We start from the raw sequence: 92298 nt of genomic DNA, 5'->3' as shown, positions 1-92298 counted from the left end.
CTTCGGGCACGGTGGTGGGCCAGTCCAGTCCGGCTCGTCCGCCGCCATACCGATCGACAGTAGAACCCCGATGGCGCGGTCGGGGGCTGGCTCTGGTGCGGCCGGTGCCGGTAGCCGTCGAGCCGCACGCGATGCTCGGCTGTGTTGAATGCCCTTGGCGCGGTGGACCATTCGCCGAGGTGGTAGACGATCGGGTAGACGGCCCCGAAGCCGGGCTCGAATGTCGCCGGCAGGTCCGGCAGTTCCGCGAAGAGATCGTCCCGTGCGGCCACCACGCCCCGTCGACGGTGCGCGTTCGTCGGCTTCGGAGATGAATCGCAGGCGCAGTGGAAGCCGCCGGGGCTGGGGAGCCGGGGGTTGCCGCATCGGTGTCGCTTCTTTCATCAGCCTCGGGTTTCACCGTGTGACTACATTGTTCGTCTACGCCGTAGACATACGGTGTAGGAGTGGCCTACGCTGGAGTTATCCGGCCATCCTCGGCCGGATCAGAACCGAGGTTGTGAACGATGGCACCTACCCACTCCGACCCCCTGTTCATCCGATGACAGTCGACCTCGCGGCGCGCGGGCATGAACTCGACGAGATTCGCCGCGACGTCCGGAACCAGCGCGGCATACACGCATGATCATCGTTGCGTTGTTCGCCGGCATGGCGATCGGAGCGGTCGCGATGGCCCTGGTCGATCGCCGCCGATCCGGTGTCGACCCGCGGCGAGCCCGTCCCGGCCTGCGTCACCACGATTCGGCGGCCGCGCGCGACCTGCACGAAAACGCCGGCGGCTCACGGCATATCCGCACTCACCCCAGCTGGCGAGACCGGCTCGAGCAACCGCGCCCACCCAGCGGGGTAACCAACCGAACCGAGGAATTGCCGTGATCGTCATCATCGGACTGGTCATCCTGGTCGCTGCCGTAATCATCGGCGTCGCAGGAGTATTCGCCAACAGCGGCAACAGTCATCTCCTGTCCGACAACTTCGCGGTGTTCGGCTATCACGTCACCGGATCGACCGGGGTGCTGTTCCTCTACGGCATGGTTCTCGGCGCCATCGCGGTCGCCGGATTGGCCCTGTTACTGGCCGGCACCCGCCGCACTGCCCGCCGTGGCCGCGCCGCCCGCCACGAACTCGAGTCCACCCGACAGGAGACCCCGGTCTACTACAGTCACACGGGCACCACCAGCGCCACATCCGAACCTTCCGAGATCGCCGAATACGATCCCGGAAGCCGGATCCCGCCCCACCGGCACGGTAGGGGAAGACTGTTCGGGCGCCGGTCGATAGTGCGCTGATCGCCGGCGCGTCCGAGTTCATACGTTTCAAAACCCCGGTCCGCCTGTACCTTCACGGTGCGGGTGGACCGGACTCGAACTGGCACTGCGTGGACTGCAGAGCCTGACGCAGCGCTGATCTGCCTGCCCCGGCGCCGCTGTGACGTCCTCCATGCGATGCTCGAGAGCGGGTCTGCGAAGGCGGCCGGCAGGTCGACTCGGCCGCGGCCGATTTGGATTGCTTTGATCACCAGCAGGATCGCGCCGACGATCAGGTAGGCGCGCAGTGCGAGCATGCCGAGTGCGGTGCCCGCGGACCAGGTGACGGGTTCGAGCACGGTCAGTGGTGGCATGCGCCAATGATCTCGATCGGTGTGTTCACTCGCGAGTTCTCGATGACCCGTGCCTGCCCGGGGACGTTCAATCCGTGGAGATCAGGTGCAGATCGCCGGGCTTCCAGGTCTGGTCGAAGAACTCTTTGCCCGGTCCGTACAGGCGCACGATCACGAAATATCCCTTGCCGGGTACGGTGGCGAGCCAGTTGGTGTCGTCGGCACCGGCGGGCTTGTGCGGTCCGAAGTAGATGTCATGGGAGCCATCGGGATTCGGTGTCGGCTTGTCCATGGTGTTGATCGAGGGAAACCGCTGGCCGTTGTCGAGTCCGGAGGCGGTGACGCTGTCGTAGACCGCCACCGACCAGAACAGCGCAGCCGGGATATCGGGCGGCAGTCGCAGGGAATAGGAGCGTCCGCCGTCGAGCGGATCGCCGTTGACGTCCCTCATGGTCGCCGGATACTTGGCGCCCTTGCCGACCATGTCGACGACCATGCCGGGGGAATCGGAGTAGGCGGCGGTGAAGAACGCGGTGCGCTGCTCGAGATTGGTGAATGTTGCGCTGGACTGGAATTCGGTGTTCTGCCCGGCGAACGTGTTGACCCACGGCTGCCCCGGGAAGTATGTGCCACCGGGTTCGAGCGGCAGCAGGCTGGTCACCGTCACCTTCGAGATCTTGAACGCCGTGCGGGCCGCCTTGTCCAGCAATGCACGATCGGCAGGGGTCGGGTCGAAGGTCCGGCCCTTCTCGATGCCCAGAGTGTGCAGGAATCCGCGCATGTCCATGTCGTACGGATCGACCGCTTCGTTCTGGATGAATCGGTCGAGCAACTCGAAATACGTTCCGTCACTGGGGAACAGCATGTCGCACGGGACACCCGAGGCCCGGGGGAAATGCATCGCCGGGGCGGCGCCGCGGTCGCCGAGGGGGTAGACGACGGTCTGCTCGATGCGGTCCACCGCGTCGGACAGGTCCGACGGGTCGGCGAAGAAGGCGCGCCAGAACAGGAAGACGTTGTTCGTCCGGGATCGGTACACGTAGCCGTCGGTGGGGTCCGGGCCGTCGTAGCCGGGCGGCAGCAGCACATAGGTGCCGCCCTTGCCCGCATCGGGTCCGGCCAGGCCCACGTCACCGCGCCAGAGCCGCCCGTCGATGGTCGGCCCGGCGACGGGACGCTGCCAGAAGTCGTCGAACATGCCCTGTACACCCGCGGGCGCCTGGACCACCAGCGGGCCGTAGCGGCCGAGGTCCAAATAGCCCATCGCGTAGACGACGTCGAAGTTCGGGGTTGTCACCAGGGTCTTCGCGTCGATCCGGTCCTGCCAGATGGGCAGCACGTGGTAGCCGCTACCGAAGGTGGCTTCCGATCCCTCCTTCATCGCCCACATATTGACGGCCGGCAGTGACCACAGATACGCCTGCACCGCACGCTGGAAGATCAGTTCGTCACGAAGCAGCCGCACCGTCTCCGCGGTCGGGAATCCGCCGTCGAATCCGGCATCAGCGAGCTCGTCGTAGCGTCCCACGCTTCGGCTCCCTTTCCACATCGCAACGTAGCCGACACCAGGCAACCAGCCGGCATATCCGCGATGCTTCACCCGTTTCGGATGAATCGACGGATCGAATCCACCCGTCCCGAATCAGGATGTGGTCTACGGGGTGGGAATCCTGGGCGACCAGATCGCGTGGCCGTAGTGGTGTCGTAACGATGCTGGTTGCGCTGCGGATTCGGGCGCCTGGGGCGAGTGCTGGTCTTCGAAGTAGAGATCTCGCCCCAGCGCGTCGACCAAGCGGGGGATGTGGTGCGCCAGGCTCTGGGTATCACCGATGGGGTATCCGAAACTGAGATGCGCCGCGGCGGAGAAGACGTGGATCCGACCGATCCATGACGCTCTGCCGGGGAGTTTCTCGACCAGCTGGAATCCGGTGCCCAGATAGGGTGTGCGCGCCAGAGCGGAGTCGGCGAGGTCTCCGTCGGGGCGGTAACGGTCGCCCCACAGCGCGATATCGCCTGCGATGCCGCGGAGTTCGGCGCGGGTGTGGGGATCGTACTGATATCCCGTTCCGGCGATCACGAAGTCGAAGGTGTGCCTGCCGTCGGCGGCGTCGACGGTGACCCGGTCGCCGACCTGCGTCGCGGCCCGCCAGGGCGCGTCCAGGTGAATGCGGAAGCCGGCGAACGCCGTGGCTCGCGTGACCGATTCGAGCGGTACGCTGCGGCCTGCCCGGGCGGCGAGAACCCGCTGTTGCCAGCGGGCCTCGTCACCGCGCCGGTGATAGTTGTTGCGCGCGCCGAGCTTGACGGACGGACCACCCGCGCCCTGCACGATCAGATCGGGCCTGCGGGTGAACAGGTGCACAGCGGTGGCGCCTGCCTCGAGCGCGGTCGCCGCGGCGTCGAAGGCCGAGGCCGCGGCGCCGAGGACACCGACCGTTTTCCCGGCCAACCGGGCGAAGTCGATATCGTGGCCTGTGTGTGCGAGCAGGCTCGTCGGCAGTCCGTCGAGTTCGGGCGGCAGGTAGGGGCCGCCCGTTCCCTCGACGCCGTTGGCCAGCACCAGCTTTCGGGTGGTCTCCCGGATCGTGGTTTCGGTGCCGTCCGGCCGTCGCAGGGTGAGTGTGAGTGTGAGGCCGTCGGGTCCCGGCGCGATGTCGGTCAGACGGGTGTGGTGGCGCACCGGGATGCCGAGGTGGGTCCCGATCCAGTCGATATAGCGCGCCCACGTCAACCGTGGGATGCGCTGTAGACGCTCATAGGCCTGCTCGCCGTAAACCAATTCGTACCACGCCCGGAAACCGAGTTCGGGAAAACCGAATTCGGGTTCAGGCCACTGCTTGGGGGTGCGCAGAGTGACCATGCGGGCGGTGGTCGTCCATACTCCGGATTCGCCGGGGGCAGCGGCGTCGAGGACCGAGACCCGGGTGATACCCGCTCGGCGCAGGGCGAAGCCGATTCCCAGGCCGGCCTGGCCGCCGCCCACCACCACCACATCGTGATCGGCCGCTGTGGGTTGTACCCAGTTCGCCGGATCGGGCCCGAAACGACGCAGCACACGCTTCGCGTGAAGAGCGGCAGATGTATTGGATTCGACCACAGGACAACCCATTTCACTCGGCCCGGAGGGAACCCGCGCGACTCGTGCCGCCCCGTGGCGCGGCGGCGGTCGGCGTACCGGGAGACTCGCGTGACACCCGATATGCCACACGTCGCGGCGACGGACCACCGTCCGCCGCGTTCGACAATGTAGAACTCGATACCGGCACTCACACGAGTTACGGTCCGGGAAAATCTAAATCCTGATCGGCCACGGCCGAAAGATCATGGGAATTGCGGCCGGAGTCCTTCGGCGCAAGGCTATCCGCTGTTCGTCCACGGTACCTGTCGTCTTCGTGCAGATCCGCTTCAACGACGGTGTAGTCGATCTGGCCGATCGCAACCCTCGGAACCGTTCCGGGACCGGCCTAGCCTGAGCGCACGCCCCGAGGCGTCCGACCTGGCGAGCGCGTCGCGCCGCCACCTGAAACGAATTGAACCCTATGTCACACAGTAGAATTCACCGCCGTCTGGGCGCGCTGACGCTCGCCCTGGTCACCGCGACGGTGGTCGCCGGATGCGCCACACCCGCCCGCCAGACCGCCGCGAGCGACGACAACGCCACACCCGTACCGGGTGGGACGCTGCGCTTCGGCGTACTCGACGCCCCGGCGAACCTCGACCCGCACTCCGGAAGTTCCTATCCGGAATCGCTGATCACCAGCAACGTCACCGACAAACTCGTCTACCAGAATCCGAAGACCGGCGCGCTGGAGCCGTGGCTGGCCACCTCGTGGCAGTACAACGACGCTCTCACCCAGTTCACTTTCCACCTGCGTGACGACGTAACCTTCAGCGACGGAACGAAGTTCACCGCCGATTCGGTGAAGGAAAACTTCGATTTGCTCGGCCGCGGCGAGCAGCGACTGGGAATCGTTCCGGTGACCGCGTACTGGGTGGGTTATCAGGGCACCGAGGTGGTCGACCCGACCACGGTGCGGGTGAGCTTCGATCGGCCGAGTGCCGGATTTCTGCAAGCGTTGTCGCTGTACTTCTCGGGAATCGTGGCGCATTCGACGCTGGTTCTGCCGAAGGAACAGCGCAGCCAGGCTCAGAACGTCGTCGGAACCGGGCCGTTCACCATCTCCCAGCACATCTATCAGCAGAAGACGGTCTTGAAGAAGCGGCCCGGCTACCAGTGGGCGCCGGCGAGCCGCAAACACAACGGTGACGCCTATTTGGACGCGGTCGAGATCGACGTCATCCCCGAAGCCGGGGTACGCACCGGCGCGCTGCGGTCGGGAACCGTCGACGCCATCCTCGACGTCAACAACACCGACGAAGCGCCGCTGCAGGCGCAGGGATACCGGATCGTGCCGCAGCTCATCCCGGGGCGCGACATCTCGCTGGACTTCAAGACCGATCGCTTTCCGACCGACGACAAGGCCGTGCGCCAGGCCGTGCAGCTGGGCTGGAGCCGCGGAGCGCTGGTCAAGACCGTGTTGACGCCGAGTTACAAGGTGTCGAGTTCCGTTGTGTCGCAACGGGTTCCGGGCTACGTCGACTTCTCCGCGGACCTACGGGAGGATCAGGGCAAGGCCGAACAGATCCTCGAGGCCGACGGCTGGCGTAAGGGCGCCGACGGGATCCGGGCCAAGGACGGGCGCCGATTGCAGCTCGATCTGCTCGGTATAGACAATCTGGTCAACAACAAGCCCGCCTATCAGTTGATCCAGCAGGATCTGCGCAAGATCGGCATCGACCTGCAGCTCAGTGTGCTGCCGATTCCCGATTACACCGCCGCGAGTACACAACAGGGCCGCTGGAACATCCAGGTCGCCAATCAGAGTCGCGCCGACATTTCGGTACTCGAGCAGGTGTATTCCCCGCAGTACGGGAATATGGCCAAACTCGCGCCGGGAAGTCCCGAGGCGAACGAGGCGGTCGCGAAACTCAGCGCGCTGAGCAAAACTCTCGATCCCGCCCAGCGGGCGAAGGCCGCCGAACAGGCGCAGCGGTACCTGCTCGACGAGCAGGTGCTCACCGCCCCGGTGTACAACCCCGCGCAGGTAACCGCGGCGAGCGCCAAGGTGCACAACATCGGCTACGAGGCGCAGTCGCGAAATGTGTTCTACGACACCTGGATCGAGCAGGGGTAGTCGTGCTGCGCTACGTTGCCGCGAAGCTCGCACAGGCCGTATTCGTGGTGTGGGGCGCCTACACCGTGACCTTCGCGCTCCTCTACGTCCTGCCCTACGACGCGGTCGACGTGCTGTTCGATCCGACTCAAGGTGATCTGATCACCGCCGGCGACAAGCAGAAGGCCCGGGTCTATTACGGTCTGGACCACTCGCTGTTCGGACAGTATCTGCACCGTCTCGGACAGGCCGCGCACGGTGATTTCGGCCGCTCCACCCGGACGGGGCAGGACGTGTGGACGATGATCAGCGGCGTACTGCCGCAGACGGCGCTGCTGGCGGTCACCGCGCTGGTGCTGGCGACAGCGCTGGCCACGGCGGTGGCGATCGTGGCCGCGTACACGCGGTGGCGGTGGCTGGCGGAATTGTTCGCGACGCTGCCGGCGGCCGGGGTGTCGATACCGGTCTTCCTGCTGGGATTGGCGGCGCTGCAGGTGTTCTCCTTCCGGCTGGGGTGGTTTCCGCCGATCGGCAACGACGGCGCCGCCACGCTGGTGTTGCCGGCGGTGACGCTGGCGATCCCGGTGGCGGCGCCGATCGCGCGACTGCTGCTGGAGAATCTCGACAGCGGGATGCGTGCGGGTTATGTGACGGTGTCGCTGGCCAAGGGGGCGACCCGGCTGTGGGTGCTGGTGCGCGAGGTGCTTCGCAATGCCGCACTTCCCGCTCTGACCATCGCCGGAGTGACGTTCGGGAACCTGCTGGCCGGCGCGGTGATCGTCGAAACCGTCTTCTCCCGTTCGGGTCTGGGCCGGTTGACCGAGACGGCGGTGCGCACGCAGGATGTCGCGGTGGTGCAGGCCGTGGTGGTGCTGGCGGCGGTGATATTCGTGGTGGTGAATCTGATGGTCGATCTGGTGTATCCGGTGCTGGACCCGCGGCTGCGGTCCCGGCTGTACGCGCGGAGCCCGGCATGAGCGGGGGAGGGCCGGAGGCGGCAGCGCAGCGTCACCACGCAGGCCCCCCGCTCGTGCCCGTCGAACACAGCATGAGCGGGGGAGGGCCGGAGGCGGCAGCGCAGCGTCACCACGCAGGCCCCCCGCTCGTGCCCGTCGAACACAGCATGAGCGGGGGAGGGCCGGAGGCGGCAGCGCAGCGTCACGCAATCGCTGCCGTCGAGGACGGTCCAGCGTCGGTGGCCGTGGCCGACCGTGCGGAGCCGCAGGCGATTGCAATGCAGCGGAACCGATTTCAACGGGTCGCCCGAGCGATGCGGGCACGGCCGGGACTGGGTCTCGCCTGGCTGGTGGTGCTCGTCGTGGTGGGCTGGGCGGTGGCTCCGTCTTGGTTCACCGATCACAGCGCGGTCGACGGCGACCCGGATTCGGGCTTCCTGCCGCCATCGTTCGCCCATCCGTTCGGCACCGACCGGCTCGGGCGGGATCTGCTGGCTCGCGCCATCTACGGCACCTCGACCACTCTGACCGCGACCTTGCTCGCGGTCGCCATCGGGTTTCTTGTCGGAGCCGTGATCGGATTGCTCAGCGGCATCGTCGGCGGCCGGCCCGACGCCGCGGTCATGCGCTGTATCGACGTGCTGCTGTCGATCCCGGCCTTGCTGCTGGCGATGACCATGGTCACCGCGCTCGGTTTCGGCACGGTGAATATCGCGCTGGCGGTGGGCGTTTCGGCGGTGGCGTCGTTCGCCCGGGTGATGCGCTCGCAGGTGCTGACCGTGGCGGGCAGCGATTTCGTGGCGGCCGCCTACGGTTCCGGAGCCGGATTCGTCCGCGTGGTGGTGCGCCACGTGTTGCCTAATTCGATCCGGGCGGTGTTGTCGCTGGCGGCGCTCGAATGCGGTACCGCGGTCCTGGCGGTCGCGGCGCTCGGCTTCCTGGGCTACGGAGCTCCGCCGCCGCAGCCGGAATGGGGGCTGGCGGTCTCCGAAGGCCGGGACTTCCTGGCCACCTACCCGTGGATCGCGCTGTGTCCCGGCGTACTCATCGCCGTGGTGGTGTTGTCGGTGAATCGAATCGGACGCGCGTTGGGAGAACAACGATGACCACTACCACCACCGGACCGCTGCTGCGAATCGACGATCTCACCGTGCGGTACCACGACTCCGCGGCGCCCGCGGTATCGGGAGTGTCGCTCGAGGTCGGCGCGGGCGAATTCATCTCGATCGTCGGCGAATCCGGCTCCGGCAAGAGCACCACCGTCCACGCCGCGCTCCGGCTCCTGCCGCCCATGGCGGAGGTGCGGGCGCGAGCGCTGGAAATCGGAGGACAGGATGTCTCGGGATGGAGCGACCGCCGACTGGCGCGGGTGCGCGGCCCGGTGGTCGGCTTCGTGCCACAGGATCCGGGAACATCGCTGAATCCGGTGAAACCGGTAGGGCGGCAGGTGCTCGAGGCGCTGCGCCTGCATCGGCGCGCCGACGCGGGACGCGATCTGGCCGTCGAGAAGCTGGCGGCGGCGGGATTGGCCGCACCGGAGCGGGTGTACCGGCAGTATCCGCACGAATTGTCCGGCGGTATGAAGCAGCGCGTGCTGATCGCGATCGCCCTGGCCAACGATCCGGTGCTGCTGGTTGCCGACGAACCCACTTCCGCCCTGGACGTGACCGTGCAGAAGCGAATTCTGGACCGGCTCACGGTATTACGCGACGAATTGGGTGTGGGCGTGCTGCTGGTCACCCATGATCTGGGCGTGGCGGCGGAGCGATCCGACCGGTTGCTGGTGATGCAGCGCGGGCGCATCGTGGAGCAGGGGGCGGCGGCCGCGGTGCTGTCCGCGCCGCGCCACGAGTACACCCGCGCACTGCTCGCCGCGGCACCCGCCACGCACTCCGGGCGGCTCGCTCCCTCCGCAGGGATGGCCGTGCGGTCCGGGCCTGCCTCCGCGGAGCCGGTGTTGCGGCTGTCGGAGGTAACGAAGAGTTTCGGCGGGGGAGTGCGGGCCGTGGACGAGGTATCGCTCACGGTGCGGGCGGGCACCACGCATGCGATCGTCGGGGAGTCGGGGGCGGGTAAATCCACCCTGGCCCGGCTCGTGGTGGGCCTCGAACACCCGGAGGCGGGCGAGGTGCTGGTGGACGACGTCCGAGTCGACGGCAAGGGCCGCCGTCCTCGGCCGCTGCGCCGGCAGATCCAGCTGGTGTACCAGAACCCCTACACTTCCCTGGACCCCCGGTTCGACATCGCCGCGATCATCGGCGAACCACTGCAGGCATTCGGCCTGATCCGCGATCGGGCGGCGCGGCGCATGCGGGTGGCCGAGCTGTTGGACGCGGTAGCGCTCGACCGCGCTCACCTGAGCAGGCGCCCGGCCGAATTGTCGGGAGGCCAGCGTCAGCGTGTCGCGATCGCGCGGGCGTTGGCCGCCGAACCCCGCGTGCTCGTGCTCGACGAGGCGGTCTCGGCACTCGATGTGTCGGTGCAGGCGCAGATTCTGCAGCTGCTGACCGATCTGCAAGCCGAGCACGGGTTGACGTATCTGTTCATCACGCACGATCTGGGTGTCGTGCGGCTGATCGCCGACGACGTGACCGTGATGCGCAACGGGCGGGTGGTCGAAACAGGCTCGGTGGCTTCGGTTTTCGCGGCGCCGGCGGAGGAGTACACCCGCACCCTGTTGGCCGCGGTGCCGGGTGTGCGGGTACAGCTGCCGGTGCCGGCGTGAGACCGGCAGCCGCACAGAATCGTTCTGATCGTAAGGATTTCCTCCACGATTGCCGGCTGGCAATGATGAACACCGGATGTCCCGCAGTCGAAGCGAGGGACCATGTACGACATTCGCCGGCTGATCCTCCTGCGGGATCTGGCCGAACATACGACGATGACCGCGGTGTCCGAACTGCACGGCATCACCACCTCTGCGGTTTCGCAGCAGCTGCGCATCCTCGAGGACGAGGTCGGTGTCGTGCTGACCCGCCGCGAGGGCCGGGTACTGCGGCTGACCCATGCCGGGCGCGTCCTGGTGGACCACACGTCGCGGATCGTGGCAGCGCTGGAAGAGGCGGAATCCGCGGTCAGCGCCACCTCGGAAGCGGTGACCGGTGTGCTGACCGTCGCCACCTTCCGCACCGCTCAGATGCGGTTGGCGCTACCGGTTACGGTGCGGTTGCGCGCCGAACATCCCGGGCTGCGGGTGCGGTTGGTGGACCTGCGGCCGGTGGATTCCGTTCCTGCGGTGCGCCAGCAGGATGTGGACTTGGCGATCACCTATTCGTATTCGTTCCGGTCCCGGGATCTGCCGCTGGGCTTGGCCTCGGAATATCTGTTCAGCGATCCGCTGGTTCTGCTCGCCCCGCCGCAGTGGCGTGAGCGGGTCCGGGAGCACGGGCTGGGCAGTCTGCGTGACGCCGACTGGATCACCGCCCTGGACGGGGAGCCGTCGGTGGCGTCGGTCCATTTCGCCTGCCGGGAGGCGGGATTCGCACCGCGGATCGAACATCGCAGTGGGAGTTTCGAGGGCATGGCCGAGATGGTCGAACACGGGCTGGGAGTGACGATCGTGCCGGAGATCTCGGTCGCGGACCGGCATACCGCACTGGTCGTGTGCTCGATCGACAACGGCGTTCGGCACGTCGGTGTGACGTATCGGCAAGCCTCGCTGGAGCGGCCGGCCGTAGCGGCGGCGATTCGTGCGCTGCGCTCGGTCGCCCAGCCGCTGCGGCTGGCGTCGTGAACACGCGAAGCGAAAAGGAGTAGCCATGGCGCGACGCCAGGTCCATCTGAACGTGAACATCCTCAATGCCGGAGTTTTCGGCGGAGCCTGGCGATTTCCCGGCGCCGATCCGGAGGCGAGTTTCGGCCTCGAGCACTACCTGCGGATCGCGCGGACTGCCGAGGCCGGGAAATTCGACGCGATCTTCCTCGCCGACGGGCCCGCGCTCCGCGACGATATCCGTTTCCGGCCGTTCAACAGTCTCGAACCGTCGGTGATTCTGGCTGCCGTGGCGGCAGCGACCGAGCGGATCGGGCTGATCGCGACGCTGTCGTCGAGTTACAACGATCCCTACGACGTCGCGCGCCGCTTCGCCACGCTGGATCTGCTCAGCCGCGGCCGAGCCGGATGGAACGTGGTCACCACCGCCGGCGCCGAAGCGGCGCGCAATTTCGGCTACGACGACGAATTCGACCACACCACGCGGTATCGCCGCGCGGCCGAATTCGTCGAGGTAGTGCGCAAACTGTGGAACAGCTGGGAACCGGGCGCGCTCGTGGGGGACAAGGCGGCGCACCGGTTCGCTGATGTGGATCGCATCCACCGCATCGACCATCGCGGCGAATTCTTCGATGTGGCCGGTCCGTTGAATGTGCCTCGTTCACCGCAGGGCGAGCCGGTGATCGTCCAGGCGGGTGCGTCGGAGGCGGGCCGAGGACTTGCCGCGACGGTCGGCGAGGTGATCTTCACCGCCGCGCAGACGGTGACCGAAGCGGCCGAATTTCGCCGCGATGTGACCGCGCGTGCGTCCGCGGCGGGCCGGCCGCCCGGCGGTGTCCTGGTACTGCCGGGGCTGTCGACGGTGATCGGTGGGACCGAGCGCGAGGCGGCCGAGCGCCGGGCACTGCTGGACGAACTGGTTCCCACGCGATACGCGCTCAATCGGCTGGCTGATCAGCTCGGTGTGGATCCGGAAGTGCTGCAATTGGATTCGCCGCTGCCGTTCGATCGGCTACCCGATCCGCGGGCGGCGGGTGGTTCACACACCTTCCATCGAGTGGCCGTCGATCTGGCTCGCCGGGAGAACCTGACCGTGCGGCAGTTGCTGCGCCGCCTCGGTGGGGGACTCGGCCACCGCATCGTGACCGGCACACCGGAGCGCATCGCCGACACCATCGTCGAGTGGGTCGACGCCGGGGTGGCCGACGGATTCAATCTGATGCCCGATGTCCTGCCCGGCGGCCTGGACGACTTCGTGACGGGCGTGGTGCCGATTCTGCAGCAGCGCGGTGTCTTTCGCACCGAATACACCGGCAGCACGCTGCGATCGCATCTCGGACTGCCGATACCCGAACCGATCCGCATCCCGGAGGTGGCGTGATGACGCGCGAATTGCATTTCTTCGTCAATGTCGGCAGCTCCGGCTATCATCCCGCGGCCTGGCGCGAAGACGACCTCCCGGCCGATGCTTTCATCCGCTTGGCGCACTACCGCCGGATCGCCGAGATCGCGGAACGGGGTGCGCTGGACGGTTTGCTGTTCCCGGATATCCCCGTGCAGCAACCGTCGATCGCCCGCGCTCCGGCGGCTACCCTCGATCCGATCCTGCTCACCTCCGCCCTGGCGGTGAGTACCGAGCGGATCGGCTTGATACCCACCGCAACCACGACGTTGAACCGGCCCTACAACCTGGCCCGGCGGATCCTGTCGCTCGACCACATCTCCGGCGGCCGCGCGGGATGGAACGTGGTCACCACTTTCGCCCCGGATGCCGCCCGCAATTTCGGTCTTCACGACCTGCCCGAGCGGGAGGAGCGGTACCGGCGTGCCGCCGAATATGTCGACCTGACCATCCGGCTCTGGGACAGCTGGGAGCACGACGCCGTCATCGGGGACCAGGCCGCCGGCTGGTTCGCCGATCCCGCCCGGGTACATGCGGTCGACCACGACGGTGAGTTCTACCGCGTCGCCGGGCCGCTGAACGTGCCGCGCTCACCGCAGGGCCGGCCGGTGCTCGTGCAGGCAGGTGCGTCCGGGCCCGGCCGGTCGTTCGCCGCCGCATGGGCCGAGGCGATCTACACCACACATCTGAGCCTGACCGGGGCGAGGGAATTCGCCACCGAGATCCGCAGCACGGCAACGGCTTCCGGCCGCGACCCGGATGCCGTCCGGATCCTGCCCGGCCTGATCCCGGTGCTGGGATCGACCGAAGCGGAGGGGCGGGCGGCGTTCGATCGGCTGCAGCAGCGGTTGCATCCCGACAGCGATCCGGTTCGCGCGCTGGCCTCCTGGCTCGGATATCCCGACGAAGTCCTCGATCTCGACGCCCCGCTGCCGCCACGGCTGCTCACCTTGCCCGAGGGGCGGATCGGCCCGCAGGGTTTCTTCTATTCGCTGGCCCGCTACGCCCGCGAGACCGGCCACACCGTGCGGCAGTTGCTGACGGAATTTCTCGGCGGGCACCGCGTCGTCGCCGGAACCCCGGAAGCGGTCGCCGACCATATCGAGCAGTGGTTCCGCACCGGCGCGGTGGACGGATTCACCGTCATCCCGACGGTACTGCCGGCGTCGCTGGCCGATTTCGTCGAGCAGGTTGTGCCGCTGCTACGCGCCCGCGGGCTGTTCCGGCGCGAATACACCGGCACCACGCTGCGCCATCACCTCGGCTTGGCGGAACCTGGGAATTCCTTCGCCCGGGCCCTCGTCGCCACCGACAGAAAGTGACGATCCACGGAATGACATCCCGCTATCTGGGCCGGACCGGCGTGCTGGGCAGCCCACTCACTCTGGGCGCTGGACGATCTCGTCACCGCCGGCAAGATCCGCTACTACGGCACCACCACCTTCGAACCCCATCAGCTGGTGGAGGCGCAGTGGGTCGCCGACGACCGGAAGCTGCACCGGCCGGTGAGCGAGCAGCCGCCCTACTCGATTCTGGCGCGCGGCGCCGAACGGGCCACGCTGCCGGTGGCGCAGCGGTACGGGCTGGGCGTGCTGACGTGGAGTCCGCTGGCCGGCGGCTGGTTGTCGGGCCGCTACCGCAGCGGCGCCGATGCTCCGGCCTCGTCCCGGCTGCAGCGCCAGCCGCATCGCCACGATCCGGCGTTGACGGTGAATCATCCTGATCGAGCTGGCAATCGGCTTCGCGGGTGCACACCCGGACATCTCGGGCATCATCATCGGTCCGCGCACCAGTGAGCATCTGGAGACCTACCTGTGCGCCGCCGACGTGGTGCTGGAACCCGAGGTGCTGGACCGGATCGACGAGATCGTCCCGCCCGGAACGTATTTCCACGAACGCGACACCGGAAAGACCCCTGTCGCCCTCGCCGATCCCGCCCTGCGCCGATCGGCCTGACGCCGCTCGAGGCCCGCCGCTGGCCGGGCGTCGAGCGTGCGGGCCGGAGTGGCCGATCAGCTGATGAGCTCTCCGCGCGCATGGTCCGCACCATCGGCGGCCCACGCCGCGTGCAGCCGGGCATAGCGTCCGGCGTCGGCCGAAAGCTGTTCGTGCGGACCGTCTTCCACGATTCGCCCGGCGTGCAGGACGAGGATGCGATCGGCGATCTCGGCGCTGTGCAGCCGGTGCGCGATGGTGATGGTGGTGCGGCCGGAGCTCAGCTGCGCGAGTGCGCGCTGCAGACGGACGTCGGTGGCGGCGTCGACGCCGCTGGTGGCCTCGTCGAGCACCAGCAGATCCGGATCGGTCAGCGCGGTGCGCGCCAGCGCGACCAGTTGGCGCTCACCGGCCGACAGCGCTTCGCCGCGGCGGCCCACCACCGTGTGCAGGCCGTCGGGAAGGTGGTCGATCCACTCGCGCAGCCCGAGCCGATCCAGGACGTCGAGCACCGCCTCCCGGGTGGCGCCCTCGCGGCCCAGGGCGATGTTGTCCTCGATGGTCCGGTCGAACAGGAACGGATCCTGCGGCACGATCGCCACCCGCCGGGCGAGCTCCCCGCCGTCGATGTCGGCGGTATCGACATCCCACAGTGCCACCCGCCCGCCCGACGGGAGCAGCTGCCGGGTGATCAGCTTCGCGAATGTGCTCTTACCGCAACCGCTCTCGCCGACGACCGCGACGTGCTCACCCGCCCGGATCCGCAGATGCACCGGACCCAGGGCAAGCCTTCCCGGCACATAGCCGAAGGTGACACCGGCCAGTTCGACGGTCGCGGCGCCGGGCGGGAGGGTGGGGCGCCGGGGTCTTCGCGACGTGGCCGGAGCGTCGAGAACGGCCGCCACCCGCCGCAGTCCGGCCTCGGCGTTGCGGGCATCGGCAAGGCTGGTGACGGCGAATTGCATGGGCCGCACGAAGAAGGTGGCCAGGAACAGGAACGCCACGATGTCGCCGGCGCTGGCACGCAGCGGCCCGATGCCGGCGAGCGTGCCGACCACGATCACCGAGGCGGTGATCAGCCCGCTGGCCCACTCGCCGACCGACATGTTGAATCCGACCGGCCACAGGGTCTTTCGCTGGGCGGTGAGCACGGCGTCGATACGGCGCTCGGCGCCCTCGAGCATCCGCTCCTCGATGCCGTAGCCGCGGATGGTGTCGATGCCGAGCAGCAGTTCCAGCAGTCCGGCATACAGTTCGCCGATCCGCACGCGGACCGCGTCGAAGCGCTGGGCCACCAGCCGCTGCAACCGGCGACCGGCGAACGGGACGAGCGTGCCGATGATAAGCACCAGGATCGCCAGCGGCCACGAATACACCGCCATCACCGCCAGTGCCAGCACCATCTGGCAGATGTTCTGCACCAGGGTGACGCCGCCCGACTGTGCGTAGACCGTCACCATATCCAGGTCGTTGGTGACGCGGGCAACCAGGTCGCCGCCGGAATCGGTGCCCCGATCGGCGGGATCGCGGCGCAGAATGCGGGCGAAAGCGGCCGCGCGCAGCCGGAAAAGGAACTGTTCGACGATCCGGATCAGGCGGCGGTTCATCAGCGACGAGCTCACCATGGCGGCCAGGACCGCCGCCACGCCTACGCCGACCGCAGCGAACACGATGCGGGACCGCGCGACCGCCGTGGTATCGGCCAGCAGGGCGTGGTCGAGTGCGTACTGAATGGTGACCGGGACGAAGATGCGGCCACCGCCGGCGATCACGACCAGCAGCGCGATACTCAGCAGGGCGGTGCGGGGCACAGGCGCATGGCGGTCGAGCCGTCGCAGCAGTGCGGGGAGCGAATGACGATGCGGGACAGCGGGAGTCGTCACACCGCCTCCGCCGTGTCGTAGGCGCCGACCAGCTTCCGGTATCCGGGCACGGTCGCCGACAATTCCTCGTGCGGGCCGTGCGCGACGACGCTGCCGCCATCGAGATAGACGACGGTGTCGGCAAGGGAGATCGTCGCTGCCCGATGGCCTACCAGCACGACGGTGGTACGCCGGTCCGGTCCCGCGTATTCGGTGCGCAGCCGCTCGACCACGGTGCGTTCGACCAGGGGATCCAAGGCGGAGGTGGTGTCGTCGAGCAGCAGCAGACGCGGTCCGCCGAATACCGCCCGGGCCAGTGCGATTCGTTGCCTCTGCCCGCCCGACAGCTGTGCGGATTCCGACACCACGGTGTCGAGACCGTCGGGCAGTGCGGCGACGAAATCCTCGGCGCCGGCCACGCGCAGCGCGTGCCGGACCCGGTCGTCGCCGGTGGTCGCGCCGAGGGTGATGTTGGCCCGCAGGGTGTCGGTGAACAGGAATGCGTTCTGCGTCACCAGCGCGGTGCGTTCGCGCAGCGCCGCGGGGCTCAGGCGACGGGTGTCGACATCGTCGATCGCCACCGTGCCCCGGTCGGCTTCCAGCAGATGAGCCATGAGGGCCAGCAGCGTGGTTTTCCCGGAGCCGGTCGGGCCGACGACAGCGACCACGTCACCGGGCGGGATTCGCAGCGCGATGTCGCGCACCACCCGCGCCGCGGTATAGCCGAATTCGGCCGAGGTGAGGTGGACCGCGCTTCCGGAGGCCGGCAGTTCGGGCCGGCATCGTCCCTGCGCGGGGCGTTCGGTTTCGGCCGCGGTGGCCGCCAGCTTGTCCTGTCCAGCGACGCCCAGCGGAAGTGCCCCGAGGAAGCGTGCCAGCACATTCAGCGGGATCGCGGTGGTGATCAGCAGGTAGACGACCTCCACGAGCGTGCCGACGCCGAGCTGCCCGGCCTCGATGCGGCCGACGCCGACACCGAGGATCACCAGCGCGGCCAGCGGCGGCAGCAGCTCGATCGCGGGTTCGAAGATCGCGTTGGCGCCGCCGACCCGCAGATTCGCCGCCCGCACCCGGTCGGCCGCCACCTCGAACCGGGCAATTTCCTGGTCGGTGATTCCCAGTGTGGCGATGACCTGCCGGCCCTCGACCGCCTCGTGTGCCAGGGCGCTGAGCACGGCCCGCTGTTGCTGCGCGCGTTGAGCCCGCGGCGCCAGTACCCGCTGATAGGTGAGATTGGCGGCCAGCACCAGCGGGATGACGATGACGGCGATGACGGCGAGCCAGGCGTCGGCGAGGGCGATATCGGCCATTACCAGCGTCAGCATCCCGGTCATACCGACGGCGAACGGGAAGTGCTGCATGGGATCCCAGGCCATCTCGGTATCGGAGACGGCGTGCGAGACGAGGTATCCGGCCTGGTGGCGCCGGTGCCACGACACTCCCAAGCGCAGATACTGCGCGACCACGGCGGTCCGGGCCGCCGCGGTGGACCGGAACTGGATGGTTCCGGTCGCGACCGTCCGCCCGACGATGGTCACCGACCGCAGCACCGAGACCGCGAGGACGAAGACGGCGCCGACGGTTCCGGCGACCCATCCGAATCCGTGATGGGCGAATCCGGCTACCACGATATGGTCGGTACACCAGCCCACCCCCTTCGCGCCCAGCACCATACAGCTACCGTTGACCAGGCTGCAGGCGAAGGCGATCGCCGCTGTCCGCGGATGCCGGCGGCAACCGCGGATCAGGCTCGCCACTCCACGTCGCAGCGTATTCGCGCCCCGCTCCGCCTCGATCCCCGCTGCCGCGAGATTCGGACTACCCCCCGTACTCATGAAGCCGACTGCCGGTGCACCCAACCTGCCACGCGTGCCACCGGCACCTCCTCATCTCTCGATGCGTCTCACTGTCGCGAAGTTAATTGCTTATGGCAACGAACTTGATCTGCGTGATTCGAAAACACCATCGGCGCATCGGGGCCGGAAGAACAACACAGTTCCACTTACCGAATCGTTCAGTTCAACTGAACGATTTCGAGGCCAATGATTAGGCAGCACAAGGGATTTCAATCATCGTGAGCGGACCCGTCGATTTCTTCCGGCTCGAATGTTCCACTGTGGCGACCACTCAGGCCGTTGTCGATTCCGGCTCCAGGAGGACTGTCATGACCCCGATACCACGACCGGATTCACCGGCCGAAGCGCTGGTGCGCATCCGCGAGGTACTGGCCGAATTCGCGAAGGGCGTCGGCGAGCGCGACCTGGCCTGCGAACACCCCGACGAGCTGAACCGCGCACTGGGTGACGCCGGATTCGGCCGCCTGCGGGTGCCGGTCGAATTCGGCGGCTTCGACGTCGACCTGCCGACGCTGTTCGATGTGCTCGCCGAGGCCGGCCGCGCCGACTCCAACATTCCCCAGATCTGGCGCGGACATTTCACGACCACCGAAATCCTGCGCGCCGAAACCGATGCCGAGGTGCGGTCGTTCTGGCTGCATCGCATCGGCGCCGGCGCGGTGTTCGGCAACGCGCAATCGGAACCCGCGGCCGTGATCGCCGCGGCGGAGGCCGCCGGCACCGTGACCGGGGAATGGGGCTCGACCACCACCCGGGTGCGTACCGACGAGCACGGCCGCCGGCTCGTATCGGGCACCAAGTTCTATTCCACCGGCTCGCGTTACGCCGATTACATCCGCGCGGCGGTGGCCGACGAGGACGGCGAACGCGGCTTCGTCGTCATCCCCGCCCACCATCCTGGCGTCACCCACGCCGACGACTGGGACGGTATCGGGCAGCGCCAAACCGGCAGCGGCACTACGGTTTTCCGCGACGTTCCGGTCGAGGAGCATGGTGACATCGGCCGTTACCGGGAGTCGCTGCGCGGCCTGGACTCGTTCGTGCAGATCGTCCATCTGGCGAATCTGACCGGTATCGCCCGCAGTATCGTCGCCGAAACCGTGGATCTGCTGCGCGGGCGCACTCGCACCAGCCTGCACGCGCTGACCCGCAACGCCGCCGAGGATCCCGAGGTGCTGGGCGTGGTGGGCCGGCTCGAGGTCCGGCGCCGCACCGCCGAAACACTGCTGCGCCACGCCGCGGTGACCCTGGAGGCGGCTCACACCACCGGGGCCGAGGCCGATTTCGGGCACGCGTACCTCGAGACCTCCGTGGCCCAGGTGGCCGTCATCGAGGCGGTGCTGGACGCCGCGACCACGGCCTTCGACGCGCTCGGTTCCTCGGCGGTCCGCAACAGTGCGCATCTGGACCGGCACTGGCGCAACGCGCGCACGCTGGCCTCGCACAACCCCGTCGTATACAAACCGCGGCTCATCGGTGATCACCTGGTCAACGGCGTCACCCCGCAACCGGGGTACTACCGGGACCGGCGCTCGGTCACCGATGCGGGGCAGACGCCCGCCGCGGTGGGGAGCGATCGGTGAGCGACCGGCTGCACATCAACGTCAACATCCTCAACGCCGGGGTGTTCGGCGGGTCGTGGCGCTTCCCCGGAACCGACGCCCTGGCGAGTTACGGCATCGAGCACTACACCTCGATCGCGAAGAAGGCGGAGGAGGCGACCCTCGACGCGGTCTTCCTCGCCGACGGGCCGGTGCTGGACCCGAGTATCGAGCATCGCCCGGGCAACAATCTGGAGCCGACCACGGTGCTGGCCCGGATCGCGGCGCAGACCGAGCGGATCGGGTTGATCGCCACGCTCTCCTCGTCGTACAACGATCCCGTCGAACTGGCTCGCCGCCTGGGTGATCTAGACCATCTCAGCGGCGGCCGATTCGGCTGGAATGTGGTCACCACCGCCGGGCCGCTCGCGGCGCGCAACTTCGGCCGCGACGCCGAACCCGACCATGCGCTGCGGTATCGGCGGGCGGCGGAATTCGTCGAGAGGGTCGTGGCGAGCTGGGCCGAGCGGTCCGAATTCCGTTCCCCGCAGGGCCGGCCGGTGGTCGTGCAGGCCGGTGGTTCCAGCGACGGCAAACGGCTGGCCGCGCGGGTCGGGGAGGTGATCTTCTCCGCCGAACAGGATCTCGGCACCGCGCGGGCGTTCCGCACCGAATTGCGGGAAGCCGCACGGTCGTTCGGCCGGAGCCCGGATGAGATCGTGGTCCTTCCCGGGCTGTCCACCGTCGTGGGAAGCACCGAGGCGGAGGCGGTCCGGCGGCGTGAACTGCTCGACGAGCTGCTGCCCGACGCCTATGCGCGCGCCCGGCTGGCCGGACAGCTCGGTATCTCGCTGGAGGGTCTCGCCGACGACGAGCGAATCCCCGCCGAACTGTTGCCCGAACCCGACGCAGCCGGCGGGTCGCAAACCTTCTACCGGGTCGTGAAGGACATCATCGACCGAGAAAGCCCGACGTTGCGGCAGCTGCTGAAGAAGCTGTCCGGCGGCGGCGGGCACCGCATCGTGGTCGGCACCCCGGAACAGATCGCCGACGATATCGAGCGGTGGTTCCGGGCCGGCGCCGCAGACGGGTTCAATGTGATGCCCGACGTATTACCTTCCGGCTTCGACGATTTCGCCGACCATGTCATCCCCGAACTTCGCCGGCGCGGCTTGTTCCGTACCGAATACGACGGTACGACGCTCCGTGATCACCTCGGTCTGGGAGTTCCCGCGGTGCCGGCCGGGGTGTGGGACCGCGGACCTCTGGAGGCGGCGCGATGAGCGCGCCGATCGTCACGGACCGGCATCTCGAACGAAGGGCAGCACGATGAGCACCGTTGCGTTCCTGATCGATATCGCAACCGGTTCCGCGCAGGATGCCGCGGCCGCCTCTTCCGGTGCCGCCCGGTCGGGCTCCGGTGCGCTGACATCGAAAACCGATGTCGGCGAAATGATTCCGATTACCGCCGCCGCGCGCATCGCCGCGACCGCGCAGGAGGCCGGCGTCATCGCCCTGCGCATTCTCGACTCCGCCGACGGCAGGCGCGCCCTGGATCCCGGTGTCGCCGCCGCATATCTGGCCGGACGGGCGGGTGGGATCGGTTATCTGGTCGACCTCGCGACCACACACAACCCGCCGTACAACGTCGCCCGCCGCGTACTGTCCTTCGACCGGGCCACGGGCGGCCGCGCCGGCGTGGTGCTGCGTCCAGGGGAAGGAGACGATGTCAGTGATGCGGTCGTCGCGCCGTCGCCGGCGCTCACTCCCGGGCAGCGCTGGGAGGAGTACACGGAAATCCTCACTCGCCTGTGGGAGTCGTTCCCGCGCGCGGCGCTGCTCGGCGATCAGGAAGGTGCGCGAGTCGCCGATCCGGCGTTGATCGCGGGCATCGATTACGAGGGCCGTGGTTATCGCGTCGCCGGGCCACTGGACGGCCCGTCGTCGGTGCAGGGGCGTCCGCTCGTGGTCGCCGCCGATACCGACCTGGTCGGCTGGGATATCGCGGCCCGATCCGCGGATGCGGTGATCGTGGCGGGTGCCGCCGTACCGGGCGCCGGGCGCGCCCTGACCGCCGCCCTCGAGCGCGTGGGCCGACGACGCGGCGACGTAGTGCTGATCGGTCGCGCGCCGGTGACGGTGCGCGACCGGCACGAGGGACGCGCGGCGCTGTCCCGGCTGGTGGACTGGGCGCATGCCTACGATCTCGACGCGGTGGAGTTGTCGCCGACCGGTGGCGCTCGCGGTGTACTCGCCGCCGCCGAGGCGGTGGCGACGCTGCCTGCCGCCCCGCCCGGTCCGACGTTGCGCTCCGCGCTCGGCCTGCCATCGGTTGCGGCGGTGCTGCGATGACCGCCGTTCAGCCGCATCGCACCTCGGGGGCGGCCGGCCCGACCGTTGCCGGTATCCGCGCCGCCGCCGAACCGATTCTGCGCCGGCTCGGCGATACCGCCGGTGCCCGCGAAACCGCGCGCGATTACGCCTTCACCGAGGTGCGCGCGCTGGCCGAGACCCGGATCGCGCTGACCGGTATCGCCGCCGAGGACGGCGGCGCAGGCGGTTCCGTGCGCGCGGTCGCCGATCTGGTGGTCGCCATCGCCCGCGCCGATTCGAGTGTGGCACAGGCACTTCGCAGTACGTTCCTGGTCGCGAATCGGGTGGCGAGCCGTCCGGATCTACCGCAGCGGGAGCTGACCTTGCGGCGGCTGCGCGCCGGTGACCTGTTCGCCGGCACCGCCAACGAGCGGACGGGCGGGGCCAGTGGGCAGACCAATGCGACAGCCCGCCGCGCGGGTGCCGACTGGATCGTCACCGGCGAGAAGTACTACTCGACCGGCGGCCTGTACGCGTCGTGGTTCTCCACCCAGGCGCGAGCCGAGGACGGCGCCATCTTGCGCTTCACCGTGCCGTTCGATCGCGCGGGCATCGAGCGGCTCGACGATTTCGATGCGGTCGGGCAGCGGCTGACCGCCAGTGGCACAACACGTTTCACCGACGTGCGAGTGTACGCCCACGAGGTCACCGACACCGATGACGACGAGCCGGACAATCCGTGGCAGGGCTCCTTCGCACAGCTCTATCTCGCCGCGGTCGAGGCCGGAGTGGCGGCGCGCGCTTTCGACGATGCCGTCACCTTCGTGCGGGAGAAGGCCCGCCCGATCAAGCACAGCTCCGCGACCACCAGCGTGGACGACCCCTACGTCCGCCAGACGGTGGGGCAGATCGCGGCCCGAGCACAGGCGGCGCGGGCGGTGGTCCTGCTCGCCGCGGAAACTCTCGGGGACGTGCAGGGCCTGGCCGGAGCGCAGGCTCGCACCGCCGGCGCCGCGGCCGCGGTCGAGGTCGCGCAGGCCGGCACAGTTGCCATCGAATCGGCGTTGGCGGCAGCGGAATTGCTCTTCGACATCGCCGGCGGCTCGATCACCGACCGCGTCCTCGGTTTCGACCGGCACTGGCGCAATGCCCGCACCGTCGCCAATCACAATCCGCGCCAATGGAAACAGGCCGTCGCCGGCGCGTACCACCTGACCGGTGCGGAACCTCCGACCACCGGACTCTTCTGATCCCCCACCTCGCTCACCATCGACAACCACCCGAGAGGACCCGATGACCGTCTACACCCCCGAGCCGCCCTACGCCGCCGCCGACGATCGCTACGAGACGATCCCGTATCGCCGCAGCGGGCGTTCGGGGCTGGACCTGCCGTCGATCTCGTTCGGCCTCTGGCAGAAGTTCGGCACCGACTACCCCTTCGCCACGCAGCGTGAAATCATTCTCCACGCCTTCGATCTGGGCATCACCCACTTCGACAACGCCGACCGCTACGGCCCACCGCATCGTGGCGCGCAACTGAACTTCGGCGCGGTGCTGGCGAAGGATCTGGCGCCCTACCGCGACGAGCTGATCCTGTCGACGAAGGCGGGCAACCCGATCGGCGCAGGCCCCTACCTTCGCGGCGGCTCGCGCAAGTCGTTGCTTGTCTCGCTGGAACACAGCCTGCGCGATCTGGGCACCGAATACGTCGACATCTTCTACCACCACAGCCCCGATCTCGAGACTCCGCTGGAGGAGACGGTCGGCGCGCTGGTCGACGCGGTGCGCCAGGGCAAGGCCCTGTACGTGGGAATCTCCAACTACCGGCCGGATCGCGCGCACGAGATCGCCGAACTGCTGCGCGCCGAGGGGGTGCCGCTGCTGATCCACCAGACCCGGTATTCGATCTACGACCGCGGACCGGAACAGAGCGGGCTGCTCGACACCGCACGCGCCGACGGGTTCGGTGTGATCGTGTATTCACCTCTGGCACAGGGACTTCTGACCGGCAAGTACCTCGAGACGATTCCCGAGGGCGCCCGGGCGCGCAACAGCGCCTTCCTCTCGCCCGACGTCATCGACGATACCTATCGGCAGCGCACCGCGGCCCTGAACAAGATCGCCGAATCGCGTGGCCAGTCGCTGGCGCAGCTGGCGCTGCAGTGGGTGCTGCGGCGTCCCGAAATCACCTCGGCGCTGATCGGAGCCAGCTCCACCGAACAGCTCGACCACAACCTCGCGGCGCTGAGCTTCCCCGCGCTGACCGACGAGGAACTGGCGCTGATCGACGAGCACGGCGTGCACGGCACCGGAACGCGAGGCTGATATGTCCTCACCCACAACAGTTTCCATCTGAATCTGTCGCTGATGACGCCAAGGCATTTCCGGCAGGCCTCGCGGCTGCCCTACGCCGATCCGCTGGCCTCCCTCGGCGTCGTGGTGCCGATCGCGGCCACCGAGGAGCAGGCGCGCCTGCGCGAACGCGAACTGTACGACCTGCTGCCGATCGAGCGGCTCACCGCGGGCCTTCTCGGCAACCTCGGCCTGCCGGCGAACTCGTTCGGTCCTGATGACCCGATCGCGCACGACGATCTTCCGGAAACCATTCCGGCCGAAACGTTTTCGACCGGATTCAGCGAATCCACGCGGGCACTGATCGCCGCCGGCCCGCGCACCCCGCGAGAGCTGATCGAACGCAGTGCCGGTGGATCGGGGCACCGGCCGCTGGTCGGCACACCGGAACAGGTCGCCGACGACCTGCAGGAATGGTTCGAGGCGGGAGCCGCGGACGGGTTCACGATCATGCCCGCCGAAACCGCGGTGGACTCGGAGAATTTCGCCACCGGCGTGGTCCCGATCCTGCAGCGGCGCGGACTGTTCCAGCAGGAGTATCGGGAGCCCACACTGCGAGCGCGGCTGGGCCTGCCGGTTCCGCGCCGGCAGCGCGCCGAGGTCGCGGAGTCGGCTTGAAAGCAGTTGTCCGACAGCCATATAGAGCTGATTCGCCGAGGCGGAGGGCGACACCCTCCGCCTCGGTCGTATCGCTCAGCGCAGCAGGGGCAGCAGGTGCTCGCCCTGGCGGTGGATCTCCTGGAGGTAGGGGGTGTCGGACAGGACGAACTGGGTGATCCCGAGGTCCTGGTATTTCCGCAGTGATTTGGCGACGTCCTCGGCCGAACCGACCAGCCATGTACTGCCCGCACCGCCTCCGCCCACTCGGCCCGGCGCGGTGTAGAGGTTGTCGTCGAGGACGTCGCCGCGGGCCGCGAGATCGTAGAGCCGCTGCTGGCCGACCGCGGCCTGCCGTAGCGGTTCTCGCTCGGCCCCCTGGCTTTTCGCCATCTCCGCCACGCGAGCCTGGGCGTCGGCCCAGGCCTGTTCGGTGGTGTCGCGTACGACGGTGGTGACCCGCAGGCCGAATTCCAGCGGCGGAAGTTCGCGGCCGTGCCGCTCGCTCAGTTCCCGGAGCCGCTCGATGCGTTCGCGGACGTCGGCGAGCGGCTCGCCCCAGAACAGCTGCACATCGGCCACGGTCGCCGCCACCCGCTCGGCGGCGGCCGACGCTCCACCGAAATAGAGGGTGGGATGCGGCCTACCCTCGCGAGCCGAAATGCGGGGCAGCACCGTGGAATCGGTCACCCGGTAGTGTGTGCCCCGGTGGGTGACGTGCTCCTCGGTCCACAGCCTGCGAACCAGCCGGATGAACTCCTCGGTGCGCCCGTAGCGGGCGGCCTGATCCTCCTCCGCTTCGCCATAGGCCGCGAGATCGTCCTTGCCGGACACGATGTTGATCCGCACCCGGCCGCCGGACAGATGATCGAGCGTCGCGACCGCGGAGGCGAAATGGGCGGGCCGCCAATACCCGGGCCTGATGGCGATCAGCGGCTCGAACGACTCGGTGCGGGCGGCCAGTGCCGTCGCCACGGTGACCGTGTCCGGGCGTCCCCATCCGGTGCCGAGCAGCGCGCCCTTCCAGCCGTACTGCTCCAGCGCCCGCGCCTGGGCGGTGAGGGTGTCGATGCTGTTGTGATCGGCGGTGACGGTGTCGCCTCGGTGACCGGGTGTCACTTGGTTGGGGATGTACCAGAGGAATTCGGCGCTCATCGGGGTCGTCCTGTTCGGTGGTCGCGGTCCGCGGCGGACACTGCTGGCAACCGCCGGAAGAAGAATGTTCGGCGAGGCGAACACCGTGAGTATGACCCCGACCGACCGCCCGGCGGCCCGGCAGGCTCTTCGGCGTGATGCATGAAAATGACTGTGTGCTGCGGTGATTCGGCCTCGGCGGAAATAAATTCCGGGGGATTCGAGGGCGGTGGGTGCCGCCGGGTGTCAAGACGCCGGATACGGTCGCCGCCGGTCGGTCGCGGTGCCGGCCGTGATCCACTGCCGGCGCGGTCCAGGCCACCGGCGAGACAGCGCACGTCCGGGACGCCCGCCCAGGCCAGGTACTCGTGGACACGGGAATCCTTCTGGATGGGTGGGCTGTGCGCGGCGCTCATGCGGTGAGCTCGGCGAGCTGAGCCCGGCGCACGTCGGCGGACTGACCCTGTACCAGGAGGAGCAGGGCCGTCCGCGCGTAGAGCTGCGCGGTGTCGTCGCCGGCCAGCCCACGCCTGGTTCTGCCAGGCGGGTGAGCGGAGTGTGCCCGGGCCCGTTACATGTGGGTGAATTCCTGCTCACAGGTCTTCAGCCCGGTTTGTGAGCCTGCCTAGGCTCGACAGGGTGCTGAGCCTCGCCCCGTGCAGGTGAGGCAGGGAGCAAGCTGGCTAACCTCCCGTCAGCGGCAGTGTTCGAGTGCAAAGGGATCCGCGATGATGACTGTTACCGGACCCATTCCTGGTGCGATCACATCTCGCGACGAACTCCCGGATGAATTCTTCGCCCTGTTCCTCGATCCGACCCGCACCTACAGTTGCGCGCTCTGGACACATCCGGACGACACGCTGGAACGAGCCCAATCGGCGAAAATCGATCTCACCTTGGCCAAATGTGATCTGCGGCCGGGCATGACGTTGCTGGATGTGGGCTGCGGCTGGGGCTCGATCATGTTGCGTGCCATGGACACCTACGGGGCGAACGCGATCGGGCTGACCGGCAACCGCCACCAGTACCGGTATATCCGGGACCGGCTCGTGGACCGGCTGATCCGCGGCCGCCCCTACGGCGGTGTGCGGCGCCAAGGCTGGGAGGAATTCGACCGCCATCCGGATCGCATCGTGTGCATCGGTCGGCTGGAACACCTCCACCCGCGCCGCTACCCCGACTTCTTCGATTTCGCCTACCGGGTGCTGCCCGAGAACGGGGTGCTGCTGGTGCAGACCGTCGTCACATCGGTCCGCGATCGATCGGACGCCCACCAGATCCGTTTCGCGGATACCGATTCCGTCTTTTCGCCCAAGACCATCTTCCCGATCGACCGACTCCCGCCGTTGACCGGCCGCAATCCCACGGGCATCACCGAATACGCGCAAGACGCCGGATTCACCGTCACCGGAACCGACAGGTTCGGACCGCACTACACGACCACATTGCAGTGCTGGGCCTCCGCCCTGCGCGAGCACCGCGACCGGGCGATCGAACTCGCTGGGCACGACACCTACAACGCCTACATCAACCAGATGACCGCCTACGCCGACTACTTCCGCAGCGGCCACCTCGACCTCATGCAGCTCACCTGCACAAAGACCGCGACACCGCACCGACCCGAGCCATCGCTCCGACGGTCGCCGCAGCGGCCGACCGGCAGGCAATCGAGCTGACGGAGCTCCAAGCCAGTACGGCCGGTCCAACCAGTCCCCGCAATTCGACTGAAGACGTCCCCTCTCGAACGCCCGGTAATGCCGATCCTCGTGTTCCCTTACACCGCGGGCCGCGGCAGTGATAAGGCTTCATGAAACCGGCGCTGCACCCCGCCGCGCGATCGGCGCGAAGTCGTCGAGCCCGTTGAGGCGTGTGTTCTGTACCGCTCGGATCAACCAGCGACCCGAGCGCTGCACGAGAACGGCAGTGATGAGCCCACGACGGTCCTCACCCGCTGGGGCACCCGGCAACACGTGATCGGGCCACGCCCATTCGGTGTGCACCAGCATCACCCCAAGGAGTGAGAGGCTGGATGTCGATGACCGTCTGGCTCTAGTTCTTCTTCTGCACCAGAACGGATTCAGGGAGCGGTTTGTCCGCCGGTCCGCAGCGCCGGGACGGGCGTTCAGGACACGAGAGACGTTGCGCAATGGCTGTATCGAATCGTTCAACCCTCGCCTGCGCGATGAATGCCGCAACAGCACCGTCGAGAACTCCCAGTGGCTGGAGTACCTAAATCCCCAAGGTGGCACTAAAGTTACACTTCTGACCCGATTCCCACAGGCGGCAACCGGCTGACCTGCGGAAATGTCTCGGGTCGGCGTAATCCGATCGTTATGTCGGGTGATCGATCCGATGGGAAATAGATGAGATTCACCAACTTTGTCGGCACCTCGCTGATCGCCATCGCGGCGACCGGTATCGCCTACGGGACCGCTTATGCCGAGCCTGCCGCGCCCGCGCCGACGCCGAGTCAGGTCCAGACCCAGCAGAGCCCGGCCGTGCACGGCACGGACCAGGGTGTCGGCTACACCACCGAACTCGCCGATATGGGCAACAAGATCGTCACCACGGTGACGGGCGGCAAGTTCGCCCTCACCTCGGACAAGTCCGCGGTCACCCTGACCAACGACAAGGGCGCCGTGGTGATGAGCTACCCGCTCTCGGCCAAGGGGCCCAACGGCACCACCGTCGCCGCCGCGGTGAACGAGGACGGCACCAGCCTGACGTTGACCCCGCAGGGGCAGCCGATCTCGTCGGTGAAGAACATCTCCGGTCAGGACTGGTTCTTCGCCGAGCTGCAGCACGCCTCGCTGGGCGCCGCGGTCGGCGCGGTCATCGGCTTCCTGGTCGGCCTGATCTTCATCGGCGTCGGTTCGATCCCGGGCGCGGTCCTGGGTGGCGTGATCGGCCTGCTGGTCGCGGGCGGGCAGCCGCTAATCGACTCCGCCTTCGCCTACTTCAGCGGTAACTGACACCGAAAGTGTTGCGACACTGAAGGTTCTGATTCTCGGCGGCACCCGGGAAGCCCGGCAGCTCGCCGATATCGCCTCCGGCGAGCGAGGATTCGACATCGTCTCCTCGCTCGCCGGCCGTGTGCGAGAACCGGTCCTGCCCGCCGGAGCGGTGCGCATCGGCGGGTTCGGCGGCACCGAGGGCTTACGGAAGTGGCTGGCGGACAATGCGATCGACGCGATCGTCGACGCCACCCATCCCTTCGCGGGCACCATCTCCTCGCATGCGGCCGCCGCGGCGCGAGCGGGTGGGGTACCGATCGTGCACCTGCGCCGGCCCGGCTGGTCCGAACAACCCGGTGACCGGTGGTCGCGGGTGCCGGATCTGGCCGCCGCCGCCCGCGCCGTGACCGCATTCGACCGCGTCTTCCTCACCATCGGCCGCCAGGGCGTGGCTGCCTTCGCCGAGCTCGGTGAGCCGTGGTTTCTCATCCGGGCCATCGATCCGCCGACCGGACCCGTTCCGCCGCAACATCTTCTGCTTCTCGCCCGGGGGCCGTTCACCGTGGCGCAGGAGGTCGATCTGCTGCGTGAGCATCGCATCTCGGCGATGGTGACCAAGGACAGCGGTGGCGACCTCACCGTGGCCAAGCTGACCGCTGCCCGCGCGTGCGGCATTCCGGTCGTGGTCGTCGACCGGCCGCCTGTGCCGCCGGGTGTCGACTGCGCGGAATCCGTTGCGGCGGCGTGGGAGTGGTTGAACGCGCGCTGACCGCAGTCGCTCGTGCGGCCTTATCGTTCGGCCGCGACCGTCGCTGCGTTGTCCTTCGCGGCCTGCCCGTACCGTCGTGAGGTGAAAACCCGTGTCCCGTGCGGGGTCTCCACGGTGGCGGTGGTGGACGCGCCGATGATGAGCAGCGTGCGCATGTCGACGTCGTCCGGGTTCAGCTCGGCCAGGGTTGTCACGCGCACCGATTCGGCCGGTCCGCCGACGTCGCGGCCGAGGACAACCGGGGTGTCCGGGCCGCGGTGCTCGAGGACGAGTTCGCGCAGGGCGCCCACCTGCCACCGCCGCTGGGTGGAGGCCGGGTTGTAGATCGCGATCGCCATATCGGCGGCGGCAATCGCCGAAATGCGTTGCGCCACGGTCTCCCACGGTTTGAGGCGGTCCGAGAGCGAGATCATCGCGAAATCGTGGCCGAGGGGCGCGCCGATGCGGGCGGCGACGGCACTGGCCGCGGTGACGCCCGGCAGCACCCGCACGGGCACGTCACGCCATTGCGGATCCGCGGATTCCTCGACGACCGCGGCGGCCATCGCGAACACCCCGGGATCGCCGGAGGACACGACCACCACGCGGGCTCCGGATTTCGCCAGATCCAAAGCCATGGCGGCGCGTTCGGATTCGACCCGGTTGTCGCTGAGATGGCGCCGTTGCCCGGGGCGGACCGGCACCCGATTCACGTAGGTGGTGTAGCCGACGATGTCGGTCGCTGCCGCGAGGGCGCGGGTGACCTCGGGCGTGGTCCACTGCGGGGAGCCGGGGCCCAGTCCCACGACCACGACCTCGCCTACCTCGCCGGTGGCGGAGGCCGGCGAATCGTTCGGGGCCGCAGCGGGTTCGGCGGTTGTGAACGGTATCTCGGTGGAGGGGGTGGGCCCGGGCACCACGGTGATGGCGAAATACGGCACCTCGGCGTCGGAGACGTCGGCGGCGCGCAGGATCCGCTGGCGCCCGGTGCTGGCACGCTCCACGTAGTAGGCGTCGTCGAGCCGACCGGCCTTCGACAGTGCTTGCCGCACACCGGGATAGGTGCGGCCGAGTTTCATGATCGCCGCGGCGTCGGCGTAGGCGAGGCGTTCGGCGAGCTGATCCGGCGGCATGGTCCCCGGTAGCACCGTGAGCACCTGCTCACCCTCCACCAGCGGTGTGCCGAGTGCGGCCGAGGCGGCACTGACCGAGGTGATGCCCGGGATGATCTCCGCCGGGAACCGGTCGGCCAGGCGCCGGTGCATATGCATGTACGAGCTGTAGAACAGCGGATCACCCGCCGCCAGCAGCGCGACGGTGCGGCCCGCGGCCAGATGGCCGGCCAGCAGTTCGGCGGCGCGTTCGTAGAATTCGTCGATCGCGCCCTGATAGCCGCCCGGATGGTCGGTCGTCTCGGTGGTCACCGGATAGACGAGATGTTCCTCCAGCTGACCGGGCCGCATATACGGCGCCGCGATCGAGCGCGAGATGCTGCGACCGTGGCGGGCGCTGTGAAAGGCGATGACATCGGCCGATTCGATGATGCGGGCCGCCTTCACCGTCACCAGCTCCGGGTCGCCGGGGCCCAGCCCCACGCCCCACAGCTTTCCGCTCGCGCTCATTCCTGCTCACTCGCGATCGCGTTGAGGGCGGCGGCGGTGATGGCGCTGCCGCCGCGCCGGCCGTGCACGGTGAGGTATTCGACGCCGCCGTACTCGGCCAGGGCCTGCTTGGATTCGGCGGCGCCGACGAACCCCACCGGAATTCCCAGCACCGCGGCGGGGCGGGGCGCGCCCGCGTCGAGCATGTCCAGCAAATGGAACAGGGCGGTCGGGGCGTTGCCGATCGCGACCACGGCGCCGTCGAGCCGGTCGCGCCACAATTCCAGTGCCGCAGCCGATCTCGTGTTGCCCATCTCCTGCGCGAGCCGCGGCACCCGCGGATCGGCGAGCAGGCACAGCACATCGTTGTCGGCGGGCAGCCGTTTGCGGGTGACGCCGGAGGCGACCATGGTGGCGTCGCACAGGATCGGCGCGCCGGCACGCAGCGCGGTGCGGGCCGCCGCCACGACCCGCGGGGAGTGGGAGATATCGGTGGTCAGATCGACCTGTCCGCACGCGTGGATCATGCGCACCACCACCTGCGCGACATCGGCCGGGAACCGCGCCAGATCGGCTTCGGCCCGGATCGTCGCGAACGAGCGCCGATAGATCTCGGCTCCGTCGGTGAGGTAGCTGGTACGCACATCGGACATGGGCATCACCCTAGCGGTGGGAATCCGGGCCCCGAGCGGCACCGTGGGCGAGGGGCCGCCCGGTCCGCGAGGTTCAGGCGCCCGGCCCGGGACCTCAGAACGGCAGCCGGGCCCGCCACGGCGATACGGCCGGATCGTGCAGGGGATTGGCGAAGACGAGATAGCGGAACAGGGCCAGCGCCCCGGTGAGCAGCAGCACCGCGAGCGGAACCTCGGCGAGCGCGGCCGTCGCTATCGACACCCGGATGTCGTCGGGACCGGCGGTGGTCGTGTCGAACCAGGCGTCGGCGAGCAGTAGCACTCCGGTGCCGAAGGCCGGCAGGATCACCAGCGCTCGCCGGCGCCAGCCGAGGTAGGCGGTGGTGGTCATCATCGCCACCAGCAGGATGTCGAAACCGATCCACACCAGCGCCCAATGATTCGCGTTGTAGTCCTGAGGCAGCGTGAACCCGAGGTAGACCAGCCACGGGATCATCGCGATCGAGCCGCCGACCATCAACGACAATCGTAGTCCGCGGGCCACGCGCACCCGGCGCGGATGCGGCCGGACCCGGTCGGGTCGCAGCCGCGCGACGAGTTCGAGCCGCTGGGGGAGCGACAACCGCGCGATCTGCGCGTCGGAGAGCAGAGCGGCGGTGGACGGCGACTGTTCCGCGGACGGGTCCATCGATCCAGTGTGCGCGAACCGGAACGACGAGGGGACGTCGGCGCGATCGGCCGGCATGCCGGGATCGGGACGGGCAATAGCGGGAGGCGTGCAGTGGCTGATCCTGGGACCCCCGACCGGGGATGTCGCGGCGGTGGGCGCGTCAGCGATCCGCGCGGGGCCCGGTGATGCGATACCCGCCCGATTCGGCGACCACCTCGGTCACCGGCCCGGCGGGACGTCCGCATTGCCGGTCGCAGCCCGACCAGTGCTGCCGGCCGGCGACGACCACCTGGTCCGCGGTGAGCCCGGACAGATCCGGCGCCGGGGTGCCGACCGGCAGCACCCGCCCGGAGGCGACGGCGTCGGTCGCGTCCGCCCGCACGTCGGTCAGTGATTTCGCGCAGCCCGGCCGCCCGGCGCACGCGGTCACGGCCAGCCATGGCGAGTTCGCGTCGAAGATCAGGCCCATCGGTGCCAGCACCCGCACCACCTGCTCGGCCGTCCACTCGTCCATATCGGCTATGACCAGACTGCGCCACGGCGTGATCAGAATCGGATGTTCCACCGCCGCGACGAATTCCGCGGTCCGGGCCGGCAGCGCGCCGAGGGGTACGGCCGCCCCGAGCGCGACCCGGTCGTCGGCCTGGGTGAGCCAGCCGATCGGAATATCATGGCGGGCAACGAAATCCATCGGTTCGGCAGTCGGTTCGAGAGCCAGTTCGGCCAGGACCCGAGCCGGGCCGTCGGCGACCTCGCGCAGCCGCCACTGCTCGGCGCGTATGCGCTGGAAGCTGTGGGCCGCCGCCAGCATCGTGTCCACCGCCCGGTCCGCGCCGATGCGAGCGCCCGAATCGCGCCCGGCCAAAACCAGCGCGAACTCGGCCTCATCGGTGGCGTGGACGCCGATGTCGCCGCCGAGCCCACTGATGTCGCCGCGGCCGTCATCGAGGGTGAACAGCACCCGCCCGGGTAGCGCGGCCAATTCCGGGGCCGCCCGCAGCCCCGCGTCGAGGTGCGCGGCCAGCGGATGCACATCGTTCCAGCCGCCCGACCGGCCCGACAGCGGCGAGGCCACGATGTTGCGCACCCGTTCGTGGGTGGGCGCGGGCAGCAGATCGGCGTGCTCGAGCCGCTCGGCCAGTGCCGCGGCATCGTGCATCTGCCGCAACTGCACATTGCCCCGCGATGTCAGTTCGATGCTGCCGTTACCGAGCTCGTCGGCCGCCGCGGCCAGCGCGCGCAGTTGATCGGGGGTGATCGCGCCGCCGGGCAGCCGGATCCGGGCCAGCGGACCGTCGGCGGCCTGATGCAGGCGCAGCACACCGGGGCAGGAGTCGGGAGCGGAGCGCGTCATGATGTCCCCAGCCTACGAGCCGGGCGCGCCCGGAATGCGGCCGGTGCGTCCGGGGCACGGGCGCGTCAGTGACCGCGGCGCAGGCGCGGGCGGTGACGCGCGGTGTGCGGGGCGTGGGACGGTTCGGGTGTGGCGTCCGGCCAGGAGGAATCCCACAGCAGGTTCGGGCCGGCGTGGTGGGTGGTCCGGTCGTGATAGGCGGTCGCGCCGAACAGGCTGATACCGCCGACGAAGGCGGCGGCGCAGATCGCGCCCGCGATCAGGGCCCAGCCGAGATGTCCGCTTCCGGCGGCGGTGAGTCCCATCGCCAGGGTGCCGAATCCGATCAGGACGCAGAAGTAGCTGGTCCAGGCGACCATACGGTTGCGCCGCACCCAAGGCGGGCTGGCGGGCATCGGCTCACCGGTCCTTCGAGCTGCTCTCGTCCCGGGCGTCGATCACGGCCTTCCACAGCTGGTCGTCGACGTAACTGTCCGACAGCAGGTGTGGTGTGTCGTGCCGATCGACATGGTCGCGGCGGACCGTGGACTCGAAGACCAGCAGCCCGAAGATCGCGACCGCCGCACAGGCACCGGCGGCGACCAGTAACAGCCCGCCGTGACCGCCGGCCGCAGCGGCCAAAGACATTGCCAGCAATGCGACAGCAATCATCATGCATGTTATTCCCGACCAGGCGGCAAAGCGGTTCCGCCTGCTCCATCCCGGTGAGTTCGGCATATTCACAGCGTACGCCGCGGAGTCGGATCGGGAAATACCGGTCACAGCAGTGCGATAGCATCCGGAGGCTCGCCGATACGAGGAAAACCGGTGCAATTCCGGTGCGGTCGCGCCACTGTGACAGTCAGACCCTCCGGGCGGGCGGCCGTATCCGCTATGGGCGCGTCACCCGAGGAGAACCGTGATCCTGCTGCTGTCCACGTCCGACACCGATCTGCTGTCCGCGCGCGCGAGCGGCGCCGAGTACCGGCTCGCCAACCCGGCCCGGCTGCTGGTGGAGGATCTGCCCGGACTGCTCGACGGCGCCGATCTGATCGTGGTCCGCATCCTGGGCGGCCGCCGCGCCTGGGAGGACGGCCTGGACGCGCTGCGCGCCAGCGGGATTCCGCTGGTCGCCCTGGGTGGCGAGATGGCGCCCGATGCCGAGCTGATGGAGTGCTCGACGGTCCCCGGTGGGGTCGCCGCGGACGCGCACAACTATCTGGCCGCGGGCGGGCCCGGCAATTTGCGGCAGCTGCACAACTTCCTGTCCGACACCGTGCTGCTGACCGGTCACGGCTTCGAGCCGCCGGTCCAGCTGCCCTCCTGGGGTGAACTCGACCGGACCGCGGAGGAGTTGTCCACCAACGATTCCCGCCTCGCCGCCGCGCCGACTGTGGCCGTGCTGTACTACCGCGCCCAGCACCTGGCCGGGAATACGGCCTACGTCGAGGCGCTGTGCCGCGCACTGGAACAGGCCGGCGCCCGCCCGCTGCCGCTGTACTGCGCGTCGCTGCGCAATGCCGAACCGGACCTGCTCGACACGCTGCGCCGCGCCGACGCGCTGGTGGTGACCGTGCTGGCAGCGGGCGGCACCAAACCCGCGACCGCCGCCGCCGGAGGTGACGACGAGGCGTGGGATATCGGCGCGCTCGCCGACCTGGATGTGCCGATCCTGCAGGGTCTGTGCCTGACCAGTGGCCGGGACCAGTGGGCGGACAACGACGACGGGCTCTCGCCGCTGGACGTCGCCACCCAGGTCGCGGTGCCGGAATTCGACGGGCGGATCATCACGGTGCCGTTCTCGTTCAAGGAGTTCGACGCCGACGGCCTGTCCACCTATGTGCCCGACCCGGAGCGGGCGGCGCGGGTCGCGGGCATCGCGGTGCGCCACGCGCGGCTGCGGCATCTGCCCGTGGCGCAGCGGCGGATCGCGTTGATGCTGTCGGCGTATCCGACCAAACACGCGCGCATCGGTAATGCCGTCGGGCTGGACACCCCGGCGAGCGCGATCCGGCTGCTGACCGAGATGCGTACGGCTGGTTACGATCTCGGCACGGAAGGTGAGGTGCCGGGGCTCGAGGAGCGCGACGGCGACGCGCTCATCCACGCGTTGATCGCCGCCGGCGGCCAGGATCAGGATTGGCTCAGCGCGGAACAGTTGGAGGGCAACCCGATTCGCATCGGCGCCCGGCAGTACTCGGCCTGGTTCGCCACCCTGCCCGAGCAACTGCGCACCGCGGTCGTGGAGGCGTGGGGGCCGCCGCCGGGCGAGTTGTTCGTCGACCGCTCCGCCGATCCGGACGGCGAAATCGTCATCGCCGCACTGCGTTTCGGTAATATCGTGCTGCTGGTGCAGCCGCCGCGCGGCTTCGGCGAGAACCCGGTCGCGATCTACCACGATCCGGATCTGCCGCCCAGCCATCACTATCTGGCGGTGTATCGGTGGTTGTCCGCGGCGGCCGGCGAGGGTGGGTTCGGTGCCGACGCGATGGTGCACCTGGGCAAACACGGCAATCTGGAATGGCTGCCGGGCAAGACACTGGGTATGTCGGCGGCCTGCGGCACCGATGCCGCGCTCGGCGACCTGCCGCTGATCTATCCGTTCCTGGTCAACGATCCCGGCGAGGGCACCCAGGCCAAGCGCCGCGCCCACGCCACGCTGGTCGACCACCTGATTCCGCCGATGGCGCGCGCGGAGACCTACGGCGATATCGCGCGCCTGGAACAACTGCTCGACGAGCACGCCAACATCTCGGCGCTGGATCCGGCCAAACTGCCCGCGATCCGCCAGCAGATCTGGACTCTGATGCGGGCCGCGAAGATGGACCACGATTTGGGGCTGGAAGAGCGGCCGGACGAGGACACCTTCGACGACATGCTGCTGCACGTCGACGGCTGGCTGTGCGAGATCAAGGATGTGCAGATCCGCGACGGGCTGCACATTCTGGGCCAGGCCCCGGCCGGGGAGGGGGAACTCGATCTGGTGCTGGCCATGTTGCGTGCCCGCCAGCTGTGGGGCGGTGAAGTCGCGGTGCCGGGGCTGCGCGAGGCGCTGGGGCTCGACGAATCCGGGGAGGAATCGCGCGAGCGCGTCGACGTCGTCGAGCAGCGCGCCCGGCAGCTGCTGGCCGCACTGCAGGCGGCGCAGTGGTCGCCGGACGCGGTCGGGGAACTGGTGGCCCGCTACGAACCCGATGCTCCGGATACGCTCGCCGCCGTCTTGCGGTTCGCCGCAACCGAAGTCGTGCCTCGGCTGCGGCAGACCGGAGTCGAGATCGAGCGGATTCTGCATGCCCTGAACGGCGGTTTCATCCCGGCCGGGCCGAGCGGTTCGCCGCTGCGCGGTCTGATCAACGTGCTGCCGACCGGGCGGAACTTCTATTCCGTGGATCCGAAGGCGGTGCCCTCGCGGCTGGCGTGGGAGACCGGGCAGGCGATGGCGGATTCGCTGCTGGAGCGCTACCGCGCCGATCACGGTGACTACCCGCGCTCGGTCGGGCTCTCGGTATGGGGCACCTCGGCCATGCGGACCGCCGGTGACGATATCGCCGAGGTGTTCGCGCTGCTGGGTGTGCGGCCGGTGTGGGACGAGGCGAGCCGCCGCGTCACCCGCCTGGAGGTGATCGACCTGGCCGAGCTCGGCCGCCCGCGCATCGACGTCACCGTCCGGATCTCCGGCTTCTTCCGCGACGCGTTCCCGCACGTGCTGGCGCTGCTCGACGACGCGGTCCGGCTGGTCGCCGATCTGGATGAACCGGCGGAATCGAATTACGTTCGCGCGCACACCGATTCGGATCTCGCCGAACACGGTGACCGGCGTCGTGCCACGACGAGGATCTTCGGCTCCAAACCCGGCACCTACGGCGCCGGCCTGCTGCAGTTGATCGACTCCAAGAGCTGGCGCACCGACGACGACCTGGCTCAGGTGTACACCACCTGGGGCGGCTACGCCTACGGCCGGGACCTGGACGGCGCACCGGCCGCCGACGATATGCGCGCCGCCTACCGGCGCATCGCGGTCGCGGCCAAGAACACCGACACCCGCGAGCACGACATCGCCGATTCCGACGACTACTTCCAGTACCACGGGGGTATGGTCGCCGCTGTCCGGGCGCTGACCGGGAAGAATCCCGAGGCCTATATCGGCGACTCGACGCGTCCCGACGCGGTGCGCACCCGCACTCTTTCCGAGGAGACCACCCGGGTGTTCCGCTCCCGCGTGGTCAATCCGCGCTGGCTCGAGGCGATGCGCCGCCACGGCTACAAGGGTGCGTTCGAGATGGCCGCCACGGTCGACTACCTGTTCGGCTACGACGCCACCACCAACGTCGTCGCCGACTGGATGTACGAGAAGCTCTCGGAGAGCTACGTTTTCGACGATGCGAACCGGAAGTTCATGACCGAGTCGAATCCGTGGGCCCTGCACGGCATCGCCGAACGACTGCTCGAGGCGGCCGAACGTCAACTGTGGGAGGCCCCGCTGCCGGAGACGCTGGACCGGTTGCGGCAGATCTACCTCGAAACAGAGGGCGAACTGGAGTAGCGCGACCCGGTGCGGCCGCTACGTCGGCGGGCGCACCGGATCCCGCGCCGCGCGGCGGATGTGCGGGGCGCGAGTTCGGTCCTACCGTGGGGATATGACCTGGAACGAACTCGCACAGCAGAAGTACGTCCTGCTCACCACCTACAAGAAGGACGGCACGCCGGTCGGGGCCCCGGTCTGGGTGGCTCCCGACGGTGACCGGCTGGTGGTCTGGACCAATCCGAAGACCTGGAAGGTGAAACGGCTGCGCCGTAATGCCGCGGTGACGGTTCAGGCCTGCGACGCCCGCGGCCGCACGTCCGGATCGCCGGTGAGTGCCGGCACGGCGCGCATCCTCGATGCGGACGGGACCGAACGGGTGCGCGATCTCGTCGCGCACAAATACGGGGTGATCGGCACGGTGCTGATCCGCGGCCACAAGTTGATCTTCGGTAAGGATCGCTCGGTCGGTCTGGCGATCACCGCCGAACCGGCGGGGGAGTAACCGCCGCCGGATCAGGCCGGTCGGTGTCGAATCGGCTGGGGCAGTGCTGAATCAGGCTGGCGCAGCGGTGATTTCGATGCCGATCGTGCCCTTGCGCCCGCGTCGCAACAGGCTGCCGGTGACGATCAGCCAGCCCATGAGCGAGTATTTGCGCTTGATCAGTTCCCGGGCCCGGTCGCTGCCCTGCTCGTCGAGGACCCGGGCGGTGCCGGATACGATCTCCCCGCGCGGCTTACCGGACACGCTGCACGGCTGCAGGGTGACCTCCGGATTGCGGCGCACCCGCTTGACCTTCCATGCGGCGGTTTCGGTCCAGACGTACAACTTGGCATCGTCGAGCGCCGCCCACACCGGGGTCGCGACCGGCGTGCCGTCCTTCTTGTAGGTGGTGAGCAGAACGTAGTTCGCGGTACCCGCGGGCCCGAAAGGATTGTCCACGAGTGCCGAGCCTAACCGGTCGAGCCCGGACGCGGCAGCGGAGCGTCACCAGGTGGCGTTCCGCGCTCGGGGTCCGAACGACGCTGCCCGATCGCTGCGAGCCGTGGGGTGAATCATGCCGCGCGCGTGAGGATTCGGGGGCCCGCGTCGGTGATGGCGACCGTATGTTCGGAATGCGCGGTGCGCGACCCGTCGGCGGAGCGGATCGTCCACCCGTCCGGATCGGTGATGATGCGGTCGGTGCCGCGGGCGAACCAGGGCTCGATCGCGAGGGTGAGGCCGGGGACGAGCCGCATGCCGCGCCCGGCGCGCCCCGCATTGGGGACGTGCGGATCCTCATGCATGGTGCGGCCGAGTCCGTGGCCGCCGAATTCGGTGTTGACGGGGTAGCCGTGCCGCCGCGCGACCGCCGCGATGGCCGCGGAGATGTCGCCGAGCCGCCCACCCGGCCGGGCGACCTCGACCGCGGCCGCCAAGGCCTCCTCGGTCGCCGCGACCAGCCGGGCGTCCTCGGGGTCGGCGGTGCCGACGATGGTGCTGACCGCGGCGTCGGCAACCCAGCCGTCGACCGAGACCGCCAGATCCATGGTCAGCACGTCACCGTCGCGCAAGCGGTAGTCGTAGGGCAGCCCGTGCAGAACCGCGTCGTTGACCGACAGGCACACGGTGTTGCGGAACGGGCCGCGCCCGAACGAGGGCGCGTAGTCCCAATAGCACGACACCGCTCCTCGTTCCCGGATGCGCTCTCGCACATGCTTTTCCAGGTCGAGCAGATTGACCCCGACCTCGGCCCGTTCCCGCAGCTGCGCGAGTACCTCGGCGACGAAGCGTCCGGCCACGCCCATCCGCTCGATCTCGGCGGCTGTCTTCAGTTCGACCACGAAACCTCCCTGGCATCGGTATTTATATACCGACTGTAACCGTAGCGGTATTTGAATACCAGTTCTATGCTGGGGGCATGGTTCGACTCCCGCTGACCCCGGCCCAGGTGGAGGCCGGTCGCCGCTTGGGCGCGTATCTGCGTGCGGTCCGGGGCGATCGGGACCCCGCGGAGATCGCCCGGGCCGCCGGTATCTCGCCGGAGACGCTGCGCAAGATCGAATCCGGCCGCCTGCCCAGTCCGGCGTTCGGGACCGTCGTCGGACTCTCGGGGGCGCTCGGAATTCCGCTGCAGGAGTTGGCCGAGGTCTGGCAGTCCGCGCGGTTGAGCGCCTCGGCCTGAGGGGCCCGGTCAGTTCTTGTCGGCGCGGAACAGGGGGAGGGTCGCGTCGGCGATCGCCTCCGGCGAGGGGAGCGCGGCCCGCGCCTCCGGCGGGCTCATTCGCGACTGAAGTGCGCGCTGGTGTGCCGCGCCCACGACCAGCAGTGCCGCGGTGCGCGGTTCGGCGACGATGTGGTGGCGGGCCGACAGATGTCCGATCACCACGTCCAGGGCGCGATGCGGGCCCAGATCGAAGTCGCGGCTGCGTTCGGAGTAGACCGCGCGCAATTCGGCATCGGATTCGATCGCCGCCATGACGGGGAGCGCGGCGCGGAAAAAGTCCTCCAGCACGGTTACCAGGCGCACGAGATCGCCTCGCAGATCGGCGGATTCGGCCTCGTCGATGGAATGAGACGGATCGGCGAGCATATCCTTCAGCGGCCGCAGGTGATGCTGGATCACCGCCTGGAGCAGCCCGGTGCGATCGCCGAAGTGGTAGAAGATGCTCGATTCGGCGACGCCGGCGCGAGTGGCGACTTCCCTGGTGGTGAGCCGCGCGACCCCGGAACTCGTGAGGACCTCCTGGGCGGCGGTGATGACGGCCTCCCGCACTCCGCTGCGCGGTCGCCCGCGCGTCCGTGCGGGCGGTTCGGTGTTCTGGGCGTGCTGGCGGGGCACCGGGTCTTCCTTCCGAATCGGTCGTGCCCTTGCAGTATGCCCCAACCCGTCGTATTTTCTGAGTAGGCACTCGAAAATACTGATCGGAGCTGTCGACATGTCCACTCCCAGCACACCCTCCTCAGCCGGCACCTCGGCTGCCGAATCGGCGGGACGCGGCCGATTGCGCATGCAGACGGCGGTCGACGCCGCCCTGCGCGCACTGTTGCGGTCGCCGCTGCATCGCCTGCTCAGCGCGAAATTGATGATCGTCACCGTGGTCGGGCGCAAAACCGGCCGCGTCTACGCGAATCCGGTCGGCTACGCCGAATCCGACGGCGCACTGCTGGTCGGTACCGCGGCGGGCTGGCGGCGCAACCTGCGGCCGGGCGAACCGGTGCGGATCACCTGGCGCGGCCGGGAGCGGCTCGCGGACTGGGAGGTGATCTCCGGCGAACACGAGATCGCCGAGCCCTACCGCATCATCCTCACCCAGAACCCCACGCACGGCCGCTTCGCCGGTATCAGCCTCGATGCGGACGGCAACGTCGACCGGGAACAGCTGCGCGCCGCCCTCGGTCGCGGCACGGTGGTCGTGCGGCTGCGGCCGCGATCGATGCGCTGAATGCGCGTCACCGCGCTCAGGTCGCCTGGCTGACCGAGGACATGTGGAAGTCGGGGATCCGCATCGGCGGCATGGCCGTACGGGTGAACCAGTCCTTCCATTCGCGGGGCAGCGTGATCTCGGTGGCGCCGACCTCGGTGGCGCGGCGCAACAGATCCAGCGGGCTCTCGTTGAAGCGGAAGTTGTTGACCGCGGCGGTGACCGCCCCGTCCTCCACCAGATACACCCCGTCGCGGGTCAGGCCGGTCTGCAGCAGCGAGGCCGGATCGACCTCGCGGATGTACCACAGACAGGTCAGCAGCAGGCCGCGCTCGGTGCTGGCGATCATCTGCTCGAGCGTGCGATCCGCCCCGCCGGTCAGCAGCAGATTCTCACCGGCCACCGTGACGGGAGCGTCGTACTGCGCGGCCACGGCGCGCGGATAGATCAACGACTCGATCACTCCCCCGCGCAGCCAGTCGACGCGACCGGCCGCCAGACCGTTGTCGAAGATCGAGGAGGTCTCCGACGAGGCCGCGGTCGCGACGAACGGACGGTATTCCAATCCGGCGGCAGCCGGGTCCGAGTACAACGTCAGCGGCAGGTCGGTGAGGCGCTCGCCGACACGGGTGCCGCCGGCCCGGGCGAATGCGGTGTGCCCCTCGTGGGCGCCGCGTCCGTCCATCGACCACAGCATCGGAATGAGCAGATCCGCGACCGCCGAAGGCGGCAGCAGGGTGGGGTAGCGTCCGGCCGGCAGTTCGACCCGGCGGGCACACCAGTCCAGGCGCCGGCTCAACTCGGCCAGCAGCGCGGTGACGCCGATATCGGTGAAATCGGCCGTCGGCGCGCCCACCCAGGCGCTGGCCGGGTCGTTGTCGCCGCGTTTGCCGTTGATCTCGATGGATCCGGTGGGCTCGGTCCACCGGCGGCGGATGCCGGTGGATGTGCCCAGCCAAGTGGTGTGCAGCTGATGGTGGGCGAAACCGTAGAGCCGGTCGGTGCCGGCGAATCCGACGGCGAGCTCACCGGCGAGTCCGGTGAACACCTCGATACCGGTTTCGCGCACCGGGCCCGACCACTCCGAATCCGGTTGCGCTCCCGCGTTTTCCGGGTCCAGCAGTGGCATCGCGTCGGCGGCGGGCTCGGCGGTGCGAGCCGCCTCTTCCGCACTGCGCACCACCGCCTCGATCTCGGCGGGATCCACGCTCGTGGAACCGACACTGCCCACCCGCGCCGAGCGGGGGCCCTCGCGCAGGATCGACACCACCGCCCAGGAGCGTGATACCGACGACCCGTTGGTGGTCATGGAATTGCCGGCCCAGCGCAGCGAGGCCTCCGACGCGTCGGTGACGATGATGATCGTCTCGTCCGCGCGTGCGACGGCCAGCGCCCGCTCCACGACCTCCGCGCCGTGCATCATCGTCACCGACCGGCCTCCCGTGTTGTCTGCGAAATCCGAACCGTCGCCGTTCACCCCGCCTCCAGTATCTTGCGGGACACCCGCACCCGGTCGGCGTGGTGAGTGGCTGCGCGAGTGTGACTCACCCCGCCTCCAGTGTCTTGCGGGACACCCGCACCCGGTCGGCGTGGTGAGTGGCTGCGCGAGTGTGACTCACCCCGCCTCCTGGCGGGTGTTGAGGATGTTCACCCCACGCACCAGCACCGACGGGCACCCGTGCGATACCGCCGCCACCTGGCCGGGCTGAGCCTTACCGCAGTTGAACGCCCCGCCCAGGACCCAGGTCGACGGGCCGCCCACGGCTTCCATCGCACCCCAGAAGTCGGTGGTGGTGGCCTGGTAGGCGACATCGCGCAACTGACCGGCCAACTCCCCGTGACGAATCCGGAAGAAGCGCTGCCCGGTGAACTGGAAGTTGTAGCGCTGCATGTCGATCGACCAGGACCGGTCGCCCACGACGTAGATGCCGTCCTCGACGCGCGAGATCAGCTCGGCGGTGCTGGTATCGGTCTGCGGATCGGGCTGCAGTGACACGTTGGCCATGCGCTGAATGGGCACGTGGTGGGCGGAATCGGCGTAGGAGCAGCCATTGGACCGGGGCACCCCGAGGCGAGGCGCGAAGACCCGGTCGAGCTGATAACCGACCAGGGTGCCGTCACGCACCAGATCCCAGCGCTGCCCGGCCACACCCTCGTCGTCGTAGCCGACCGTCGCCAGGCCGTGCTCCTGGGTCCGGTCGCCGGTGACGTGCATGATCGGGGTGCCGTAGCGCAGCGTCCCGAGCTTGTCGGGGGTGGCGAAGGAGGTGCCGGCGTAGGCCGACTCGTAGCCGATCGCGCGATCGTATTCTGTGGCGTGACCGATGGATTCGTGAATCGTCAGCCACAGATTGGTCGGATCGATCACCAGGTCGGTGGGACCCGGCGTCACCGAGGGCGCGGCGACCTTCTCGGCCAGCCACTGCGGCATCCGGGCCAATTCGTCGTCCCAGTCCCAGACTCCGTCGGCGCCGGTGACGTACTCCCAGCCGCGCCCGGCCGGCGCGGCGAGAGTGCGCATCGTCTCGAAACCTCCCGTCGCGGCGTCGACGGTGATCGCCTCGAGTTGCGGATGCAATCGCACCCGCTGCTGCGTGATCGTGGAACCCGCGGTGTCGGCGTAGTAGGTCTGCTCCTTGACCTGCAGCACCGAGGCCGTCACGTGATCGATGCCCGCGGCCGAGGACAGGCGCTGCGAATAGTCCTGCAGCAGCGCGACTTTCTCCGGCGACGGCACGGTGAACGGGTCCACGTCGTAGGGGGAGACCCAGGTGGCGTCGCGGTAGACCGGTTCGTCGGCGAGTTCGACCCGCTCGCGGTTGAGCGCCCGCACGGTGGCCGCGACCGTGACCGCGCGCTGGGCCACCGCCACGGCGGTCGCGGATGTCAGCTCGCAGTGTGAGGCGAATCCCCAGGTGCCGTCGACGACGACCCGGACCGCGAAGCCCAGGTCGACGGCGTTGTCGACGGACTCGACCCGGCCGTCGCGCAACCGGATCGATTGCGTCACCAGCCGGTGCACCCGCAGATCGGCGTGTTCGGCGCCGGCCGCGCGCGCCGCTGTCAGCGCCGCGTCGGTCAGGGCGGCCAGCGGTAGCGCGCGGAACTGTTCGTCCACGGTCGCGGATGCGATGCTCACCCGGCCTACGCTAATTGCTGACCGCCGACGGGGCCAACAGATTCGCCGACGGCTGCGGCGAAACCCCCCGGCCGCCAACGCGACACGCCGTGCAAGTTTGCAGATGATGCAAACATGCACGAAATGCGGTGTGGCACGGACTGAAACGCGCGCGAAACGCGCAGCCTGCCGCGGGTTGCGGCACCGATGGCGTACTGTCTGCCCGCGTGCCGCCATCCGCACTCCGTGACCGCAAGCGGGAACGCACCCGCCGCTCCCTCCTCGAGGCTGCCGCCGACCTGTTCGAATCCCGCGGCTACGAGGCGACCACCGTCGCCGATATCGCCGCGACCGCCGAGGTGGGGACCAGGACATTCTTCAACTACTTCGAGAGCAAAGAGGAACTGCTCTTCCCCGAACCCGACGAACGCGTGACCGCGGCGGTGGCCGCGATCGCGAGCCGCCGCAGTGACGAACGGCCCGTCGAGGTGCTGCTGCGCGCGCTGCGCGCCGCCGGCGACAACCCCGGTGACCACCTCGGCGACGATCTCGCGGCCCGGATCGCGGTGTTGCGCGCCCAGGTCTCGCGTACCGTTCCCGCCGTGAGCGGCCGGGCCGCACACGCCCAGCTGGCCGCGCAGCAGGAGATCGCGCGGCGGCTGCGCGACGCGTTCCCCGACGAGTTGGACGAGGTCGGCGCGGCCGCGCTGGTCGGCGCCGTCGTCGGCGCGGTGTCGGGAGCGCTGACCGTGCTGTTCTCCGGCCGCCACGCGATCGAGGACGGGGAGCGACTGCATCGCACCATTCGCGAGACCACGTCGCGGGTGCTCGCGCCCTGGCTCTCGGCCGGGCGGCATCTGACCGCGGAGGCGCGCTGCTGAGCGCCGCTCAGCCGAACTGCTGCCAGCCCAGGCGTATGACCATCGCGGTCACCACGATCAGCAGCACCGCGCGCACGAACCCGGCACCGCGCGCGAGCGCCATCCGCGAACCCACCACGGACCCCGCGATATTCGCCACCGCCATGCCGAGGCCCACCGACCAGATGATGTGCCCGGTGGCGGCGAGCAGAATCAGCGCGCCGAGATTCGACCCGCAATTGATCACCTTCGCCATGGCCGCGGCGCGCACGAACTCGGTGCCCAGCAGAGTGGCGAACGAGATGATGAGGAAGGTGCCGGTACCGGGGCCGACCAGCCCGTCGTACCCGCCGATCAGTCCGGCCGCCAGACCCACCACCAGGATCGTGCGACGCCGGGTCGGCGGGTGGGTCGCCATCGTCACCCCGATCGAGGGCCGTGTCGCCACCACGATCGCGACACCGATCAGCACCGCCATCACGATCGGGATGAAATAGCGCCGGTCGATCAGCGCCACCGCGGCCGAACCGGCGGCCGCCGCGCACGCCGCGATCGCCGCACCCGACACCATCAGCGGCCGGTTCATCGGCACCCGGCGCGCGAAAGTCAGTGCGGCGGCGCTGGTCCCGGCGAATGCGGCGATCTTGTTCGTACCCAGGGCAGTCTGCGGGGCAAGCGTCGGCGCCACCAGCAGCAGAGTCGGCAGGATGATCAATCCGCCGCCGCCCACCACGGCATCCACCCAGCCCGCGACCGTGGCCGCGGGCAGCAGCACCGCCCAATCAGCCACATCCACGCCGGCGACCCAATCAGAGTTCGCGACGTGCGGCAAATCGTGGCGCACGATGCCGCGGCGGCGGCCACCTAGGCTGAGCGGGTGCGCCGATTCAGTCTGTGGCTCCGTGGCAAACCCATGGTCGCCGATTCCATCCTCGCGGCCGCACTGCTGCTGTTCGATCTGCTCACGCTCGGCGGCAAGGATCACGCGATCGTCTACCTGATCCTCGGGCTGCTCGTTCCGGTGCCGGTAATCTGGCGGCGCAGCTATCCGCGGGCCAGCGCGGCCGCCCTGCTGGTGTTGTCGATCACGACCAGCGCGGTGAGCGTCGTCCTGCACGAGGATCTGCAGCCGCCGGCACTGCTGGCGGTCGGCGTCGCGCTCTACACCCTCGTCGCCTACGTGGGCCGGCGCGAAGGTCTGCTGTATCTGGTCGGCCTCGCCGTGGACGGGGCGTTCTCGCTGGCCGTGGTCGACCAGTCGGTGCCGATCGTCGTCGGCTTCCTGATCATGTTCTACGCGCTGTGCTGGACCCTCGCGGAATTCCTCGGCGCTCGCCACGCCTATGACGCCGAGGTCGCGGCGCGGCTCGCCGTCGCCGACTACGACCGCGAGCGCAGCGCCCACGACGCTGTCTCGACCGAGCGCACCCGCATCGCCCGGGAACTCCACGACGTGGTCGCCCATGCGGTCAGCGTCATCATCGTGCAGGCAGACGGGGCGAAATACGCGCTGCGCCGCGATCCGGAGATCGCCGAACAGGCATTGGCCACCATCGCCGCCACCGGCCGGGAGGCGCTGCGCGAACTGCGCCGGACCGTGGAACTGCTGCGCACCGAACACGCCCCGGAACAGCTGCCGCAGCACGGCACCGCCGGACTGGCGAAGGTGGTGGAGATGATGCGCAGCGCCGGGCTGGCCGTGGAATTGGAACTCACCGGAGAACTCGACGACGTCGCGCCCGAGGTGAGCCTCGGTATGCACCGCATCGTGCAGGAATCGCTGACCAACACCTTCCGCCACGCCGGCCCCGACCCGCAGGCCTGGGTGCGGGTGCGCCGGCGTGAGGCGGATGTGCTGGTCGAGGTCCTCGACCGCGGCGATGCCGGACCGCCCGCGACCGGTTCCACCGTGGCGGCGAAGGCGCCCGCCGTGGACGACACGGCACTGCGCAACGGCATCGCCGGCAGCGGCCTCGGGCTGGTCGGGATGCGGGAGCGGATCGCGGTCCTCGGCGGCACCCTCGAGGTGGGACGACGCCCCGAGGGCGGCTGGCGCGTCTGCGCCACCATTCCCCTGCAGCGCGAACTACCCGACTGACCGGGGGAGGAGTCCCGTTAGATTGGTGCGGTGCCGATCACCGTACTCGTCGTCGACGACCAGGAACTCATGCGCGCCGGACTCAAGATGGTGCTGGGCGCGCACCCGGACGTCGACGTCGTCGCCGAGGCCGACAACGGCGCGACCGCCGTGCGCCTGGCCGGTGAACTGGCCCCCGACGTGGTCCTGATGGATGTGCGGATGCCCGTGGTCGACGGCGTCGCCGCGACCGCCCAGATCCTCGAATCCGGATGCGGCAGCCGGGTTCTGGTGATGACCACCTTCGACCTCGACGAGCACGCGCTCGGCGCGCTGCGCGCCGGAGCCAGCGGCTTCCTGCTCAAGGACACCCCGCCCGAGGATCTGATCTCCGCGATCCGCAGCGTCGCGGCCGGCGACGCGGTGGTCTCGCCGAAGGTGACCAAGCGGCTGCTGAACCGGTTGATCGCCGCCGACCCCGCCCGCGTGCGCGACCCGTCGGTGCTCGACGTGCTCACCGCGCGCGAACGCGAGGTGCTCGAACAGATCGCCGCCGGGCGCTCCAATGCCGAGATCGCCGCCGAGCTGTACCTGTCGGAGGCCACGGTGAAGACGCACGTCGGCCGGGTGCTGACCAAACTGGGATTGCGCGACCGGGTCCAGGCGGTCGTGCTGGCCTACGAAACCGGGCTGGTCACACCGGGTACCTGACACGCGTGTGCGGTGATATGCCCGGATCGGGAGAAAATCGGGCTCGCCGTGCGTTGGGCGGGGTAGATCGTGGAAAGGATCGCCGATGCCCGCCCTGTTGTTCGCCCTCTATCTCGTCGTCGAGATCGCGGTGCTGGTCGTGGTCGGCCACCTCATCGGTGCCGTGCCGACCATTCTGCTGCTCATCGCCGGATCCGCGCTCGGGCTGATCCTTGTGCGTTCCCAGGGCCGCCGGGTCTTCGAGCAGTTCCGCCGCGCCCGGCGCGGCGAGATCGCCCCGGGTACCGCCGTCGCCGACGGCGCGCTGGTCGGGGTGGGCGCGCTGCTGATGTTCGTTCCCGGTCTGGTCACCTCGGTGTTCGGACTGCTGCTGCTCCTGCCCACCCGGGCACTGCTGCGACCGCTGGTCTCGGCCGCGGCGCTGCGCCGCATCGATCGGCTGACCATGGCCACCCGATATCGCGGTGTGGTGGTGGAACCCTCCGGGGAGGTCGTCGACGGGGTGGTCGTCGAGCAGTACTACGACGACGGTCAGGGCCCCGCGCGGCGCATGATCGATCCCCGCTGACCGACCCGCACTGATCGCACGCCGCCGGCCGTGCGGCACACTGGTCATCCGTGAGTACCCAGTTGCTGGTCGGCGGCCGAATCTACAGTTCCAGTTCCCCCGATGCGACCGCGATGGCGGTCACCGACGGCACCGTGGTCTGGCTGGGCGCCGAACGTCCCGGCCGCGCCCTGCACCCTGACGCCGAAATCATCGATCTGGACGGCGCTTTCGTCGCCCCGGCCTTCGTCGATCCGCACGTGCACGTCACCGCGCTGGGTCTGCAACTGACGGGTCTGGATCTGTCCCAGGCGAATTCGCTGGCGCGATGCCTGGATCTGGTGCGCGAGTACGCCGCCACGCATTCCGGAACGATCATCGGCGACGGCTGGGACGAGACCCGCTGGCCCGAGGGCCGCCCGCCCACGGCCGACGAGATCGACGCCGCGGCCGGGCCGGGGCGCGCGGTCTATCTGTCCCGTGTGGACGCCCATTCCGCCGTCGCCTCGACCGCACTGCTCGACGCGGTGGCCAGTGTCCGCGCCGTCGCGGGATATACCGCCGGCGCACCGCTTCGCGCCGACGCCCATCATCTCGTCCGCGAGGCCGCCCTCGACGGTCTCGACCGCGCCCAGCGCGACCGGGCCCGGGCCGCCGCACTCGATTACGCGGCCGCCCGCGGTGTGGTCGCCGTCCACGAATGCGCGGGCCCGCAGATCTCCGGACGCACCGATGTGCGCGAATTGCTGGAATTCGAGCACGGTGTGCGGGTGCGGGCGTACTGGGGTGAGGCCGTCACCTCCGCCGACGAGGCGCGGGCGCTGGTCGGCGAACTCGGTGTACACGGGCTGGCCGGGGACCTGTTCGTCGACGGATCCTTCGGCTCCCACACCGCGTGGCTGCGCGCACCGTATGCCGACCGCGACACCACCGGCGTCGCCTACCTCGACGCCACGGCGATCGCGGCCCACGTCCGGGCCTGCACCGAGGCCGGGATCCAGGCCGGATTCCACGCCATCGGCGACGCGGCCATCGATGCGGTGGTCGAGGGCTTCGCCCGGGTCGCCGGCGAACTCGGCGCACCGGCGGTGGCCACCCGCGGCCACCGCCTCGAACATGCCGAACTGCTCGATGCCGGGCAGATCGCGAAACTGGCCGAATTCGGCGTGATCGCCAGTGTGCAACCGGGATTCGACGCCGCGTGGGGTGGCGCCGAGGGGATGTACGCCACCCGGCTGGGCGCCGGACGCGCCGCGGCCACCAACCCGTTCGCGGCGATGGCCGCCGCCGGTATCTCCCTGGCGATCAGTTCCGACGCTCCGGTGACGGCGCTGAACCCGTGGGAGGCCGTCCGCGCGGCCGCGAACCACCGCACCCCGGGCCACAACATCTCCCCGCGCGCGGCCTTCGCCGCCGCCACCCGTGGCGCCTGGCGGGCCGGTGGTGTGCGCGACGGAATCGCCGGCACCCTGGTGCCCGGCGCTCCCGCGAATTATGCGATCTGGGACACAACGGAATTGGTGGTCGCCGCCGCCTCGGACACGGTGCAACGCTGGTCCACCGATCCGCGCTCCCGTGTCCCCGGACTGCCGTCCTTGGAGGCGGACGCCGAACTCCCGCGTTGCCTGCGCACCGTCCGTGACGGAGTGACCATCTACGCGGCCTGAGGACGGCAGGGGCGACACCGGCACTCCACGGGCCGGGGTGACCGACGAGGGCGGTGGTTGGACATCGGTTCGCAACCTGGCCCGGCACGGGCCGGTGCGCGGTATCCCAGTAGGCTGGCGCGGTGCTGGGCGTGACGTGGCGGGTGTGGGGAAGGATCGGGGCCGCTGTCGTCGCCGGACTCTTGTTGTTCGCGAGCTTTCCGCCCCGTACCTGCTGGTATCTCGCGCCGATCGGTATCGCGATCCTGACCCTGGTCGTGCGCGACGCGACGAGGTTGCGTGGCGGATTCGGCTACGGCCTGCTGGCGGGGCTCGCGTTCTTCCTGCCGCTGCTGCCGTGGACCGGCATCTACGTCGGCCCGGTGCCGTGGCTGGCACTCTCGGCCGCGTGCGCGGGGTATGTCGGCCTGTTCGGGCTGTCGTCGCGGCTGGCGTGCGTCCTGCCGGGCTGGCCGGTGTGGGTGGCACTGATGTGGACGCTCACCGAATGGGGACGCTCCAGCTTTCCGTTCGGCGGATTCCCGTGGGGCCGGCTCGCTTTCGGGCAGGCCGACGGCTGGTATCTGCCGCTGGCCTGGCTCGGCGGCGCGCCGGTGGTGAGCTTCGCGGTCGCCCTGACCGGAACCGTCCTGGCCGCACTGCTGCTCCGGTTGCGCCCCCGGGCAACCGAACGGCGTGCGGTCGTAATTATCACTCTCGCAACGGTTGTGGCTATCATCCCGATTACCGGAGTGATCCTCCGGACCGCGCTGCCCGCCCCGGACGACGGAGACCGGTCGATCACGGTCGCCGCTATCCAGGGCAGCGTGCCGCGGCTGGGCCTGGACTTCAACGCCCAGCGCCGCGCCGTGCTGGACAATCACATCCGCCGTACCGAGGAACTGGCCCGCGCGGTCGCCGCCGGGACCGCCGCTCAGCCGGATGTGGTGATCTGGCCGGAGAATTCCTCCGATATCGACCCCTCGCGTAATTCCGACGCCTACGACGAGATCACCGCGGCCTCCCGGGACATCCACGCCCCGATCCTGGTGGGCGCCGTCCTCGTCAACGACGACCGCACCACCACCAATTCGGTGATCGTGTGGGACGCCGAGGGGCCGGGGGAGCGCCACGACAAGAAGATCATCCAGCCGTTCGGCGAATACCTGCCCTATCGCGGCTTCTTCCGCCACTTCTCCAGCTACGCCGACCGCGCCGGCTACTTCGTGCCCGGTCACGGCGACGGTGTCGTGCACGCCCGCCCGGCCGGCGGTGGCCCGATGGTCGCGATCGGGGTGGCAACCTGCTACGAGGTCGCCTTCGACCGGGCCTTCGAGGATTCACTGCGCGCCGGTGCGCAACTGCTGACCGTCCCCACCAACAACGCCACCTTCGGCGACAGCGATATGACCTATCAGCAGCTGGCCATGTCGCGGGTGCGGGCCGTCGAACACGGCCGGGCGCTGGTGGTCGCCGCGACGACCGGCGTCAGTGCCGTTGTCACCGCCGACGGTGTGGTGCGGCAGCAGAGCGCCAAATTCGTGCCCGCCGCACTCGAGGCGGCGCTGCCGTTGCGCAGCGAAACGACACCCGCGACAGCGATGGGTCCGCTTCCGGAACGTATGTTGTGTATTCTTGCTGCGGCCGTTGTCCTGGTCGCGGCTATCCGGCGGCGAACGATGCGCTCGGCGCATCGGACCGATGAGGACGTCACCGGCGACCGGGCATTCGACTGACGGCCACCGCAGCTCTCCCGGACAATCACACATCGCGGGTACCCGCGAATCGATCTTTCTCACACCCCGTCGATTCCGGGCCGCCCATCCGCATTCGCCGGTCGGTTGCACATCCGGACACCGCGTGCTGTCGATCTTGTCCTTGACGGGTGATCAGCGCTGAACCGCTGAGGTTTGCGGTCAGATAGCCATCTAATTGCTTCATCTGCCTGTGGCGTTCGTGGCCGAAGATCACGACATCGTTACCAGTCCGGCCGCAACGGGGCTCCGAATCATAGGGCGTGGATCACGTCCTCCCGCTGGCGCGCGCTTTTCCGCCCGCGGACGGGGACCGGGGAGTTGCGTATACAGCGGCAGAACGGAGTGATTGATGAGTTCATTGGCCACCGATCGTGTCGACCAATGTGCTTCCGGCGAATTCTCAGCACAACCCTTCGCTCTGTCACCGGCGCAAACCGCCCTGTGGTACGCGCAGCGGATTCGACCCGATGTGCCACTGACCATCGCGCAGTACGTGGAAATTCACGGTGATCTCGATGTCGGCCGGCTGCTCTACTCCATCGAGCGGTTCGGCACGGAATCCCAGGTGGGGCAGCTTCGCGTCGTGGAGATCGACGGCGTGCCACAGCAAGTCGTGGATTCGGCGCATCGGCCCGGTTGGGCGCGGATCGATCTACGCGACGAGCCCGATCCGCGCGCGGCGGCGATGCGCTGGATGAACGAGCACTCCAGCAGCCCGATCGATGTCGAACACGAACCGCTGACCATCAACGTCATTCTGCGCGTCGGCGACCAGGACTACATCTGGTACTGCCGCGCCCACCACATCGTCATCGACGGCTACGGCGCCATGAACGCGCTCACTCGTACCGCCGAGATCTACACCGCGCTGGAGAATCACACCGAGCCCTCGGTCTCGCGGGCCGCGGCGCTGGCGGAGATCTACGCCGGGGAGTCGCAGTACCGGGAGTCGAGCCGCTACCGTGCCGACCGGGAATACTGGCGCGAACAACTCGCGGGGGTGGGTGCGCCGCTGACACTGTCGTCGTCGGGGATCGCCTCGTCCACGCCGGATCCCGGCCGGCGTATCGCTGCGGCCGTCCTCGACGCCGAGACCGAGGCCGAACTCGACACCGCCGCAGCCACATTCGAGACGCAGAATTCCGCACTGGTGGTCGCGGCGCTGGCCGGGTACGTGCGCGCGGCGACCGGCACCTCCGATGTGGTGCTGAGCCTGCCCATGTCCGCGCGGACCACGGTCGCGCTGCGCCGCTCCGCGGGCGTGGTGTCGAACGTGGTGCCCATCCGGGTGCGATTCGACGCCGGCACCACGGTGGCCGATGTGGTCAAGGCGACCGAATTGCAGATCACCGGCGCGTTGCGGCATCAGCGGTACCGCCACGACGACATCAGACGTGATTGCGGCTATTCCCGCGATGCGCGCGGCTTCTTCGGGCCGATGGTCAACATCATGCTGTTCCACAGCGAACTGAACTTCGGCAGCCTGGTCGGCTCGCTGAACGTGCTGTCCACCGGCCCCGTGGAGGATCTGTCGATCAATCTCTACAACGGCGAGGGCGGGCGCATCCACGTCGATTTCGAGGCCAATCCCCAGCTCTACGACGCGGCCGAGCTGGCTCGCCACCACGAGCGGTTCCTCGGCTATCTGAATCGCTTCCTGACCGCCGACCCGGCCGATTCGGTCGCGGCGGTGCCGGTGATCACCGACGCCGAACGCGACGAGGTGCTGCGGCAGTGGAACGCGACCGCGGCGCCGCAGCAGCCGGGTACGCTCGCCGATCTGTTCGGGGCGCAGGCGCGGGCCACGCCGGACGCGATCGCGCTCGAATTCGACGGCGACACATTGACTTACGAACAGTTACGGCAGCGCGCGGACCGGCTGGCCCGCGTGCTGATCGCGCGCGGCGCCGGGCCCGATACGGTCGTGGGCCTGGCCATGCGACGCAGCCTGGACCTGGTGATCGGGATGTACGCGATCGTGCGTGCGGGGGCGGCCTATCTGCCGATCGATCCGGATCATCCGGCCGAACGCACCGCGCACATCCTCGAGCAGGCCGCGCCGCTGTGCGTCCTGACCGCGGCCCGGGACGAAGTCGGGCTCCCCGGAGACGTCGCCGTGATCGACGTACAACAGCGCGAGACGGCCGATTCCGGTGCGCTACCACCGATCACCGACGCCGACCGGCGCGCGCCGCTGCGCGGCGACCACCTGGCCTACGTGATCTTCACCTCCGGTTCGACCGGTAAACCCAAGGGCGTCGGCATCACCCACGCCGCCATCGTGAACCGCCTTGCGTGGATGCAGCATCGGTACCCACTCGACGACAGCGACGCCGTGCTGCAGAAGACGCCGGCGACCTTCGACGTGTCGGTGTGGGAGTTCTTCTGGCCGTTGCAGATCGGGGCGCGGCTGGTGATCGCCGCGCCCGACGGCCACCGCGACCCGGCGTATCTGGCGCGGATCATCGCCGAAAAGGGCATCACCACAGCACATTTCGTGCCGTCGATGCTGTCGGTGTTCGTCACCGACACCGATGTGCGCGGCTGCGACGGACTGCGCCAGGTGTTCTGCAGCGGTGAGGCGCTGCCCGCGGCGACCGTTCGCGATTTCCACGCCGCCATTCCCGGCGCGCGGCGGGCCGGAGCCCCGGCATCGGCCGGCGACGCGCGGCTGCACAACCTGTACGGGCCCACCGAGGCGGCCGTCGACGTCACCTATTGGGCGTGCGCGCCGGAGAACGACGTCGTCCCGATCGGCGCGCCGGTCTGGAACACTCAGGTCTACGTCCTCGACGAGACGTTGCGCCCGGTCCCGCCCGGTGTGACCGGCGAACTGTATCTGGCGGGCGTGCAGCTGGCCCGCGGCTATCTGGGTCGCCCCGGCCTGACCGCCGACCGCTTCGTCGCCAATCCGTTCACACCCGGCACCCGCATGTACCGCACCGGCGACCTGGTGCGCTGGCGGATGGATCCGATCCCGCCCGCGACCGGCGCCGACCGGCTCCCCGCGGTCCTGGAATATCTGGGGCGCAGTGACTTTCAGGTCAAGATCCGCGGCCAGCGAATCGAACTCGGCGAGGTCGAGGCGGCGCTGCTGGACGACGAGCGGATCGCCCGCGCGGTCTGTGTCGCCCACACCACCGCGGCCGGAGACGAGCTGGTCGGTTATGTGGTGGCCGCGCCGGGACAGACCGTCGACAGCGCCGCGCTGATCGCCGACCTGCGCGGCGTGCTGCCCGGCTACATGGTGCCCACCGTCATCGTCGTGCTCGACGAATTGCCGTTGAGTGCCAACGGAAAGATCGACCGCAAGGCGCTGCCCGCCCCGGAGGCGCCCGCGCGCCGCGCCGACGCCGTCGTCGAGCCGCGCACGGCCACCGAACGCCAGCTGGCCGCCCTCGTCACCGAGGTTCTCGGCTGCGAAAACCTCGGCGTCGAGGACAACTTCTTCGACCTCGGTGGTAACTCACTGTCGGCTGCTCGCGCGGTGGCCCGGATCAACGCCGCGTTCGGCTCCGGGCTGACCATCCGGGACCTGTTCGAATCGCCGACGGTAGCCCAGCTCGCCGAGCAGATCGGCGCCCACGGCGTCGACCGGTCCTCCCCGAAACTGGTGGCCGGTCCACGGCCGCAACGCATTCCGCTCTCGCTCGCGCAGCAGCGGCTGTGGATTCTCAACCGTTTCGCCGAACACGCCGGCGCCTACAACATGCCGCTCGCGGTCGAGCTGAGCGGACCGCTCGAGGTCGAGATGCTGCGCGCCGCGCTGCTCGACGTGCTCGAGCGGCACGAGAGCCTGCGCACCACCTTCCCCGATTCGCCGACCGGCCCGACCCAGGTGATCCACCCGGCCGCCGAGATCCCGCTGAACCTCGAGCCGATCGACGTCACCGGTGCCGACGCGCTGGCGCTGGCCACCGAATACGCCGGATACGGCTTCGATCTGCGCAGTCAGGCGCCGATCCGGGTGGCGCTGTACGCCACCGGACCCGACGAACACGTCTTCCTGGTCGTTCTGCACCACATCTGCGGCGACGGCTGGTCGGTGGCGCCGCTGGCTCGCGACCTGATGGGGGCGGTCGCCGCGCGCACCACCGGACAGGCCCCGCAGTGGGCGCCGCTGCCGGTGCAGTACGCCGACTTCGCGCTGTGGCAGCGCGAACTGCTGGGCGACGAAACCGACCCCACCAGTGCGCTGGCGCGGCAGCTGGCCTACTGGCGCACCGCCCTGGCCGACCTGCCGGACCAGCTGGACCTGCCGCTGGATCGACCACGCCCGCGGCAGCGCGACACCACCGGTGGCCGAGTCGAATTCACGATTCCGGCCGAAACCCGGCGCGCGATCGCCGAGGTGGCCGCCGAACGCGGCGTCAGCACGTTCATGATCATGCACGCCGCCCTGGCGAGCCTGCTCTCGCGTCTGTGCAACACCACCGATATCGCCATCGGCACCCCGATCGCCGGGCGCTCCGATCCGGCGCTCGACGATCTGGTCGGCATGTTCGTCAACACCCTGGTGCTGCGCACCGAGGTCGACCCGGCCACCGGATTCGACCGCATGCTCGACCGCGTCCGCGAAACCGACCTCGATGCCTTCGCCAATGCCGATGTGCCGTTCGAGCGGCTGGTCGAGGTCGTCAACCCGTCCCGCGACGCCGGCCGCCACCCCCTGTTCCAGGTGATGCTGTCCTACGAGAACTCGCCCGAACTGCGGGTCGATCTGCCCGGTCTCAGCGCCCGGGTGCTGCCGATGGACGTCGGGGTCGCGAAATTCGATCTGCAACTGATCGTCCACGACAGCGATGCCGCCGACGCCGAGGACGGCCCGTTGACCGCCGAATTCGGTTACGCCGCCGATGTTTTCGACCATGCCACGGTGCAGTCCGTGGCCCGGCGTTTCGTGCGGCTTCTCGACGCCGCGGTCGTCGCGCCGGAGACCGCGGTCGGTGATCTGCCGATCCTCGACGCCCGCGAAATCGGCAATCTGGTGCCGATCGCCGGTGCGCCGGGCGTGCCGCCGCTGAGCCTGGCGCGGCTGCTGCACGAGACCGCGGAGCGGGTCCCGGACCTGGTCGCGGTCCGATACCGGGGCCGCGACACCACCTATCGCGAGATCGACGAAGCCTCCAACCGGCTGGCCCGGGTGCTGATCGAACACGGCGCCGGACCCGAGGTGGTGGTCGCGATCGCACTGCCGCGCAGTCTGGCCTCGATCACCGCGATCTGGGCGGTCGCCAAGACCGGCGCGGCCTACGTGCCGGTCGACCCCGGCTATCCCGCCGAACGTATCGAGCACATGCTCAGCGATTCCGGCGCGATGCTCGGCCTGACCGACGCCAGCAGCCACGCCGCCATGCCGGAACGGCCGATGCACCGCGGCCGGCACCGCAAACAGGGCGCCGACTGGCTGCTGCTGGATTCGCCCGTCCTCACCCACGCCCTGGCGCGGGTCTCGTCCGCACCGGTCACCGACCGGGATCGCCTACTGCCGCTGCGTATTTCGCATCCGGCATATCTGATCTACACCTCCGGTTCGACCGGCAAGCCCAAGGCGGTGGTGGTCACCCACGGCGGTATCGCCTCGCTGGCGCACGAGCAGATGCATCTGTTCAAAGTCAACGATATGGCGCGCACGCTGCATTTCTCCTCGCCCTCGTTCGACGCCTCGGTGCTCGAATTGCTGCTGGGCTTCGCCGCGGGCGCCACCATCGTGGTCGCACCGGCCGGACTCTACGGCGGCGCCGAACTCGCGCGGCTGCTGCGCGACGAGCGGATCACGCACGCGTTCATCACCCCGGCCGCGCTGGCGACCGTATCGCCGGACGGCCTCGACGATCTCGAGGCCGTCATCGTCGGCGGTGACGCGTGCCCCGAGGATCTGGTCCGCACCTGGACCGCCGGACATCGCATGCACAACATGTACGGGCCGTCCGAGGCGACCGTCGCCGCCACCGCCAGCGATCCGATGGTCGCGGGCCGCCCCGTCCCGATCGGCAAGCCGGTGCGCGGGATGCGGCTGTTCATCCTGGACCACCGGCTGCATCCGGTGCCGCCCGGCGTCGCAGGGGAGTTGTACATCTCCGGCCCCGGACTGGCCCGCGGCTACCTCGGCCGCCACGGTCTGACCTCGACCCGGTTCCCCGCGAACCCGCACGGACGCCGCGGCGAACGCATGTACCGCACCGGCGATCTCGTGATGACCGACGGGAACGGTGTGCTGCGCTTCCTGGGCCGCGCCGACGATCAGGTGAAGATTCGCGGTTTCCGCATCGAACTGCGCGAAATCGACCATGTGCTGCGCGCGCATCCGGGTGTGCGGTTCGCGATGACCGTCGTGCACACCGGTGAGCACGGCGCCGCCCGGCTGGCCTCCTACCTGGCCGCCGACACCGGCGCCGACATCGACCCGGCCGAGGTGCGCGAGACCGCCCGCCGGCACCTGCCCGCCTATATGGTGCCCGCCGCGATCACAGTGCTGGACCGGGTACCGGTGACCCCGGCCGGCAAGGTCGACCGCAAGGCGCTGCCCGCGCCGGTCTTCACCTCCGCCGGGCCGACCCGGGCACCGGAATCGGAGCTGGAACAGCGGGTCGCGCAGGTCTTCGCGACGGTGCTCGGCCACGCCGTACCGGGCGCCGAGGACAGCTTCTTCGACGCCGGCGGCAACTCGCTGCTCGCGACTCGGCTCACCGCGGCGCTGCACGCCGAATTCGGTGTCGAACTGCCGGTCCGGGCCGTCTTCGAATCGCCCACCGTGGCCGGGGTCGCCGCCCATCTGGAACACGCGCCGCGCACGAACCGGGTGGCGCTGACACGATACGATCCGCGCCCCGCCCGGATTCCGCTGTCGCTGCCGCAGCAGCGCATGTGGTTCCTGAACCGCTACGCACCCGAATCCAGCGCCTACAACATCGCTTTCGCGTTGCGCATCGACGGCGATCCGGATCTGCCCGCGCTGCGCGCCGCGGTGGCCGATCTGGTCGATCGGCACGAGGTGCTGCGCACGATCTTCCCCGAGGATCAGGCCGGTCCGTATCAGCTGGTTCTCGACTCCGATCGTTGTCTGCCGGTGCTCGAACCCGTGGTGACCGACGAACGCGGCGCGCAGCTGGCGCTGCGCGGCCTGGCCCAGCGCGGATTCGACCTCACCCGGGAGATCCCGCTGCGAATGACGGTGCTGCGCACCGGAATCCGCACCTACCAGCTGGGGATCGTGGTCCATCACATCGCCGCGGACGGCTGGTCGCTGGGACCGCTCACCACCGATCTGATGGTCGCCTACACCGCGCGCCGCGATGGCGCCGCCCCGGCGTGGGCGCCGCTGCCGGTGCAATACGCCGATTTCAGTCTGTGGCAACGCGAATGCCTCGGCGACGAGTCCGATCCGGCCAGCGCCGCGGCGGTGCAGCTGGGGTTCTGGCGCGACACCCTCGCCGGGCTGCCGGAGGAGCTGCCGCTGCCCTACGACCGGCCGCGTCCGGCCGAGCCGACCAACCGCGCGGGCACCGTCCGGATCCGGATGCCGCAAGACCTGCGGGAGCGGCTCGACGATCTGGCCCGCGCGCAGGGTGTGAGCATGTTCATGGTGCTGCGATCGGCGCTGGCGGTGGTGCTGCGCATCGTCACCGGCGGGCGCGACGTCGTCATCGGCACGCCGGTGGCCGGGCGGGCCGATACCCGCCTCGACGATCTGGTCGGCATGTTCGTCAACACCCTGATGCTGCGCTCGGACGTCGATCCCGACCAGGCCTTCGCCGATCAGTTGCGCGCCGACCGTGACGGCGAACTCTCCGCCATGTCGCATGCGGAACTGCCGTTCGAGCGCGTCGTCGAGGAACTCGGCCGCGGCAACGGCGGACTGCGTCCGCTGCTGCAGGTCGCGCTCACCGTGCAGGACACCACGCCGCCGGCCCTCGAACTGCCCGGGCTGCGGTTGCGTGCCGAGGAACTCGACATCGCGGTGGCCAAGTTCGATCTGGAACTGCGGGTGCCCGCCGATACCGGTGACCTCGAAATGGTCTACGCCGCAGAGCTTTTCGACGAGGACACGGTATGCACGCTGGCCGAGCGCCTGCTGCTGGTGCTGAATTCGGTGAGCGCCGACGCCCACGTCCGGGTTCGCGACATCGATGCGCGCACCGACATCGAACGCACACACTTCACCCCGCGCCGCGGCCCGGCCGCCACCCCGCAGTGCAGTCTGGCGAACTACTTCACCGCCACCGCGCACCTGCATCCGCACCGCACCGCGATCCGCAGCGGCGAGGACGAGCTCAGCTACGCCGAGCTGGAGAGCTGCTCGAATCGGATCGCCCGCGCCCTGATCGCCCGCGGCGTCGGCAGCGGCGACCGGGTGGCCGTCGGGCTGACCCGGTCGATCGAATCGGTGGCCGCCGCCCTGGCCGTCACCAAATCCGGTGCGGCGTTCGTCCCCGTCGACCCGAACTATCCGGCCGACCGCGTCCGGCACATGCTCACCGACTCCGGATGTGCGCTCGGCATTTCCGTGACCGCGCATCAGGACCGGCTGCGCCGCGCCACCGAGGGCAACGGCTCGGCGCCGGGCACCGAGTGGCTGTTGCTCGACGACGCGGCGCTGCGCGCCGAGCTGGACGCGCAGGACGAGCGCACGATCACCGACGCCGAACGGCTGCGCACGGTGTGGACGACCGACCTGGCCTATCTGATCTACACCTCCGGTTCGACCGGAAAGCCCAAGGGCGTGGCCGTCACGCACGCCGGACTGTCCAATTTCGCCGACGAGATCCGCGACCGGATGCGCGTCGACAGCGACGCCCGCACCCTGCATTTCGCGAGCCCGAGTTTCGACGCGGCCGTGCTGGATCTGCTGCTGGCGATCGGCGCGGGCGCGACCATGGTGATCTGCCCGCCCGACATCTACGGCGGCGACGAGCTGGCCGCCCTCATGGATCGCGAATGCATCAGCCACACCTTCATGACCCCGGCCGCGCTGGCCACCATCGACCATCGGCGCTGGCCGCTGCCGCACCTGCGCGCGATCATGGTCGGCGGCGAGGCGCTCGGCACCGATCTGATCGAACGGTGGGCGCCGGGCCGGATGCTGTTCAACGGGTACGGCCCCACCGAGACGACCATCGTGGTCACGATCTCCGACCCGATCGCGGTCGGTGACCAGGTGACCATCGGCTCGCTGGTGCGCGGGGTGCACGCGGTGGTGCTCGACGAGCGGCTGCGGCCTGTTCCGGTCGGCGTGCCGGGCGAGTTGTATCTCGGCGGCCAGTCCGTCGCGCGCGGCTACTTCGACCGACCCGATCTCAGCGCGGCGCGGTTCGTCGCCGACCCGTACGGGCCCGACGGCGCGCGCATGTACCGCACCGGCGATGTCGTGCGCTGGCGCGCCGACGGCGAGATCGTCTACCTCGGCCGCAGCGACCACCAGGTGAAGCTGCGCGGTTTCCGCATCGAACTCGGTGAGATCACCGAGGTGCTGGCCGCGCACCCGGCGCTGCGGTTCGCCCACACCGAGGTGCGCGACATCGCCGGCACACCGCGGATCGTGTCCTATGTCCAGCCCGCCGAGCCCGGCGCCGACATCGACGTCGAGGCGCTGCGGACCCATGTGGCCGCGCACCTGCCGGCGCATATGGTGCCCAGCAGCGTCACCGTGCTGGACCGGATTCCGCTGACCCCGGTCGGCAAGCTCGACCGCGACGCGCTGCCGCAACCGCAGCAGATCACCACCGCGGCGCGGGAACCGGGCACCGACACCGAACGCCTGGTCGCGCAGGTGATGGCCGAGCTGATCGGCGCCGAATCCGTCGGCGCCGACGACAATTTCTTCGAGATCGGCGGAAACTCGCTGCTGGCAACACAATTGGTGGCCCGGCTGAGCGACGCCACCGGTGTGCGGGTGCAGGTGCGTTCGGTCTTCGGCGCCCCGACCGTGGCCGAACTCGCCGCCCTGCTCGACGGCGGCGCGGACGCCGGCGACCACGGCCCCGCCCTGACCCGGCGCGAGCGCCCGGCCCGGGTGCCGCTCTCCGCGGCGCAGCGGCGGCTGTGGTTCCTCAACCGTTTCAACGCCTCCTCGGCCGAGGACCTGTCCGGCGTCTACAACGTGCCGGTCGCCCTGCGGATGCGCGGCACGCTGGACGTGGCGGCGCTGCGCGCGGCGCTGCACGCGGTGCAGCGACGGCACGAAACGCTGCGCACGGTCTTCCCGGAAGTCGAAGGCGAGCCGTACCAGCGGGTGCTCGCACCCGGCGAGGCCGCGGTGGCGCTTCCGGTCGTCGACGTCGACGAGGGCGAAATCACCGGCACCGTACGGACTTTCGCCGCCGCCGGCTTCGACCTCGCGTCGACCGCACCGCTGCGCGCGCAGCTGCTGCGGATCGCCGCCGACGATCACGTCCTGGTCCTGGTCGTCCACCACATCGCCATGGACGGCTGGTCGCTGGAACCGCTGGCCGCCGATATCGCGGGCGCCTACCGGTCGTATGCGGCCGGGTCGGCGCCGGAATGGGACGAGCTGCCCGTCCAGTACGCCGATTACACGCTGTGGCTGCGGGACACGCTGGGCGCGGAGGACGATCCGGAATCACCGATCAGCCGCCAGCTCGACTATTGGCGCGCGGCGCTGGACGGCCTTCCCGAACTGTTGCCGCTGCCCACCGACCGGCGCCGGCCGTCGACGCCGAGTTATCGCGGCGGCACGGTGGACTGCGTCCTCGACGCCGACACCCATCGCGAACTGCAGGTCGTCGCCGCCCGCCACGGCGTCACCATGTTCATGGTCCTGCACGCCGCGCTGGCCTCGCTGCTGCACCGGATCAGCACCGAACACGACATCACCGTCGGCACGCCGATCGCCGGACGCGGACAGCAGGCCCTCGATCCGATGGTCGGCATGTTCGTCGGCACCCTGGTTCTGCGCACGCCGGTGAGCGGCGCGCAGACCTTCGCCGATCTGCTGCGCGCCGTGCGCGACACCGACCTCGAGGCCTTCGCGCATGCGGACGTGCCGTTCGAGCGGCTGGTCGAGGTGCTCAATCCGGCGCGCTCGCAGGCCCATCACCCGATGTTCCAGGTCATGCTCTCGGTGCGGAATCAGCCGGTGCGCAGCCTGGAACTGCCGGAGCTGACGATCGAGGCGTGCGACGCCGATCCGGGGATCGCGAAATTCGATCTGCAGTTCACCCTCACCGAATCGTGGACCGAAGGGCGGGATCCGGCCGGGATCACGGTCTCGGTGAATTTCGCCCGCGACCTGTTCGACGACACGACTGCTGCCCGCCTCGGCGAGCGTTTCGCCCGTTTGCTGCGGGCCGCGGCCACGAATCCGGAACTGCCGGTGGGTGATCTGGAACTGCTCGACCCCACCGAATGGTCGACGCTGGCGCCGGTGCGGGGTGCGCTCGCCGGGCGGCCGGCGACGTTGCCCGACGTCTTCGCCGCCGCGGTGGCCGTCGATCCGCGGGCGATCGCCCTGCGCACCGAAGACGCCGAAATCAGCTACGGTGCGCTCGACCGGTGGACCAACCGGCTGGCCCGGGTGCTGATCTCACTCGGTGTCGGACCGGAAATGCTGGTGGCCCTGGGTATTCCGCGGTCGATGGAATCGGTGGCGGTGACCCTGGCGGTGGCCAAGGCCGGTGCGGCGTTCGTACCGGTCGACCCGAACTACCCCGAACACCGCATCGCCCACATGCTCACCGATTCCGGTGCCACCCTGGGCATTACGCTCGCCGCTCACCGCGATCGGATGCCCGCGGGCGCCGAATGGGCCGTCCTGGACACACCGGCCCTGCAGGAGCACGTGGAGCGCGCCTCCGATGCGCCGATCGGGCCACACGAGCGGCGGGGCAGGCTGCGCATCGAGAACCCGGCCTACATCATCTACACCTCCGGCTCGACCGGCACGCCGAAGGGTGTGGTGGTCACCCACGGCGGCCTGTCGAACTTCGCCGCCGAAACCGCCGAACGGTTCGACGTGCGACCCGACAGCCGGGTGCTGCACTTCGCCACCCCGAGCTTCGACGCGGCGATGCTGGATCTGCTGTTCGCGCTGGGCGGGGCGGCGACGCTGGTCATCGCTCCGACCGGGGTGTACGGCGGTCCGGATCTGGCGCGGTTGCTGGCCGAGGAGGACATCACCCACGCGTTCATCACCACCGCCGCGCTCGGCACGGTGGATCCGACCGGCCTCGACTCGTTCCGGCACGTGCTCGTCGGCGGCGAGGCGCTGCCGCCGGAGCTGGTGGCGCGGTGGGCGCCCGGCCGCAACCTGCACAACGTGTACGGGCCGACCGAGACGACCATCGTCACCCTGATGGCCCCGCCGATCACACCGGGTGCGCCGATCACCATCGGCGAACCGATCCGCGGTGTGCACGCGGTGGTCCTGGATTCGCGGCTGCATCCGACCCCGGCCGGCGTCGTCGGCGAGCTGTACCTGTCGGGTCCGGCGCTGGCGCGTGGCTACCACAACCGCACCGGGCTCAGCGCCCAGCGGTTCGTGGCCAACCCGTTCGGCAAACCGGGCGAACGCATGTACCGCACCGGCGATCTGGTGCGCTGGGTGCAGCGCGGCGGCCGTGCCGAAGTCGAGTACGTGGGCCGCACCGACCATCAGGTCAAGATTCGCGGTTTCCGGATCGAACTCGGAGAGATCGACGCCGCGCTGCACCGCCACGACCAGGTCGAATGGGCCACCACGATCGGACACCGGACCGCCGCGGGCGCCACCGCGCTGGTGTCGTACGTGAAGCCGCGTCCCGGCACGAATCCGACGGCGGCGCAGTTGCGCACCCATGTGGCCGGCCTGGTGCCGAGTTATATGGTGCCGCAATCGATCATGCTGCTCGAGTCGGTGCCGCTCAGTCCGGTCGGCAAGCTGGACCGCAAGGCGCTGCCCGAACCGGTTTTCGCCACCGAGCACGGCTACCGCGCGCCGGCGGGTCCGATGGAAACGGCGGTCTGCGCCGCCTTCGCCGAGGTGCTGGGGGCCGAGAAGATCGGCGCCGACGACGGGTTCTTCGATCTGGGCGGCAATTCGCTGCTGGCGACGAAGGTGGTGGCGCAGTTGCGGTCGGCGGGGATCGAGATGCCGGTGCAGCTGATGTTCGCCGAATCCACCCCGGCCGGCATCGCCCGGCAGCTGGCGGCCTCCGGCGAGGATGTGCTGGCGGTCGCGATGCGGCCGCTGCTGCCGATCCGGCCCGTGAGCGAGTCCACGCTGGAGCCGCTGTTCTGCGTGCATCCGGCGATCGGGCTGTCGTGGTGCTACGCGGGCCTGCTGGCACATCTGCCTGCTGACCGACCGGTCTACGGGCTGCAGGCCCCTCACATCACCGGTGAGCAGGAGCACGAGTCCATCCGGGCGGCGGCGAAAGACTATGTCGCGCATATGCGTTCGGTGCAACCGGCGGGGCCGTACCATCTGCTGGGCTGGTCGCTGGGTGGTCTGATCGCGCACGAGATCGCGGTCCAGCTGCAGGAGGCGGGGCAGCAGGTGGCGCTGCTGGCGATGATGGACAGCTACCAGCTCGGCGATCGCTGGCTCGATCAGGCGATGCCGGGCGTGGCCGACATCATCGGCGAATTCGGCAGCGATCTGCTCGGCGGCGACCACGGCGTGGATCCGGGCCTGACCCTGGACGAGGCGGCCGAGCTACTGCGCAACCAGCCCGGGCCGTTCGCGGCGCTGACCATGGATCATCTGCAGCGGCTCTACACCGGATACGCCAACGGCACGGTGCAGGCGAACGGATTCCGGCCGCGGGTCTTCGACGGTGATCTGCTGTTCTTCACCGCCGCCGACGACGAAATCAACCTCGCCGACCCGCAGCGCTGCGCCGCGGCGTGGGAACCGTTCGTGACGGGTGTGATCGAGGACCGCACACTGCGCTGCCGGCATTCCGGTATGACGACGCCGGAAGCGCTGGCCGTCATCGGCCCGGTGCTGCGGCAACAACTCGAGGCCGCCGCCGGCGGCGACACGGAGGAGACGCTGTGAGTTTGGCAGTGGAAGTCACCGATCTGGTCAAGACCTACGGTAAGGCCCGGGTACTCGACGGCATCGATCTGGAGATCCCGTCGGGGACTGTGATGGGGCTGCTGGGCCCCAATGGCGCCGGTAAGACCACGACGGTCCGGATCGTCACCACCCTGTTGAAACCGACCTCCGGCAATGTCCGGGTCGCCGGGGTCGACGTGGTGCATCATCCGGCGCGGGTGCGTACCCGGATCGGGCTGTCGGGGCAGTACGCCGCGGTCGATGAGAATCTGTCCGGATTCGAGAACCTGCGGATGGTGGCCCGGCTGTACGGGATGGACCACAAGAAGTCCGCCGAGCGCGCGACCGAACTGCTCTCCGCGCTGGGACTGGAACATGCGGCCGGCCGGCGCGCGGGCACCTACTCCGGCGGTATGGCCCGCCGCCTGGACCTCGCGGGTGCGCTGGTGGCCCGGCCGACGGTGGTGGTGCTCGACGAGCCGACCACCGGTCTGGACCCGCGCGGGCGGCTCGATATGTGGAAGGTGATCAGCGATCTGGTCGACGACGGCACCACCGTGCTGCTGACCACCCAGTATCTGGAGGAGGCCGATCAGCTGGCCGACCGGATCACGGTGATCGACAAGGGCAAGGTGATCGCGCGCGGCTCCGCCGACGAACTGAAGACCTCGATCGGTGGCGACCGGCTCACCGTCACCCTCGCCGAGGGGCAGGACCCGGGGCCGGCGAAGTCCGTGCTGAGCGAGGTCGGTCTCGGTGAGCCGATCCACGAGCCGGGTGCCGATCACGTCTCGATCGTGGTGGCCGACGGCACCCGGACCATGGTCGAGGCGTTGCGCCGGCTCGACGACGCGGGGGTGTGCGTGGTGGACGCGGAGGTGACCCGGCCGAGTCTCGACGATGTCTTCCTGTCGCTGACCGGCACGCCCGCGGAGCCGATCGAGGAATCCGAAACCGAAGACGTAGCAGAGGAGATCATGTCGTGAGTACCGTCGAAACGGCGGTCGCCGAATCGGAGACGGCGGCAGAGTCCACGCAGGCAGACGCGGTGACGCGGCCCGACATCGACAGCGATGTCCACGCGATCTCCGCGCCGGTCCGCGTCTTCCGCGACAGCGCGATCATCGCCTACCGCAATCTGCTCACCATCCTGCGGGTGCCGACGCTGCTGGTCACCGCGACGGTCCAGCCGCTGATGTTCGTCTTCCTGTTCGCCTACATCTTCGGCGCGTCGCTGGGCGGCGGCCAGTATCGCGAATTCCTGCTGGCCGGCATCTTCACCCAGACGGTCGCCTTCAACGCCGCGTTCACCACCGTGGGCCTGGCCAACGACCTGCAGAAGGGCATCATCGACCGGATGCGCACGCTCCCGATGTCGCGCATGGCGGTGCTGATGGGCCGTACCCTGTCCGACACCATGGTCAACGTGGTGGCGCTGGCGGTGATGGTGGCCTGCGGTTATCTGGTGGGGTGGCGGATCAACGGCTCCCCGGCGGATGCGGCGCTCGGATTCGCGATCATTCTGCTGTTCGCGTTCGCGATGTCGTGGGTGGGTGCGCTGACCGGGTTGATCGCTCCGAACGTGGAGGTCGCCCAGAGCGCCGGACTGATCTGGCTGTTCCCGGTCACGTTCATCTCCTCGGCCTTCATCTCGGCCGAGACGCTGCCGGGCCCGCTGCGGTCGATCGCGGAGTGGAATCCGATCACCGCGGTGTCGGCGTCCGGGCGGAAGCTGTTCGCCAACAGCTCACCGCCCACGTTCGCCGCCCCGCACGGCTGGCCCGTCGACCACTGCGTGGAATACGCGGTGGCGTGTTCGGTGGCGATCCTGATGGTCGCGGTGCCGCTGGCGTTGCTGCAATACCGTAAGGTCGCCAGCCACTGATCCGCGCGGCGGCCGCGAAGACAGCGATGCCCGCTCCGGAGACGCGAACGTCCCCTCGCACCTGAGTGCGAGGGGACGTTCGCGTCGGTTCGATTACCGGCCGCGCCGGGTCTTGAGCAGGTCGAGGCGCTCCTGCAGCAGTTCCTCGAGCTCCTCCTTGGAGCGGCGTTCCAGCAGCATGTCCCAGTGGGTGCGCGGGGGCTTGACCTTCTTGGGTTCCTGGGTGGTGCCCTCGATCAGGATGCCCTCCTGACCGTTACGGCACAGCCAGGTCGGCGGGATTTCGGCGTCGTCGGCGAACGGGACGTCGAACTCCTCACCGTTGTCGGTCCGGTACCGCGCCACTCGACGTGGTGCCAGGTCGTGGTCGCGGTCCGTCTCGTAGCTCACCGCTCCGAGCCGGCTACCTCGGAGTACGCGATCTGCCATGGTGTGCGGTCCTCTCTGGCCTGTCGGCAACGTTCTACTGGACTATCAACGCGCCGGCGGCTTGATCAGTTCCCGCGACGGTCAACCGGTGTATTTTACGGCCTCGGCCGGGCCTCGCCGCTCCCGGCCCGGCCGCTAGCGGCGATTCGCCGATTCCGGCGTTGCCCGGGCGGGAGTGCCGGGCGGACCGCTAAGGTGTCGGGTCATGTCGCGCCGTGTGCTGTCGTCGTGCCTGTGGTGCGGCCGGGAAATCGCCGATGCCGAGATCGGCCGTCGCCGCCGGTACTGCCGGCAATCCTGCCGCCAGCGCGCCTACGAGCATCGCAAGGGCTTGGAAGGGACCGGCATACCGGAGGATTCGGTGGTGCTGAGCGCTCAGGAGGCCGCCGATCTCGCCGACCGCTGGTTCGCCGCCCGGTGCGCGGCCGAGGATGTCGCGACCGCCGTCGCCGAGGGCGCCGATCCCTCGGAGCTGGCCGCATTGACCGCCAATCTGGTCGCACTCGCCAAGGACGCCGAACGGCTGCGCTGATCGGGCCGCAGGCGGCTGTGCTGATCGGGCCGCAGGCGGCTGTGCTGACCGTGTCGCACGACGGCCGCGGACGCGCCGAGGGTCATCACGCCGAGCGCGAGGAACGCGAGCACGCCGGCGCGATCGGGGTGGGTCAACGGCACCGCCCGCAGCGCCTGCCACAACAGCACCGCCACCAGCCCGGCGTAACCGAGGCTCAGCACACCGATCAACCGGGCGCGCACCCGCTCGTCCAGCCAGGGCCGCCGGCGTGCGAGCCAGGCCGTGATCGCGACCGCCGCGAGCAGGAACTGGATGCCGTGCAGTCCCGCGAAATGCGGAATCCGCAGATCGCCGCCGATCGTGCTCCAATGCGTGATCGGCATATCGCCGACGCCGTCGCGCACCGGCAGGGCGGTGTCGGTCACCGTATGTCCGGCCGCCAGCCGCACCGGCCGGCCCTGCGCGTCACGCACGGTCTGCTCGCCGGTGAAGCCCATCAGATATCCGAGCGCCATCCCGGCGACCGCGATGGCGAGCCCGGCGTGCACCGCCCGGCTCGTCGGGCGGTCGAGGACGCGCTGCCGGCACAGGATCACCGCGACGACGAGATTCGCGAGGAACAATCCCGGCACGCCGGAGGCGAACACCATCTGGCCGATCGAATTGACCGCATCGGTTTCGGTATCGAAGTGGCTGAAGGTGCCGCGAGCCGCCTGCACCACGATGAAACCCACGTCCACGACGCCGGTGACGGCGAAAACGGTTCCCGCCCACCAGGTCACGCGCGCACCGCGATGCGGCACCGACAGCAGCCACGCCAGGGTCAGCGTGTACAGGCAGAAGGCGATTCCGAACTTGCCGGGTTTGAGCCACACGGACTCGCCGAGAATGCGGCGATCGTCGAACGGCATGGCGCACAGGCAGCACAGCGCGAGTGCCGCCATCGCCGCCGAGGTGCACAACAGCGGCCGATGCCATCGGCGGGCGGGGGAGGTGATCGTGGTCATGACGTGAAGTTAGGGGCGGCGATGCCCGTCGGGCGTCCCTCGGGCGTACTGTTCGGCTCTCATACTCCGGTACTGGTCGGCCGGTGGCGGAAGGCGAGCTCTGTCACGGGATTTGCCTGCCGACGGTCTGTCGCCGGCGGTACCGGCGCGTCGCGGATTGCAATTGCGAGTCGGACCGGAAGCGGTATGGCCACGGGATGGCTGCCGGGAGATAACAGGCGTATCCACGGCTGCCGAAACCCGGGCCCGGCCGTCGTGAATCCTGTTCGCGGCCTCGGCATTTCGTGGCACGGTCGGCGGCGCCGGCGGTGTCACGCCTCGAGATGTAACCGAAATATGCTCGCTACCAGGCAATTCGGGCGTTGTCCGGCGGCGCGGCTTGTCGGACCATCCGAGTAACTTGGCGGTTATCAGCCCCATCGAAAATCTCCGGGGCTTCGTATCAAGGGGGCGGAGGGCCATGTCGAACATCGACGAGCGTATCCGGATGGCTGTGGAATGGCTGCGCGGCAGCCAGTTGCCGCATCTCGACGGGGGTGCGGGGTGGGGCTGGATTCCCGACGTCCCGCCCAATCCGCAGAACACCGCCGAGGTGGTCTGCATCCTGCATCGGGCCGGGTGTGAAATCCCGCGTGCCGCAAAAGTTGCCATGTTGGTGCGGGCAACGGTCGTGCAACGGCCGATCGGCGACGAATGGTACTTCCGCACCCCGATCGACGTCGCGTGGCGGATCCGTGCCCTGCGTTGTCTCGGAATCGCCGAGGCCGACCCCGATCTGGCCGGCGCCGTGCGAAATCTGCTGGACCAGCAGGATTCCGAAACCGGCGGCTGGCGCATGTCGGGTTTCCTCGGCCCGGTGTCGATCACCGCGACGGCTGCCGCGGTCGAGGCGCTGATCGGTGGCGGGGCCTTCGACGGCGAACGCCACCAAGCCATCTCGCGTGGCATCGCCTATCTGGTGTCGTCGACGTATCAGGAGCCGCGGACGTTGCCGATGTACGCGGCGGCCCACATCGCCGGCGTGCTCGCCCGGCCGGAGATCGTCCGGATCGGGGACAAACGCGCGGAACGCGCATGCGAGCTGGCAGTCAAACGACTGCTGACCGGACTGCGCCGGGGCGAGTGGGATATCGAGACCGAGATCTTCCGCCGTGACGATCTCGTCGACACCTGGCGCCACCTCACCCTGCACCTGGCCGTCGGGGCCGTGATCGCGGCCGACAGCCGCACCATCTTCGATCCGGCTGTGCGGGCCGCGATCGTCGCGCTGCTGGATATGCAGGAGATGGACGCACTGGCCATCTACCGGGGCGGCTTCCGCATCTCGGACGAGGGGCCGGTCACCTCGTACGCCACTACGCAGGCGCTGGAGGCACTGCTGCAGGTGCGGCCGGCGATCAACGAGCGGGTGAATCCGGCGAAGGTGTACGACGAGATCTGCCGGGTCGACGGCGCCCATCGCACCGATCCACAGGCGATCGCCACACTGGGCGGCCATCGCATGCTGATGAATTCGACTGCCGGACAGGCGTTGCTGGTGCTGGCGGCCTCCGCCGGTGCGACGGTGTTCGCGTTGGCGGTGAGTTTCGACACCGTCTTCGGCACGGTCGGCAGCCGCGCGCTGGTGGTGTGGGGAACGGTCCTGGTCGCGGTGGGCACGTATTGCGGTCTGGCGACACGCTTTCCGCGACTACCCAAGCGGCGGGTGGCGAGCGCGGTATTCGCCGCGTTCACCGCGCTGGTCATGCCGGTGGTCACGTATCTGCTCGCCTGAGCCGATGAGCGGTCCGCTCCTGCGGATGGTCGCGGTGACCTGCCTGTGGGGTACCTCCAGTGCGTTGCTGGCGACGCTGGCCGCTCCCACCACCGCGGGCCTGGTGGCCCTCGGCGGAGCGGTGCCGCTGCTGGTGTCGGCGCGGCTGCGCGGACAGCGCCCGTGGACGACGCTGACCGCCCAGCCGGCGTTGTACTTCCGGCTGGGCGGGCTGGAGGCCGCGAATCTGGCCCTGTACGTGGCGGCGCTGCGGATCGGCCCGCTGCCGGTGGTGGTCGCCCTGCACCTGACCGCGCCGATGCTGATCATCGCCGCCGCACTGGTCCGCGGCCGGCGCGCGCCGACGTTGCCGGTCCTGGTCGAACTGGTGCTGGTCACGGCCGCGATCGGGCTGGTCGCCTGGCAGCACCCGGGCGGCGACGCGCAGCTCGCGGCCGTGACCGGATGCGTCCTGGCGCTGGGCAGTGCGGGCTGTGTCGCGATGCTGGTCACTGTGATCGCCCGGCATTCCGGTCCGGACCACACGATCACCTCGGCAGCGTTGCAGTTGCTGTTCGGCGGTATCGCGAGCAGTCCGCTGCTGCTGCTGGATCCACCGTCCGGGCGGGTGGCGGTGGAGTTGGCGGCGGTGGGTGCCATCCTGCTCGGACCCGGATTCGCGCTCTACTGGCAGGCCCTGCGGCGATTGAGCGCGGCCGCGGCCAGCGTCATCGGGCTGAACGAGGCCGTGGTGGCCACTCTGGTGGGAGCGGTGGCCACCCGGAGCCTGCCCACCGCGGCGACCGCCGCCGCGGGGCTGCTCATTCTGATCGCTGCCGGGCTAGAGCAGCGTTCGGCGCCGCGACATCGCGTGCCGCCCTGACGAATTCGGTACAGGTCACGGGGTCCTTGTCACCCCGGCCGTCGTCGACGCCGGAATTGACATCGACCCACGACGGCCGGACCGCGTCGATGGCCGCGGGGAGGTTGTGCGGGTTGAGTCCGCCGGCGAGCATGACCGGAAAGGCCGGGTCGTCGAACAGTTCGACGATGCGCGCGCTGATCGACCAGTCGTGGGTGCGCCCGGTTCCGCCGAGCCGGTCGGTGGATCGCGAATCCAGCACGAGCCCATCGCACTCCGGCGCCGCCCGCTCGGCGGCGCCGATGGCCTCCGGCCCGGTGACGTGGACCGCGCGGATCACCCGCCGGCCGCCCGCGCCGCGCCGGACCGCGCGCGCGGTGTCGTGTGAGATCAGGCCGTGCAATTGAATGCAGTCGACGCCGATCCGATCGGCGAGGCGCAGGACCTCGCCCGCGTCGGTGAGGTGGGTGACCAGTACGCGCTCCATCGAGGAGGGCACCAGCCGGGACAGTCGGTGGGCGGATTCCGGGTCGAGTTCGTCTTCGCTGAAATGCGTCGTGCCCGAAATGAATCCGGCCGCGTCCGCATCGGCTGCGACGACGGCCCGGAGATCGGACTCGCTACGGATACCGCAGATTTTCGTTCGGACGGTGATCATCGGCACACGATACTGCCCGAATGTGTCCAGTCCGGTCGTTCGTGTCGATTACCACGCTGTCCGAGCCGGCGGCGAGGAACTCAGCCGACGCGGCGATACGCGGTGCCGCGCCGGTCGGCCTCGGCCCAGCGGCGCCGATCCAGTTGCGTGTCGACGGCCTCCACCACATCCGGAACGGTGATCTGCAACAGCCCCGGATCGGGGGCGTCGCCGTCGCGATCACCGGTGCGGCCCGCCCACAGCGCGATGTGGCGGCCGGACAGATGCGGCGGCGGTCCGCTGCGTCCGGGCGCGGTGGGGCCGAACAGCGCCACGGTGCGGGTGCCGAATGCCGTCGCCAGATGTGCGACACCGGTATCGCCGCACACCACCAACGCTGCCTCGGCGACGGTGGCCGACAGTTCGATGAGATTCTGCTGTCCCGCCAGCACGTGGTCGTGCGAGAGGCCGGCGCGTGCGGCGATGCCGAGGGCGAGGTCGCGTTCGAATTCGTCGCCGGTCACCACGACCTCGCGGCCCTGCACCAGCAGATGCCGGATCACCGCGGCGAATCGTTCACCGGGCCAGCGGCGGGCGGGCGCCCCGGCGCCCACGTGCACGACCACACAGTCGCGGTGGTTGGTGGTGGCCACCGGCGGCACCAGGCCCAGATTGCGGCGGTCGGCGCTGATGCCGGCCGATTCCAGCAGATGACACCAGCGGTCGATGTCGTGCATATCCGCTTGCCATTCGGGGCCGTCGAGGTCGGGGAAGGCGGCATTGCGGTAACTGAGCAACCGGGCGGGTTCGGTCCGGGCCAATTCGACGATGCCCTCGGCGCCGCAGCCCTGCAGGTTCACCGCCAGCGCGGGCGGGTCGCCGTCCCAGCGCATGGTGTGCGGGTCGGCGGCCGCGACCATCTCGTCCACCGAGGTGATGAGGTCGACGATGGGTTTGAGCCGGTGCGGTGCGGCCAGCACGATGTGATCGCGCGGCCTCGCCCGGCGCAGCGCACGTAGAGCCGGGACCGCGGTGAGGAGATCACCCAGTCCACGTGCGCGCAGCACGAGTACAACCGCCACCCTCTTCTCCTAGCCATCACCAAGCGACCCAGCAGTCCCGACCCACTCGATTCCGCACCGTTGCCGCGGCACGACCGAAGAGAGCCACCTGAGGATGACTACCCGACCAGATCCGGCGTGAAACGCGCGTATTTCCGCACGGGCCGCGCCGGAATCGGGCGGCATTCCCGTGATGGGCGCGGCGGCCTGCCGAGGGTTCGGATAACCCGCAGGAAACCCGCACCGTGGGTGGGCGGCGTCGCGAGAACGCATGGGGCGGTGCGGATATCCGGGTGTCGCCGCCGGGGCAGTTCTACTACGCAGTGTCGTTGAATCGGCGTCGATCCTCTACGCTGTGAGCCATGACAGTGGTCTACAACCTGGTGGTCATCGCCCATCTGCTCGGTCTCGCCGCGGTGATCGGCGGATACGCCGCCGGCCGCCCGGCGGTGTCGCAGGTGATGCTCTGGGGTGCGCGAGCGCAGATCATCACGGGCCTGATCCTGGTCGGCATGGCCGACGGCATCGATTCCCTCGACAAGAATCTCGACATGGCCAAGATCGTGGTGAAACTGGTCATCGCGGTCGCGGTGGCAGGTCTGGCCGAGATCGCGCACGCGGATGCCAAGCGTGGCAAGACGATTGCCTGGATGGCCGACGCCGCCGGACTGCTGGCCATCGCCAACGTGTTCGTGGCCGTGCTGTGGCACTGAGCCGCGAAGCTCGGCGATGATATCGAGCCGCAGGACAATCGATGCGGTTCGGCATCGATTGCCGAACCGCATCGACTGCTCGCTCACCCCTCCAGCAGGGTCTGGCCGAGATAGCCCTGGGCGTCGGTGATTCCCGGCGGAATCACGAACACCGCGGACCCGACGGGTGTGGTCCAGGTGTTCAGAGCGTCGAATTCGGCCAGGCGACGCTGCACCGGCAGATACTGCGCCGCGATATCACGCTGGTAGGCGGCGAACAGCAGCCCCGAATTCGAGGTGGTTCCGGGCGCCGGGGCATCGTCGTAGTTGTAGCCCCGGCGCAGGAAACGCTCGCCGTCGCTGGTGTGATGTGCCCGGGCGATATGCGACGAGGGCGGAATGACCGGGATGCCGTGGGCGTCCACGGCCGCGAAATCCGGATCATCGGATTCGCGGGTCCCGGTCAGTGGCGCACCGGTCGCGATGCGCCGGCCCACGGTCAGTTCCCGCCCGTCGGGGTCGAGTTCGTCCCAGGTGTCCAGATTCATCGCGATCCGGCGCAGCACCATCGAGGTTCCGCCGCGCAGCCAGGGCTGGGTCGCGCCGTCGTCCCACACCAGCCGATCGAAATCGGCTCCGGGTGCGATATTGACCGTGCCGTCGACCTGGCCCATCAGATTGCGCATCCTCTGCCCGGCAGCGGCGTTGCGGAATCCGCGCTGGGTCCAGCGCACCGTCACCAGGGAGGTCACGCTGCGCGACAGCGCCCGTACCGCGTGCGCCACCGTCGTCGCCTCGTCCGCGCAAACCTGCAGCAGCAGATCCCCCGCACAGAAGGCGGGGTCGAGCCGGTCGATGGTGAAGCCGGGCAACGCCGTGAGCCAGTGCGGCCGTGCGGATTCGAGCCCTGCCACGCTGAACAGCCGCGGGCCGAATCCGACGGTCACGGTCAACCGGGCGGGCCGATGCGCCAGCTCCGGTTCGGTATCGGCCAGCGTCGGGTCCCCGGCCGCGAGCCGCGCGGCGTCCCCGGACCAGATGCGCAGCAAACCCACGAGGTCGGCCCGGGCGGTGCCGGGCCGCAGATCGAAGGCCACGAACGCCGCGTGCTGCTGCGGTGTGGTCGCGACCCCGCCCTGGTGCGGTCCGTAGAACGGTTCGCGGGCGGTCCCCGGATCGGTGGTCTCGCTCGGGCGCGCCCAGCGTTCGGCGCCGAGGGTGAGGCCCGCGACCCCCGCCGCACCCGCCGCGGCCGCGCCGCCGCCGAGCAAGCGGCGCCGCGACAGCCGCTCAGCCACCGTGGGCGGCCGGGGTCGGTGAGTAGTTCTCCTGATTGCCCGCGAAGTCACGCACCTGCGCGGTGAAGGTGGTGCTGGTGCCGTCGGCGAACTTCACCGTGACCGGTGTCTGCGCTCCCGTGCGCAGTGGCGCCTTCAGGTCGATGAACATCAGGTGGTCGCCACCCGGCGTCAGTTTCGCGCTGCCGTGTGCGGGGATGGCCAAGCCGCCGGCCTTGGGACGCATCATCGAGGTGCCGTTGGACTCGACCACCTCGTGGATCTCCATCCGCGCCGAAGCCGGGCTGGTCGCGTCGACGACGCGGATCTCGTGGTCGCTGGTGTTGGTGAAATTCGCGAACGCCGCCGACATCCCCGCGTCGGCGGCTTTGATCCATTGATCGCTCACGGTGACCGAATTGGCGTCAGCGGCAGTGGATGTGCCGCCGGACGAACATCCGGCCAGCAGCAGCGGGATGGAGGCCGTGGCGGTGATCAGCAGGGCCGCGGACCGGTGCCGGGCGTCGGATGCCGGACGGCGGGAACCGCGGTCACCCGGAGCGAGAGCGGAACGCCGGGCGTGGGGGAGACAGAACATAGGTGAACTCCGTTGCGTGAGAAGGGATTCGTCGGGTTGACGGCCGGCGCGCAGCGGGCACACGCATCCGCGACCGGGCGCCCGTCAGGTTGCCGGTCCGCGCTGTGCGCCGCACGGGGTGAGTGCGTGCGCGCTGAATCCGTCATCGGTATCCGCTCGTGGCTGCCGGCACCCGGGAGAGCGGTTCGCGACGTGGGCGACCACCCGAAACCGGGGGCATGCAACTCCTCCGGCATCCGATCGATCAGGCTCCTGGGAGCCCGGACGAACGGCGGGCGGAACAGCATCGCGTGCGATCAGCCAGTGATGGGCGCGCCGCCACCGCGGGAACCGTCACCGGGCCCGGCGGGCGTGCCGACATCGACCGGTGCACCGACCGCTCGAGCGACCGCTTCCTGTTTCGCGTGCGCGGCCGTCCATGTGCCGTGCGGCACGGATCCATCGGGTCGCCGTACCCTCGAGTGCCGAGTGCCGAGTGCCGAGTGCCGGCTGGCGGCTGGCGAAGCGCCGGTATTCGGCCGACCGGCCCTGCCGTGCCGCCGATGCGGCGGCTCCGTGCTCCCGGAACTACCCGCGTGCGGAACAGCTCAGCTGTGGGCCGCCATCGGCAGCCGGGTCAGATCCGGCGAGGCAGTGGACCGGTCCACCGACCTACCGCTGTCAGGCCCAGGCGGCTACGCGGCGAAAGCAGCGAACGAACGGCTGTGGGCAGGCGGCCCGCGCCGCCCGGTGCCGGACGCGAGCACGAGCCGCCGCGGCGCGGCCACCGTGTCCGGCCCTGAGACGACGACCGGGGCGCCGGCGATTCCGAGGTTGTGTGTGATCGCGCCGACCGCGCGGCGAATCAGTGAAACAGCGCGCCGCAGTGTGGTTTCCGCGCCCCGGACCAGGACCGCCCCGGCCACGGTGGCCGCGAGGTGCGCGACCAGCATGGGTGCGGTTATCAGCATGTCGTGGGAGTGCGGGGACAGGGTCAGCGCCAGATGGCCGAGCAGCTGCCCGAGCGCGAGCAGGCCCATGAGCCGGAACAGTCCGGTGCGGGTATGCGCGGCGAGGCTGCCGATCGCGGTGCTCGCGGCGATCAGCATCATGATCGCCGCGGAGCCGGGGGCCATTGTGCCGCCACCGAGCGCGTGGGCGGCGATACTCACCGTGCCCGCTCCGGCACCGACGCATCCGCCACGCAGTCGCGTGGAAGGGTCGGCCGGTATTCGCACGCGATCATGGTATCGGGGCGCACCGACGGGGTCGGCCGCCAGGTGCACCGGTCCTCACCCGGCGTGATGCCCGTCACCGCTCGCGGTTTCGGCGGTCCGGGGTCAGAGGATCTCCAGCTCGGCCTCGCGTAGATCCTGGGGAAAGACGAATCGCCGCAACGCCCAGAACCGGAACGCCATCGCCAGCAGCACGCCCAGGATCTGCCCGGTGATGAAGTTGGAGACCGCCTGGGTGAACGGGGTGACATGCGGCACGCGGATATCGAAGACGTACAGCGCGATCGCCTGCGGTATGACGGTCACGCCCACCGCCAGCGCGCTGACGGCGAAGAACAGCGCCGCCTCGTGACTGCGCTGGCGTCCGCCGCGGGTGTTGAACGACCATTCCCGATTCAGGATGTAGGAGGCGATCGTCGCGATCAGCACGCCGAACGCGCGCGCGGTCAGCGGCTTGTCCGGCAGCACGGTCAGCTTGAGCGCGTACACCACTCCGGTGTCCACGAACCAGGTGATCGCGCCGACGACGGCGAATTTCATCAGCTCCCGATGGGCGAGCAACAGCGCCCGCCAGCGTTCGGGCAGCCGGTCCAGTCCAGCCTGCACCAACGACACGCAATCCACCCTAACCGCGCTCCGCGACCCGGGCATCCGGACAGCGATCATGACCCGCGAGGTAATCGTCACGCCCAACGCCGCCGCATACGATCGGGCAGGTGCCGACCCATACCGCCGGAGATCTGCTGCGCCACTGGCGTCGCACCCGCCGCCTCAGCCAGCTGGAGCTGGCCGGGCGCGCCGAAACCTCGACCCGTCACCTCAGCTTCGTCGAAACCGGCCGGTCCACGCCGAGTCGCCAGCTGATCCTGCACCTCAGCGAGGAGCTCGACATCCCGCTGCGCGAACGCAATCGGATGCTGCTGGCCGCCGGCTACGCTCCGGTCTACGCCGAACCCGGATTGGATACTCCCACCATGGCCCCCGTCCGCACCGCGATGCGGCAGATCCTCACCGGCTACGAGCCGTATCCGGCCCTGGCCGTGGACGCGCAGTGGAATATGGTCGACGCCAATTCCGGTGTGGCGCTGTTCCTCGACGGTATTCCCGCCGACCTGCTGACGCCGCCGGTCAATGCGCTGCGGCTGAGCCTGCATCCCGAGGGCCTGGCACCGCGCATCCTGAATCTGGCGCAGTGGCGCGGACATCTGTTCGAACGCGTCGATCGCCAGATCGAGGCCACCGGTTCGGCCGATCTGGCCGCGCTGCGCACCGAATTGCTCGGATATCCCGGTGGCCGCGACGATCCCGGCCTGCCCGAACCGGATCAGGCGGTCGTTCCGCTGCGGCTGCGCCACCACGACGGCGAACGCGGTGACATCGACCTGGATTTCATCAGCACCATGACCATTTTCGGCAGCCCGATGAACGTCACCGTCGCCGAACTCGCGATCGAGTCGTTCCTTCCGGCGAGCCCGGAGACCGCCGAATTCCTGCGCCGCCGTTCACATATCGAGTAGATGTGGCAACCCGGCCCGGTATCGGTCGGCGTCGACGCGTTTGAACGGTTCGAGTTCGGCCGGTGCGTACATCGGGAACACCGCTGCCCGCGGCGCCGTGTCACCGGCCGCGTCCAGTACCGCGTTGGCCGCCTTGCGGCCCGCCTCGCAGGCGCCCTCCATGGTCGCCAGATCGATGCCGGTGCGCACGTGGTCGCCGCAGAAGAACACGTTGCCGATCGCCGAATACGCCTCCGGCCGGTGGTCCCAGGAGCCGACGGTGTTCACCAGCAGCGGGGTGTCGTTGCGGTTGCCGCCCTCCTCGAAATGCACACCCGGATCGACGAACCACGAGTGCACGTCGTCGTCGCGCAACCAGCCGGTGCCGGTGTTGAGCCAGCGTTTGAGTTGCGCCCACACCTCCTGCACCACTTCGTCTTTCGTGCACCGCTTGGCCGGTTTGCCGAACAGGATGCCGGGGGTGTCCCAGTCCGACACGTCCGCCGACAGGCATTCCACCACCGTCCCGTCGCCGTAGCGGGCCGCGAAATCGCCGCGCCACATCGGCGCCTGCCGCAGTGCGGTGATCGCCCACGGCGTGCCGAGTGCCGCGATATGTCCTTCCGGCACGCCGGTGGGTTGCCGCAGGTAGAACTGCACGCCGACCATCCAGTCCAGCACCAGCTCCCGCATCCCGGCCAGTGCCGGGTCCGCGGCGAGGATGTCGTCGTCGAGGATCGTGGCCGCGCGGTCGGCAGGCATCGCGCACACGTACCAATCCGCCCGCACCGCCCGCCCGCCCACGTTCGCGCCGCTGATCCGGTCGCCCGCGAGGCGCAGGCTCGTCAGGCCGGCGCCGGTGACGAACCGGACCCCCTGTCCGGACAGATGCGCCACCCACGGATCGATCCAGGCTTCGTTGGTCGGGCCGTTCAGGATCCGGTCCACCCCGCCGCGGTACTGCGGCGCGATCCCGGCGCCCGCGAAAACCAGTGCCTCCCCGATGGTTCCGATGGTGCGCGCGGAGCTGGTCTCCGACTTCGCCGCCACCGTTATCCGGGTCAGCGCCCGGGCCAGGTAGTCCCGGTAGGCCTGCGACTTCCCGGCGGCCCCGACCGCGTCCACCCACGATCGGTACTCCCATTCTCCGAAGCGGCGTTCGGGGGAGCTGGTGAACCACATCATCATCCGATCGCCGAAGAACGCCAGTTCCTGGGACGGCAGCTGCGGAACGAAGCCGAATCCGGCCACGAGTGAGTTGCGGATCCGATCGGGGTTCAGCTCGCGCAGTCCCGCGAGCTCGGTCGGCACCGTCACCGGCGGCAGATCTGGGAAGCCGGCGACCGTGGACTCCACCCGGATCAGATTCCCGGCCACACCGTTCGCGTTGCCCGGGAACGGGATTCGTGCCATCGTGTCCGGGACGTGCTGGTAGCAGCCCGGGAAGAACCGGAAGCCGTGTTCGCCCGGCAGGTCGGCGCGACCGCCGGCCCCGGTGCCGGGCACGCTCATGCTGCGCGCCTTGCCGCCGAGCGCGGTCGGCTCGTACACCGTGACCGCATAGCCGCGTTCGGCCAGTTCGTGTGCGGCGGTCAATCCGGACACGCCACCTCCGAACACCGCCACGGTGCGTCCTGGGCTCACCTGGCGGCGTATCGGATTCGCGCGTGCCGCCGTGGTCCATGCGCTGCTCGTCGCGAGCGCCGCGCCTGCCGCCGCACCCCGCAGCAACTGCCGCCTGCCGATTCCACCCGCGTTGTCGCGACCGCTCATGTCCACTCCTCGAATCAGCGAGCGGGACCGGCCCTGCGTCGATCCCGAAGCCCGAATTTCTGTGCCTGCGAAGCCTTTTCACCGAGATCCGGCAGCATCGAGGGCCCGCCGGCCGGCCCGCCCCTCACTTCGGCGCCGTCGCGGGCCACCGCGACCACGCCGCACCCCACCGCGCCGCCTGACGTTCCCGCCAGTCCTGCGCGCCGTCGCGGACTTCGCGAATCACGGTGTCCACCACCGCGGCCGCCGGCTCGTGCGCCAGTGCCTGTATCGCCAACTTCGCCGCCCGCACCGGGGTCAGCAGTTCGTCGGGGGTTCGCGCCCGGGTCATCACGTCGAGCGCGAGGCCGGCCAGTTGCGGGTCGGCCGCACCGGCGCGGTACAGCTGCACTTCCAGCGGTGTCATCTCGGTGCCGCGGGCGAGCCGGTTGGTCCACTGGTACATGGGCAGGCAGTCCTGTTCGCGCCGGTGCTCCCATCGGGTCAGTGCCCGGTCCAGCGCAACCGGGTCGTCCAGTACCGGGGCCGCGTATTCGCCCAGCAGCCGCCCGTAGCGCATGGCGTCACGCATACCCTGCGCTGTGACCGGATCCTTGAAATGGCCGGCGTCGCCGGGCAGCGCCCAGCCCGGACCGCTGGAGCGGCGGAAGTAGGAGACGATCCCGGTGGCCGAGCGCACCCGGCCGAGCGGTTCGCAATCGTCCAGTCGCGCAGCGAGTTCCGGAATGGCGGTCACCATGTCGTGGTAGCGCTGCTCGGTCTGCCCGGCGGTGCGCGGTCCGTGCGTGACCGGCGGCTGGATCAGCGACAGCACCGCACCGTCCTCGCACGGGAAGGCGGTTCCCAGCAGATCCCCGGCCCGCCACTGGGCGGCCGTCGACCGCCATTCCGGGCGGCCGTCGCGCCAGTAGGCGAAGTAGCATGCCCGCCCACTGGGCTTGCTGCGGTACGGGTCCAGCGCTCCGGTCAGCCGCGCCACGGTGGAGCGACGCCCGTCCGCGCCGACCACCAGGCGGGCCCGGATCTCGCGGATGGTCCCGGCGCGATCGACCGCGCGTACGCCGGCTACCCGGCCGCGGTCGTGGATCAGTTCGGTGACCCGCATCGATTCGTGGACCGTGGCGCCGGCCGCGCGGGCCGTGGCCACCAGGGCCGCATCGAATCCGGTGCGCCGCACGCACATCGCGTAGTCGATACCCCGCACGGCGGTGAAGGGCGCCCGTACCACCTGGCCCGCGCCGGCGGCGAACGCGACCCGCAACCGTGGCGCGCCGAGGGCCAGCACCCGCTCCGACGCGCCCAGCGCCGCCACCTCGGCGAGGCCGGCCGGCCACAGCAGATGAGTCGAGAGCGTGTCGGAGGGAAAACGGGCCGAGTCCACGACGACGACGCGCCGTCCCGCGCGGGCGAAGGCGATGGCCGCGGCCGAACCGGCGCAGCGCGCTCCGACCACCACCACGTCTGTGAATTCGTGGTCGCTACAACCGTTTTCGCCGAGATCTCGGTCGCGCGCCGGAAGGTCCCGGACCATCGCGCGGGTGCCCGGATCGGTCGGCGAGGAGTCGGCAGGTTCGTCGGTAGGCATCGGCGCCGCCTTCCGGGTCACTATGTTCGGACACGGTGTCCTAATGAGAGAATGAAGTGACTCGTCTCACATTGTCAATATGTTTGGTTCGATCGGCGGCGGCAATTACCGACGCCTGAGCCGCCCGAGCCCGGTGAGATGCCGGATCCGCGGGAAGGCGTGGCCACCCGGCCCGATCGGAAACGACCGTGATGAGGTACCGCGATGGCGTTGATGTCACCCTTGGACTCGGCATTCCTGCTGCTGGAATCACGCGAACATCCCATGCACGTCGGCGGGCTCTCCGTGTTTCGTCCCTCGGGCGCCGAGCCGGGGTCGGCGCGGCAGGTGCACGAGGAGTTGGTCTCCGGTGGCGGCGAACTCAACTCGGTGTTCCGGCGCCGGCCCGCGCGGTCGCTGGCGAGTTTCTCCGCCCTGCAGTGGAATCTCGACGACGACGTCGATATCGACTACCACGTCCGGTTGCTCTCGGTACCCACGCCCGGACGGGGGCGGGAATTGCTGGAACTGGTGTCGATGCTGCACGGATCGCTGCTGGATCGTCATCGCCCGCTGTGGGAGGTCTACGTCATCGACGGGCTCGCCGACGGCCGGATCGCCTTGTACACCAAGACACATCACGCGCTGATGGACGGTGTGTCGGCAGTGCGCACCTGGCAGCGGGTCCTCTCGGCCGACCCCGACGCCCGCGACTGCGTGCCGCCGTGGCGCTCGCCCCGCCGTCGTCCGGACGCCGGCCCGAATACGTTGTTGCGCCGCTCGGGCGAGGCGGTGCGCATGGCCGGGCGGATCGGCACCGCCGTACCCGAATTACTGTCGGGCGCATACGCGATCGCGCGCGATTATCCGGAACCGCTCCCGTTCCGGGCGCCGCACACGATGTTCAACGTCGCCATCACCGGTGCCCGGCGATTCGCTGCCCAGTCGTGGCCGTTGCCGCGGTTGCGCGCGGTCGGGTCGCGCACCGGGGCGACCGTGAACGACGTCGTGCTGGCGATGTGCGCGGGCGCGCTGCGGCGGTATCTGCTCGCCGAACAGGCACTGCCGGCCGAGCCGCTGATCGCGATGGTGCCGGTCTCGTTGCGCGGCACCACCGAAACCGCCGCGGGAGAGGGCAATTCGGTGGGTGCGGCACTGTGCGATCTCGCCACCGACGAATCCGACCCGGGTGACCGGCTCGCTCGCATCCACTCGTCGATGGCGCGGACCAAGAACACCATGTCCCGGCTGACGCCGCTGCAGATCCTGGGGCTGTCGGCGATCAATGTGGCGGGGCTGGCATCAGCGGCGCTACCGATCCGGCTGCCCGCCGCAGCGCCGCCGTTCAACATCGTCATCTCCAACGTCCCCGGCGCCGCCGAACCGCGCTACTGGAACGGCCTGCGCCTGGAAGCGGCGTATCCGGCGTCGATTCCCCTCGACGGGCAAGCGGTCAACATCACGACGATAAGTTCCGGTGGCGCCATGCATTTCGGCATCGTCGGCTGCCGCCGCAGTGTGCCGCACCTGCAACGGCTGTTGACCGGACTCGACGAATCCCTCGCCGAACTGGAGTAGCCGGTGCTGTGCCGCCGGAAGGCCGCGACCGCATCCCGGGCGCGGCGGGCGGCTGCTCTGTGGATCGTCAGGCGGTGCGCGCGGTGTCGGTGAGGGCGTCGGTGGCGGCGGCGAGAATCCGTCGGGCCCGTGGAAAGTCCTGTAGCTGCCCGCCCAGCAGATCGAGGACGGGAAACAGCGAGTGCGCGGGAACCGCCCGCGCGCTCAGTACGCCGGCGGTCCACGTGACGAAGGTGGTGAACACCATGTCGTCGTCCAGATACAGTGCGGTGGCGAGGAATTCGAGGATCTGCGCGATATCTTCGGCGGTGCGTTCCACTTGGAATTCGGAATAGTCCCGCAGCGCGGGAAAACGGTGTTCCAGTTCCGCCATGGTGGTCGCCAGCAAGTGCGGAGCGCTGCGAGCGATCATGGTGAATTCCTGATCGGCCAGATGCGGCAGTGGCCGGTGCGGTCGGTCCGGCCGCTCGCGTCGCAGCCCACCGGCGAGCAGCTCGGCCGCGGTCGAGGCGTCCGGCGCCCAGCCGTCCGCGCCGAGCAGGTCCGCGTAGCGCCCGTCCGGCCCGAATGCCGCGCCGCCCACGAGCACCGGCACCCCGGCCGCCTGACACGCGGTGATCGTGCCGTGTGCCGTCGGCAGCCGGGTCGGCAGCGACGACGACAGCAGCACGGCGTCGGGGCCGGTGTTGTGCAGATGCGCGATCAGGTGGCGCGTAGGGACCTGCGCGCCCAGGAAATCGACCTGCCAGCCACGCAACCGCAGCACCTCGGCGACCAGCCGGCCGGGCAGCGCATGCCATTCGCCGTCCACACAGGCGACGGTCACCCGCCCGGCCGTGGCGGGGTGCGCGTCGGCCACGTGCAGCGACAGTGCCGTCACGGCGCGATCGTTGATGGCGGTAGCGGTGTGCTCGTCGGCGACACTGAGGGTGTTCGCGGCCCATTCCGCGCCTACCCGGCGCTGGACCGCGGCGATGACCTCGAGCAGGACCGCCTCCGGCGCCAGACCCGAATCCGCCGCCGCGAGCACGATCCGGATCGCCGCCGGTTCGTCGCGGCCGGTGACCGCCCTCCACAACTCTTCGCGAAACGCGGAGGCGTCGCGGACGATGCGGCGATGCGGCTCGGACATGAACGGCGGCTCCTTCGCTGTGCGGGTCAGTGGATCACGAGGTTCGAGGCGCGCGGCGCGGTGATCGCGACGACGGCGATGTCGTCGTGCTGGTTGCGGCCGACCCACTGGGTGGTGAGCATGTGCACGCGCTCGACCACCGCCTCCGCGGGCATCTGCGCACACTGTGCCAGCGCGGCGGCGAGCCGCTCCTCACCGAACATGCGCCGGCCCAGCGGTCCGCCGCGGGCCTCGGTCACACCGTCGGTGTAGAGCAGGCAGGTTTCCCCGGGCGCGAGCGAGGTCCGGAATGTCGTCGCGGTGATGTCGGGCAGCGCACCGACCAGTTGTCCACGCGTCTCGGCCGTTTCGACGGTCCCGTCGGCCCGCACGATCAACGGCGGTGGGTGCCCGGCGGAGGTCAACCGCAGCAGCACTCGCCCGTTCCGATGCACGGCTGATGCCAGCACCAGCGTGGCGAACCGGTCGTGCCGCGAGGACACCAGCGCGTCGTTGAGCAGGGTGAGCAGCCGCTGGTGGTCGTCGGCCATCGGCACCAGCGCGTGGACCGTGTTGCGGATCTTGCCGGTCAGCACGGCGGCCTCGAGACCTTTGCCGCAGACGTCGCCGAGGACGACGAGGGTTTCCCCGTCCGGTGTCGGCGCCCGGTGCACGTCGTAGAAGTCCCCGCCGATGATTTCGTGATTCTCCGAAGCCCGGTAGGCGCCGGCCAAGTCGATTCCGTGAACCCGGTGCAGCTGCGGCGGCAGCAGTTCGCGCATCAGGACCGCCGTGATGCTGGTCTGCTCGGCATACAGCCGCGCCGCCGACAACGCGATACCCGCGCGCCCGGCGAACAACTGGGCGAAGACCTCGTCGCGCTCGTCGAAGGTCCGCTCGCCGGAACGCCGCAGCAGTACCAGCGCACCCGCCGAAACCCCGTGGCCGGGAAGCGGAGTCACGATCACCGAGCCCGTCGCGTGCGCGAAACCGGGCGGCAGCAGCCACGCCGGCACCGCCGCGGGGTCGAGCCACTGCGAGGGAATCGGGGGGAACCCGCGCAGCGCCTCGCTCAGCCCGGCCACCACGTCGGGATCCTCCTCGACGACGTTCACCCGGACCGCGCCGTGTTCGTCACAGGAGACGACCGACAGCGCGCGCCCGGCCGGCGGCGTGACGACCACGGCGGCATCGGCGAGGTGGCGGGCGGCGAGCCGGACCGTGGTCTCCAGGCACCTGTCGACGTTCAACGAGGCCAGCAACTGTTCGGAGGCCTGCGACAGAAACGCGGTGCGTTCGCGTTCCTGCTCCAAGTCCGAGCGGCTCTCGTGCAGCGAGCGCGCGGTGTCGCCGAGCAGCCACCAGACGATCGTCCCGTCGCCGCCGGGGGAGGCGACGGCATGCAGCTCGCGCCCGCCCACGCGACCGGATACGGATGCGGCTGTCGGCTCGATGTCGGATGCGGCCGTCGCGTCGTGTGCTGCCGACAACCAGGGCAGCCCGGTGCGGTGCAACGGCTCACCCACCGCCGCGTCGGGTAACAACGCCGCGGCTGCGCCGGTCAGCGCCACCACCGTGCCCGCTCGATCGACCACCACGGCCGGATGCGGTACCGCCGACCACCGGTCCACGCCGCTCACCGCAGATCCGGGCATGGCGGCCTCCTCACATCCAGTCGCACGAGCGAAACCTGCTGCGCCGCAGTCGAACCGGCATCACGGCTGCTCCGCCGAGGTGCGCCGGGACCATTGTCCGGTGTCGGGATCGGATCGCTCCTCGGCGGTGGGCGAGACCACGAATTCGACGGTCGTACCGTCGGCGCCCGAGACGACGCGGGTTCCGGGCATCAGGGCGTTCATCATCGGCAGGCCGCGGCCACGATCGGTTCCCTCCTCCGCTCGCGGCGCGCGCCAGGTGCCGCCGTCGGAGACGGTGATACGGATCGAATGCACAGCCGTGGCATGCAGCACGACGGTCCGGCCGTCGCCGCGATGACCGTGCTCGACCGAGTTCGTGCACGCCTCGTTGACGGCCAGTAGCAAGTCGTAGGCGCGATCGGGTCCGAGGTTCGTGGCCGCGAGCCAGGCCCGCAACAGGGCCCGCACCCGCTGCAATTCCTCGGACCGGGCCCGGAATTCGATGTGCAGATCCTCGAGCGATCGCTGCCCGCTGTTCGCCGCGGCCTTGTGAGCTCCGCTCTCGGGGTGGCGCATGCCTTCGGGGTGACGCATCCGATATCAGCCGTTCGTGTGTGTGACAGCGCTCGCGACGGCGGCATCGACGTCGTCGAAGAGCGCGAATACCGTCGACAGGCCGGTGACCTCCACTACGCGCCGCACCGGACGCGGCGCCACCACCAGCACCCGTCCCGCCTGCCGCAGGGCACGGACCAGTACGTTCATTCCCGAGGAGTCGAAGAATTCGACCGCGGACAGATCCACGATCAGCTGCCCGGGTTGACGAGTCACGGCCTGCTGGACAGCCGTATCCAGCCGCGGCGCGGTATGCGAATCGACCTCACCGGCCGCGACCACCACCACGAAGCCGCCGACCGAGATCACATCGGCGGTGCAGCCGCTGTGGCCTTCGTATCCCACGTATTCACCCTTCCCTACACTCCCGCATTCGTGTCCGCCCTCACGAGTATGAATCGTGGCGGCCGAGCGGATCTGTGCAGGCACGTCTGCGCATCACGAACACCGCGATACTCGGCGTGGTTTCGCGGTGCCGCGCGCGGCTGTGGTCTCAACCTCGCAAGATCACCGAGTGTAACGGCCGCGGCGCGCTCCCCGGGACGCGTGTCGATCGGCGCCCGCCGAGCCTCGTCCACACCAGGCATACCGCGCCCATCGCCGGGGGGCGAAATCGCGTGCCACGGGAGGCGATTGCGGAGGTGGCGGTAGGCCGGGGACGGCATCGCGCCGCGCTCGCCGGACTGTCCGGTGTGTCTGCCGCGACATTCCGACGTGTCGCCGACGCGTCCCGGCCGCCGCGTGGTTATATCGCGCGACGGCGTCTACGGAGGTGTTCGGTGACCACAGCAGGTCTGATCCTCGCTTGCCTCGCGGCAGTGATCCACATCTACATCTTCTATCTGGAGTCGGTCGCCTGGACGAGCCCGAAAACCCGCGCCATCTTCGGGGTGGCCTCGGCGGCCGAGGCGGAGACGACCAAGCCGCTGGCCTTCAATCAGGGCTTCTACAATCTGTTCCTGGCCGTGTCGGTCATCGTCGGTACCGTCTTCTTCGCGGTGGGCGAGCAGACGATCGGCGCGACCTTGGTGTTCACCGGGGCGGGCTCGATGACCGCCGCCGGCCTGGTCCTGCTCGCGTCCAGCCCCGACAAGGCGAGCGCGGCCCTCAAACAACTGGTGCCACCGCTACTCGGCGTGATCCTGCTGGCCGTCGGCCTGCGATAAGCCCCCTGCACACGTTGACGTCGTTTCCGTTGTCGACCGCGAAGCCTGGGTAGGCCCAGCGGGAACCGACCGCGCTGTCGGATCCCGCTGGACCGCCGAGACCTCGCCTCCCGTCCCGGCGTTGCCTGGGAGAGAATTCGCCCAGGCAACGCCGCCGAATCGGTTCTAGCGTGGTGATATGACCGTCAGGGAGCCGCATCTGCGTGAGCTGGGGGAGTTCTTGAAAGCCCGCCGGGCGCAGCTCGAGCCGGGCGCTCTCGGCCTGCCTTCCAGCGACCTGCGGCCGCGGCGGGTGCCGGGCCTGCGTCGCGAAGAGGTCGCGGAATTGGCCGCGATCAGCACCGACTATTACACGCGGATCGAGCAGGGGCGGCTGGCCCCGTCCGAGCCCGTACTCGACACCCTGGTCCGGGTGCTGCAGTTGGATCGCGAGCAGCGCGATTACGTTCGCAGCCTGGCCGAACGGGCCGACAGCCGCCCCTCCGCGCCGCGTGGCCGCCAGGTCGTGCGAGCGCAACTCGGCAGGCTGCTGGAGCAGCTGACCGATACACCGGCGCTGATCTTCGGCCGCCACCTCGACATCCTGGCGTGGAATCAGCTGGCCGCGGCGCTCATCGCCGATTTCGGCAAGATTCCGCAGAAACAGCGCAACTACGTGCGGATGATCTTCCTGGACCCCGCGATGCGCCGGCTGTACACCGACTGGGAGGCCGTCGCGCGGACCTGCGTGGCGATCCTGCGCATGGAAGCGGCAGCGAATCCCACCGATCCGCGCCTGACCGCGCTGGTCGGCGAGTTGTCGGTCGCCGACGAGCAATTCCGGCAGTGGTGGGCGGCCCGCCATGTCGCCCACCAGGAATTCGGCACCAAACGGATGAGCCACCCCGAGGTCGGCGATCTGGTGTTGGAATGGGACACTTTTCGCTATTCCGGCGACCCGGATCAGCAATTGGTGCTGTGGTCGACCGAGCCGGGCAGTGTGTCCCAGGACAAATTGCGCATCCTCGCCTCCTGGTCGGTCGAGCATCTCCCGGCTTCGGAAACGTCGGAGGAGCACCGCACGCTCTGAGCGGGATGTGGCTGTCGGCTGCGCGAGAGTCGCGGCACGGCGACTGTGCCGGCCGCGCGAACCCGCGGGCAGCATCGCGCCACGATAATCGGGTCTCGGTGATCCGAGTAGGGGCGATCGACCGGCGGCCTGGTGGCGCTCCCACGCTCGATCGGGATCGACGCCGCCATGGCGGAGCCACGGCAGGTCGCATCGACGGCGGCGGGCCGACCGCTATGCGGAAAAGGCAGCAGCGAGCAGTTATCCGAAGAGCCGGCGATGGCCGCGAACGAACTGTTCGAAGGTTCTCGGCGCGTCACCGGTCAGGTCGGTGACGGTGGATAGGACCGAATCGGCCCCGCCCTCGCCGTAGACGACGCTCACCCGGACCAAGGCTGCTGCCATGAATGCCGGAACGCCGGCAGCGAGCAGGCCCTCACGTGCTTGCGTCGCGGTCTGTGCGCGATATCGCACGGGGTTGCGCAGAACATCCGAGAACACGTCGGCCACCTGCTCGTAGGTGAGGGCACGGGGGCCGGTAAGGGAGTAGACCCGGCCGTCGTGGCCGCCTGTGGTGAGGACATGCGCCGCGACACCGGCAACGTCACGGGCGTCGACGTAGCTGATGGGCGCCGAACCTCCCGGACGTGCGATCACTCCGTGCTCGGCGATCGACGCCGCCATCTGCGCGAAGTTCTGCATGAAGAAGTTCGGCCGCAAGAAGGTCCACCGCAATCCGGAGCGCTCGATGGCCTGCTCCACCGGTCGATGCAGGTCGGCGAGGGGAGTGAGGCGTTCGTCGGCCCGCCACAAAGACACCTTGACGACGCGTTCGACACCGGCCTCGCACGCCGCGTCGACCAGGGTGAGTTCATCTTGGGTCTGCGTCGCGGTAGTGGCCGTGACCAGGAAGAGGGTGCCGACTCCCGCCATCGCGGCGGGCAGGGTGGCAGGCCGCCTGTAGTCGACGGTGACCGCGTCGTGGCCGGATTCCGTCATCGCGGCAGTGCGTGCGGGGTCCCGGTAGGCCGCGCGAACGGGTGCACCCGCCGAGAGCAACGCGGCCACCACACCCGAGCCGATTCTGCCCGATGCGCCCGTGACCAGCACCGGACGGGCGGAAGGCGGGGACAGGACCGTGGACGGCGCCGAGGGTTTTGTACCGGTGCGGGGTCGGTTCACCTGCCAGACGTTATCGGGAGCCACCGACAAGAATCCGAACGCAGACAGTGACTTTCACCCGGTGCGGTCGCGATCGGAGTCACGCTCCGAGGAACAGCCGTTCGTTCGGCAGGCGAGGCAGCCGCTCCTCGATGGTGTCGCGCATCAATTCGATTGCGTACCAAGGCCTTCGCCGCCAGTCGTTGATC

At 69.4% G+C, this 92298-nt stretch carries 74 protein-coding genes (1 of these 74 only partly in view); 41 read left to right on the top strand and 33 right to left on the bottom strand.

The window, feature by feature from the left end:
- Positions 1 to 275: DUF5994 family protein (locus NMI01S_RS35625; RefSeq protein ID WP_245716837.1), on the bottom strand; the 275-nt coding region annotated here is incomplete at its 3' end.
- A 346-nt stretch (positions 276 to 621) separates the two neighbouring features.
- Between NMI01S_RS35625 and NMI01S_RS13190 the strand changes: the two genes are divergently transcribed.
- Positions 622 to 876, top strand: coding sequence for a hypothetical protein (locus tag NMI01S_RS13190; RefSeq protein ID WP_062996964.1), 255 nt, complete (start codon positions 622 to 624; stop codon positions 874 to 876).
- The gene (locus tag NMI01S_RS35545) at positions 873 to 1289 is read left to right on the top strand and encodes a hypothetical protein (RefSeq protein ID WP_174554511.1); all 417 of its coding nucleotides are present in this window, start codon (positions 873 to 875) and stop codon (positions 1287 to 1289) included. The genes NMI01S_RS13190 and NMI01S_RS35545 overlap by 4 nt, the downstream gene beginning before the upstream one ends.
- A 399-nt stretch (positions 1290 to 1688) precedes the next feature.
- Here NMI01S_RS35545 and NMI01S_RS13180 read toward each other — a convergent pair whose 3' ends face one another.
- Together NMI01S_RS13180 and NMI01S_RS13175 are read right to left on the bottom strand one after the other, a co-directional pair.
- Positions 1689 to 3128 (bottom strand): DUF1254 domain-containing protein, encoded by a 1440-nt coding sequence (locus tag NMI01S_RS13180; RefSeq protein WP_245716836.1) that lies wholly within the window; start codon positions 3126 to 3128, stop codon positions 1689 to 1691.
- A gap of 126 nt (positions 3129 to 3254) precedes the next feature.
- A complete protein-coding gene (locus NMI01S_RS13175; RefSeq protein WP_062996962.1) occupies positions 3255 to 4655 on the bottom strand; it encodes an NAD(P)-binding domain-containing protein in 1401 nt (466 codons plus the stop codon).
- A 484-nt stretch (positions 4656 to 5139) separates the two neighbouring features.
- Between NMI01S_RS13175 and NMI01S_RS13170 the strand changes: the two genes are divergently transcribed.
- The 9 genes from NMI01S_RS13170 to NMI01S_RS36265 all read left to right on the top strand — a co-directional run bounded on the left by NMI01S_RS13170 (position 5140) and on the right by NMI01S_RS36265 (position 14800).
- On the top strand, positions 5140 to 6795 hold the full coding sequence (locus NMI01S_RS13170) for an ABC transporter substrate-binding protein (protein ID WP_062996960.1): 1656 nt from the start codon (positions 5140 to 5142) through the stop codon (positions 6793 to 6795).
- 2 nt (positions 6796 to 6797) lie between these two features.
- Entirely contained in the window at positions 6798 to 7751 is a 954-nt protein-coding gene (locus NMI01S_RS13165; RefSeq protein ID WP_062996958.1) for an ABC transporter permease, read from the top strand.
- A 257-nt stretch (positions 7752 to 8008) separates the two neighbouring features.
- Positions 8009 to 8836: an ABC transporter permease gene (locus tag NMI01S_RS13160; protein ID WP_062997066.1), complete on the top strand. Its 828-nt coding sequence runs from the start codon at positions 8009 to 8011 to the stop codon at positions 8834 to 8836.
- The gene (locus tag NMI01S_RS13155) at positions 8833 to 10455 is read left to right on the top strand and encodes a dipeptide ABC transporter ATP-binding protein (RefSeq protein ID WP_062996956.1); all 1623 of its coding nucleotides are present in this window, start codon (positions 8833 to 8835) and stop codon (positions 10453 to 10455) included. The genes NMI01S_RS13160 and NMI01S_RS13155 overlap by 4 nt, the downstream gene beginning before the upstream one ends.
- A 102-nt stretch (positions 10456 to 10557) precedes the next feature.
- Entirely contained in the window at positions 10558 to 11463 is a 906-nt protein-coding gene (locus NMI01S_RS13150; RefSeq protein WP_062996954.1) for a LysR family transcriptional regulator, read from the top strand.
- 25 nt (positions 11464 to 11488) lie between these two features.
- Complete coding sequence (locus NMI01S_RS13145) at positions 11489 to 12823, top strand: LLM class flavin-dependent oxidoreductase (protein WP_062996952.1); 1335 nt, start codon at positions 11489 to 11491, stop codon at positions 12821 to 12823.
- Positions 12823 to 14166: an NtaA/DmoA family FMN-dependent monooxygenase gene (locus tag NMI01S_RS13140; protein ID WP_062996950.1), complete on the top strand. Its 1344-nt coding sequence runs from the start codon at positions 12823 to 12825 to the stop codon at positions 14164 to 14166. Before NMI01S_RS13145 ends, NMI01S_RS13140 begins: the two co-directional genes overlap by 1 nt.
- Before the next feature lie 24 nt (positions 14167 to 14190).
- Positions 14191 to 14640: an aldo/keto reductase gene (locus tag NMI01S_RS35870; RefSeq protein ID WP_369689905.1), complete on the top strand. Its 450-nt coding sequence runs from the start codon at positions 14191 to 14193 to the stop codon at positions 14638 to 14640.
- A 31-nt stretch (positions 14641 to 14671) separates the two neighbouring features.
- Entirely contained in the window at positions 14672 to 14800 is a 129-nt protein-coding gene (locus tag NMI01S_RS36265; RefSeq protein ID WP_281186704.1) for a hypothetical protein, read from the top strand.
- Between the two features lie 56 nt (positions 14801 to 14856).
- Here NMI01S_RS36265 and NMI01S_RS13130 read toward each other — a convergent pair whose 3' ends face one another.
- Both NMI01S_RS13130 and NMI01S_RS13125 read right to left on the bottom strand, forming a co-directional pair.
- Entirely contained in the window at positions 14857 to 16662 is a 1806-nt protein-coding gene (locus NMI01S_RS13130) for an ABC transporter ATP-binding protein (RefSeq protein WP_062996946.1), read from the bottom strand.
- Positions 16659 to 18476: an ABC transporter ATP-binding protein gene (locus NMI01S_RS13125; protein WP_157126154.1), complete on the bottom strand. Its 1818-nt coding sequence runs from the start codon at positions 18474 to 18476 to the stop codon at positions 16659 to 16661. The genes NMI01S_RS13130 and NMI01S_RS13125 overlap by 4 nt, the downstream gene beginning before the upstream one ends.
- Before the next feature lie 329 nt (positions 18477 to 18805).
- Here NMI01S_RS13125 and NMI01S_RS13120 point away from each other — a divergent pair, with 329 nt between their 5' ends.
- The 6 genes from NMI01S_RS13120 to NMI01S_RS13095 are packed head-to-tail and all read left to right on the top strand — an operon-like array spanning position 18806 to position 25321.
- Positions 18806 to 20080: an acyl-CoA dehydrogenase family protein gene (locus tag NMI01S_RS13120; protein WP_062996942.1), complete on the top strand. Its 1275-nt coding sequence runs from the start codon at positions 18806 to 18808 to the stop codon at positions 20078 to 20080.
- Positions 20077 to 21321, top strand: coding sequence for an LLM class flavin-dependent oxidoreductase (locus NMI01S_RS13115; RefSeq protein ID WP_062996940.1), 1245 nt, complete (start codon positions 20077 to 20079; stop codon positions 21319 to 21321). The genes NMI01S_RS13120 and NMI01S_RS13115 overlap by 4 nt, the downstream gene beginning before the upstream one ends.
- Positions 21322 to 21367: 46 nt before the next feature.
- The gene (locus NMI01S_RS13110; RefSeq protein ID WP_084512902.1) at positions 21368 to 22390 is read left to right on the top strand and encodes an LLM class flavin-dependent oxidoreductase; all 1023 of its coding nucleotides are present in this window, start codon (positions 21368 to 21370) and stop codon (positions 22388 to 22390) included.
- Complete coding sequence (locus NMI01S_RS13105; protein ID WP_062996938.1) at positions 22387 to 23601, top strand: acyl-CoA dehydrogenase family protein; 1215 nt, start codon at positions 22387 to 22389, stop codon at positions 23599 to 23601. The genes NMI01S_RS13110 and NMI01S_RS13105 overlap by 4 nt, the downstream gene beginning before the upstream one ends.
- A 43-nt stretch (positions 23602 to 23644) precedes the next feature.
- Positions 23645 to 24676 carry an aldo/keto reductase gene (locus tag NMI01S_RS13100; protein ID WP_062996936.1) on the top strand — a complete coding sequence of 344 codons (1032 nt, stop codon included), beginning with the start codon at positions 23645 to 23647 and terminating at the stop codon, positions 24674 to 24676.
- Positions 24677 to 24718: 42 nt separating this feature from the next.
- On the top strand, positions 24719 to 25321 hold the full coding sequence (locus tag NMI01S_RS13095) for an LLM class oxidoreductase (RefSeq protein WP_218020999.1): 603 nt from the start codon (positions 24719 to 24721) through the stop codon (positions 25319 to 25321).
- Between the two features lie 75 nt (positions 25322 to 25396).
- On the opposite strand, the gene NMI01S_RS13090 is transcribed toward NMI01S_RS13095, so the two are convergent.
- Complete coding sequence (locus NMI01S_RS13090; RefSeq protein WP_062996934.1) at positions 25397 to 26455, bottom strand: LLM class flavin-dependent oxidoreductase; 1059 nt, start codon at positions 26453 to 26455, stop codon at positions 25397 to 25399.
- Positions 26456 to 27162: 707 nt separating this feature from the next.
- Here NMI01S_RS13090 and NMI01S_RS13085 point away from each other — a divergent pair.
- The 3 genes from NMI01S_RS13085 (at position 27163) to NMI01S_RS13070 (ending at position 30157) form a co-directional block, all read left to right on the top strand.
- A complete protein-coding gene (locus NMI01S_RS13085; protein ID WP_062996933.1) occupies positions 27163 to 28110 on the top strand; it encodes a class I SAM-dependent methyltransferase in 948 nt (315 codons plus the stop codon).
- A gap of 687 nt (positions 28111 to 28797) precedes the next feature.
- Complete coding sequence (locus NMI01S_RS13075; RefSeq protein WP_062996928.1) at positions 28798 to 29406, top strand: DUF8020 domain-containing protein; 609 nt, start codon at positions 28798 to 28800, stop codon at positions 29404 to 29406.
- 19 nt (positions 29407 to 29425) lie between these two features.
- A complete protein-coding gene (locus NMI01S_RS13070) occupies positions 29426 to 30157 on the top strand; it encodes a cobalt-precorrin-6A reductase (RefSeq protein WP_062996926.1) in 732 nt (243 codons plus the stop codon).
- 20 nt (positions 30158 to 30177) lie between these two features.
- Here NMI01S_RS13070 and NMI01S_RS13065 read toward each other — a convergent pair whose 3' ends face one another.
- The 6 genes from NMI01S_RS13065 to NMI01S_RS13040 all read right to left on the bottom strand — a co-directional run bounded on the left by NMI01S_RS13065 (position 30178) and on the right by NMI01S_RS13040 (position 35020).
- Positions 30178 to 31758, bottom strand: coding sequence for a precorrin-2 C(20)-methyltransferase (locus NMI01S_RS13065; protein WP_062996924.1), 1581 nt, complete (start codon positions 31756 to 31758; stop codon positions 30178 to 30180).
- Positions 31755 to 32390: a precorrin-8X methylmutase gene (locus tag NMI01S_RS13060; protein WP_062996922.1), complete on the bottom strand. Its 636-nt coding sequence runs from the start codon at positions 32388 to 32390 to the stop codon at positions 31755 to 31757. Before NMI01S_RS13060 ends, NMI01S_RS13065 begins: the two co-directional genes overlap by 4 nt.
- Before the next feature lie 94 nt (positions 32391 to 32484).
- A complete protein-coding gene (locus NMI01S_RS13055; protein ID WP_062997062.1) occupies positions 32485 to 33057 on the bottom strand; it encodes a hypothetical protein in 573 nt (190 codons plus the stop codon).
- 142 nt (positions 33058 to 33199) lie between these two features.
- Positions 33200 to 34393 (bottom strand): precorrin-3B synthase, encoded by a 1194-nt coding sequence (cobG, locus tag NMI01S_RS13050; RefSeq protein WP_062996920.1) that lies wholly within the window; start codon positions 34391 to 34393, stop codon positions 33200 to 33202.
- Positions 34394 to 34458: 65 nt separating this feature from the next.
- Positions 34459 to 34788 carry a hypothetical protein gene (locus NMI01S_RS13045; protein WP_157126153.1) on the bottom strand — a complete coding sequence of 110 codons (330 nt, stop codon included), beginning with the start codon at positions 34786 to 34788 and terminating at the stop codon, positions 34459 to 34461.
- 4 nt (positions 34789 to 34792) lie between these two features.
- Positions 34793 to 35020: a hypothetical protein gene (locus tag NMI01S_RS13040; protein WP_062996916.1), complete on the bottom strand. Its 228-nt coding sequence runs from the start codon at positions 35018 to 35020 to the stop codon at positions 34793 to 34795.
- A gap of 271 nt (positions 35021 to 35291) precedes the next feature.
- On the opposite strand from NMI01S_RS13040, the gene cobN reads away from it, so the two are divergent.
- Together cobN and NMI01S_RS13030 are read left to right on the top strand one after the other, a co-directional pair.
- The gene (gene cobN, locus NMI01S_RS13035) at positions 35292 to 38915 is read left to right on the top strand and encodes a cobaltochelatase subunit CobN (protein ID WP_062996914.1); all 3624 of its coding nucleotides are present in this window, start codon (positions 35292 to 35294) and stop codon (positions 38913 to 38915) included.
- 94 nt (positions 38916 to 39009) lie between these two features.
- Positions 39010 to 39399: a PPOX class F420-dependent oxidoreductase gene (locus NMI01S_RS13030; RefSeq protein WP_036501611.1), complete on the top strand. Its 390-nt coding sequence runs from the start codon at positions 39010 to 39012 to the stop codon at positions 39397 to 39399.
- Between the two features lie 51 nt (positions 39400 to 39450).
- Here NMI01S_RS13030 and NMI01S_RS13025 read toward each other — a convergent pair whose 3' ends face one another.
- Together NMI01S_RS13025 and map are read right to left on the bottom strand one after the other, a co-directional pair.
- Entirely contained in the window at positions 39451 to 39837 is a 387-nt protein-coding gene (locus NMI01S_RS13025; RefSeq protein ID WP_062996912.1) for a PPOX class F420-dependent oxidoreductase, read from the bottom strand.
- A gap of 113 nt (positions 39838 to 39950) precedes the next feature.
- Positions 39951 to 40718, bottom strand: coding sequence for a type I methionyl aminopeptidase (map, locus tag NMI01S_RS13020; RefSeq protein WP_062996910.1), 768 nt, complete (start codon positions 40716 to 40718; stop codon positions 39951 to 39953).
- A 77-nt stretch (positions 40719 to 40795) separates the two neighbouring features.
- Here map and NMI01S_RS13015 point away from each other — a divergent pair, with 77 nt between their 5' ends.
- Positions 40796 to 41059, top strand: a complete 264-nt coding sequence (locus NMI01S_RS13015) for a helix-turn-helix domain-containing protein (RefSeq protein WP_062996908.1) — start codon at positions 40796 to 40798, stop codon at positions 41057 to 41059.
- Between the two features lie 9 nt (positions 41060 to 41068).
- Here the strand turns inward: NMI01S_RS13015 and NMI01S_RS13010 are convergent, their stop codons facing one another.
- Positions 41069 to 41716, bottom strand: coding sequence for a TetR/AcrR family transcriptional regulator (locus NMI01S_RS13010; RefSeq protein WP_062996906.1), 648 nt, complete (start codon positions 41714 to 41716; stop codon positions 41069 to 41071).
- A gap of 97 nt (positions 41717 to 41813) precedes the next feature.
- On the opposite strand from NMI01S_RS13010, the gene NMI01S_RS34800 reads away from it, so the two are divergent.
- On the top strand, positions 41814 to 42320 hold the full coding sequence (locus NMI01S_RS34800) for a nitroreductase/quinone reductase family protein (protein ID WP_167669901.1): 507 nt from the start codon (positions 41814 to 41816) through the stop codon (positions 42318 to 42320).
- A gap of 16 nt (positions 42321 to 42336) precedes the next feature.
- On the opposite strand, the gene NMI01S_RS13000 is transcribed toward NMI01S_RS34800, so the two are convergent.
- Both NMI01S_RS13000 and NMI01S_RS12995 read right to left on the bottom strand, forming a co-directional pair.
- Positions 42337 to 43722: a metallopeptidase TldD-related protein gene (locus tag NMI01S_RS13000; protein ID WP_062997060.1), complete on the bottom strand. Its 1386-nt coding sequence runs from the start codon at positions 43720 to 43722 to the stop codon at positions 42337 to 42339.
- Positions 43723 to 43914: 192 nt separating this feature from the next.
- Positions 43915 to 45438 carry a TldD/PmbA family protein gene (locus NMI01S_RS12995; protein ID WP_245716835.1) on the bottom strand — a complete coding sequence of 508 codons (1524 nt, stop codon included), beginning with the start codon at positions 45436 to 45438 and terminating at the stop codon, positions 43915 to 43917.
- A gap of 206 nt (positions 45439 to 45644) precedes the next feature.
- On the opposite strand from NMI01S_RS12995, the gene NMI01S_RS12990 reads away from it, so the two are divergent.
- Complete coding sequence (locus NMI01S_RS12990; RefSeq protein ID WP_083870789.1) at positions 45645 to 46298, top strand: TetR/AcrR family transcriptional regulator; 654 nt, start codon at positions 45645 to 45647, stop codon at positions 46296 to 46298.
- Positions 46299 to 46305: 7 nt separating this feature from the next.
- Here the strand turns inward: NMI01S_RS12990 and NMI01S_RS12985 are convergent, their stop codons facing one another.
- Positions 46306 to 47073: a TSUP family transporter gene (locus NMI01S_RS12985; RefSeq protein ID WP_062996902.1), complete on the bottom strand. Its 768-nt coding sequence runs from the start codon at positions 47071 to 47073 to the stop codon at positions 46306 to 46308.
- A gap of 81 nt (positions 47074 to 47154) precedes the next feature.
- On the opposite strand from NMI01S_RS12985, the gene NMI01S_RS12980 reads away from it, so the two are divergent.
- The 8 genes from NMI01S_RS12980 to NMI01S_RS12945 all read left to right on the top strand — a co-directional run bounded on the left by NMI01S_RS12980 (position 47155) and on the right by NMI01S_RS12945 (position 68896).
- Positions 47155 to 48375, top strand: a complete 1221-nt coding sequence (locus NMI01S_RS12980) for a sensor histidine kinase (RefSeq protein ID WP_062996900.1) — start codon at positions 47155 to 47157, stop codon at positions 48373 to 48375.
- Positions 48376 to 48405: 30 nt separating this feature from the next.
- Positions 48406 to 49065 (top strand): response regulator, encoded by a 660-nt coding sequence (locus NMI01S_RS12975; RefSeq protein ID WP_036501594.1) that lies wholly within the window; start codon positions 48406 to 48408, stop codon positions 49063 to 49065.
- A gap of 85 nt (positions 49066 to 49150) precedes the next feature.
- A complete protein-coding gene (locus tag NMI01S_RS12970) occupies positions 49151 to 49633 on the top strand; it encodes an FxsA family protein (RefSeq protein ID WP_062996898.1) in 483 nt (160 codons plus the stop codon).
- 50 nt (positions 49634 to 49683) lie between these two features.
- Positions 49684 to 51279, top strand: a complete 1596-nt coding sequence (locus NMI01S_RS12965) for an amidohydrolase (protein ID WP_062996896.1) — start codon at positions 49684 to 49686, stop codon at positions 51277 to 51279.
- Between the two features lie 125 nt (positions 51280 to 51404).
- Positions 51405 to 52994: an apolipoprotein N-acyltransferase gene (lnt, locus tag NMI01S_RS12960; RefSeq protein WP_084512925.1), complete on the top strand. Its 1590-nt coding sequence runs from the start codon at positions 51405 to 51407 to the stop codon at positions 52992 to 52994.
- Positions 52995 to 53364: 370 nt separating this feature from the next.
- Positions 53365 to 67011 carry a non-ribosomal peptide synthetase gene (locus NMI01S_RS12955; RefSeq protein ID WP_084512899.1) on the top strand — a complete coding sequence of 4549 codons (13647 nt, stop codon included), beginning with the start codon at positions 53365 to 53367 and terminating at the stop codon, positions 67009 to 67011.
- The gene (locus NMI01S_RS12950; RefSeq protein WP_062996892.1) at positions 67008 to 67997 is read left to right on the top strand and encodes an ATP-binding cassette domain-containing protein; all 990 of its coding nucleotides are present in this window, start codon (positions 67008 to 67010) and stop codon (positions 67995 to 67997) included. The genes NMI01S_RS12955 and NMI01S_RS12950 overlap by 4 nt, the downstream gene beginning before the upstream one ends.
- A 98-nt stretch (positions 67998 to 68095) precedes the next feature.
- Positions 68096 to 68896 (top strand): ABC transporter permease, encoded by an 801-nt coding sequence (locus NMI01S_RS12945; RefSeq protein WP_062997055.1) that lies wholly within the window; start codon positions 68096 to 68098, stop codon positions 68894 to 68896.
- Between the two features lie 93 nt (positions 68897 to 68989).
- Here the strand turns inward: NMI01S_RS12945 and NMI01S_RS12940 are convergent, their stop codons facing one another.
- Positions 68990 to 69325 carry an RNA polymerase-binding protein RbpA gene (locus tag NMI01S_RS12940; RefSeq protein ID WP_062996890.1) on the bottom strand — a complete coding sequence of 112 codons (336 nt, stop codon included), beginning with the start codon at positions 69323 to 69325 and terminating at the stop codon, positions 68990 to 68992.
- A gap of 205 nt (positions 69326 to 69530) precedes the next feature.
- Between NMI01S_RS12940 and NMI01S_RS35865 the strand changes: the two genes are divergently transcribed.
- From NMI01S_RS35865 to NMI01S_RS12925, 3 genes are all read left to right on the top strand, one after another.
- Entirely contained in the window at positions 69531 to 69857 is a 327-nt protein-coding gene (locus NMI01S_RS35865) for a hypothetical protein (protein ID WP_084512898.1), read from the top strand.
- Positions 69858 to 71333: 1476 nt separating this feature from the next.
- A complete protein-coding gene (locus tag NMI01S_RS12930; protein ID WP_157126152.1) occupies positions 71334 to 72620 on the top strand; it encodes a prenyltransferase/squalene oxidase repeat-containing protein in 1287 nt (428 codons plus the stop codon).
- Positions 72621 to 72624: 4 nt separating this feature from the next.
- On the top strand, positions 72625 to 73482 hold the full coding sequence (locus NMI01S_RS12925; RefSeq protein WP_062996886.1) for an EamA family transporter: 858 nt from the start codon (positions 72625 to 72627) through the stop codon (positions 73480 to 73482).
- Here NMI01S_RS12925 and NMI01S_RS12920 read toward each other — a convergent pair.
- Both NMI01S_RS12920 and NMI01S_RS12915 read right to left on the bottom strand, forming a co-directional pair.
- Positions 73421 to 74119: a phosphoribosylanthranilate isomerase gene (locus NMI01S_RS12920; RefSeq protein ID WP_062996884.1), complete on the bottom strand. Its 699-nt coding sequence runs from the start codon at positions 74117 to 74119 to the stop codon at positions 73421 to 73423. The genes NMI01S_RS12925 and NMI01S_RS12920 overlap by 62 nt on opposite strands.
- A gap of 80 nt (positions 74120 to 74199) precedes the next feature.
- Positions 74200 to 75180 carry a glycosyltransferase family 9 protein gene (locus NMI01S_RS12915; protein ID WP_062996882.1) on the bottom strand — a complete coding sequence of 327 codons (981 nt, stop codon included), beginning with the start codon at positions 75178 to 75180 and terminating at the stop codon, positions 74200 to 74202.
- Positions 75181 to 75521: 341 nt separating this feature from the next.
- Between NMI01S_RS12915 and NMI01S_RS12910 the strand changes: the two genes are divergently transcribed.
- Complete coding sequence (locus tag NMI01S_RS12910; protein WP_062996880.1) at positions 75522 to 75872, top strand: hypothetical protein; 351 nt, start codon at positions 75522 to 75524, stop codon at positions 75870 to 75872.
- A gap of 83 nt (positions 75873 to 75955) precedes the next feature.
- Here the strand turns inward: NMI01S_RS12910 and NMI01S_RS12905 are convergent, their stop codons facing one another.
- From NMI01S_RS12905 to NMI01S_RS12890, 4 genes are all read right to left on the bottom strand, one after another.
- A complete protein-coding gene (locus NMI01S_RS12905; protein WP_062996878.1) occupies positions 75956 to 77149 on the bottom strand; it encodes a Dyp-type peroxidase in 1194 nt (397 codons plus the stop codon).
- Positions 77142 to 77726: a copper chaperone PCu(A)C gene (locus tag NMI01S_RS12900; RefSeq protein WP_084512897.1), complete on the bottom strand. Its 585-nt coding sequence runs from the start codon at positions 77724 to 77726 to the stop codon at positions 77142 to 77144. Before NMI01S_RS12900 ends, NMI01S_RS12905 begins: the two co-directional genes overlap by 8 nt.
- Before the next feature lie 674 nt (positions 77727 to 78400).
- A complete protein-coding gene (locus NMI01S_RS12895; RefSeq protein WP_063920725.1) occupies positions 78401 to 78943 on the bottom strand; it encodes a hypothetical protein in 543 nt (180 codons plus the stop codon).
- Between the two features lie 102 nt (positions 78944 to 79045).
- On the bottom strand, positions 79046 to 79555 hold the full coding sequence (locus NMI01S_RS12890; protein ID WP_062997053.1) for a GtrA family protein: 510 nt from the start codon (positions 79553 to 79555) through the stop codon (positions 79046 to 79048).
- Between the two features lie 101 nt (positions 79556 to 79656).
- Here NMI01S_RS12890 and NMI01S_RS12885 point away from each other — a divergent pair, with 101 nt between their 5' ends.
- Entirely contained in the window at positions 79657 to 80457 is an 801-nt protein-coding gene (locus NMI01S_RS12885; protein ID WP_062996874.1) for a helix-turn-helix domain-containing protein, read from the top strand.
- On the opposite strand, the gene NMI01S_RS12880 is transcribed toward NMI01S_RS12885, so the two are convergent.
- Complete coding sequence (locus NMI01S_RS12880) at positions 80443 to 82209, bottom strand: hydroxysqualene dehydroxylase (protein WP_062997052.1); 1767 nt, start codon at positions 82207 to 82209, stop codon at positions 80443 to 80445. The two genes, NMI01S_RS12885 and NMI01S_RS12880, sit on opposite strands and share 15 nt — an antisense overlap.
- A gap of 124 nt (positions 82210 to 82333) precedes the next feature.
- Entirely contained in the window at positions 82334 to 83794 is a 1461-nt protein-coding gene (locus NMI01S_RS12875) for an NAD(P)/FAD-dependent oxidoreductase (protein ID WP_245716834.1), read from the bottom strand.
- A gap of 204 nt (positions 83795 to 83998) precedes the next feature.
- Here NMI01S_RS12875 and NMI01S_RS12870 point away from each other — a divergent pair, with 204 nt between their 5' ends.
- Positions 83999 to 85351, top strand: coding sequence for a WS/DGAT/MGAT family O-acyltransferase (locus tag NMI01S_RS12870; protein WP_062996872.1), 1353 nt, complete (start codon positions 83999 to 84001; stop codon positions 85349 to 85351).
- Between the two features lie 67 nt (positions 85352 to 85418).
- Here NMI01S_RS12870 and NMI01S_RS12865 read toward each other — a convergent pair whose 3' ends face one another.
- Genes NMI01S_RS12865 through NMI01S_RS12850 form a run of 4 tightly spaced genes read right to left on the bottom strand, consistent with a single transcriptional unit; the run spans position 85419 to position 89059 of the window.
- Positions 85419 to 86483 carry a cobalamin B12-binding domain-containing protein gene (locus NMI01S_RS12865; RefSeq protein ID WP_062996870.1) on the bottom strand — a complete coding sequence of 355 codons (1065 nt, stop codon included), beginning with the start codon at positions 86481 to 86483 and terminating at the stop codon, positions 85419 to 85421.
- A gap of 26 nt (positions 86484 to 86509) precedes the next feature.
- Positions 86510 to 88117 (bottom strand): PP2C family protein-serine/threonine phosphatase, encoded by a 1608-nt coding sequence (locus NMI01S_RS12860; protein ID WP_062996868.1) that lies wholly within the window; start codon positions 88115 to 88117, stop codon positions 86510 to 86512.
- A 60-nt stretch (positions 88118 to 88177) separates the two neighbouring features.
- On the bottom strand, positions 88178 to 88693 hold the full coding sequence (locus NMI01S_RS12855; protein WP_084512896.1) for an ATP-binding protein: 516 nt from the start codon (positions 88691 to 88693) through the stop codon (positions 88178 to 88180).
- A gap of 6 nt (positions 88694 to 88699) precedes the next feature.
- Positions 88700 to 89059: an STAS domain-containing protein gene (locus NMI01S_RS12850; protein ID WP_062996864.1), complete on the bottom strand. Its 360-nt coding sequence runs from the start codon at positions 89057 to 89059 to the stop codon at positions 88700 to 88702.
- Positions 89060 to 89493: 434 nt separating this feature from the next.
- Between NMI01S_RS12850 and NMI01S_RS12845 the strand changes: the two genes are divergently transcribed.
- Both NMI01S_RS12845 and NMI01S_RS12840 read left to right on the top strand, forming a co-directional pair.
- A complete protein-coding gene (locus tag NMI01S_RS12845) occupies positions 89494 to 89880 on the top strand; it encodes a DUF1304 domain-containing protein (RefSeq protein WP_062996862.1) in 387 nt (128 codons plus the stop codon).
- A 178-nt stretch (positions 89881 to 90058) separates the two neighbouring features.
- Positions 90059 to 90949: a helix-turn-helix domain-containing protein gene (locus tag NMI01S_RS12840; RefSeq protein ID WP_062996860.1), complete on the top strand. Its 891-nt coding sequence runs from the start codon at positions 90059 to 90061 to the stop codon at positions 90947 to 90949.
- Positions 90950 to 91189: 240 nt separating this feature from the next.
- Here NMI01S_RS12840 and NMI01S_RS12835 read toward each other — a convergent pair whose 3' ends face one another.
- Together NMI01S_RS12835 and NMI01S_RS12830 are read right to left on the bottom strand one after the other, a co-directional pair.
- A complete protein-coding gene (locus tag NMI01S_RS12835) occupies positions 91190 to 92110 on the bottom strand; it encodes an SDR family oxidoreductase (RefSeq protein ID WP_167669900.1) in 921 nt (306 codons plus the stop codon).
- A gap of 79 nt (positions 92111 to 92189) precedes the next feature.
- Positions 92190 to 92298, bottom strand: partial view of a hypothetical protein gene (locus NMI01S_RS12830; RefSeq protein ID WP_157126151.1) — the final stretch only. Its footprint extends 143 nt past the window's final position; 109 of the gene's 252 nt are visible here — the last part of the coding sequence; its start codon lies beyond the right edge, outside the window; it ends in the stop codon at positions 92190 to 92192.

The sequence above is a fragment of the Nocardia mikamii NBRC 108933 genome (genome assembly GCF_001613505.1).
GTDB classification, from domain to species: domain Bacteria; phylum Actinomycetota; class Actinomycetes; order Mycobacteriales; family Mycobacteriaceae; genus Nocardia; species Nocardia mikamii.
This window is presented reverse-complemented; position numbering and strand designations above follow the sequence as displayed.

Coding starts and splice junctions, on each gene's coding strand:
- NMI01S_RS13190 (WP_062996964.1), top strand. CDS start 622: ATGATCATCGTTGCGTTGTTCGCCGGCATGGCGATCGGAGCGGTCGCG.
- NMI01S_RS13170 (WP_062996960.1), top strand. CDS start 5,140: ATGTCACACAGTAGAATTCACCGCCGTCTGGGCGCGCTGACGCTCGCC.
- NMI01S_RS13160 (WP_062997066.1), top strand. CDS start 8,009: ATGCAGCGGAACCGATTTCAACGGGTCGCCCGAGCGATGCGGGCACGG.
- NMI01S_RS13155 (WP_062996956.1), top strand. CDS start 8,833: ATGACCACTACCACCACCGGACCGCTGCTGCGAATCGACGATCTCACC.
- NMI01S_RS13150 (WP_062996954.1), top strand. CDS start 10,558: ATGTACGACATTCGCCGGCTGATCCTCCTGCGGGATCTGGCCGAACAT.
- NMI01S_RS13145 (WP_062996952.1), top strand. CDS start 11,489: ATGGCGCGACGCCAGGTCCATCTGAACGTGAACATCCTCAATGCCGGA.
- NMI01S_RS13140 (WP_062996950.1), top strand. CDS start 12,823: ATGACGCGCGAATTGCATTTCTTCGTCAATGTCGGCAGCTCCGGCTAT.
- NMI01S_RS13125 (WP_157126154.1), bottom strand. CDS start 18,476: ATGAGTACGGGGGGTAGTCCGAATCTCGCGGCAGCGGGGATCGAGGCG.
- NMI01S_RS13120 (WP_062996942.1), top strand. CDS start 18,806: ATGACCCCGATACCACGACCGGATTCACCGGCCGAAGCGCTGGTGCGC.
- NMI01S_RS13110 (WP_084512902.1), top strand. CDS start 21,368: ATGAGCACCGTTGCGTTCCTGATCGATATCGCAACCGGTTCCGCGCAG.
- NMI01S_RS13105 (WP_062996938.1), top strand. CDS start 22,387: ATGACCGCCGTTCAGCCGCATCGCACCTCGGGGGCGGCCGGCCCGACC.
- NMI01S_RS13100 (WP_062996936.1), top strand. CDS start 23,645: ATGACCGTCTACACCCCCGAGCCGCCCTACGCCGCCGCCGACGATCGC.
- NMI01S_RS13095 (WP_218020999.1), top strand. CDS start 24,719: ATGACGCCAAGGCATTTCCGGCAGGCCTCGCGGCTGCCCTACGCCGAT.
- NMI01S_RS13090 (WP_062996934.1), bottom strand. CDS start 26,455: ATGAGCGCCGAATTCCTCTGGTACATCCCCAACCAAGTGACACCCGGT.
- NMI01S_RS13085 (WP_062996933.1), top strand. CDS start 27,163: ATGATGACTGTTACCGGACCCATTCCTGGTGCGATCACATCTCGCGAC.
- NMI01S_RS13075 (WP_062996928.1), top strand. CDS start 28,798: ATGAGATTCACCAACTTTGTCGGCACCTCGCTGATCGCCATCGCGGCG.
- NMI01S_RS13065 (WP_062996924.1), bottom strand. CDS start 31,758: ATGAGCGCGAGCGGAAAGCTGTGGGGCGTGGGGCTGGGCCCCGGCGAC.
- NMI01S_RS13060 (WP_062996922.1), bottom strand. CDS start 32,390: ATGTCCGATGTGCGTACCAGCTACCTCACCGACGGAGCCGAGATCTAT.
- NMI01S_RS13055 (WP_062997062.1), bottom strand. CDS start 33,057: ATGGACCCGTCCGCGGAACAGTCGCCGTCCACCGCCGCTCTGCTCTCC.
- cobG (WP_062996920.1), bottom strand. CDS start 34,393: ATGACGCGCTCCGCTCCCGACTCCTGCCCCGGTGTGCTGCGCCTGCAT.
- NMI01S_RS13045 (WP_157126153.1), bottom strand. CDS start 34,788: ATGCCCGCCAGCCCGCCTTGGGTGCGGCGCAACCGTATGGTCGCCTGG.
- NMI01S_RS13040 (WP_062996916.1), bottom strand. CDS start 35,020: ATGTCTTTGGCCGCTGCGGCCGGCGGTCACGGCGGGCTGTTACTGGTC.
- NMI01S_RS13030 (WP_036501611.1), top strand. CDS start 39,010: ATGACCTGGAACGAACTCGCACAGCAGAAGTACGTCCTGCTCACCACC.
- NMI01S_RS13015 (WP_062996908.1), top strand. CDS start 40,796: ATGGTTCGACTCCCGCTGACCCCGGCCCAGGTGGAGGCCGGTCGCCGC.
- NMI01S_RS34800 (WP_167669901.1), top strand. CDS start 41,814: ATGTCCACTCCCAGCACACCCTCCTCAGCCGGCACCTCGGCTGCCGAA.
- NMI01S_RS13000 (WP_062997060.1), bottom strand. CDS start 43,722: ATGATGCACGGCGCGGAGGTCGTGGAGCGGGCGCTGGCCGTCGCACGC.
- NMI01S_RS12970 (WP_062996898.1), top strand. CDS start 49,151: ATGCCCGCCCTGTTGTTCGCCCTCTATCTCGTCGTCGAGATCGCGGTG.
- NMI01S_RS12955 (WP_084512899.1), top strand. CDS start 53,365: ATGAGTTCATTGGCCACCGATCGTGTCGACCAATGTGCTTCCGGCGAA.
- NMI01S_RS12940 (WP_062996890.1), bottom strand. CDS start 69,325: ATGGCAGATCGCGTACTCCGAGGTAGCCGGCTCGGAGCGGTGAGCTAC.
- NMI01S_RS35865 (WP_084512898.1), top strand. CDS start 69,531: ATGTCGCGCCGTGTGCTGTCGTCGTGCCTGTGGTGCGGCCGGGAAATC.
- NMI01S_RS12930 (WP_157126152.1), top strand. CDS start 71,334: ATGGCTGTGGAATGGCTGCGCGGCAGCCAGTTGCCGCATCTCGACGGG.
- NMI01S_RS12925 (WP_062996886.1), top strand. CDS start 72,625: ATGAGCGGTCCGCTCCTGCGGATGGTCGCGGTGACCTGCCTGTGGGGT.
- NMI01S_RS12920 (WP_062996884.1), bottom strand. CDS start 74,119: ATGATCACCGTCCGAACGAAAATCTGCGGTATCCGTAGCGAGTCCGAT.
- NMI01S_RS12910 (WP_062996880.1), top strand. CDS start 75,522: ATGACAGTGGTCTACAACCTGGTGGTCATCGCCCATCTGCTCGGTCTC.
- NMI01S_RS12900 (WP_084512897.1), bottom strand. CDS start 77,726: ATGTTCTGTCTCCCCCACGCCCGGCGTTCCGCTCTCGCTCCGGGTGAC.
- NMI01S_RS12880 (WP_062997052.1), bottom strand. CDS start 82,209: ATGAGCGGTCGCGACAACGCGGGTGGAATCGGCAGGCGGCAGTTGCTG.
- NMI01S_RS12875 (WP_245716834.1), bottom strand. CDS start 83,794: ATGCCTACCGACGAACCTGCCGACTCCTCGCCGACCGATCCGGGCACC.
- NMI01S_RS12870 (WP_062996872.1), top strand. CDS start 83,999: ATGGCGTTGATGTCACCCTTGGACTCGGCATTCCTGCTGCTGGAATCA.
- NMI01S_RS12865 (WP_062996870.1), bottom strand. CDS start 86,483: ATGTCCGAGCCGCATCGCCGCATCGTCCGCGACGCCTCCGCGTTTCGC.
- NMI01S_RS12860 (WP_062996868.1), bottom strand. CDS start 88,117: ATGCCCGGATCTGCGGTGAGCGGCGTGGACCGGTGGTCGGCGGTACCG.
- NMI01S_RS12855 (WP_084512896.1), bottom strand. CDS start 88,693: ATGCGTCACCCCGAAGGCATGCGCCACCCCGAGAGCGGAGCTCACAAG.
- NMI01S_RS12840 (WP_062996860.1), top strand. CDS start 90,059: ATGACCGTCAGGGAGCCGCATCTGCGTGAGCTGGGGGAGTTCTTGAAA.